This window comes from Agromyces cavernae, assembly GCF_021044935.1.
Lineage (GTDB): Bacteria > Actinomycetota > Actinomycetes > Actinomycetales > Microbacteriaceae > Agromyces > Agromyces cavernae.
Genome location: NZ_JAJNMP010000002.1, coordinates 227,872 through 341,848 on the forward strand (window position 1 = coordinate 227,872; position 113,977 = coordinate 341,848).

General features: G+C 69.0%; 106 protein-coding genes, 1 tRNA gene and 1 other RNA gene (2 of these 108 running past the window's edge). 51 read left to right on the plus strand and 57 right to left on the minus strand.

Annotated features, from left to right (window positions below; genetic code table 11):
* From LQ757_RS07145 to LQ757_RS07165, 5 genes are all read right to left on the minus strand, one after another.
* A protein-coding gene (locus LQ757_RS07145) for a carboxylesterase/lipase family protein (protein WP_231046537.1) crosses the window boundary here: on the minus strand, positions 1-915 show its 5' portion. Its footprint begins 588 nt before the window's first position; the window shows 915 of its 1,503 coding nt (coding positions 1-915); its start codon is at positions 913-915; its stop codon lies off the left edge, out of view.
* A 10-nt stretch (positions 916-925) separates the two neighbouring features.
* The gene (locus tag LQ757_RS07150; protein ID WP_231046538.1) at positions 926-1,831 is read right to left on the minus strand and encodes an MFS transporter; all 906 of its coding nucleotides are present in this window, start codon (positions 1,829-1,831) and stop codon (positions 926-928) included.
* Positions 1,792-2,238 carry an MFS transporter gene (locus tag LQ757_RS07155; RefSeq protein WP_231046539.1) on the minus strand — a complete coding sequence of 149 codons (447 nt, stop codon included), beginning with the start codon at positions 2,236-2,238 and terminating at the stop codon, positions 1,792-1,794. The genes LQ757_RS07150 and LQ757_RS07155 overlap by 40 nt, the downstream gene beginning before the upstream one ends.
* A 180-nt stretch (positions 2,239-2,418) precedes the next feature.
* Positions 2,419-3,624, minus strand: coding sequence for an ROK family transcriptional regulator (locus tag LQ757_RS07160; RefSeq protein WP_231046540.1), 1,206 nt, complete (start codon positions 3,622-3,624; stop codon positions 2,419-2,421).
* Positions 3,625-3,628: 4 nt separating this feature from the next.
* Positions 3,629-4,207, minus strand: a complete 579-nt coding sequence (locus LQ757_RS07165) for a TetR/AcrR family transcriptional regulator (protein ID WP_231046541.1) — start codon at positions 4,205-4,207, stop codon at positions 3,629-3,631.
* A 100-nt stretch (positions 4,208-4,307) separates the two neighbouring features.
* On the opposite strand from LQ757_RS07165, the gene LQ757_RS07170 reads away from it, so the two are divergent.
* The 4 genes from LQ757_RS07170 (at position 4,308) to LQ757_RS07185 (ending at position 10,638) form a co-directional block, all read left to right on the plus strand.
* Entirely contained in the window at positions 4,308-5,615 is a 1,308-nt protein-coding gene (locus LQ757_RS07170; protein ID WP_231046542.1) for an MFS transporter, read from the plus strand.
* On the plus strand, positions 5,615-6,400 hold the full coding sequence (locus tag LQ757_RS07175) for a phosphatase PAP2 family protein (RefSeq protein WP_231046543.1): 786 nt from the start codon (positions 5,615-5,617) through the stop codon (positions 6,398-6,400). Before LQ757_RS07170 ends, LQ757_RS07175 begins: the two co-directional genes overlap by 1 nt.
* Positions 6,397-8,718, plus strand: coding sequence for a glycoside hydrolase family 3 C-terminal domain-containing protein (locus tag LQ757_RS07180; RefSeq protein ID WP_231046544.1), 2,322 nt, complete (start codon positions 6,397-6,399; stop codon positions 8,716-8,718). The genes LQ757_RS07175 and LQ757_RS07180 overlap by 4 nt, the downstream gene beginning before the upstream one ends.
* Before the next feature lie 93 nt (positions 8,719-8,811).
* Positions 8,812-10,638 carry a glycoside hydrolase family 3 protein gene (locus tag LQ757_RS07185; RefSeq protein ID WP_231046545.1) on the plus strand — a complete coding sequence of 609 codons (1,827 nt, stop codon included), beginning with the start codon at positions 8,812-8,814 and terminating at the stop codon, positions 10,636-10,638.
* Positions 10,639-10,695: 57 nt separating this feature from the next.
* Here LQ757_RS07185 and LQ757_RS07190 read toward each other — a convergent pair whose 3' ends face one another.
* Positions 10,696-11,397 (minus strand): TetR/AcrR family transcriptional regulator, encoded by a 702-nt coding sequence (locus LQ757_RS07190; protein ID WP_231046546.1) that lies wholly within the window; start codon positions 11,395-11,397, stop codon positions 10,696-10,698.
* Positions 11,398-11,591: 194 nt separating this feature from the next.
* On the opposite strand from LQ757_RS07190, the gene LQ757_RS07195 reads away from it, so the two are divergent.
* The 7 genes from LQ757_RS07195 to LQ757_RS07225 are packed head-to-tail and all read left to right on the plus strand — an operon-like array spanning position 11,592 to position 20,190.
* The gene (locus LQ757_RS07195; protein ID WP_231046547.1) at positions 11,592-13,247 is read left to right on the plus strand and encodes an amidohydrolase; all 1,656 of its coding nucleotides are present in this window, start codon (positions 11,592-11,594) and stop codon (positions 13,245-13,247) included.
* Between the two features lie 18 nt (positions 13,248-13,265).
* Positions 13,266-14,924 (plus strand): ABC transporter substrate-binding protein, encoded by a 1,659-nt coding sequence (locus LQ757_RS07200; protein WP_231046548.1) that lies wholly within the window; start codon positions 13,266-13,268, stop codon positions 14,922-14,924.
* Between the two features lie 57 nt (positions 14,925-14,981).
* Positions 14,982-15,938 (plus strand): ABC transporter permease, encoded by a 957-nt coding sequence (locus LQ757_RS07205; RefSeq protein WP_231046549.1) that lies wholly within the window; start codon positions 14,982-14,984, stop codon positions 15,936-15,938.
* Positions 15,935-16,798: an ABC transporter permease gene (locus LQ757_RS07210; RefSeq protein ID WP_231046550.1), complete on the plus strand. Its 864-nt coding sequence runs from the start codon at positions 15,935-15,937 to the stop codon at positions 16,796-16,798. The genes LQ757_RS07205 and LQ757_RS07210 overlap by 4 nt, the downstream gene beginning before the upstream one ends.
* Positions 16,795-18,525, plus strand: coding sequence for a dipeptide ABC transporter ATP-binding protein (locus LQ757_RS07215; RefSeq protein ID WP_231046551.1), 1,731 nt, complete (start codon positions 16,795-16,797; stop codon positions 18,523-18,525). Before LQ757_RS07210 ends, LQ757_RS07215 begins: the two co-directional genes overlap by 4 nt.
* Before the next feature lie 40 nt (positions 18,526-18,565).
* Positions 18,566-18,763 carry a hypothetical protein gene (locus LQ757_RS07220; RefSeq protein WP_231046552.1) on the plus strand — a complete coding sequence of 66 codons (198 nt, stop codon included), beginning with the start codon at positions 18,566-18,568 and terminating at the stop codon, positions 18,761-18,763.
* The gene (locus LQ757_RS07225) at positions 18,760-20,190 is read left to right on the plus strand and encodes an NAD(P)/FAD-dependent oxidoreductase (RefSeq protein ID WP_231046553.1); all 1,431 of its coding nucleotides are present in this window, start codon (positions 18,760-18,762) and stop codon (positions 20,188-20,190) included. Before LQ757_RS07220 ends, LQ757_RS07225 begins: the two co-directional genes overlap by 4 nt.
* Before the next feature lie 71 nt (positions 20,191-20,261).
* Here the strand turns inward: LQ757_RS07225 and LQ757_RS07230 are convergent, their stop codons facing one another.
* Complete coding sequence (locus LQ757_RS07230) at positions 20,262-21,062, minus strand: putative endonuclease domain-containing protein (RefSeq protein ID WP_231046554.1); 801 nt, start codon at positions 21,060-21,062, stop codon at positions 20,262-20,264.
* Between the two features lie 190 nt (positions 21,063-21,252).
* Here LQ757_RS07230 and LQ757_RS07235 point away from each other — a divergent pair, with 190 nt between their 5' ends.
* Positions 21,253-22,980 (plus strand): bifunctional 3'-5' exonuclease/DNA polymerase, encoded by a 1,728-nt coding sequence (locus LQ757_RS07235; RefSeq protein ID WP_231047316.1) that lies wholly within the window; start codon positions 21,253-21,255, stop codon positions 22,978-22,980.
* On the opposite strand, the gene LQ757_RS07240 is transcribed toward LQ757_RS07235, so the two are convergent.
* Complete coding sequence (locus LQ757_RS07240; protein ID WP_231046555.1) at positions 22,959-23,579, minus strand: PadR family transcriptional regulator; 621 nt, start codon at positions 23,577-23,579, stop codon at positions 22,959-22,961. The genes LQ757_RS07235 and LQ757_RS07240 overlap by 22 nt on opposite strands.
* Positions 23,580-23,794: 215 nt before the next feature.
* On the opposite strand from LQ757_RS07240, the gene LQ757_RS07245 reads away from it, so the two are divergent.
* Positions 23,795-24,316: a DUF3145 domain-containing protein gene (locus LQ757_RS07245; protein WP_231046556.1), complete on the plus strand. Its 522-nt coding sequence runs from the start codon at positions 23,795-23,797 to the stop codon at positions 24,314-24,316.
* Positions 24,317-24,477: 161 nt separating this feature from the next.
* Here the strand turns inward: LQ757_RS07245 and LQ757_RS07250 are convergent, their stop codons facing one another.
* From LQ757_RS07250 to aceE, 6 genes are all read right to left on the minus strand, one after another.
* Positions 24,478-25,710, minus strand: a complete 1,233-nt coding sequence (locus tag LQ757_RS07250) for a beta-ketoacyl-[acyl-carrier-protein] synthase family protein (protein WP_231046557.1) — start codon at positions 25,708-25,710, stop codon at positions 24,478-24,480.
* A gap of 83 nt (positions 25,711-25,793) precedes the next feature.
* On the minus strand, positions 25,794-26,042 hold the full coding sequence (locus tag LQ757_RS07255; protein WP_026378239.1) for an acyl carrier protein: 249 nt from the start codon (positions 26,040-26,042) through the stop codon (positions 25,794-25,796).
* Positions 26,043-26,107: 65 nt separating this feature from the next.
* A complete protein-coding gene (locus tag LQ757_RS07260) occupies positions 26,108-27,112 on the minus strand; it encodes a beta-ketoacyl-ACP synthase III (RefSeq protein WP_231046558.1) in 1,005 nt (334 codons plus the stop codon).
* Between the two features lie 42 nt (positions 27,113-27,154).
* Positions 27,155-28,075, minus strand: coding sequence for an ACP S-malonyltransferase (locus LQ757_RS07265; protein ID WP_231047317.1), 921 nt, complete (start codon positions 28,073-28,075; stop codon positions 27,155-27,157).
* A gap of 87 nt (positions 28,076-28,162) precedes the next feature.
* A complete protein-coding gene (locus LQ757_RS07270; RefSeq protein ID WP_231046559.1) occupies positions 28,163-29,374 on the minus strand; it encodes a PucR family transcriptional regulator in 1,212 nt (403 codons plus the stop codon).
* Positions 29,375-29,385: 11 nt separating this feature from the next.
* Positions 29,386-32,112 (minus strand): pyruvate dehydrogenase (acetyl-transferring), homodimeric type, encoded by a 2,727-nt coding sequence (gene aceE / locus LQ757_RS07275; protein ID WP_231046560.1) that lies wholly within the window; start codon positions 32,110-32,112, stop codon positions 29,386-29,388.
* A 162-nt stretch (positions 32,113-32,274) separates the two neighbouring features.
* Between aceE and LQ757_RS07280 the strand changes: the two genes are divergently transcribed.
* The 6 genes from LQ757_RS07280 to rnpB all read left to right on the plus strand — a co-directional run bounded on the left by LQ757_RS07280 (position 32,275) and on the right by rnpB (position 35,477).
* Positions 32,275-32,733 (plus strand): peroxiredoxin, encoded by a 459-nt coding sequence (locus tag LQ757_RS07280; RefSeq protein ID WP_231046561.1) that lies wholly within the window; start codon positions 32,275-32,277, stop codon positions 32,731-32,733.
* Between the two features lie 66 nt (positions 32,734-32,799).
* A tRNA-Val gene (locus LQ757_RS07285) sits at positions 32,800-32,872 on the plus strand.
* A 102-nt stretch (positions 32,873-32,974) separates the two neighbouring features.
* The gene (locus tag LQ757_RS07290; RefSeq protein ID WP_231046562.1) at positions 32,975-33,415 is read left to right on the plus strand and encodes a DUF1801 domain-containing protein; all 441 of its coding nucleotides are present in this window, start codon (positions 32,975-32,977) and stop codon (positions 33,413-33,415) included.
* A 9-nt stretch (positions 33,416-33,424) separates the two neighbouring features.
* On the plus strand, positions 33,425-34,243 hold the full coding sequence (locus tag LQ757_RS07295; protein WP_231046563.1) for a Nif3-like dinuclear metal center hexameric protein: 819 nt from the start codon (positions 33,425-33,427) through the stop codon (positions 34,241-34,243).
* Positions 34,244-34,280: 37 nt separating this feature from the next.
* The gene (locus tag LQ757_RS07300) at positions 34,281-35,018 is read left to right on the plus strand and encodes a zinc ribbon domain-containing protein (protein ID WP_231046564.1); all 738 of its coding nucleotides are present in this window, start codon (positions 34,281-34,283) and stop codon (positions 35,016-35,018) included.
* Positions 35,019-35,099: 81 nt separating this feature from the next.
* Positions 35,100-35,477: RNase P RNA component class A (gene rnpB, locus LQ757_RS07305), an RNA gene on the plus strand.
* Positions 35,478-35,545: 68 nt separating this feature from the next.
* Here the strand turns inward: rnpB and ppgK are convergent.
* Positions 35,546-36,298, minus strand: coding sequence for a polyphosphate--glucose phosphotransferase (gene ppgK / locus LQ757_RS07310; protein ID WP_231046565.1), 753 nt, complete (start codon positions 36,296-36,298; stop codon positions 35,546-35,548).
* A gap of 59 nt (positions 36,299-36,357) precedes the next feature.
* Positions 36,358-37,221, minus strand: a complete 864-nt coding sequence (gene map / locus LQ757_RS07315; protein WP_231046566.1) for a type I methionyl aminopeptidase — start codon at positions 37,219-37,221, stop codon at positions 36,358-36,360.
* An 11-nt stretch (positions 37,222-37,232) separates the two neighbouring features.
* On the opposite strand from map, the gene LQ757_RS07320 reads away from it, so the two are divergent.
* The gene (locus tag LQ757_RS07320) at positions 37,233-37,418 is read left to right on the plus strand and encodes an SPOR domain-containing protein (RefSeq protein WP_231046567.1); all 186 of its coding nucleotides are present in this window, start codon (positions 37,233-37,235) and stop codon (positions 37,416-37,418) included.
* A gap of 64 nt (positions 37,419-37,482) precedes the next feature.
* Here LQ757_RS07320 and panB read toward each other — a convergent pair whose 3' ends face one another.
* Positions 37,483-38,367, minus strand: a complete 885-nt coding sequence (gene panB, locus LQ757_RS07325) for a 3-methyl-2-oxobutanoate hydroxymethyltransferase (protein WP_231046568.1) — start codon at positions 38,365-38,367, stop codon at positions 37,483-37,485.
* A gap of 88 nt (positions 38,368-38,455) precedes the next feature.
* Here panB and LQ757_RS07330 point away from each other — a divergent pair, with 88 nt between their 5' ends.
* Positions 38,456-39,793 (plus strand): glutamine synthetase family protein, encoded by a 1,338-nt coding sequence (locus tag LQ757_RS07330; protein ID WP_231046569.1) that lies wholly within the window; start codon positions 38,456-38,458, stop codon positions 39,791-39,793.
* Positions 39,794-39,803: 10 nt separating this feature from the next.
* Entirely contained in the window at positions 39,804-42,827 is a 3,024-nt protein-coding gene (locus tag LQ757_RS07335; RefSeq protein WP_231046570.1) for a bifunctional [glutamine synthetase] adenylyltransferase/[glutamine synthetase]-adenylyl-L-tyrosine phosphorylase, read from the plus strand.
* Between the two features lie 185 nt (positions 42,828-43,012).
* Here LQ757_RS07335 and glnA read toward each other — a convergent pair whose 3' ends face one another.
* A complete protein-coding gene (gene glnA, locus LQ757_RS07340; protein ID WP_231046571.1) occupies positions 43,013-44,437 on the minus strand; it encodes a type I glutamate--ammonia ligase in 1,425 nt (474 codons plus the stop codon).
* A 142-nt stretch (positions 44,438-44,579) separates the two neighbouring features.
* Here glnA and LQ757_RS07345 point away from each other — a divergent pair, with 142 nt between their 5' ends.
* On the plus strand, positions 44,580-45,014 hold the full coding sequence (locus LQ757_RS07345) for an RDD family protein (protein WP_231046572.1): 435 nt from the start codon (positions 44,580-44,582) through the stop codon (positions 45,012-45,014).
* Between the two features lie 62 nt (positions 45,015-45,076).
* On the opposite strand, the gene LQ757_RS07350 is transcribed toward LQ757_RS07345, so the two are convergent.
* The 3 genes from LQ757_RS07350 to lipB form a co-directional block, all read right to left on the minus strand.
* The gene (locus tag LQ757_RS07350) at positions 45,077-45,790 is read right to left on the minus strand and encodes a DUF4191 domain-containing protein (RefSeq protein ID WP_231046573.1); all 714 of its coding nucleotides are present in this window, start codon (positions 45,788-45,790) and stop codon (positions 45,077-45,079) included.
* 76 nt (positions 45,791-45,866) lie between these two features.
* Complete coding sequence (gene lipA, locus LQ757_RS07355) at positions 45,867-46,856, minus strand: lipoyl synthase (RefSeq protein WP_231046574.1); 990 nt, start codon at positions 46,854-46,856, stop codon at positions 45,867-45,869.
* Entirely contained in the window at positions 46,853-47,494 is a 642-nt protein-coding gene (gene lipB, locus LQ757_RS07360; RefSeq protein WP_231046575.1) for a lipoyl(octanoyl) transferase LipB, read from the minus strand. Before lipB ends, lipA begins: the two co-directional genes overlap by 4 nt.
* Positions 47,495-47,602: 108 nt before the next feature.
* On the opposite strand from lipB, the gene LQ757_RS07365 reads away from it, so the two are divergent.
* Positions 47,603-49,156, plus strand: a complete 1,554-nt coding sequence (locus LQ757_RS07365) for a serine/threonine-protein kinase (RefSeq protein WP_231046576.1) — start codon at positions 47,603-47,605, stop codon at positions 49,154-49,156.
* Here LQ757_RS07365 and LQ757_RS07370 read toward each other — a convergent pair.
* The 3 genes from LQ757_RS07370 to LQ757_RS07380 all read right to left on the minus strand — a co-directional run bounded on the left by LQ757_RS07370 (position 49,153) and on the right by LQ757_RS07380 (position 53,738).
* A complete protein-coding gene (locus tag LQ757_RS07370) occupies positions 49,153-50,727 on the minus strand; it encodes a 2-oxo acid dehydrogenase subunit E2 (RefSeq protein ID WP_231046577.1) in 1,575 nt (524 codons plus the stop codon). The two genes, LQ757_RS07365 and LQ757_RS07370, sit on opposite strands and share 4 nt — an antisense overlap.
* Positions 50,728-50,794: 67 nt before the next feature.
* Entirely contained in the window at positions 50,795-52,168 is a 1,374-nt protein-coding gene (lpdA, locus tag LQ757_RS07375) for a dihydrolipoyl dehydrogenase (protein ID WP_231046578.1), read from the minus strand.
* A gap of 97 nt (positions 52,169-52,265) precedes the next feature.
* Positions 52,266-53,738 (minus strand): leucyl aminopeptidase, encoded by a 1,473-nt coding sequence (locus LQ757_RS07380; RefSeq protein ID WP_231046579.1) that lies wholly within the window; start codon positions 53,736-53,738, stop codon positions 52,266-52,268.
* 88 nt (positions 53,739-53,826) lie between these two features.
* Here LQ757_RS07380 and LQ757_RS07385 point away from each other — a divergent pair, with 88 nt between their 5' ends.
* From LQ757_RS07385 to LQ757_RS07400, 4 genes are all read left to right on the plus strand, one after another.
* Positions 53,827-54,750, plus strand: a complete 924-nt coding sequence (locus LQ757_RS07385) for a proteasome assembly chaperone family protein (RefSeq protein ID WP_231046580.1) — start codon at positions 53,827-53,829, stop codon at positions 54,748-54,750.
* Positions 54,751-55,024: 274 nt separating this feature from the next.
* A complete protein-coding gene (locus tag LQ757_RS07390) occupies positions 55,025-56,389 on the plus strand; it encodes an RNA polymerase sigma factor (protein WP_231046581.1) in 1,365 nt (454 codons plus the stop codon).
* 7 nt (positions 56,390-56,396) lie between these two features.
* The gene (locus tag LQ757_RS07395; RefSeq protein ID WP_231046582.1) at positions 56,397-57,668 is read left to right on the plus strand and encodes a Mur ligase family protein; all 1,272 of its coding nucleotides are present in this window, start codon (positions 56,397-56,399) and stop codon (positions 57,666-57,668) included.
* Positions 57,665-58,414, plus strand: a complete 750-nt coding sequence (locus LQ757_RS07400; RefSeq protein WP_231046583.1) for a type 1 glutamine amidotransferase — start codon at positions 57,665-57,667, stop codon at positions 58,412-58,414. Before LQ757_RS07395 ends, LQ757_RS07400 begins: the two co-directional genes overlap by 4 nt.
* 29 nt (positions 58,415-58,443) lie before the next feature.
* Here LQ757_RS07400 and LQ757_RS07405 read toward each other — a convergent pair whose 3' ends face one another.
* Both LQ757_RS07405 and LQ757_RS07410 read right to left on the minus strand, forming a co-directional pair.
* Positions 58,444-59,199, minus strand: a complete 756-nt coding sequence (locus LQ757_RS07405) for an alpha/beta fold hydrolase (RefSeq protein ID WP_231046584.1) — start codon at positions 59,197-59,199, stop codon at positions 58,444-58,446.
* A gap of 150 nt (positions 59,200-59,349) precedes the next feature.
* Entirely contained in the window at positions 59,350-59,586 is a 237-nt protein-coding gene (locus LQ757_RS07410; protein ID WP_231046585.1) for a DUF7455 domain-containing protein, read from the minus strand.
* Between the two features lie 145 nt (positions 59,587-59,731).
* On the opposite strand from LQ757_RS07410, the gene LQ757_RS07415 reads away from it, so the two are divergent.
* Positions 59,732-61,810: a DNA gyrase/topoisomerase IV subunit B gene (locus tag LQ757_RS07415; protein WP_231046586.1), complete on the plus strand. Its 2,079-nt coding sequence runs from the start codon at positions 59,732-59,734 to the stop codon at positions 61,808-61,810.
* A gap of 3 nt (positions 61,811-61,813) precedes the next feature.
* On the opposite strand, the gene LQ757_RS07420 is transcribed toward LQ757_RS07415, so the two are convergent.
* Positions 61,814-63,145 (minus strand): FAD-binding oxidoreductase, encoded by a 1,332-nt coding sequence (locus LQ757_RS07420; RefSeq protein WP_231046587.1) that lies wholly within the window; start codon positions 63,143-63,145, stop codon positions 61,814-61,816.
* A 136-nt stretch (positions 63,146-63,281) separates the two neighbouring features.
* The gene (locus LQ757_RS07425) at positions 63,282-65,759 is read right to left on the minus strand and encodes a DNA gyrase/topoisomerase IV subunit A (RefSeq protein ID WP_231046588.1); all 2,478 of its coding nucleotides are present in this window, start codon (positions 65,757-65,759) and stop codon (positions 63,282-63,284) included.
* 76 nt (positions 65,760-65,835) lie between these two features.
* On the opposite strand from LQ757_RS07425, the gene LQ757_RS07430 reads away from it, so the two are divergent.
* Positions 65,836-66,984 (plus strand): alkaline phosphatase family protein, encoded by a 1,149-nt coding sequence (locus LQ757_RS07430; protein WP_231046589.1) that lies wholly within the window; start codon positions 65,836-65,838, stop codon positions 66,982-66,984.
* 66 nt (positions 66,985-67,050) lie between these two features.
* Here the strand turns inward: LQ757_RS07430 and LQ757_RS07435 are convergent, their stop codons facing one another.
* Positions 67,051-67,638 carry a DUF3043 domain-containing protein gene (locus LQ757_RS07435; RefSeq protein WP_231046590.1) on the minus strand — a complete coding sequence of 196 codons (588 nt, stop codon included), beginning with the start codon at positions 67,636-67,638 and terminating at the stop codon, positions 67,051-67,053.
* Positions 67,639-67,675: 37 nt separating this feature from the next.
* Here LQ757_RS07435 and LQ757_RS07440 point away from each other — a divergent pair, with 37 nt between their 5' ends.
* The 5 genes from LQ757_RS07440 to LQ757_RS07460 all read left to right on the plus strand — a co-directional run bounded on the left by LQ757_RS07440 (position 67,676) and on the right by LQ757_RS07460 (position 72,812).
* Positions 67,676-69,124 (plus strand): dipeptidase, encoded by a 1,449-nt coding sequence (locus tag LQ757_RS07440; protein WP_231046591.1) that lies wholly within the window; start codon positions 67,676-67,678, stop codon positions 69,122-69,124.
* An 81-nt stretch (positions 69,125-69,205) separates the two neighbouring features.
* On the plus strand, positions 69,206-69,556 hold the full coding sequence (erpA, locus tag LQ757_RS07445) for an iron-sulfur cluster insertion protein ErpA (protein ID WP_231046592.1): 351 nt from the start codon (positions 69,206-69,208) through the stop codon (positions 69,554-69,556).
* A gap of 198 nt (positions 69,557-69,754) precedes the next feature.
* Positions 69,755-70,648 (plus strand): aa3-type cytochrome oxidase subunit II, encoded by an 894-nt coding sequence (gene ctaC / locus LQ757_RS07450; protein WP_231046593.1) that lies wholly within the window; start codon positions 69,755-69,757, stop codon positions 70,646-70,648.
* A 5-nt stretch (positions 70,649-70,653) separates the two neighbouring features.
* Complete coding sequence (gene ctaD, locus LQ757_RS07455; RefSeq protein WP_231046594.1) at positions 70,654-72,390, plus strand: aa3-type cytochrome oxidase subunit I; 1,737 nt, start codon at positions 70,654-70,656, stop codon at positions 72,388-72,390.
* Positions 72,390-72,812, plus strand: a complete 423-nt coding sequence (locus LQ757_RS07460; RefSeq protein ID WP_231046595.1) for a cytochrome c oxidase subunit 4 — start codon at positions 72,390-72,392, stop codon at positions 72,810-72,812. The genes ctaD and LQ757_RS07460 overlap by 1 nt, the downstream gene beginning before the upstream one ends.
* Before the next feature lie 83 nt (positions 72,813-72,895).
* On the opposite strand, the gene LQ757_RS07465 is transcribed toward LQ757_RS07460, so the two are convergent.
* The 6 genes from LQ757_RS07465 to ctaE form a co-directional block, all read right to left on the minus strand.
* The gene (locus LQ757_RS07465; protein ID WP_231046596.1) at positions 72,896-73,552 is read right to left on the minus strand and encodes a class I SAM-dependent methyltransferase; all 657 of its coding nucleotides are present in this window, start codon (positions 73,550-73,552) and stop codon (positions 72,896-72,898) included.
* A 75-nt stretch (positions 73,553-73,627) separates the two neighbouring features.
* Entirely contained in the window at positions 73,628-74,488 is an 861-nt protein-coding gene (locus LQ757_RS07470; RefSeq protein ID WP_231046597.1) for a putative RNA methyltransferase, read from the minus strand.
* Between the two features lie 32 nt (positions 74,489-74,520).
* Entirely contained in the window at positions 74,521-76,131 is a 1,611-nt protein-coding gene (qcrB, locus tag LQ757_RS07475; protein ID WP_231046598.1) for a cytochrome bc1 complex cytochrome b subunit, read from the minus strand.
* Complete coding sequence (gene qcrA, locus LQ757_RS07480) at positions 76,128-77,204, minus strand: cytochrome bc1 complex Rieske iron-sulfur subunit (RefSeq protein ID WP_231046599.1); 1,077 nt, start codon at positions 77,202-77,204, stop codon at positions 76,128-76,130. The genes qcrB and qcrA overlap by 4 nt, the downstream gene beginning before the upstream one ends.
* Before the next feature lie 37 nt (positions 77,205-77,241).
* Positions 77,242-78,036 (minus strand): cytochrome bc1 complex diheme cytochrome c subunit, encoded by a 795-nt coding sequence (gene qcrC, locus LQ757_RS07485; protein WP_231046600.1) that lies wholly within the window; start codon positions 78,034-78,036, stop codon positions 77,242-77,244.
* A gap of 52 nt (positions 78,037-78,088) precedes the next feature.
* Positions 78,089-78,727 (minus strand): aa3-type cytochrome oxidase subunit III, encoded by a 639-nt coding sequence (ctaE, locus tag LQ757_RS07490; RefSeq protein ID WP_231046601.1) that lies wholly within the window; start codon positions 78,725-78,727, stop codon positions 78,089-78,091.
* 131 nt (positions 78,728-78,858) lie between these two features.
* Between ctaE and trpD the strand changes: the two genes are divergently transcribed.
* Positions 78,859-79,911 (plus strand): anthranilate phosphoribosyltransferase, encoded by a 1,053-nt coding sequence (trpD, locus tag LQ757_RS07495; protein ID WP_231046602.1) that lies wholly within the window; start codon positions 78,859-78,861, stop codon positions 79,909-79,911.
* Between the two features lie 90 nt (positions 79,912-80,001).
* On the opposite strand, the gene glpK is transcribed toward trpD, so the two are convergent.
* A complete protein-coding gene (glpK, locus tag LQ757_RS07500) occupies positions 80,002-81,522 on the minus strand; it encodes a glycerol kinase GlpK (protein WP_231046603.1) in 1,521 nt (506 codons plus the stop codon).
* Between the two features lie 106 nt (positions 81,523-81,628).
* On the minus strand, positions 81,629-82,357 hold the full coding sequence (locus LQ757_RS07505; RefSeq protein ID WP_231047318.1) for an MIP/aquaporin family protein: 729 nt from the start codon (positions 82,355-82,357) through the stop codon (positions 81,629-81,631).
* A gap of 267 nt (positions 82,358-82,624) precedes the next feature.
* On the opposite strand from LQ757_RS07505, the gene dhaK reads away from it, so the two are divergent.
* From dhaK to dhaM, 3 genes are read left to right on the plus strand one after another with little or no spacing between them, the layout of a single operon-like run.
* Positions 82,625-83,626 carry a dihydroxyacetone kinase subunit DhaK gene (gene dhaK, locus LQ757_RS07510; RefSeq protein WP_231046604.1) on the plus strand — a complete coding sequence of 334 codons (1,002 nt, stop codon included), beginning with the start codon at positions 82,625-82,627 and terminating at the stop codon, positions 83,624-83,626.
* A gap of 22 nt (positions 83,627-83,648) precedes the next feature.
* Complete coding sequence (dhaL, locus tag LQ757_RS07515; protein ID WP_231046605.1) at positions 83,649-84,296, plus strand: dihydroxyacetone kinase subunit DhaL; 648 nt, start codon at positions 83,649-83,651, stop codon at positions 84,294-84,296.
* A 1-nt stretch (position 84,297) separates the two neighbouring features.
* Positions 84,298-85,029, plus strand: a complete 732-nt coding sequence (gene dhaM / locus LQ757_RS07520; protein ID WP_231046606.1) for a dihydroxyacetone kinase phosphoryl donor subunit DhaM — start codon at positions 84,298-84,300, stop codon at positions 85,027-85,029.
* 2 nt (positions 85,030-85,031) lie between these two features.
* Here dhaM and LQ757_RS07525 read toward each other — a convergent pair whose 3' ends face one another.
* The gene (locus LQ757_RS07525) at positions 85,032-85,793 is read right to left on the minus strand and encodes an SDR family NAD(P)-dependent oxidoreductase (protein ID WP_231046607.1); all 762 of its coding nucleotides are present in this window, start codon (positions 85,791-85,793) and stop codon (positions 85,032-85,034) included.
* Between the two features lie 72 nt (positions 85,794-85,865).
* Between LQ757_RS07525 and LQ757_RS07530 the strand changes: the two genes are divergently transcribed.
* Together LQ757_RS07530 and LQ757_RS07535 are read left to right on the plus strand one after the other, a co-directional pair.
* Positions 85,866-86,039, plus strand: coding sequence for a hypothetical protein (locus LQ757_RS07530; RefSeq protein ID WP_231046608.1), 174 nt, complete (start codon positions 85,866-85,868; stop codon positions 86,037-86,039).
* A 78-nt stretch (positions 86,040-86,117) separates the two neighbouring features.
* Positions 86,118-86,450 carry a hypothetical protein gene (locus LQ757_RS07535; RefSeq protein ID WP_231046609.1) on the plus strand — a complete coding sequence of 111 codons (333 nt, stop codon included), beginning with the start codon at positions 86,118-86,120 and terminating at the stop codon, positions 86,448-86,450.
* 103 nt (positions 86,451-86,553) lie between these two features.
* Here the strand turns inward: LQ757_RS07535 and LQ757_RS07540 are convergent, their stop codons facing one another.
* The 3 genes from LQ757_RS07540 to LQ757_RS07550 form a co-directional block, all read right to left on the minus strand.
* The gene (locus LQ757_RS07540; protein WP_231046610.1) at positions 86,554-87,627 is read right to left on the minus strand and encodes an epoxide hydrolase family protein; all 1,074 of its coding nucleotides are present in this window, start codon (positions 87,625-87,627) and stop codon (positions 86,554-86,556) included.
* Positions 87,628-87,711: 84 nt separating this feature from the next.
* Entirely contained in the window at positions 87,712-89,103 is a 1,392-nt protein-coding gene (locus tag LQ757_RS07545) for a serine hydrolase domain-containing protein (RefSeq protein WP_231046611.1), read from the minus strand.
* A 9-nt stretch (positions 89,104-89,112) separates the two neighbouring features.
* The gene (locus LQ757_RS07550; protein ID WP_231046612.1) at positions 89,113-89,361 is read right to left on the minus strand and encodes a hypothetical protein; all 249 of its coding nucleotides are present in this window, start codon (positions 89,359-89,361) and stop codon (positions 89,113-89,115) included.
* Positions 89,362-89,529: 168 nt separating this feature from the next.
* On the opposite strand from LQ757_RS07550, the gene LQ757_RS07555 reads away from it, so the two are divergent.
* Positions 89,530-90,447, plus strand: coding sequence for a GbsR/MarR family transcriptional regulator (locus LQ757_RS07555; protein WP_231046613.1), 918 nt, complete (start codon positions 89,530-89,532; stop codon positions 90,445-90,447).
* 272 nt (positions 90,448-90,719) lie between these two features.
* Here LQ757_RS07555 and LQ757_RS07560 read toward each other — a convergent pair whose 3' ends face one another.
* Both LQ757_RS07560 and LQ757_RS07565 read right to left on the minus strand, forming a co-directional pair.
* Positions 90,720-91,505 carry a maleylpyruvate isomerase N-terminal domain-containing protein gene (locus tag LQ757_RS07560; protein ID WP_231046614.1) on the minus strand — a complete coding sequence of 262 codons (786 nt, stop codon included), beginning with the start codon at positions 91,503-91,505 and terminating at the stop codon, positions 90,720-90,722.
* 213 nt (positions 91,506-91,718) lie between these two features.
* Complete coding sequence (locus LQ757_RS07565) at positions 91,719-92,321, minus strand: helix-turn-helix domain-containing protein (RefSeq protein WP_231046615.1); 603 nt, start codon at positions 92,319-92,321, stop codon at positions 91,719-91,721.
* A 113-nt stretch (positions 92,322-92,434) separates the two neighbouring features.
* Between LQ757_RS07565 and speB the strand changes: the two genes are divergently transcribed.
* A complete protein-coding gene (gene speB, locus LQ757_RS07570) occupies positions 92,435-93,403 on the plus strand; it encodes an agmatinase (protein ID WP_231046616.1) in 969 nt (322 codons plus the stop codon).
* A gap of 89 nt (positions 93,404-93,492) precedes the next feature.
* On the opposite strand, the gene LQ757_RS07575 is transcribed toward speB, so the two are convergent.
* Complete coding sequence (locus LQ757_RS07575) at positions 93,493-93,831, minus strand: YdeI/OmpD-associated family protein (protein ID WP_231046617.1); 339 nt, start codon at positions 93,829-93,831, stop codon at positions 93,493-93,495.
* Positions 93,832-94,010: 179 nt separating this feature from the next.
* Positions 94,011-96,404 carry an ATP-binding cassette domain-containing protein gene (locus LQ757_RS07580; protein ID WP_231046618.1) on the minus strand — a complete coding sequence of 798 codons (2,394 nt, stop codon included), beginning with the start codon at positions 96,402-96,404 and terminating at the stop codon, positions 94,011-94,013.
* Between the two features lie 192 nt (positions 96,405-96,596).
* Between LQ757_RS07580 and LQ757_RS07585 the strand changes: the two genes are divergently transcribed.
* From LQ757_RS07585 to LQ757_RS07595, 3 genes are all read left to right on the plus strand, one after another.
* Positions 96,597-97,001, plus strand: a complete 405-nt coding sequence (locus tag LQ757_RS07585) for an ArsR/SmtB family transcription factor (RefSeq protein ID WP_231046619.1) — start codon at positions 96,597-96,599, stop codon at positions 96,999-97,001.
* 1 nt (position 97,002) lies between these two features.
* On the plus strand, positions 97,003-97,668 hold the full coding sequence (locus tag LQ757_RS07590) for an SRPBCC family protein (RefSeq protein ID WP_231046620.1): 666 nt from the start codon (positions 97,003-97,005) through the stop codon (positions 97,666-97,668).
* Between the two features lie 85 nt (positions 97,669-97,753).
* Complete coding sequence (locus LQ757_RS07595) at positions 97,754-98,362, plus strand: HdeD family acid-resistance protein (RefSeq protein WP_231046621.1); 609 nt, start codon at positions 97,754-97,756, stop codon at positions 98,360-98,362.
* Positions 98,363-98,442: 80 nt separating this feature from the next.
* Here LQ757_RS07595 and LQ757_RS07600 read toward each other — a convergent pair whose 3' ends face one another.
* The gene (locus tag LQ757_RS07600; protein ID WP_231046622.1) at positions 98,443-99,216 is read right to left on the minus strand and encodes an SDR family oxidoreductase; all 774 of its coding nucleotides are present in this window, start codon (positions 99,214-99,216) and stop codon (positions 98,443-98,445) included.
* 140 nt (positions 99,217-99,356) lie between these two features.
* Between LQ757_RS07600 and LQ757_RS07605 the strand changes: the two genes are divergently transcribed.
* The 4 genes from LQ757_RS07605 (at position 99,357) to LQ757_RS07620 (ending at position 101,998) form a co-directional block, all read left to right on the plus strand.
* Complete coding sequence (locus LQ757_RS07605; RefSeq protein ID WP_231047319.1) at positions 99,357-99,824, plus strand: NfeD family protein; 468 nt, start codon at positions 99,357-99,359, stop codon at positions 99,822-99,824.
* Positions 99,824-100,780, plus strand: a complete 957-nt coding sequence (locus tag LQ757_RS07610) for an SPFH domain-containing protein (protein ID WP_231046623.1) — start codon at positions 99,824-99,826, stop codon at positions 100,778-100,780. Before LQ757_RS07605 ends, LQ757_RS07610 begins: the two co-directional genes overlap by 1 nt.
* Positions 100,781-100,789: 9 nt before the next feature.
* The gene (locus tag LQ757_RS07615; protein ID WP_231046624.1) at positions 100,790-101,545 is read left to right on the plus strand and encodes a glycerophosphodiester phosphodiesterase family protein; all 756 of its coding nucleotides are present in this window, start codon (positions 100,790-100,792) and stop codon (positions 101,543-101,545) included.
* An 87-nt stretch (positions 101,546-101,632) separates the two neighbouring features.
* Positions 101,633-101,998, plus strand: a complete 366-nt coding sequence (locus LQ757_RS07620; protein ID WP_231046625.1) for an RNA polymerase-binding protein RbpA — start codon at positions 101,633-101,635, stop codon at positions 101,996-101,998.
* A 2-nt stretch (positions 101,999-102,000) separates the two neighbouring features.
* Here LQ757_RS07620 and lnt read toward each other — a convergent pair whose 3' ends face one another.
* From lnt to LQ757_RS07665, 9 genes are all read right to left on the minus strand, one after another.
* Positions 102,001-103,596, minus strand: coding sequence for an apolipoprotein N-acyltransferase (gene lnt / locus LQ757_RS07625; RefSeq protein ID WP_231046626.1), 1,596 nt, complete (start codon positions 103,594-103,596; stop codon positions 102,001-102,003).
* Positions 103,597-103,657: 61 nt separating this feature from the next.
* The gene (locus LQ757_RS07630) at positions 103,658-106,087 is read right to left on the minus strand and encodes a DEAD/DEAH box helicase (protein WP_231046627.1); all 2,430 of its coding nucleotides are present in this window, start codon (positions 106,085-106,087) and stop codon (positions 103,658-103,660) included.
* 12 nt (positions 106,088-106,099) lie between these two features.
* On the minus strand, positions 106,100-106,894 hold the full coding sequence (gene tatC / locus LQ757_RS07635) for a twin-arginine translocase subunit TatC (RefSeq protein ID WP_372459639.1): 795 nt from the start codon (positions 106,892-106,894) through the stop codon (positions 106,100-106,102).
* Positions 106,895-106,899: 5 nt separating this feature from the next.
* Entirely contained in the window at positions 106,900-107,118 is a 219-nt protein-coding gene (gene tatA / locus LQ757_RS07640) for a twin-arginine translocase TatA/TatE family subunit (protein ID WP_231046628.1), read from the minus strand.
* A 38-nt stretch (positions 107,119-107,156) separates the two neighbouring features.
* Positions 107,157-108,206, minus strand: coding sequence for a helix-turn-helix transcriptional regulator (locus tag LQ757_RS07645; protein WP_231046629.1), 1,050 nt, complete (start codon positions 108,204-108,206; stop codon positions 107,157-107,159).
* A complete protein-coding gene (locus tag LQ757_RS07650; RefSeq protein WP_231046630.1) occupies positions 108,203-109,225 on the minus strand; it encodes a helix-turn-helix transcriptional regulator in 1,023 nt (340 codons plus the stop codon). The genes LQ757_RS07645 and LQ757_RS07650 overlap by 4 nt, the downstream gene beginning before the upstream one ends.
* A gap of 49 nt (positions 109,226-109,274) precedes the next feature.
* Entirely contained in the window at positions 109,275-110,219 is a 945-nt protein-coding gene (locus tag LQ757_RS19385) for an FKBP-type peptidyl-prolyl cis-trans isomerase (protein ID WP_231046631.1), read from the minus strand.
* 42 nt (positions 110,220-110,261) lie between these two features.
* Positions 110,262-111,284: a tRNA (adenine-N1)-methyltransferase gene (locus tag LQ757_RS07660; RefSeq protein ID WP_231046632.1), complete on the minus strand. Its 1,023-nt coding sequence runs from the start codon at positions 111,282-111,284 to the stop codon at positions 110,262-110,264.
* Complete coding sequence (locus LQ757_RS07665) at positions 111,281-111,955, minus strand: HAD family hydrolase (RefSeq protein WP_231046633.1); 675 nt, start codon at positions 111,953-111,955, stop codon at positions 111,281-111,283. Before LQ757_RS07665 ends, LQ757_RS07660 begins: the two co-directional genes overlap by 4 nt.
* 75 nt (positions 111,956-112,030) lie before the next feature.
* Between LQ757_RS07665 and LQ757_RS07670 the strand changes: the two genes are divergently transcribed.
* Positions 112,031-112,936, plus strand: a complete 906-nt coding sequence (locus tag LQ757_RS07670; protein ID WP_231046634.1) for a PAC2 family protein — start codon at positions 112,031-112,033, stop codon at positions 112,934-112,936.
* Between the two features lie 21 nt (positions 112,937-112,957).
* Here LQ757_RS07670 and LQ757_RS07675 read toward each other — a convergent pair whose 3' ends face one another.
* Both LQ757_RS07675 and LQ757_RS07680 read right to left on the minus strand, forming a co-directional pair.
* Positions 112,958-113,779: an undecaprenyl-diphosphate phosphatase gene (locus tag LQ757_RS07675; protein ID WP_231046635.1), complete on the minus strand. Its 822-nt coding sequence runs from the start codon at positions 113,777-113,779 to the stop codon at positions 112,958-112,960.
* Between the two features lie 66 nt (positions 113,780-113,845).
* On the minus strand, positions 113,846-113,977 hold the final stretch of the coding sequence (locus LQ757_RS07680) for a M20/M25/M40 family metallo-hydrolase (RefSeq protein ID WP_231046636.1). Its footprint extends 1,194 nt past the window's final position; 132 of the gene's 1,326 nt are visible here — the last part of the coding sequence; its start codon lies beyond the right edge, outside the window — the gene reads right to left on this strand; it ends in the stop codon at positions 113,846-113,848.

Consider the following 113,977-nt stretch of genomic DNA (forward strand, 5'->3'; position numbering starts at 1 on the left):
CGAACGCGGGATGAGGTCACCGTCGACGGTCGGGCAGAGGGCCAGCCCGTTCTCGAGCATGTCCTCGAATCCCTCGGCGCCGAGGTCGGTCGCCGTCTTCTGCAGCTCGAGGATGCGCTCCTCGGGCAGCGTCGAGAGGCCGGCGCGCGTCGGCTCGACGCCGGCCGCGACGGCGAGCTCGCGACCGAACTTCTCGCTGCGCTCGGGCGTGACGTCGGCGAGGGCTCCCGAGATCGCGTAGACGCCGTGGAAGAGGTGCTGCGCCGCGTCCATGCCGAGCAGGGTGAGCACGGCGCCGCCGCCCGCCGATTGGCCGGCGATCGTGACGCGGTCGGGGTCGCCGCCGAACGCGGCGATGTTGTCGCGCACCCACTCGAGGGCGAGGAGCCAGTCGCGCACTCCGCGATTCTGCGGGGCGTCCGAGATCCAGCCGAAGCCGTCGAACCCGAGCCGGTACGAGACCGACACGGTGACGACGCCGTCGCGGTTGAACGCAGCGCCGTCGTACCAGGGGCTCGCGGGGGAGCCTGCGAAGTAGCCGCCGCCGTGGATCCAGACCAGTACCGGCAGCGCCTCGTCGGTGCCCGGCTCGACTCGCTCGGGGCGCGGCGTGAAGACATTGACGTTCAGCGTCGAGTCGCCCGGCACGCTCGGCTCGGGGATGAGCGTCACGCCGGGGTCGCCGCGCTGCGCGGTCGCGCCGTACTCGAGCGCGTCGCGCACGCCTTCCCACGGCGCCTTCGGCACCGGTGCGGCGAAGCGCAGCACGCCGACGGGCGGCTCGGCGAACGGGATGCCGAGGAACGCGGCGGATGTCCCGGGGGCATCCGGTCGACCCCGCCACGCGCCGCGCACACGGCCCGCCCGGGTGTCGACCTCGACGAACGTGCCGGTGCCTGTGCTGGTCTGCGTCATGTTGGATCTCCTAACGAACGCTCTTGATGGGTGCCACGGCGACCGCTGCGATGACGACGAAGACCATGGCGAAGATGAACAGCATCGGGTAGCCGCCGAGCACGGTGATGATGAGGCCGGCGATCGCGGCGCTCATCGCCTGGGGGATGTTGGTGGCGATGTTCAGGATGCCGAGGTCCTTGCCGGCGGCCTTGCCGCCGCCGGGCAGCACCTCGGTCATGAGGGCCGTGTCGACCGACATGTAGAACCCGAATCCGAAGCCGATGATGATGTTCATGAGCAGCATGCCGGTCATGTTCGGCATGATCAGCGGGAGCGAGAGGCTCGCGACCATGATGACCGACGAGGCGTAGATGAACACCTTGCGGCGGCCGATCTTGTCGCTCCACCAGCCCGAGACGGCGACGGCGAGCAGCGTCGGCACGAGTCCGGCGAGCGTCAGCTGCACCTGTGCGCCGGCGGCCTCGGTGAGCCCCATGCCGATGTAGTCGGTCAGGATGTAGAGCCCGTAAGCCGCGATGACGAAGTAGCCGAGCATGAAGAGGAACCGGGCCCCGAACGCCCAGGCGAAGTCGGGGTGCTGCTTCGGGTTGATCCAGAAGCCGCCGAAGAACTGCTTCCAGCTCCACGGCTCGACCGCGGCCTCCTTCGACGACCAGTCGCGGTCGATGACGACGTAGGCGATCGTCACGACGATCACGATGACGCCGAACACCGAGTAGCCGACGCCGAAGTTGGTGGCGAACTGGCCGGCGATGACGATGCCGAGGGTGGCGCCGATCTGCATGCCGAGGCCGAACATGGCGCTCGCGATGCCGCGCCTGTCACGCGGGAATCGGTCGGGGGTGATCGCCGACATCGGCCCCTGCAGGGCGTTCAGCGACACCTGGATGAGCACCCAGAAGATCGTGAGCACAGGATCGAGTCGAGGAAGCCCATGCCGAGCAGCAGCACGCCGCCGATGAGCGCGCCGCCGACCATCCACGGTGCACGACGGCCGAAGCGCGACCGCGTGCGGTCGCTGATCGCACCGGCGATCGGTTGGGCGAAGAGGGTGAACACGAAGGAGGTCGTGACGATGATCGCGAGGTTGGTGACCTTGTTCGCCGCGTCGATGAGGGCGACCTGGATCGGCAGCAGGATGCCGATGAGGCCCGCGTAGGTGGCGAAGAGGGCGAGGGAGACGCCGAGGAGGCCGGGGAGCGTGCGCTTCGTCGGGGGCGGGCTCTGCGGCAGGTCGCCGGGAACAGGTTCGGTGGCGGAGATGACGCCGGTCGGGGCGAGCTCGTTGGCAGGATCGGGGGTGGGCGGGTGCAGGGACACGGGGACTCCTCATCGTTGAGACGGCCTTGGTGGTCGGGTGGTCGGTGTGCGGCGACATGAAACCGAACGCAACTCGGCAATGAGTATGACGCGTCCCGAGTCTGAATTCAACCGTTGAACTAATGTGGAAGCGCTACGGCTGACGCGCTCGCATCGCCTGCGCGGGCGGGCGACCCGCGGTCAGACGGCGAGGTTCAGCGGATCGGCCAGTACCCGATCGCGAGCCGCCCAGGCTGCCCCGAGCAGTGCGGCGTCGGCGCCGAGCCGGCCCGCCATGATCGCGGGCACTTCGGATGTCGCGGCGAACCCCGCAGCGATCGCCGGCCGGTTCTCGCGGAACGCCGCGTCGATGGAGGCCGTGTGGGCCGACCAGAATCCGCCGATCACGATCACCTCGGGGTCGGTCGCGAGCGAGAGGATCTGCATGGTGCGCGCGATCCACGGCAGGGCATCGGCCCAGGCCGCGGCAGCGCGCGGCTCGCCCGCCGTGATGCGGGCGGAGAGCTCGTCGAGTGCCGCCGCGAGGCCGTGATCGGTGACGAGGCCGGCGATGCCGGCGCGGGCGAGCAGCACGTCGGGGCCGGCGACGGTGACGAGGCATCCGTGCTGGCCGCAGGCGCAGCGGTCGCCGCCAGGGACCACCGCGAGGTGCCCGAGTGCCCCGCCGACGCCGTGGGCGCCTTCGACGAGCCGGCCGCCCGAGACGATCGCCCCGCCGATGCCCGAGTTGCTCTTGAGGTAGACGACCTCGTCGACTCCGGGGAGGAGCGAGCGCTCGGCGAGCGCGGCGAGCCAACCGTCGGAGGCGAGGGAGGCGACCGTCGGCAGGGCGGGCACACGTTCGCGGAGCGCCGCGAGCACGTCGACGGCGTCCCAGCCGAGATCGGTGTCGGCGATGACGACCGGCGGTTCGCCGCCGACAGGGGCGAAGACCACCACGGGCAGCTCGACGACCCGCCTGCCGAGATCGGACGCCGCCTCGAGCGCCTCGGCCGTCACGTCGCCGAGCACGTCGAGCACGGCGGCGGGGTCGCCCATCGGGCGCCCGTGCCGCGTCGAGACGCGGAACAGCTCCTCGCCCGCGAGCGAGGTGAGCAGGGCGGTCGCGGTGTCGGCGTCGAGCTGCGCGACGAGGATCGCCACCTCGGCGGCGACGAGCTCGAGTCGTGTGATGGGCCGCCCCTTCGCGCTGGGCAGTGGGTCGGTCTCAGCGAGCACGCCGGCGTCGGTGAGCGCGTTCACGAGCAGCGTGACGGCCCCCTTCGTGAGGCCGGTCGCCGTCGCGATCTCGCTTCGTGCGCTCGGACCCGACCGCACGATGTGCTCGAGCACGAGGGTGAGGTTGTGTCGGCGTACGTCGCCTGAGACGAGGCTGGCCCGGGACATCCGCTCAGGCCTTGCGGGTGACGAGTTGCCAGAGGTAGGCGACGTGGTCGGCCATGTCGATCGAGCGGTCCAGCATCCACTGGGTCTGCAGTCCGTCGGCTGCAGCGAGGAAGAGGTTGCCGATGCGCTCGATGTCGAGATCGGGGTCGATGTTGCCCGCGGCCTGCTCGTCTCGCAGCATGCCGCCGAACAGCGCCCGGAACTGCACGTAGCGCTCGACGAAGAATTCGTGGGCAGGATGTTCGGGGTCGCCGGCCTCGGTCGAGAGCTGGGCGTAGAGCTGCACGAGTCCGGGCACCTCGCTGTTGTGCCGGATCACGCCGAAGAACGCCTCGATCGGCTGGTCGACGTCGAGGTCGAACGCGGCGGAGTCGACTTCGTCGCGCTTGCGCAGGATCTCCTGGAAGAGCTCCTCCTTCGACGAGAAGTAGTGCAGGAGGCCGGCCTGGCTGAGGCCGACCGCGTCGGCGAGCTCGCGTACGGACGTGCGGCGGTAGCCGTTGCGTGCGATCACATCGAGTGCGGTCGTGAGGATCTCCTCGCGCTTCGCGACGCCCTTCGCATATGAACCCCTGCGTGCCATACCTGAATGCTACGGAAGAGTTGTTGCGAACGAAAACCGAGCGATGTATGGTTTTGCCACTCGCCTCGATGCCGAGGCCCCGGAAAGGAATTCCCCCAAGATGACAATGGCGTCGACTCCCCAACCTGCAACCGAACCCCTGCCCGACGAGGCGGCGGCCTTCTTCGAGGACGCCGCAGGCAATGAGGACCCGCCCGCGCCGATCAAGGGCGTCGGTCGCCTCCTCGGCTGGATCATCCCCGCGAACCTCGGCATCTTCCTGATCTGGGGCGCCGTGCCCGGCATCCTGCTGCCCGCGCAGGTCACGCAACTGTTCGGCGAGGCCGACAAGGTCGCGAACCTCGCGATCGTGATGACGATCGGCGCATTCTGCTCGATGCTCGCCCAACCGATCGCCGGGCAGCTCTCCGACCGCACCCGTTCGCGCTTCGGCCGCCGGGCGCCGTGGATCGTCCTCGGCTCGCTCGCGGGCGGGCTCGCTCTCGTCGGCCTCGCCTTCGCCGACTCGCTCGTGGGCGTGGTCATCGCATGGAGCCTCGTGCAGATCACCTACAACTTCGCGCAGGGCCCGCTCAGCGCGGTCATGCCCGACCGGGTGCCGCTCAAGCGCCGCGGCACCTTCGCCGCGCTCTCGGGCATCGGCCTCATGGTCGGCGCACTCGGCGGCCAGATCGTCGGCTCGGTCTTCCTCGGTTCCATCGCGGCCGGCTACGTGACCTTCGCGGTGTTCTCGCTCGTGATCCTCACCCTCTTCGTCGTCTTCAACCCCGACCACTCCTCGACGGAGCTCGAGCCCGAGCCGTTCAAGCTCGGCGACTTCCTGCGCACCTTCTGGGTGAACCCGATCAAGCACCCCGACTTCTTCTGGGCGTTCACCGGCCGTCTGCTGCTCTACACGGGCTACTTCGCGGTGACCGGATACCAGTTCTTCCTGCTCACCGACTACTTCGGCATCGAGAACCCCGGCGAGGTCATCCCGATGCTCGGACTCATCAGCCTCGCCGGCATCCTGGTCGCGACCGTCGCGTCCGGACAGCTCTCCGACAAGGTCGGTCGCCGCAAGCCCTTCGTGTTCGCCTCCTCGGTCGTCACGGGCCTCGCGCTCGTGCTGCCGTGGGCGTGGCCCGACCTCACCGCGTGGATGATCATGACCTTCATCGCGGGCCTCGGCTTCGGCATGTTCCAGGCCGTCGACACGGCGCTCATGAGCGAGGTGCTGCCCTCGGCGAAGTCCTTCGCGAAGGATCTCGGCGTCGTGAACATCGCGGCGACCCTGCCGCAGACGCTCGCACCGGGCATCGCCGGCGCGATCGTGCTCTCGCTCGGCTACGCCGCACTGTTCCCCGTCGGCATCGCCCTCTCGCTCCTGGGGGCCTTCGCCGTCTGGCCGATCAAGGCGGTGAAGTGATGACGGATGCCACGAGCGCCACGGTCCCGTCGTCGTCCGGGCCGCTCGGGGCCGATGCCGGCGATGCATCCGCTCGCCCGATGCGTCCGCGCGCGCTGCTCGTCGCCGGCCTCGCGGGGCTGGCCGTCTTCATCGGCTTCGGGTTCGCGGTCGCGCAGAACGTCGACGCGCCGTTCACTCAGCCCATCGACGACGCCTGGCGTGCGCTCGTCGGCCTCGCACCCGGCACGGGCGGCGAGACCTGGGCGCTGCCGATGCTCTTCCAGCACCTCGGCCAGATCCCCGGCGCCGTGCTCACCATGCTCCTCATCCCGGCATGGCTGTTCGTGATCCGCCGCTGGCGCTCGGCGCTGTTCTTCCTCACGGCCGAACTCGTCGGCAACTTCGGTGTCTCGCAGCTCACGAAGAACCTCGTCGACCGGCCGCGTCCGGCCGACGACACGGCGGCGGGGCTCTTCGGTCCACTGTTCCAGGTCGACCACGGTTCGTTCCCCTCCGGGCACGCCGTGAGCACCGGCATCCTCGTCATCGCCGTCGCCGCCCTGCTGCCGCCGGCGAAGCGACTCAGCTGGTGGATCATCGGCGCGCTGCTCGTGGTCGGCATGATCTGGCAGCGCACCCTCATCAACGCGCACTGGCTCTCGGATGCGCTGTTCGGCATCATCGGCGGGGCATCCGCGACCCTCATCATCTGGTGGGCGTTCGCGACCCTGCTGCAGAAGGACTACGGAAAACCACTCTTCCGGCGCGCGATCGCGGCGCCGGCGAACGAAGGAGCAGCATGACCGACACCCTGCAGACCGACCGCTCGACCGGCTTCGCCGAGCGCGAGGCGGCCGAGATCGTGGCCGAACTCACGCTCGAGGAGAAGGCGTCGCTCACGAGCGGCGCGAGCTTCTGGACGACGAAGGCCGTCGAGCGCGCCGGCATCCCCTCGATCGTGCTCACCGACGGTCCGCACGGCGTGCGCCTGCAGCGCGGCAGCGCCGACCACCTCGGCATCGGCGACAGCGTTCCGGCGACGTGCTTCCCGCCCGCGGTCGCGCTCGGTTCGGCGTTCGACCCCGAACTCGCCGAACGGGTGGGCCGCGCGCTCGGTGAGGAGGCGCGTGCAGAAGGCGTCGGCGTGCTGCTCGGCCCCGGCATCAACATCAAGCGCTCTCCGCTGTGCGGTCGCAACTTCGAGTACCTGTCCGAGGACCCGCTCGTCTCGGGCGTGCTCGGCGCCGCACTCGTGAAGGGCCTGCAGTCGCAGGGTGTCGGCGCCTCGCTCAAGCACTTCGCGGCGAACAACCAGGAGCACGACCGCATGCGCGCGTCGAGCGACGTCGACCCGCGGCCGCTGCGCGAGATCTACCTCCGTGGTTTCCAGCGCGTCGTCGAGGAGGCGCAGCCGTGGACGGTCATGTGCTCGTACAACCGGCTCAACGGGGTGTACACGAGCGAGGACCCGTGGCTGCTCACGAGCGTGCTGCGCGACGAGTGGGGCTTCGAGGGCCTCGTCGTCAGCGACTGGGGTGCGGTGAACGACCGCGTCGCGGGCCTGCCCGCAGGCCTCGACCTCGAGATGCCCGCCTCCGACGGACGCACCGACGCGCAGCTCGTCGCCGCCGTGCGCGACGGCCGGCTCGACCAGGCCGTTCTCGATGTCGCCGTCCGCCGCGCCGTCGAGCTCGCGCAGAAGGCCACCGCCGACGCTCGCTCGTCGGTTGAGCCCGTCGAAACCTACGACGTCGACGCCCACCACGCACTCGCCCGCGAGGCCGCCGGACGCGGCGTCGTGCTCCTGAAGAACGACGATACGTTGCTGCCGCTCGCGACGGGTTCCGACGCCGCACAGCGCATCGCCGTCATCGGCGAGTTCGCCCGCACGCCGCGCTACCAGGGCGCCGGCTCCTCGCTCATCAACCCCACGCGACTCGACACCGCGCTCGCAGAGATCGAACTGCTCGCGGGGGCCGACCGCGTCGGCTTCGCGCCCGGTTTCGCGCTCGACGCGTCGGATGCCCCGGCGGATGCCGCGCTCGTCGCCGAGGCCGCCGCCGCAGCGGCAGCCGCCGACGTCGTCCTGCTCTTCCTCGGACTGCCGGGCGCAGCCGAGTCGGAGGGCTTCGACCGGGAGCACCTGCGGTTGCCCGCCGGCCAGCTCGAGCTGCTGACCGCGGTGCGCGCCGCGAACCCGAACATCGTCGTCGTGCTCGCCAACGGCGGCGTCGTCGAACTGCCGTTCGCCGACGACGTGCCCGCGATCGTCGAGGGCTGGCTGGGCGGTCAGGCCGGCGGCGGCGGCGTCGCCGACGTGCTGTTCGGCGTCGTCAACCCCTCGGGTCGGCTCGCCGAGACGATCCCGGTGCGGCTCGAGGACACCCCGGCCTACCTCGACTTCCCGGGGGAGTTCGGGCACGTGCGCTACGGCGAGGGCCTGTTCGTCGGCTACCGCTGGTACGACGCGCGCGACGCGGCAGTGCGGTACCCGTTCGGGCACGGCCTCTCGTACACGAGATTCGCGTACTCCGGTCTCTCGGCGACCGCCGACGAGGCAGGGCTCGCGGTGCGCGTCACGGTGACGAACACCGGCGACCGTGCCGGGCGCGAGGTCGTGCAGGTGTACACGGCGCTCGCCGGGTCATCCGTCGCCCGCGCTCCACGCGAGCTCAAGGGCTTCGCGAACGTCGCGCTCGAGGCGGGGGAGTCGCGCGAGGTCGAGGTCGCGGTGCGCCGCGAGGACCTCGCCTACTGGGACATCCGCGTCGACCACTGGATCGTCGAGGGAGGCGCGTACACCGTCGAAGTGGGGGCGTCGAGCCGGGACATCCGTCTCGTCGGCGCTGTCGACGTGGCCGGCGACGACGTGCGGCTGCCACTGACGATGGAGTCGTCGATCGGCGACGTCATGGCGAACCCGATCGCCGGGCCGATCGTCATGCAGGCGATGGGATCGTTCACGGCCGGGCTCGGCGAGAGCGACGTCTTCACCGACGACGGCATGGAGAAGATGATGGCGTCGTTCCCGATCGGTCGTCTCGTCGGCTTCCCCGGCATCCCGGTCACCTACGAGCAGATCGAGCAGCTCATCGCGCTCGCGAACGCCCGACAGGACTGATCACCCGATCGGATGCCTCGCCCCAGTGCTGCCCGCAACACCGTCGACATCGGGGCGGGCATCCGACATCGAAACACACGACGTGAGGAAACCATGACCGAGCTCGACGAGACCACGACTACGACCACGACCACGACCACCGACACCGCCGTCGACACCCGCTATCGTGACGCGAGCCTTCCGGTTCACGAGCGCGTCGAGATCCTGCTCGAGCAGATGACCCTCGAGGAGAAGGCGGGCCTCTTCTTCCAGACCATGATCGTCATGAACGACGACGGCACCCTCGCCGAGGGCGTGAACGCGTTCGGCCTGCCGGGCACGCGTGACCTCGTCGCCGGACGACTCATGAATCACTTCAACATCCTCGCTGCCGCCTCGAAGCCCGAGCTCATCGCCGAATGGCAGAACCGCCTGCAGGAACTGGCCGCGAGCACCCGCCTCGGCATCCCCGTGACGATCTCGACCGACCCGCGCCACTCGTACAGCGACAACCCGCTCGCCGGCCTGACCACCGGGGCGTTCTCGGTGTGGCCCGAGACGCTGGGCCTCGCGGCCACCCGCGACGAGGCGCTCGTCGAGCGCTTCGGCGACATCGCACGCCAGGAGTACACCGCGGTCGGCATCCGCGTCGCCCTGCACCCCCAGGTCGACCTCACCACGGAGCCGCGCTGGTCCAGGCAGCTGGCCACGTTCGGCGAGGACGCCGAGCTCACGGCACGACTCGGCGCTGCATACATCCGCGGCTTCCAGGGCACCCAGCTCGGACCGGAGTCGGTCGCGACGATGACCAAGCACTTCCCGGGCGGCGGGCCGCAGAAGGACGGCGAGGACCCCCACTTCGACTACGGTCGCGAGCAGGTGTACCCGGGCGGCGAGTTCGAGCTGCACCTGAAGCCCTTCGAGGCGGCGTTCGACGCCGGAACCAGCCAGATCATGCCGTACTACGGAATGCCGGTGGGCACAGAGCACGAGGAGGTCGGCTTCGGGTTCAACCGGTCGATCATCACGGGGCTTCTGCGTGAGCGCTACGGCTTCGACGGCATCGTCTGCACCGACTGGGGGCTCATCACCGATGGTGAGATCTTCGGCCAGCCGTTCCCCGCGCGAGCGTGGGGCGTCGAACACCTGTCGCCGCGCGAGCGCATGAAGAAGGTGCTCGACGCCGGTGCCGACCAGTTCGGCGGCGAGGCGTGCCCCGAGCTGCTCGTCGACCTGGTTCGCAGCGGAGAGGTTGCGCAGGCACGCCTCGACGTGTCGGTGCGCCGTCTCCTGCGCGAGAAGTTCGTGCTCGGACTGTTCGACGACCCCTACGTGGACCCGGTCCGTGCGTCCGCCGTGGTCGGCAACGCCGAGTTCCGTGCGGCGGGCGAGGCGGCGCAGCGGGCGTCCGTCACGGTGCTCACCAACAAGCTGCCGGCCACCGGAGGCACGCCGATCCTCCCGCTCGCCGACGGGGCGAAGCTCTACATCGAGGGGATCGCGCCCGAGATCGCGAGCGCATACGGAACCGTCGTCGACGTGCCGGCGGATGCGGATGTCGCGATCGTCCGCATCCACGCGCCGTACGAAGAGCGGGCGACGGTCTTCGAGAACTTCTTCCATGCCGGCTCACTCGCGTTCAGCGATGACCAGGTCGAGCACATCGGAGGCATTGCCGCGCAGGTGCCGACCGTGGTCGACGTCTTCCTCGACCGCCCGGCGATCCTCGCGCCGATCGTCGAGACGACCGCCGCGATCGTCGCGAACTACGGGGCCGCACCCGAGGCGATCCTCGACGTGCTGTTCGGTCGCGCCACGCCCAGGGGAAGGCTGCCGTTCGACCTGCCGAGCAGCATGGCCGCCGTCGAAGCGAGTCGGCCGGATGTGCCGTTCGACACGGCTGATCCGCTGTTCCGATTCGGTCACGGGCTGGTGCTCTGAGGTTTCCCGCGACGCTTCCGCGTGCCGCCGGGCGCGAGCACCTGCGCTGCGCGGAGCTCAGGCGTCGGCGCGTGCCGTGCGCTCGGCGGACTGGATGACCGCCTCGACGCCGAGGAGGAACAGTTCGCGGTCTTCGAGGGCGGACAGCTGCGCCCCGAAACTCGAGATGAGCGGATACGTCCGCGGGTCGGCGAGGATCGGCCCCTCCAACCAGGGGCTCGTGGCGTCGGCGTTCCAGCCGCGCTCGCTGCGGCCGCGGGCGATGCCGGCGGCGCTCGACAGGACGTGCGAGGCGAGGAGGGCGTAGTGGCGCACGAGGTCGTCGCCGCTGAGGCCGGCGCGCGAGAACGCGTCGAGCATGAACTCGATCGCGTCGAGTTCGCCCGGACCGTGGGTGGTGAGCACGATCGCCTCGACGCCGATCGCCGGGTACGCGGCGAACAGGTCGAGCGTCGACTCCGCGAGCTGCCGCAATCGGTCGCGCCAGTGCTCGGGTGACGCCGTGACCGCGGCAACGCTGCGGCCGATCACCTCATCGAGGAGCGCCTGCATGAGGTGCTCCTTGTTGCGGAAGTGGCGGTAGATCGCCGTGGGGTCGGCGCCCAGCCGGGCGCCGAGCTCGCGGACTGAGATCGAGGTGGTGCCCGGCTGGGCCGCCAGTTCGAGGCCGGTGGCGATGATGGTCTGCCGGTCGAGGCGCACTCTGCCGCCCGGGGGCCGCTGTTCCTTGCTGCGGTCCGAACTCGTTGCTGTCGTCATCGCCCTCTCCGGTGTCGGCTCTGCGCAGTTCATGCTGCCAGCCCGCGACCCAGTTCGGTGACGTGCGCGCGGGCGTGGCGCCCGACCAGCATACCCAATTTGGCAACACCGCTGTCAACGATGTTGACAGCAGTGTTGCGGCGTGGGTATCGTCTCCTCGTCCGACCCTGTTCAACGAGGAAGCGAGGGGCGCATTGCCTGCTGACGTACTCTTCACCGGCGGTGCCGTCTTCACCGGAACCGGCGAACCCCTCTCCGGCCACGCCGTCGCGGTGGCCGACGGTCGCATCGTCGCCATCGTGCCCGAATCGGATGCCGCGGGTCTCGTCGGCGAAGGCACCGACGTGGTGCGGCTCGGCGGAGCGCTCCTCAGCCCCGGCTTCCAGGACGCGCATGTGCATCCGATCGGGGCCGGAGTCGAGCTGCTCCAGTGCAACCTCACCGAGGCTGCCGATGCCGAGGGCGCGGTCGCCGCGGTCGCGGCGTACGCCGAAGCGAACCGCGATGAGCCGTGGATCCTCGGCGGCGGTTGGTCGATGGACCACTTCCCGGGCGGCGCGCCGGTCCGCGGCCTGCTCGACGCCGTCGTGCCCGATCGCCCCGTGCTGCTGCTCAGCCGCGACCACCACAGCACCTGGGCGAACTCCGCCGCGATCCGTCTCGCCGGCATCGACGCATCGACACCCGACCCGGCCGACGGCCGCATCGAGCGCGAACCCGACGGCACTCCGGCGGGCACCTTCCACGAGGGCGCCGGAGGGCTGTTCGACGAGGTGCGCCCGGCGACAAGCGAAGACCTCGGGTACGCCGGCCTGCTGCGGGCACAGGATGAGCTCATCGCCCTCGGCATCACCGGATGGCAGGACGCGCTCGTCGGCACCGGGTTCAGCGGCGTCCCCGAGGGCCTTCCGCTCTACCTCCGTGCACTTGGCGAGGGCACGCTGCGCGTGCACGTCGTCGGCGCCCAGTGGTGGGAGCGCACGCGGGGCATCGAGCAGGTCGCGGAGATGGCGGCGAGACGCGACGAGGTCGCGTCGATCGACTCCGGTCGCCTCTCACTCGCGTCGACGAAGATCATGGTCGACGGCGTCGCCGAGAACCAGACCGCCGCGATGCTCACCCCGTACCGCGACGTGCACGGCCACGACACCCACAACCACGGACTCTCGTTCGTCGACCCCGAGCGACTGCGCGAGTACGTCGTCGCACTCGACGCCGCGGGGCTCCAGGTGCACTTCCACGCCCTCGGCGACCGCGCCGTCCGCGAGGCGCTCGACGCGCTCGAGGCCGCACGCGACGCGAACGGCGCGACCGACGGCCGCCACCACCTCGCCCACCTGCAGATCGTCGAGGAGGCCGAGACCGCTCGCTTCGCCGGCCTCGGCGCCGTGGCGAACCTCCAGGCGCTCTGGGCCTGCCACGAGGACCAGATCGACGAGCTCACGCTCCCGTTCCTGCAGGACGGCGCCGAAGCCAGGCAGTACCCGTTCGGCGACCTCGTGCGCGACGGCGCGCGGCTGGCTGCCGGCAGCGACTGGCCCGTCTCCAGCGCCGATCCCATGGACGCCATCCACATCGCCGTGAACAGGGTCGCGCCCGGCCGCGACGACGAGCCGCTCGGCGGCGAGCGTCAGCGACTCGACCTCGCCACAGCGATGGCGGCGTACACCTCCGGCACCGCCTATGTGAACCACCGCGATCACGACACCGGCTCCATCCGCGAGGGCTACCTCGCGAACCTCGTCGTGCTCGACCCCGACCCGTTCGGCCTCCCGGTCGAGGAGATCCACCGCTCGACGGTCGTCTCCACGTGGATCGAGGGCGAGCCCGTCTACTCCCGAACCACCTGACCCCATCCGAGGAGCATCATGTCCGCAGCCCACACCTCCGCGACCCGCGGCCCTGCGCGCCGCTCGATCGCGATCACCGCCGGCGCCCTCGGGGCCGCGCTCGCGCTCTCGGCGTGCACCGCACCCGAGCGCGGCCCCGACTCGAGCGCCGACTGGGAGCTCACGGCCCAGACCGCTGAACCCTCCGGCGACATCGACTCGTACACCTGGGCGAACTACGCCGAGCCGTACTCGCTCGACTACGCCTACGCGTTCGACTACGCCGACAACCAGGTGCTCGCGAACGTCTGCGAGTCGCTGCTCCGGCTGAACCCCGACTTCACGCTGAGCCCCGGGCTCGCCGAGGCGTTCGATCACCCCACGCCCGAGACGTGGGTCTACACGATCCGCGAGGGCGTGACCTTCCACGACGGCACGCCGCTCACCGCGAACGACGTCGTCGTGTCGATGAGCCGGCACCTCGACCCGGCGGTCGGGTCCTCGTGGTACTCGGTCTACCAGCACGTCGCATCCATCGAGCAGACCGGCGACCGCGAGGTCACGGTCACGATGACGCAGCCCGACTCCCAGTTCAACCTCGCCATGGGCGGCTCCGCCGGCGTCATCGAATCGGCGGCGACGCTCGCCGAGACGGGCGCCGACTACGGAAACTCGACCGGCGGCGTGAACTGCACGGGCCCGTTCAGCTTCGGCGAGTGGAAGTCGGGCGAGTCGATCACGCTCGAACGCTACGACGGCTACTGGGATGACTCGCTCCGCGCGAAGTCGGGCGAGGTCGAGTTCCTGTTCATGACCGATGCGAACGCGCGCGTCAACGCGCTGAAGTCGGGCGAGGTCGACGGCGGATGGATGCTGCCGATGGATGCCGTGCCGCAGCTGCAGGCGTCGGGCTCCGGCGAGGTCGCCTTCGGCCTGAACTCGGCGGTGGCCAGCTTCATCGTGTCCGACCTCGAAGGTCCGCTCGCCGATGTGCGGGTCCGTCAGGCGCTGCTCATGGCGCTCGACCGCGAAGGCGTCGTCGATGCGGCGCTCGCCGGCTTCGGCGACGTCACGAACGCCCTCACCACGGAGTCGGTCTGGGTGGGCGCGAGCGAGTCGGGTCTCGACACCGCGTTCGGCGGCCTCGAGGAGTACCCCTACGACCTCGACGCCGCGAAGCAGCTCGCCGAGGAGGCTGGAGCGACCGGGCAGGAGATCGTCATCGCGACCGCGCCGATCGCCCAGGAGTTCGCGGTCACCTCGCAGGCCCTCGCGGCGGCGGCGCAGTCGATCGGCCTGAAGGCCACGATCGAGACCATCACGCCGAACGCGTACACGGCGCTCTTCTCCGACCCGAGCGCACGGGAGGGCATCGACCTCTTCTTCACCTCGTGGTATCTCTCCAGCCCCGACCCCCTCGAGATGTACTCCGTGCTCCGGCCGGGCGAGTTCAGCAACTACGGCAACTGGGACAACCCCGAATTCACCGCGATCGTGAACGAGGCGATCGCGATCGAGGACCCGGCCGAGCGCAGCGAGAAGTCCGCCGAGGCCCAGCGCATCGCGAACGCCGAGCTGCCCTGGTTGCCGCTGTACGCGTCGCCGGTGACGGTGTTCCAAGGTGAGCGCATCACTGGCGTCGCACCGTCGATCGCGTACCTCTACTACCCGTGGGCGGCCACCATTGGCGCACGTTAGTTCCACGGGCCGGGTCGGGCGACACCTCGACCGAGCCGGCGGACCGGCGGTCGCGCGATGACCGCCGTCCGCCGGATCGCCGGCAAGCTCGGCGCCCTGCTCCTCACGCTCTTCCTCGCCTCCCTGCTCGTCTTCTTCTCGCGCTTCATAGTGCCGGGTGACCCGGTGAGCTTCCTGCTCCGCGGCCGCACGCCGAGCCCCGACGCCGTTGCGGCGGTCACGGCCCAGTACGGGCTCGACCTGCCGCCGTGGCAGCAGTACCTCAACTGGCTGTTCGGAGCGCTGCAGGGCGACTTCGGTCGCTCGCTCCAGTACCGCCAGGATGTCTCGACCGTGCTCGGCGAGCGGCTCCCGGTCACGCTCGGACTCGTCGTCATGGCCGGCCTGCTCATCGCGGTCATCGGCCTGAGCGCCGGCGCCGTCGCGGCGCTCAACCGGGGACGGATCGCGGATCGCGCGACGCTCGTCGGCCTCACCGTGCTCGGCGCCGTCCCGTCGTTCGTCGGCTCCATCGTGCTCATCGCCGTCTTCTCGGTGCAGCTCAGATGGTTCCCGTCGTTCGGGTCGGGTGAGGGCTTCCTCGACACGATCTACCACCTCGTGCTGCCCTCGATCGCCCTCGCGATCGTCTTCGTGGTGCTCGTCGGCAAGGTGACCCGCTCCTCGATGGTCGAGCAGCTCGGCCGCGAGCATGTCGAGGTCGCCATGAGCCGCGGGCTGAAGCGCGCGACGGTGATCCGTCGCCACGTCTTCCGCAACGCGATCCGGCCCATCCTCACGGTCGCCGGCGTCCTCGTCGCAGGCCTGCTCGTCTCGAGCGCGATCGTCGAGGCCGCGTTCGGCCTTTCGGGCATGGGATCCCTGCTCGTGCAGTCGGTCGACCGGCTCGACTTCCCAGTGGTGCAGGCGATCGTGATGTTCGTCGTGACCGCGTTCGTGGTGGTCAACGCGATCATCGACATCCTCGAACCCTGGATCGATCCTCGATCCGCCGCAGGAGCTGGTGCCCGATGACCACGCCCACGCTCGCCGTCAAGGTGCTGCGCGCACCTCGCGCCCGGCGCCGCAGCTCGACGACCTACCTGATCAGCCTCGGCGTCCTCGCCGTGATGACGCTCGCCGCCGTCTTCGCACCGCTCATCGCGCCGTACGACCCCGACCAGGTCGACTTCTCCGCGTTCTATGCGGGGCCGTCGCCAGAGCACTGGCTCGGCACCGACGGCCTCGGCAGGGACATCCTGAGCCGCATGATCTTCGGCGCGCGCACCGCGCTGCTCGGCCCGCTGCTCGTGGTCGTCTCGTCGACGATCCTCGGCGTCCTGCTCGGACTCCTCGCGGGCTGGCGGGGCGGCTGGATCGACGCCGTGCTCGGCCGGATCTTCGACGTCATCTTCGCGTTCCCCGCGCTGCTCATCGCGATCCTCGCGGTCGCGCTGTTCGGAAAGGGCCTCGTCGCCCCGGTGATCGCGATGAGCATCGCGTACGCGCCGTTCGTCGCGCGCCTCACTCGCACGCTCGTCGCCGCGGAGCGCAATCGGCCGTACGTGGCCGCGTATCGCGTGCAGGGCTTCGGCGGAGCGTGGATCGCCCTGCGACGCGTGCTGCCGAACGTCACGCCGATCGTCGGCGCCCAGTCCACGCTGAACTTCGGGTACGTGCTCGCCGAGCTCGCGGGCCTGTCGTTCCTCGGCCTCGGGGTGCAGGCGCCGACCGCCGACTGGGGCGCCATGATCAACGAGGCCCAGGCCGGACTCATCGGCGGGTACTTCCTGCCGGCGCTCGTGCCGGCCGTGGCCGTCGTCATCGTCGTGGTCGCGGTCAACGTGGTCGGCGAAGAACTCTCAGACCGGATCGGCGGAGGGACCCCCGCATGACACTCCTCGACATCTCCGGGCTCACGCTCGACCTGCCGAACGGCAACCGCCTGCTCGACGGCATCAGCCTCGACGTCTCCGCAGGTGAGACCGTGGGCCTCGTCGGCGAGTCTGGCTCGGGCAAGTCGGTCACCGCCCGCTCGGTGCTCGGCCTGCTGCCCGATCGTGCGACCACCGGCGGTTCGGTGCGTCTCGACGGCCGGGAGGTGCTCGGCGCCCCGATGGGGGAGCTGCTCGACCTCCGCCGCCACCGGGCATCGATGATCTTCCAGGACCCGCGCGCTGGCATCAACCCGATGCGCACGATCGGCGACCACATGACCGAGACCCTGCGCCTCTGCGAGGGCAAGTCGACCGCCGAGGCCCGGGCGCGCGCGATCGAGCTGCTGCACGCAGTGCGGTTGCCGCGCCCAGAGGACCACCTGCGCCAGTACCCGCACGAATTCTCGGGCGGCATGCTGCAGCGCGTCATGATCGCCGGCGCTCTCACGAGTTCGCCCAGGCTGCTCATCTGCGACGAGCCGACGACCGCGCTCGACGTGACCACCCAGGCCGAGATCATCACGGTGCTCGCCGAGCAACGCGCGAGCCGTGACATGGGCATGCTCTTCATCACCCACGACCTGAACCTCGCGGCGTCGCTCTGCGATCGCGTGGTCGTGATGAGCGGCGGGCGCGTCGAGGAGCACGGTGACGCCCGGCGCGTGTTCCGCGAGCCGCGCGCCGAGTACACGAAGCGGCTCGTGGCCGCCACGCCCACCATCGCGGTCGGCGAGGCATCCGTCGGTCGAGCAGTAAGCGCCGGCGAGCGTATCGAGACCTCCGCACCAGACACCCGACTGCCCAGTGCGCAGTCTCGATACGGCGCTGGCGCGCCGACTCGACCGGCGGCCGGGCCGATGCTCGCGACGCTCGGGCTCTCGAAGACCTACCACCGACGCGGCAAGGAGCCGGTGCGCGCGGTCGCCGATGCCTCGATCGAGATCGCGCGCGGCGGGGCGCTCGGCGTCGTCGGCGAATCGGGATCCGGAAAGTCGACGCTGGCGCGCATGATCGTCGGACTCGAGCAGGCCGACGCGGGGGACATCCGCATCGCCGGCCGGGAGCGCACGGCGGCACCGCGCACGCGCGACGAGCGGCTCGCGCACGCGCGCAGCGTGCAGATGGTCTTCCAGGACCCGTACCTCTCGCTCGACCCGCGCATCACCGCCGGCCGCGCGATCGAGGACGCGCTGCGACTGCACACCAGGCTCGCCTCGGCCGAGGCCCGCACCCGCGTGCTGGAGCTCCTCGACCTGGTCGGCCTTGCCGAGCAGCACGCGAACGCGCGGCCTCGCACGCTCTCGGGCGGCCAGCGACAGCGGGTCGCCATCGCCCGCGCCCTCGCGATCGCGCCCGACGTGCTCGTGATGGATGAGGCGACGAGTGCGCTCGACGTTTCGGTGCAGGCCCAGGTTCTCGACGTCGTCGCCGAGATCCGGCGTGAGCGGGGCCTGACCGTGCTGTTCATCAGTCACGATCTCGCAGTGGTGCGCCGAGTGTGCGAGGAGACCGTGGTGATGAAGGACGGCGAGATCGTCGAGCGCGGGCGCACCGTGCGGCTGCTCGATGCGCCCGAGCATCCCTACACGCGGTTGCTCATCGACTCGGTGCCCCGGCCCGACTGGGATCTCGACGCGGTCATGGCCGAGGCATCCATCGACGCACTGTCCGCGACGCAGGGCTGACGCCCCGCGTCTGCTCCCGGGGCGCACCCCGAATCGAACCATGGAATTGGAGAACACCCTGATGGACGTCATCATCGCGGAGGCCGGCATCGGCGGCCTGACGGCCGCTGTCGCGCTGCACGCTGCGAGCACCGGCGACGCGTCCCCGTACGAATCCGCGCCCGAACTCCGGTGCGCGAGCCCGTCGGTCGCGGTCAGCACGGTATCGGGCCGGAACGGCCACGAGGGGGAGCAGTGAGCGCCCACACCACCGTCTTCGAGCGCGCGACTCCATCGCCCGCGGCCGTCGAGCACGCTCTCGCGGGCACGGTGGCCCGCTCGTTCTGGATCGACGACATCCAAGACCGCCGGAGCGCCCACCCCGCGCTCGCCGGGGACGCCGAGGCCGACCTCGTCGTGGTCGGCGGCGGGTACACGGGCCTGTGGACCGCGCTGCGCGCGGTCGAGCGGGAACCCGGCCTGCGGGTGGTGCTGCTCGAAGCCGAGGCCGTCGGCTGGGCGGCGTCGGGCCGCAACGGCGGGTTCTGCGAGGCGAGCCTCACCCACGGCGAGGAGAACGGGACGTCGCGCTGGCCTGACGAGATGGAGACCCTCACGAGGCTCGGCGTCGAGAACCTCGACGCCATCGAGGAGACCGTCGCCCGGTATGGGATGGACTGCGACTTCGAGCGCACCGGTCTGCTCGCGGTCGCGGTCGAGCCTCATCAGGTGGGCTGGCTGTCGGGGGCCGATGCCGCGGACGGCAGCGACGTGTTCCTCGACCGCGACGCCGTGCGCGCCGAGCTCGCTTCGCCGACGTACCTCGCGGGGCGCTGGGATCGCCGGACGAACGCGATCGTGCACCCCGCGAAGCTCGCCGCCGAGCTCGCGCGCGTCGCCGCCGAGCACGGCGTCGAATTGCGCGAGCACACCGCCGTTCGTCGCATCGACGACGCCGGTGACCGGGTCGAGGTCGTCACCGACCACGGCACCGTTCGCGCCCCGCGCGTCGCCCTCGCGACGAACGTGTTCCCGTCATTGCTCAAGCGCAACCGGCTGATGACCGTGCCCGTGTACGACTACGTGCTCATGACCGAGCCGCTGTCGGCCGCGCAGCTCGACGAGATCGGCTGGCGCAATCGGCAGGGGGTCAGCGACCTCGCGAACCAATTCCATTACTACCGGCTGAGCGCCGACGACCGGATCCTTTTCGGCGGCTACGACGCGATCTATCACGCCGGGGGCAAGGTCATGCCCGAGTACGAGGACCGCCGCTCGACGTTCGAGACGCTCGCGAACCACTTCCTCGCGACGTTCCCACAGCTCGAGGGCCTCCGGTTCACGCATCGCTGGTCGGGCGCGATCGACGCGAGCACGCGCTTCTGCGCCTTCTACGGGCTCGCCCGGCGCGGCAAGGTCGCCTACGCCGCCGGCTTCACCGGCCTCGGCGTCGGTGCGGCACGGTTCGCCGCCGACGTCATGCTCGATCGGCTCGCAGGCCTCGACACCGAGCGCACCTCCCTCGCAATGGTCGAGGACCGTCCGTGGCCGTTCCCGCCCGAGCCCGCGGCATCCATCGGCATCAACCTCACGCGGTGGTCGCTCGACCGAGCCGACCACCGCGAGGGGCGCCGCAACCTGCTGTTGAAGACGCTCGATGCGCTCGGCCTCGGGTTCGATTCGTAGGACGCGGATGTCGCGTACGGATGCCTCGGCACACCGCCTCGGGGGTTCCATGCCCCGGATGAGACCCCGGGTCAGGCGCTCGAGATGTGCTCGGGCGACATCGTGGTCGCGCCGGCCGGGGCTGCCTGCGCAAGCATGATCGCGTCGACGGCGGCATCGCCCCTGATGCGCCGCATGGCGGCGACGACCTCGTGGACCACGAGCGGCGTGAGCTGATCGCAGACGATGCTGTTCGCCCCGAGCGACTCGAGCCCGCCTGCACGGATGCGGATGACCTCCCAGCCGACCTCCCGCAAGGCGTCGTCTTTGTCGAGGTCGGACGCCTCCTTGAGTCCGAGGTGCGCGCGCCGGGACCGGCCGGGGTCGTCGTACTCCACCGCGATGCGCAGCTGCGGCACGATGACGTCGGGCCAGACCTCGTCACGCCCGTAGAACGTGCGCGCGATGTGGATGGAGTTGACCCGGTGGTTCAGGCGGATGCGCTCGCCGAGCAGCGCCTTCAGTCGCTGCTCGGTCTGCGATGTGCGCGTGCGCAGGGCGGGATTCATGAACGGCACGCCCGCCTCGCGCGCGGCTGCCGGTCCGGCGGCGTTCGCACGGCACTTCGCACACGCCGTGCCGGTGAGCACCTCGCGAACCGTGGCGCGGTAGCGATCGTGGCCGCGCCCGCAGCGCCACTCGTACTCGGCGCCGATGCGCGTCTCGCGTGCGAGCGCGGCGCGGTGCGGTGGCGCGACCTTGCGCAGGAGCTCGCTTCGAGATCGGTGGGTCTCATGGATCAGCATGCACAGTGGGCACGCGCGCCCGAGCGCGACGACGCCCGCCGCGCCCTGCTCGGCGCCATGGCCGCAGCCGAAGCTCACCGCGACCAACGCCGACCTCCCGAAGACTCCATGACCTCATCCTGACGGCAGCCACCGACATCGTGCGGCGCCGCGACGATCGCGGCCCGACGCTGTCGGAGGCGACCGCCAGAATGGGGTGGTGCAGTTGATCATCGCGGGAACCGAGCGGGCCCGCTTCGCGATCGTCGACCCCGCACGCCCGTCGCAACCCCTCGCCGTGGTCGGCTCCGATGAGCTCCCCGCGGCGGTGCGCGAACTCGATGCGGCGTCGCATCCGCGCTGGGTGTGGGCCGAGACGCACCTTCTCTACCCGGCACTGCTCGAGGCAGGAGTCCGCGTCGACCGGTGTCACGACCTGCGTCTCTGCGCCGCGATCCTCGACCGCTCCACGCTGACCGAGCAGGTCAGGTCATCCGGGCGGCACGGGCGGCCGCCGTGGCTCCCGCCGGGGCCGGCCGAGGCGGGCACGGCGGGCGCGGCGGCGCCGGTGGCGGCGGGCCGATCGCACGACACCCTGTTCGAACTCGACGAGTTCGCCGACATCGACCCCGCGGGCGCCGTCGACGAAGGCAGCGACGTCCGAGCCTCCGACACCGGGGCGACCGACGGGTCCGCCGTGACGATCGAGTCCCTGGCACGAGAACTCGACCGTCAGCAGGCGATGGTCGCCGAGAGCGCAGACCCGCGCGCGCTGCGCCTGCTGCTCGCCGCGGAGTCAGCCGGGGCGCTCATCGGCGCCGAGATGCATGCCGCGGGTATCCCATGGGATCGCGCCGTGCATGAACGGGTGCTCGAGCAGACGCTCGGCGCGAGGCCCAAGCCCGGATTCAAGCCCGCGCACGTCGAGCGACTCGCCGCGGCCGTGCGCGCGGCGCTCGCCGGGCCATCCGTCAATCTCGACTCCCAGGTCGACCTGTTGCGCGCCCTGCGCCGCGCCGGCATCCAGGTCGACTCCACCTCGCGTTGGGAGCTCGGCGAGCACGACCACCCGGCCATCGAGCCGCTGATCGCGTACAAGAAGCTCATGCGACTCCTGAGCGCGAACGGCTGGGCGTGGCTCGACGAGTGGGTGCACGACGGTCGGTTCCGGCCCGACTACGTCCCCGGCGGCACCGCGACGGGGCGCTGGGCGACATCGGGCGGGGGCGCGCTCCAGCTTCCGAAGATCGTGCGCAGCGCGGTGGTGGCCGACCCCGGCTGGACCCTCGTGGTCGCCGACGCCGCCCAGCTCGAACCGCGCGTGCTCGCCGCGATGGCGCGTGATGAGGCCATGGCGGCGGCCGGCCGCGGCCGCGACATCTACCGCGGCATCGTCGAGTCGGGCGTGGTCGAGAACCGCGACCAGGCGAAGGTCGCGATCCTCGGCGCCATGTACGGCGCGACGACGGGCGACAGCGGGCGCCTCGTGCCGCGGTTGGCGAGGGCGTATCCGCGCGCCATGGCACTCGTCGATCGGGCCGCGGCGACGGGTGAACGCGGGGGAGTGGTGACCACCAACCTGGGGCGATCCTCTCCGTCGCCGGGCGATGGTTGGCGGGTAGCGCAGGCGCAGGCGAGCCAGCCCGAGGCGACGCCGGCCGACGAGCGGCGCGCGCGGTCGGTCGCCCGCGAATGGGGTCGCTTCACGCGCAACTTCGTGGTGCAGGGCAGCGCTGCCGAGTGGGCGCTCTGCTGGATGGCGGCGCTGCGCCCGCGCCTCGCGCAGTTCGCGCCGGTCGCGACGCCTGCCGAACGCTCGGGCCCGGTCTTCGAGCGGATGCCGCACCTCGTCTACTTCCTCCACGACGAGATCATCGTGCACACGCCCCGTGAACACGCCGACGAGGTCGCCGCAGCGGTTCACGAGACCGCGCATGCGGCCGCGCGTCTCCTGTTCGGCGACTTCCCTGTCGACTTTCCGCTCGAGTCGGCGATCGTCGACAGTTACGCCATGGCCGACGCCTGAGCGACCGCGGTGCGGCCCGGGCGGCGACCGCGGCGCGGCCGGTCGTCGCTCGGCGCGAACGAGAGCGGGCGATCGGATGCCGCGGCTCGAGCCACGACGTCGAGCCAGCTGATCGCGGCGACCGCGCGAGCGGCGTCCGCCGCGATCGCGAGGCGCCGAAGCTCGGCCTCCGCACCGCTCGATGCCGTCCCGGTCGGGTGCTCGGTCACCGCTGACTCCGCCTCGAGCCGCCGTGCGTCCCAGCGCTCGCGCTCAGCGGCGATCACGGCCGACGGATCGAGCCCCGGCAGTGATGCGACCACGAGCACGCGATCGACGGTCTCGTCCCACGGGTCTGCGCCCGCGGCATCCGCTCCGCCCAGCCAGGCGTCGACGGCATGGCGACCCGCCTTCGTCAACCGGTGCTGCGGCAGGCCGTCGGCGGTCGCGCCGGCCGACTCGATCAGGCCGCTCTTCGTCGCGCGCTCGATCGTCGCGTACGTCTGGCCGACGTTCACTCGGCGGCGACCGCCCGTGCGCGACTCGAGCGCACCGTGGAGCTGGAAGCCGTAGGCGGGGCCGGTGGTGAGCAGGGTGAGCAGTGCATCGCGCACGGCCATTCGTCGCTCCATTCGAAGAGGGGGAATGATTCACTGAGCATACAGTTCGAACGAATCCCGGGGCTGCGGCGCGCCCGGTCGGCGGATTGCTTGTCAGGCCGCCTGATCCGGGGCATAATCGGCGATGACGGCTCCGTCCGTCCACAATCGAACACCGGGTCATCCATCGTTCAGAGGTCGTAGGGGAAGACGCACCTCACAGAACGGAGATCGAGATGGCAGAGACGGTCGTGCGGCCCGCACGCGCCGCGCAGGGTGTGCTCTTCGTACATTCCTCGCCGCGCGCGCTCTGTCCGCACGTCGAATGGGCGGCAGGCACGGCGCTCGGCACCGCGGTGAACTTCGATTGGCAGGAGCAGCCCGTGCTGCGCGGCAGCATGCGTGCCGAGTTCACCTGGCAGGGCGAGCCCGGCAGCGGAGCGAAGCTCGCCTCCGCCCTGCGCGGGTGGGAACAGCTTCGGTTCGAGGTGAGCGAAGACTCCTCGCCGGGCTCCGACGGCGCCCGCTGGATGCACACACCAGATCTCGGCGTGTTCTTCGCGCAGACCGACACGGTCGGCAACACCGTGATCCCCGAGGATCGCATTCGCTACGCGATGGAGATCGGCGGCCACGACGCCCGCGAGCTCCATCGTGAGCTGCGACTCGCGCTCGGGCAGGCATGGGACGACGAGCTCGAGCCGTTCCGTCATGCCAGTGATTTCGCCCCCGTCGTCTGGTTGCACCAGGTGGGGTGAGCGATGCACGGATCGCGAGCGGCGTGACGCGATCGTCGGTCGAAGCATCCCGGCGACGCACGAGCGAAGCTCGCGAGACGTGACGAGAAGACCCCGGCGCATTCCTGCGACCGGGGTCTTCTCGCGGGTGCGTACGCCGCGTGCTGCAGTCGTCCGCTCGGCTACGCCGTGCGGAACGCCGCGACGGCGTTGTGTCCGCCGAAGCCGAACGAGTTGCTGATAGCGACGCCCTCCCCGTCGAACGGGCGCGGCGAGGTGACGACGTCGAGGGGGATCTCGGGATCCTGCTCGGCGAGGTTGATCGTCGGTGGCAGCGTGCGCTCGTGCAGGGCGAGCACGGTGAACAGCGCCTCGATGGCGCCCGCCCCGCCGAGGAGGTGACCGGTCGAGGCCTTCGTCGCCGACACGGCGATGCCCTCGAGCCCGTCACCGAAGACGCGCCGCAGCGCGTTGTACTCGGCGATGTCGCCGACCGGGGTGCTCGTCGCGTGCGCATTGATGTGGTGCACCTCGGAGAGGCTCGCACCCGCGCCTTCGACGGCCGCCTTCATGGCGCGCGCGGCTGCCGAGCCCTCGGGGTCGGGAGCCGTGATGTGGTAGGCATCGCTCGTCACCGCACCGCCGAGCAGCTCGGCGTAGATGCGGGCGCCGCGCGCCTTGGCATGCTCTTCGGTCTCGACGACGAGCGCCGCGGCGCCCTCGCCGAGCACGAAGCCGTCACGCGAGACGTCGTAGGGACGAGACGCGACCGCGGGGTCGTCGTTGCGGCGCGAGAGTGCCTGCATCGACGCGAATGCCGCGATCGGCAGCGGGTGGATGGCCGCCTCGGAACCGCCGGCGATGACGACATCGGCGAGACCCTGCTGCAGGTGGTCGTAGGCGTTCACGAGCGCTTCGGTGCTCGACGCGCAGGCCGACACGACGGTACGGATGCCGGCACGTGCGTGCAGGTCCATGCCGATGGCGGCGCCCGGACCATTGGGCATGAGCATCGGCACGGTCATCGGCAGCACCCGACGGGGGCCGCGCTCGCGCAGGGTGTCCCACGCATCGAGCAGGGTCCACACGCCGCCGATGCCGGTCGACCAGTCGACGCCCAGCCGCTCGGGCGCGACCTCGGGAGCACCGGCGTCGGCCCACGCTTCGCGGCCCGCGATGAGGGCGAACTGACTCGACGGATCGAGTCGCTTCACCTCGTGGCGCTCGAGCACGTCGGCCGTGGCGACCTTCGCGGATGCGGCGAACGTGACGGGGAGGGCGAGTTCCTCGACCCACTCCTGCTCGAGGGCGCGCGCGCCCGACTCCCCGGCGAGCAGGGCGTTCCAGCTGTCGCGGGCGGTGCCGCCGAGCGGTGAGGTCGCACCGATGCCGGTGATGACGATCTTCTTGGTCATACGAGATTCACTCCGTTGGGAGAACAGTCGAAACTGAATCGAGCGGACCCCGGCCTGACGCCGAGGCCCGCTCCACGCAGCGGCTAGGCCTGGGCCTTGACGATGAAGCTCACGGCGTCGCCGACGGTCTTGAGGTTCTTGACCTCTTCATCGGGGATCTTCACGTCGAACTTCTCTTCGGCGTTGACGACGATCGTCATCATCGAGATCGAATCGATGTCGAGGTCGTCGGTGAACGACTTGTCCAGCTCAACCGTGTCGGTCGCAATGCCGGTCTCGTCGTTGATGAGCTCGGCCAGGCCGGCAAGCACTTCTTCGGTGGACAATGCCATTGTTCTTCTCCTTGAGGGTGTCTCGTTTGACCGAGGAACAGTCTAGATGTAGGTGGACAGGCGGTTCAGGGCAGAACCACCACTTGGGCGCCGAACACGAGTCCGGCGCCGAAGCCGATCTGCAGGGCGAGGCCCCCCGAGAGTTCGGGATGCTCCTCCAGCAGGCGATGGGTCGCGAGCGGGATCGACGCGGCCGAGGTGTTGCCGGTCGTGGCGATGTCGCGAGCGATCACCACCGACTCGGGAAGCTTGAGCTGCTTGGCGAACTCGTCGATGATGCGCATGTTCGCCTGGTGGGGGATGAACGCGGCGAGATCGTCGCTCGTCACGCCTGCGGCCTCCAGCGCCTGCTTCGCGACCTTCGCCATGTCCCAGACCGCCCAACGGAAGACCGTCTGGCCCTCTTGACGCAGCGTCGGCCACTCGGCGGTGCCATCGCGGAACTCCGTGAGTGTGTGGTTCATGCTCACCGCGTCGGCCTTCGAGCCGTCGGATCCCCAGACGGTCGGCGCGATGCCGGGTGTGTCACTCGGACCGATCACGACGGCGCCCGCGCCGTCACCGAGGAGGAACGAGATGCTGCGGTCGGTCGGGTCGACGACGTCCGAGAGCTTCTCGGCGCCGATGACGAGCGCGTAGGTCGCGGCACCCGCGCGGATGAGCGCATCCGCCTGTGCGACCGCGTAGGCGTAACCGGCGCACGCAGCGTTGGTGTCGTAGGCGGCAGCAGGGTTGGCACCGACGCGGTCGGCGACGACCGCGGCCATCGAGGGGGTCTGTCGCACGTTCGAGATCGTCGCGATGATGACGAGGTCGATCGCCTCGGGGGCGACCCCGGAGCGCTCGATCGCCTCGCGCGCCGCATCGGTCGCGAGGTCGACCGCCGGCACGTCGGCTCCGGCACGTGCGCGGGTGATGATGCCGGTGCGCTGCTGGATCCACTCGTCCGAGGAATTGATGGGCCCGATGAGGTCGCTGTTCGGGACGGCGTGCTCGCCGCGGGCTGCGCCCAGCGAGTAGATACGGGTGAACGCGGGTCCGCGCGACTGCTGCAGGGTGGGTTTCGTCATGCTCGGCTTTCTCGTGTTCGGTGCTCGGGACGCTCGGCCCGCTCAGGCGCTCTGCTCGATGAGCTCGATCGCCGCGGGGAGGTCGTCAGGGGTCTTCACGGCAACCGTGGGCACGCCCTTGAGCCCTCGCTTCGCGAGTCCGACGAGTGCTCCCGCCGGCGCCAACTCGATGATGCCGGTGACCCCGGCCTCCTGGAACGACGCCATGCAGAGATCCCACCGCACTGGTGACGAGACCTGGCCGACGAGCAGTTCGAGGAAGGCGCTTCCGGAATCGACGGTGCTGCCGTCGCGGTTGGTCCAGAGGGGCAGCGCGGGATCGGCCGGGGCGAGGCTTGCGGCGACCGCCGCAAGGTGCTCGACCGCGGGCTGCATGTAGCGCGTGTGGAACGCTCCGGCGACCTGCAGCGGGACGACCCGTGCGCCGGCGGGCGGCTCGGCCTTCAGCTGCTCGAGGGCGTCGAGCGCGCCCGCGACGACGACCTGGCCGCCGCCGTTGAAGTTCGCGGGTTCGAGGTCGAGCTCGGCGAGCCGTGCGAGCAACTGCTGCTCATCGCCGCCGAGGACGGCGCTCATTCCGGTCGGGGCGAGCGACGCGGCATCCGCCATCGCCCGGCCGCGCTCGGAGACGAAGCGCATCGCCTCGCGCTCCGCCAGCACCCCGGCGCCGGCCGCGGCGGTGATCTCGCCGACCGAATGCCCGGCGATGCCGCCGAGCTTCGCCGCGCGGTCGCCGTCGAGCAGCGCGCCCAGCGTGAGCAGGCCCGCAGCAACGATGAGCGGCTGTGCGACCGAGGTGTCCCGAATCGTGTCGGCATCGCTCTCGGTGCCGTGGCGGACGAGGTCGAGACCGGCCGCGTCCGACAGCGCGGCGAGGTGGTCGGCGAATGCGGGTTCGGTGAGCCAGGGGGAGAGGAAGCCGGGGGTTTGCGAGCCCTGTCCTGGGGCGACGACGACAATCACCATCTCAGTCTGCCAATCACGAGGACACGCCGGGTGTGCACACGCTACAAGCTCTTCGCAAAAGCCTTGTGCCGACGGTACAGCGCGTCAGCCGCCCGAACGCCGCGGGGCGTGCTCGTGGTCGCTCATCGAACCGATGATGAGCGCGGACTGCAGGATGAGCGCTTCGCGCGCGCCGGTGGCGTCCCAGCCGATGACGTCGGAGACCCGCTTCAGTCGGTACCGCACCGTATTCGGGTGCACGAACAACTCGCGGGCCGTCGCCTCGAGCGAACGCCCGTTGTCGAGATAGCTCCAGAGTGTCGTGAGCAGCTCGGTCGAGTGCGCCTGCAACGGCCGGTAGATGCGATGCACGAGCGTGGCGCGTGCGAGCGGGTCGCCCGCGAGGGCACGCTCGGGGAGCAGGTCGTCGGCGTGCACCGGGCGCGGCGCGTGCCGCCAGGAGCGGGCGACCGCGAAGCCCGCGAGCGCCGCCTTCGCGCTCTTCGACGCATCGACGAGGTTCGGCACGGCGTGGCCGAGCACGAGATGACCCGACCCGAAGTGCGGTTCGAGCTGCGAGGCGATCTCGAGGAAGGTGAGCGCCGGTGCCGTGCCGATGGCGTCGTCGCCCTCACGCTCTTCGGGGTCGGCGCGACCGATGACGAGCACGAGGCGGTTGCCCTGCACGCCGATGAGCACATCGGCGTGCATGTGCCGTGCGGCGCGTCGCAGGTGGTCGACATCGAGCTGCTTCGGCGCCGTGCCCACGAGTACCGCGACCTCGCCGTGGCCGTGCCAACCGAGGGCTGCGATCCGACTCGGCAGCTCGTCGTCCGCCTCGCCGGAGAGGATCGAGTCGACGACGAGCGCCTCGAGGCGCGCATCCCAGAGTCCGCGCGCCTCGGCCGCGCGAGCGTAGACGTCGGCCGCGGCGAACGCGATCTCGCGCGAGTACAGCAGGATGGCCTCGCGGAGTGGCTCACCGCCGTCCTTCACGCGGTCTTCGACGACCTCGACCGTCACCCGGATCAGCTGCAGCGTCTGCTGCAGGCTCACCGAGCGCAGCAGCTCGCGCGGCGCCGCGCCGAACACGTCGGCCGCGATCCACGGTGTCGATCGAGGGTCGTCGAACCACGCGATGAACGACGAGATGCCGGCCTGGGCGACGAGGCCGACCGCCGAGCGACGGCTGGGCGGCATGTCGCCGTACCACGGCAGCGTGTCTTCGAGACGCTTGAGCGTCGCCGTCGACAGTTCACCCGCGATGGTGCGCAACCATGCGAGCGTCTGCGCCTTCGTTCTGGGCCTCGTCGCCACCTCGCTGCCTGCTAGCTCTCGCCGCCGGCCGATCCGGTGGTGCCCGCATTCACGTCGTGCAGGCGGTACTTCTCGATCGCCTGCGCCGGCAGCGACGGGTCGATCTCACCGCGCTCGACGAGCAGCTCGAGCGTGCGCACCACGACCGAGGGGCCGTCGATCTTGAAGTATCGACGTGCTGCGGGACGCGTGTCGGAGAATCCGAAGTCGTCGGCGCCGAGGGTCGCGAACGGTCCGGGCACGTACGCACGGACCTGGTCGGGCACCGCGTGCATGTAGTCGGACACGGCGACGAACGGGCCGCGGGCGCCGGCGAGCTTCTGCGTCAGGTAGGGCACCTGCCGCTCGGCGCCGGGGTGCAGGAAGTTGTGCTCGTCGGCGGCGAGGCCGTCGCGACGGAGCTCGGACCAGCTCGTGACGCTCCAGACATCGGCCGAGACGCCCCAGTCGTTCGCGAGCAGCTGCTGCGCCTCGATGATCCACGGCACGGCCACGCCGGACGCGAGCAGCTGGGCCTTCGGCCCGGCGTGCGTCGACTCGCTGAGGCGGTGCAGGCCCCGGACGATGCCGTCGACGTCGACGCCCTCGGGCTCCGCCGGGTGGATGATCGGCTCGTTGTACACCGTGAGGTAGTACATGACGTTCGGGTCGGCGTGGTTGCCGCCGTACATGCGCTCGAGGCCCGACCGCACGATGTGCCCGATCTCGTACCCGTAGGCGGGGTCGTACGACACGACGGCGGGGTTGGTCGCCGCGAGCAGCTGCGAGTGCCCGTCGGCGTGCTGCAGGCCCTCGCCCGTGAGGGTCGTGCGTCCTGCGGTCGCACCGATGATGAATCCGCGTGCCATCTGGTCGCCGGCGGCCCACATCGCGTCGCCCGTGCGCTGGAACCCGAACATCGAGTAGAAGACGTACACGGGGATGAGCGGCTCGCCCTGCGTCGAGTACGAGGTGCCGACGTTGGTGAACGCGGCCATCGCGCCGGCCTCGTTGATGCCCACGTGCAGGATCTGCCCCTGCGGGCTCTCCTTGTAGGCGAGGAGGAGCTCGCGGTCGACCGATGTGTAGTGCTGGCCGTTCGGATTGTAGATCTTCGCGGTGGGGAAGAACGCGTCGATGCCGAACGTGCGCGCCTCGTCGGGGATGATCGGCACGATGCGGTGTCCGAAGTCCTTCGAGCGGATGAGGTCTTTCAGCAACCGCACGAACGCCATGGTCGTGGCGATCTCCTGTGTGCCCGAGCCCTTCTTGGCGATTGCGTACGCCGAATCGTCGGGCAGCGACAGCGCCGTGTGCGTCGATCGGCGCTCGGGCAGGTAGCCGCCGAGTTCGCGACGGCGTTCGTGGAGGTACCGGATCGCCTCGTCCTGATCGCCCGGGTGGTAGTACGGCGGTAGGTAGGGGTTCTCCTCGAGCTGTGCGTCGGTGATGGGGATGCGCATCGTGTCGCGGAACGTCTTGAGGTTGTCGAGGGTCATCTTCTTCATCTGGTGGGTCGCGTTGCGACCCTCGAAGGCGGGACCGAGGCCGTAGCCCTTGATCGTCTTCGCCAGGATGACCGTGGGCTGACCGGTGTGCTCGACCGCGGCCTTGAATGCCGCATACACCTTGCGGTAGTCGTGGCCGCCGCGCTTGAGGCCCCAGACCTCGTCGTCGGAGAGGTCCTTCACGAGCTCGAGCGCGCGCGGGTCGCGGCCGAAGAAGTTCTCGCGCACGTACGCGCCCGACTCGGCCTTGTAGGTCTGGTAGTCGCCGTCGGGGGTGACGTTCATGAGGTTGCGCAGTGCGCCCTCGTGGTCACGGGCGAGCAGGTCGTCCCACTCGCGGCCCCAGACCACCTTGATGACGTTCCATCCGGCGCCACGGAAGAAGCTCTCGAGCTCCTGGATGATCTTGCCGTTGCCGCGCACCGGTCCGTCGAGTCGCTGCAGGTTGCAGTTGATGACGAACGTGAGGTTGTCGAGGCCCTCGTTGGCGGCCACCTGCAGCTGGCCGCGGCTCTCGACCTCGTCCATCTCGCCGTCGCCGAGGAAGGCCCAGACATGCTGGTCGCTCGCGTCCTTGATGCCGCGGTTGGTGAGGTACTTGTTGGCCTGCGCCTGGTAGATCGCGTTGATGGGACCGAGGCCCATCGACACGGTCGGGAACTGCCAGAACTCGGGCATGAGCCGCGGGTGCGGGTAGGACGAGATCCCGTTGGGCGCGTGCGACTTCTCTTGCCGGAATCCGTCGAGCTGGTCGGTCGAGAGCCGGCCCTCGAGGAACGCGCGAGCGTAGGTGCCGGGGGAGGCGTGGCCCTGGATGAAGATCTGGTCGCCGCCGCCGGGGTGATCCTGACCGCGGAAGAAGTGGTTGAATCCGACCTCGTAGAGCGCGGCGGATGACGCGTACGTCGAGATGTGGCCGCCGACCGCGATACCCGGGCGCTGCGCCCGGTGCACGAGCACCGCGGCGTTCCACCGGATCCATGCGCGGTACCGGCGCTCGATCTCTTCGTCGCCGGGGAACTCGGGCTCGTTCTCGGGGGCGATGGTGTTGAGGTAGTCGGTCGTCGGAACCATCGGCACACCGAGGTGCAGTTCCTTCGAGCGCTTGAGCAGGCTCAACATGATCTCGCGGGCGCGCTGGTGTCCCTTCTCGGCGACGAGCGCATCAAGCGACTCGGACCACTCCGAGGTCTCTTCGGGATCAGCGTCAAGCGCCTCGACCGAGTACGGATCCTGGTCGTTGACAGTCACACTCGACCTCTCTGTTCTGCAGGTTGTGCCTGCGTCGTTTGGGCGTGCGCGTACCGACGCGGACCGGCTCGGCAGTCGCATGGCACCTCTCGACATCTTAGTGAGTCTGATTCGGTGCCGTCGGCTAGGGTGAGGTTCGCCAGCACGGAAGCGAGCTTGATCATGATCCTCGAGCCCGGCGTCGTCGCCCCCGACTTCGACCTCGTCAACCAGTTCGGGCAGCCTGTGCGCCTCGCCGACTACCGCGGTGTCAAGCCCGTGACGCTCGTGTTCTTCCCGCTGGCGTTCTCGCGCGTCTGCCAGGGCGAGCTCTGCGAGCTTCGCGACAACATCGCGATATTCGGCGATGCGAGCGTCGAACTCCTCGGCATCTCGGTCGACTCGAAGCACACCCTCCGGGCGTGGGCGGAGTCGGAGTCGTATTCGTTCCAGCTCCTCGCCGACTTCTGGCCGCACGGCGAGGTCGCGACCGCGTATGGCGCGTTCGACGACATCGCGGGCACCGCGCATCGCGCGACGTTCGTGATCGGTGCCGACGGTGTCATCGTGTCGAGCTTCGCGACGCCGCGGGGCGAGGCGCGCCCTCTGGCGCGCTACCGCGACGCGCTCGCGATGCTCTGAGTTCGGTTGTGCGCCCGGCGGCGGCGCCCGCGCTCGGATAGCATTGGCGTGCACCGCGTGCATCGCGGGCCTTTAGCTCAGTTGGTAGAGCGCCACGTTTACACCGTGGATGTCGTCGGTTCGAGCCCGGCAGGGCCCACATCCTCATCGCCGTTCCGGCGGCGTCGCACGATCGCGGCCGGCGTGCGACGTCGGCCGCGAGTGCCTTGACCGCAGGTGCCATGGCGACGACACTTCCGATATGACGCTGCATCCCGACATCCGGCGGTACAACGATGCGCTCGACACCGACGACCGCGCCGTCGGCGAACTGCTCGCCACTGAGATCGATCGGCAGCTGCCCGAGGCCGAGCGCAAAATCTGGCACGCGCACCCCGTGTGGTTCCTCGACGGGAATCCGATCGTGGGCTACAGCAGGCTGAAGGGCGGCGTCCGGCTGCTCTTCTGGAGCGGCCGGTCGTTCGACGAGCCCGGCCTCGTTCCCGAGGGCACGTTCCGTGCGGCCGAGGCACGATACCGCTCGGTCGACGACATCGACACCGACGCGCTCGCGCGCTGGCTCGCGAAGTCGCGCGAGATCCAGTGGGACTACGAGCACATTCGCACGAACCGCGGGCTCGTCCCACGGGTCGGGATCACCGATGCAACAGGTGCCGACCGCCCGACATCGCCCCGGCACTAGGCTGGTCGGGTGCCGGCCACCCTCGCAGAGATCCTCACGACGATCGATCGGCTATGGCCGTTCGCGGGCGCAGAGGCGTGGGATGCCTCGGGGCTGGTCAGCGGCGATCCGGCCGCCCCCGTGCAGCGGGTACGGTTCGCCGTCGATGCGGTCGCCGCAACGGTCGATGAGGCCGTCGATGCCGGCGCCGACCTGCTCATCACCCATCACCCCCTACTGCTGCGGGGCGTGACGAGTGTCGCCGAGGATCGTTACAAGGGCGCATTGATCGCGCGACTGATCCGCGCCGACTGCGCCCTCATCAGCGCCCACACGAACGCCGACGTCGTCGAGCACGGAACGTCGGCCGTGCTCGCGAGCGCTCTCGGCCTCACCGGCACCGCCCCGATCGTCCCGGCCGAGAACCCCGACCTCGGCCTCGGACGCGTCGGCCGTCTCGCCGAACCGACCACGCTCGGCCGCCTCGCGCGACGCCTCGCAGAGATCCTCCCGGCGACCGCGACCGGCGTGCGCGTCTCGGGCGGATACGACGACCCCATCGAGACGATCGCCGTGTGCGGCGGAGCGGGCGACTCGCTGCTCGCCGATCCCGCAGTTCGCGGCGCCGACGTCTACATCACCGCCGACCTGCGCCACCACCCGGCTTCCGAGGCGCGCGAGCAGGCGATGCTCGGTGCGGGCCCTGCCCTCATCGACGTCTCGCACTGGGCCAGCGAATGGCTCTGGCTCGCTGCCGGCGCCGGCCAGCTGCGCGCTGCCCACCCCGACCTCGAGATCGCGGTGAGCGATCTTCGCACCGACCCGTGGGACTTCCAGGTCGTGCAATGATGTCGAGTCAGCACCCGATCCCTGCGAGGAGCACCACGTGAAGGCCAGCCCAGCCGATCAAGAGCAACTGCTGCGACTCCAGTCGCTCGACACCAGGCTCGCGCAGCTCGATCACCGGCTCGGCTCCCTGCCGCAGGCAGCCCCGCTCGCCGACCTCGCCGCCAGGGACACGGCGGTGCGCGGCACGCGGGCCGAGGCGGTCGGCGGCCTCGAAGACGCCAAGGCGGAGCTCGCCCGTCTCGAATCCGACGTCGCCGTCGTTGAGGCGCGCATCGCCCGCGACACCGACCGCGTGCAGCACACTTCGTCAGTGAAGGACGTCGCGGCGCTCGAATCCGAGCTCACGGCACTCGCCAAGCGCCGCAGCGACCTCGAAGACCAAGAACTGGTGGTCATGGAGAAGGTCGAGGCCGCCGAGGCGGTCGTCGCCGACATCGATGCCCAGCGTGCGGCGATCGCGGCAGAGGTGGCCGAGCTCGAGTCCGCACGCGGCGAGGCGGCCGCGGGCTTCGGCAACGAGCGCGACCAGACCGAACGCGATCGCGCCGTCGTCGCGGGCGGTGTCCCCGCAGACCTGCTCGCGTTCTACGAACAGCGCCGCACTCGCGGCGGCGGCGTCGGTGCGGCCCTGCTGCGACAGCGCACGTGCGGCGGGTGCACGATCACGCTCACCGGCTCCGATCTCGAGTCCGTGCGCCGATCCGCGCCCGACGACGTCGTGCAATGCCCCGAATGCGATCGCATCCTTGTTCGAACGGATGAGTCGGGCCTCTGATCCCGCGTCGAGCCGCGCGCGGGGCATCCGATCGCACGTTGCCGTGACGCACGGGTGCCGACGGTAGGCTGGAACCGCGAGCGGGTCGGCAAGACGGTCGCGTCGTACGGTTTCGGCCGTGCGCCGAGGAACGTCCGGGCTCCGCAGGGCAGGACGGTGGGTAACACCCACCCGGGGCAACCCGCGAGACAGTGCCACAGAAAGCAGACCGCCACCGGCGCAAGCCGGAGGTAAGGGTGAAACGGTGGGGTAAGAGCCCACCAGCGGCCGTGGTGACGCGGTCGGCTCGGTAAACCTCGTCCGGAGCAAGGCCAGACAGGGAACGATGGGGCTGCCCGTCCCGTTCCCGGGTAGGCCGCTGGAGGGTCGCGGCAACGCGGCCCCGAGAGAGATGGCCGTCCAGCCGGTGTCGCGCAAGCGCCCGGTGAACAGAACCCGGCGTATCAGCCGGCCCGCTCGCACCGGCCGCTCGGCCGCAGGGCGGTGAGCCCGCGACACGCTCGAGGGGCGCTCAGTCGGCAGAGCGCTCAGTCGACGGCGAGCGAGGCGGCGCCGAGGATGCCGGCGTTGTTGCGGTGCACAGCAGGCACGATCGGGGTCTTCAGGTCGAGCAGCGGCAGGAAGTGCTCGTGGTGCTTCGAGACACCGCCGCCGACCACGAAGAGGTCGGGGGAGAACAGGAACTCCACCATCGCATAGAACCGCTGCAGGCGTTTCGCCCACTCGCCCCAGCTGAGGTCTTCGCGCTCCATGGCCGAGTACGCCGCACGCGTCTCGGCGCCGACGCCGTCGACCTCCATGTGGCCGAGCTCGGTGTTCGGCACCAGCACCCCGTCGTAGAGGAACGCCGACCCGATGCCGGTGCCCAGCGTGGTGAGGATCACGAGGCCCTCGGCTCCCACGGCCGCACCGTACCGCGCCTCGGCGTAACCGGCGGCATCGGCGTCGTTGATGAAGTGGATCTCGCGGCCGAGTTCCTGCTCGAACAGCTCCTCGGCGGGCAGGCCGATCCACTCTTCCGAGATGTTCGCCGCCGACAGCGTGCGACCGTGCTTCACGATGGCCGGGAAGCAGACCCCGAGGGGCAGCTTGGTGCCGCCGTGCTCGTCGAGTTGGGCCAGGAGGTCGCGTGCGGCGTCGAGGATGTCGGCGGGCCGGCCGCCCTCGGGCGTGCGCACCTTCTTCCGGTCCGAGACGAGCTCACCGGTGGCGAGATCGACGATCGCCCCCTTGATGCCGGTGCCGCCGATGTCGATGCCGATCGCGTGGTCAGTCGCCATGCCGCCAGACTATCGCTCGGCCGACGGGCTCCCGGCGCGAGCGCGCCGGGGCGGCCGGGTCACGGCAGGGTCAGGATCTCGGCGCCTTTGTCGGTCACCACGAGCGTGTGCTCGAACTGCGCCGTGAGCGATCGGTCGCGGGTGACGACGGTCCAGTCGTCGGCCCAGACATCCCACTCGATCGCACCGAGCGTGAGCATCGGTTCGATCGTGAACACCATGCCGGGCTCCATGACCGTGTCGAACTCGGGGGAGTCGTAGTGGGGGATGACCAGCCCCGAGTGGAACGCGCGGCCTACGCCGTGCCCCGTGTAGTCGCGCACGACGCCGTAGCCGAACCGCTTCGCATACGCCTCGATGGCGCGCCCGATGACGTTGATCTGCCGGCCCGGTGCAACGGCACGGATGCCCCGCGCAAGCGCCTCACGGGTGCGGTCGACGAGCAGGGTCGCCTCGTCACCCGCCTCGCCGACGAGGAACGTGTGGTTGAGGTCGCCGTGGAACCCGTCGAGATAGGCGGTGACGTCGATGTTCACGAGGTCGCCGTCGGCCAGCACGGTGTCGTCGGGGATGCCGTGACAGATCACCTCGTTGACCGACGTGCAGCTCGACTTCGGATACCCGCGGTAGCCGAGCGTCGAGGGGTAGGCGCCGTTCGCGACGACGTACTCGTGTGCGATGCGATCGAGCTCGTCGGTCGTGACGCCGGGGCGGATGGCTGCAGCCGCCGCTTCGATCGCGCGAGCGGCGATGCGCCCGGCCGCACGGATGCGTTCGACCTCGTCGGGTGCGTACCAGTCGCCGCCCGTGTACGGCGACGGCGCCCGCTTGCCGACGTATTCGGGCCGGTCGATGGTGGCGGGTACGGATCGGGTCGGCGAGAGTCGTCCGGGAACCAGGCGGCCGGCGGAATCCTTGGGCATAGGATCAGCCTATGGCCGAGGACATCGAGCACATGTACTGGTACAACATGAACACCGGTGAGGTCGAGCAGGGCTTCGTCTCGCCGTCGGTCGACCGGGTCGGTCCGTTCGAGACCCGAGCCGAAGCCGAGCGGGCCCTCGAGATACTCCGGGCCAACAGCGCGAAGTGGGCCGAGGAGGACGCGGCCGAGAACTGACCCTCACCGGTGACGTGCCCGTCGGTCGAGTCGCGGCCGACGATGTCGGGGCGCGTATCGAGACCTACTCGTAGCTGTGCTCGGAGTTCGGGTAACTGCCGGCCTCGACATCGGCGCGCCACTCCTTCGCGGCGTCGCTGAGGATTCCCGCCAGGTTCGCGTACTGCTTCACGAACTTGGGGACTCGGCCGATGGTGAGTCCCGCCCAGTCGGTCCACACGAGCAGCTGCCCATCGGTGTGCGGGCCCGCGCCGACGCTGATGGTCGGGATGTCGAGCAGCTCGGTGACCTGGCGCGCCGCATCGGCCGGCACCATCTCGAGCACGACCGCGAACGCACCGGCGTCCTGCACCGCCTTGGCGTCTGCGAGCAACTGCTGCACACCCTCGCCGCGGCCCTGGATGACGTGGCCGCCGAGCCCGTGCTCGCTCTGCGGTGTGTAGCCGATGTGCGCCATCACGGGGATGCCGGCCTGGACGATGCGGCGGATCTGCTTGTAGGAGCGCTCGCCGCCCTCGAGCTTGACCGCGTGCGCACCGGTCTCCTTCATGAACCGCACCGCGGTGTGCAGCGCGTCCTCGGGCCCGTTCTCGTAGGAGCCGAACGGCATGTCGGCGATGACGAACGCACGTGTGACCGCACCCGCCACCGCGCGGGCGAGGGGGATGAGCTCGTCGACGGTCACGGGAAGGGTCGTCTCATGCCCGAACACGTTGTTGCCCGCGGAGTCGCCGACGAGCAGGAAGTCGATGCCGGCCTCGTCGAAGATGCGCGCCGTGAGCTGGTCGTAGCTCGTCAGCCCCGTGATCTTGATGCCGTCGCGCTTGGCGTTCTGGAAGTGCCTGGTTCGCACGCGCTTGGGGCCACCCGGCGCCGAAGCGCCGCCATACGGGTTCTGCTCGGCTCCGGAGGAGCTGTCGGATGCTGCGGTCTGGGGCTCGCCTGACATGGGGCCAATCCTTGCACACGGGGCATCCGTGCTCGGCACTGCGGGCTGGCCCGAGCCAGTACGCTGAGAACTGCGAGAGAGGGTGTGGATGGATAAGCAGCGTGACTTCGTTCTTCGCACGATCGAGGAGCGGAGCGTCAAGTTCGTCAGGCTCTGGTTCACCGATGTCGTCGGCACCCTGAAATCGGTGGCGATCGCGCCCGCCGAGGTCGAGGGCGCGTTCACCGAGGGCATCGGCTTCGACGGGTCGGCGATCGAGGGCCTCAGCCGAACCTTCGAATCCGACCTGCTCGCCTTCCCCGACCCGTCGACGTTCCAGACGCTGCCCTGGCGTGGCGACATCGACCCCACCGGGCGCATGTTCTGCGACATCACCACGCCCGACGGCGTGCCGGCGGTGGCCGATCCCCGCAACGTGCTCAAGCGCACGCTCGAGCGGGCGGCCGACCGCGGATTCACGTTCTACACGCACCCCGAGATCGAGTTCTACCTGCTGCGCTCGTCGAAGTACGGCGAAGACGGGCCGCAACCGGTCGACTCGGCCGGCTACTTCGACAACGTTCCGGGCGGCACCGCGCACGACTTCCGGCGCCGCTCGGTGCGCATGCTCGAAGACCTCGGCATCTCGGTGGAGTTCAGCCACCACGAGGCAGGTCCGGGCCAGAACGAGATCGACCTGCGGTATGCCGACGCCCTCACCACCGCCGACAACATCATGACGTTCCGCACCGTCGTGAAGGAGGTCGCGATCGAGCAGGGCGTCTACGCGACGTTCATGCCCAAGCCGTTCTCGCAGTACCCCGGCAGTGGCATGCACACGCACCTCTCCCTCTTCGAGGGCGACGCGAACGCGTTCTACGAGCCGGGCGCCCAGTACCAGTTGTCGAAGATCGGCCGGCAGTTCATCGCGGGCCTGCTGAAGCATGCCAACGAGATCTCGGCGGTCACGAACCAGTTCGTGAACTCCTACAAGCGACTGTGGGGTGGCGACGAGGCGCCGAGCTTCATCTGCTGGGGCCACAACAACCGCTCCGCGCTCGTGCGCGTGCCGCTCTACAAGCCCAACAAGGGCCAGAGTGCTCGCGTCGAGTACCGCGCGATCGACTCGGCGGCGAATCCGTATCTCGCGTTCTCGCTGCTTCTCGCCGCGGGCATGAAGGGCATCGAAGAGGGCTACGAGTTGCCGCCCGAGGCCGAAGACGACGTATGGGCGCTCACGGACAGCGAGCGTCGCGCGCTCGGCTACAGCCCGCTGCCGGCGAGCCTCGACCACGCCATCGAGTACATGGAGACCTCCGAACTGGTCGCCGAGACGCTCGGCGAGCAGGTGTTCAACTACGTGCTCGCGAACAAGCGGGCCGAGTGGCGCGACTACCGCTCGCAGGTGACGCCCTTCGAGTTGCAGCGCAACCTCGAGATCCTCTGACCGCGCGGCGATGACCCGCAAGGTCCCGACCCTCGCCCGCCTCGCCCGGGCTGGGTTCGATGAGCTCGATCGGGCCGCGGCCGGCATCGAGGCGCTGACCGCCGCGACCGGGACTGCTCCCGAGCGGCTCCTCGATGCGTTCGGCGTCGCGGCCGACCCCGATGAGGCGCTCGTCGCGGTGCAGCGCCTGAACGACCGGGCTCCGGCCGAGGTCGCAGCAGTGCTCGCGCACGACGCGTCGGCCGAGCGCATGACCCGCCTGCTCGGTGCTTCGCGTGGGCTGGGCGACTTCCTTCTGCGTCATCCGACGCAGATCGCGCTCTTCCAGGAGGTTCCGGCACCGCCGCTCGACGTCGACGATGCCCGCGCCGCGCTGCTCGCATCGCTCGACGACGGCGGCACGGGCGGCCGACTCGATACAGCCGACGCGGCGACGCGCATCCGCGTGCGCTACCGGCGACTGCTCGCCGGCATCGCACTGTACGACCTCACCCGTGCCGACGCGGTCGACGTCGTCGACACGATCGGCTCGGGACTCGCCGACCTCGCGGGCGCCGCCCTCGATGCGGCACTCGCGGCGGCTCGCCGACTCATCGGCAGGCCAGACGGCGCCCCGGCGACCCACGGCACCTTTCCGGTCGATGAGGTCGCGGCGACCCGGCTCGCGATCATCGGCATGGGCAAGGCCGGCGCTCGCGAACTCAACTACGTCAGCGATGTCGATGTCATCTTCGTGGCGGAGTCGGACGACGAGGACGTCGTCGGCACACCTCGGGCGCTCGACATCGCCACTCGTCTCGCGATCACGACGATGCGGCTCATCGCCGAGGCCGGCATCGAGCCGCCGCTCTGGGAGGTCGACCCGAACCTGCGCCCTGAGGGAAAGGACGGCGCGCTCGTGCGCACGCTCGAGTCGCACCTGCAGTACTACGACCGGTGGGCGAAGAGCTGGGAGTTCCAGGCGCTGCTCAAGGCGCGACCGCTCGCCGGCGACCTCGAGCTCGGCGCACGTTACGCGGCGGGCGTGGCACCGAAGGTGTGGTCGAGCTCGAGTCGTGAGGGCTTCGTCGAGTCGGTGCAGCGCATGCGCGAGCGGGTCACCGCCCACATCCCCGCCGACGAGGTCGACGTGCAGATCAAGCTCGGTCCCGGAGGGCTTCGCGACATCGAATTCACGGTGCAGCTGCTGCAGCTGGTGCACGGCGCGACCGACGACGCGATCCATCAGCCCGGTACGCTCGCTGCGCTCTCGGCACTCGCCGAGCGCAGCTACGTCGGCCGCGAGGAGGCCGCCGAGTTCTCGCGCGACTACCGCGTCCTGCGGGTGCTCGAGCACCGCATGCAGCTCGACCGGATGCGACGTACGCACCTCATGCCGCGCGGCGAGCGCAGCCTCCGCGTGCTCGCCAGGGCCTCGGGACTCGGGCGCAACGCCGCGGAACTCCAGGCGACCTGGCAGTCGACCCGCCAGAGAGTTCGGGGGCTGCACGAGCGGCTCTTCTACCGTCCCCTGCTGTCGGCGGTCGCCGCCCTGCCCGCGTCGGGTCTCGAGCTCACGAGCGAGCAGGCCGAGGCGCGCCTCGCGGCGATCGGATTCCGCGACCCGCGCGGTGCCCTCGCGCACATCGCCGCGCTCACGGCCGGAGTGACCCGGCGCGCGGCGATCCAGCGTCACCTCATGCCCGTGCTCATCTCGTGGATCGCCGAAGGCACGGATCCCGACTTCGGTCTGCTCTCGTTCCGTCGGCTGAGCGACACGCTCGGCACGACGCACTGGTACCTGCGGCTCCTGCGCGACTCCTCCGACGCGGCCCTGCGGCTCACGCGGGTGCTCTCGGGTTCGCGCTTCGCTGCAGCCCTGCTCGAGCGCGCACCCGAGGCGGTGGCCTGGCTCGAAGACGTCGACGAATTGCGGCCGCGGTCGCTGGCGTCGCTCGAAGACGAGTCGCGTGCGGTGCTCAGCAGGCATGGGGAACCCGACGATGCCGCGAAGATCTTCCGAGCGATGCGGCGACGTGAGATGCTGCGCCTGTCACTCGCCGGGATCCTCGACGTGTGCACGGTCGAAGAACTCGGCCACGGGCTCAGCGACGTGACCGAGAACCACATCGCCGCCCTCGTCGAGGCGATCCGCGGCGGCGAACCCGACGGCATCGAGTTCGCCGTCATCGGCATGGGTCGCTTCGGGGGCCGAGAGCTCGGCATCGGATCCGATGCCGACATCATCTACGTCTACCGGCCGATCAGCGCGGACGCCGACGCCGACGCCGCGCATCGCCGGGCGTTGAGGATCGTCTCCGAACTCGTGCGGCTGAGCGAAGACGCTCGGCTCCCGTTCGAGCTCGACGCAGACCTGCGCCCAGAAGGCCGCAACGGGGTCGTCGCACGGTCGCTCGACGCGTACCGCGCCTACTACGCCCGCTGGTCGCTCACCTGGGAGGCGCAGGCACTGCTTCGCGCGCGCGGCGTCGCGGGCGATGCCGCACTCATCGCCGACTTCACCGAGCTGGCCGACTCGGTGCGCTACCCCGACCGCATCTCCGACCGAGACGTGCGCGAGGTCAAGCGCATCAAGGCCCGTGTCGAGAACGAGCGACTGCCGCAGGCAGCCGACCCGACCCGCCACCTGAAGCTCGGCCGAGGCTCGCTCTCCGACGTCGAATGGTTCGTGCAGCTCGAGCAGCTGAAGCACGGTGCATCCGTCGCCGACCTGCGCACCACCTCGACGCTCGACGCGCTGCAGGCGGCTGCCGCGCACGGGCTCGTCGACCCTTCCGATGCAGAGGTGCTCCGCGCAGCGTGGGTGTTCGCCTCGCGTGCCCGATCGGCGCTCACGCTCTGGCTCGACCGGACCACCGATGTGCTTCCGGTCGAACGTTCACAGCTCGAGGGCGTCGCCCGCATCATGGGCTACCCGCCGGGCTCGGCGGTGCAGCTCGAACACGAATACCTGCAGGTCACGCGTCGGGCGCGAGCCGTGTTCGAGCGCGGCTTCTACGGCCTCGGACCGCAGCGCACGCCGACGACCGGGTGAGCGTGGAGCGACCGCGCACGCTAGGGCAGGGCGGACGGTCCATGCGAGAGTGGCCCGACGAAGACGAGTCCGCCCGGGCTGCCATTGCGGGGGGTGTTGGCAGCGCGGGCGGACTCTATTGCGGACTCTCTGCGGACGAGCGGGGGGACTGCCGCTGGAAAGCCCAGCTCGGGGGAGACTCTTCTCTACACTCCGTAGTAGAGCTCGAACTCGAACGGGTGCGGGCGCTGAGCGAGCGGCTTCAGTTCCTTCTCGCGCTTGTAGTCGATCCAGGTCTCGATGAGCTCCTTGGTGAACACGCCGCCCTCGAGGAGGAAGTCGTGGTCGGCCTCGAGCGCTGCGAGCGCCTCGCCCAGCGAACCGGGAACCTGCGGGATCGACTTTGCCTCCTCGGGCGGAAGCTCGTAGAGGTCCTTGTCGACCGGCTCGTGCGGCTCGATGCGGTTGCGGATGCCGTCGATGCCCGCCATGAGCTGGGCCGCGAACGCCAGGTAGGGGTTGCCCGACGCGTCGGGGGCGCGGAACTCGATGCGCTTGGCCTTGGGGTTCGTGCCCGTGATCGGGATACGGATCGAGGCCGAGCGGTTGCCCGCCGAGTAGACCAGGTTCACGGGAGCCTCGAAACCGGGCACGAGACGGTGGTACGAGTTGACCGTGGGGTTCGTGAAGGCGAGCACCGCGGGGGCGTGCTTGAGCAGGCCGCCGATGTACCAGCGGGCGACGTCGGACAGGCCGCCGTAGCCGGCCTCGTCGTAGAACAGGGGCTTGCCATCGTTCCACAGCGACTGGTGCGTGTGCATGCCCGAACCGTTGTCGCCGAACAGGGGCTTCGGCATGAACGTCGCCGTCTTGCCCCACTGGTCGGCGGTGTTCTTGACGATGTACTTGAACTTCAGGATGTCGTCGGCCGCGTGCACCATCGTGTCGAAGCGGTAGTTGATCTCGGCCTGGCCGCCCGTGCCCACCTCGTGGTGCGCGCGCTCGAGGATGAGGCCGGCGTCGATGAGCTTCAGCGAGATGTCGTCGCGCAGGTCGGCCTGCTTGTCGACCGGCGAGACGGGGAAGTAGCCGCCCTTGTAGGGGGTCTTGTTGCCGAGGTTGCCGCCCTCTTCGGCGCGGCCCGAGTTCCAGGCGCCCTCTTCGGAGTCGACCGTGTAGAAGCTCGAGTGCTGGTTCACCTCGTAGCGCACGTCGTCGAAGATGTAGAACTCCGCCTCGGGCGCGAAGTACGCGGTGTCCGCGATGCCGGTCGACGCGAGGTACTTCTCGGCCTTCTTCGCGACTTGACGCGGGTCCTTCGAGTAGATCTCGCCGTTGCGCGGGTTGTAGATGTCGAAGACCATGATCAGCGTGCGCTCGGCACGGAACGGGTCGACGTACGCCGTCGACACGTCGGGGATGAGCTGCATGTCGGACTCGTGGATGTTCGCGAAGCCTCGAATCGACGAACCGTCGAAGAGTTGGCCGACGGTGAAGAACTCCTCGTCGACCGTCGACGCCGGGATGTTGAAGTGCTGCTGCACGCCCGGGAGGTCGGTGAAGCGGATGTCGAGGAACTTGACATCCGTCTCCTTGATGAACTTGAGCACTTCGGACGAATCACTGAACATGTGACGTAATCTCCATCGGGGCAGGCGGGTGGGCCGGACGAACGTTCACAGCCACGAGCGACACTATCTTCACGCCGTTTCCCGACCATGACCGGAATGTTTCGGCAATGTTACGCCCGGCGCGAGTCGATAGAATCGTCGGATGCCCCAATCCACGCCCCGAACGTCCGGAGATCTCGAGCCGAGTCGATGGCCGGGCGAGCGGCTCGGGCTGCCGGATCACGGCACCGGCTCGGTCGCGCGGGCCGGGAGGCGCATCGCCGCGCTGCTCATCGACTGGGCGAGCGCGATGCTCATCGCGCTCCTGTTCACGCCGTACGAGTCGGCCGCCTACACGTGGGTGACGCCGCTCGTCTTCGCCGTGCTGCAGGTCGCGTTCATTCCGACCATCGGCGGCAGCATCGGGCACCGGCTGCTCGGCATGCACGTGGTACCGCTCACCGGCGGCTGGGTCGGACCGTGGCGCCCCGTCGTGCGCACGGTGCTGCTCCTGCTCGTCGTGCCCGCACTCGTGTGGGACTCCGACCAGCGCGGGTTCCACGACAAGCTCGCCGGCACGGTGCTGATCCGCGCGTAGACGGCGACGCGGCATCCGTCGATCGATTTCGAGAACGGATGCCGCGTGCGCGACGATTCGGGTCAGCGGGCCTTGCCGCGCTGCGGGCGGACCTTCATCGGGTCGATGCCCTTCGGGATCGGAAGCTGCGTCTGCAGCGAGTTGAGGCGGTTCGACACGGCCAGCACCTCGGGCTTCGTGAGCGCCTTCTTCGTGGAACGCAGTGCACGGGGGAGGCGGTGGAGCTCGATCGACCCCTCGTCGGTGCCGACCGAGATGAGCGAGATCGGCACGTTCGGCAGCACGCGCTGGACCTTGCGCATCTCGTCGTCGAGCATGCGTTGCGTGCGTGAGATGGGGCCCTCGCTGATGAGGGCGACACCGCCGCGGCCGACTGCACGGTACACCGCGTCTTGGGTCTTGCCGTTCACGGCGATGGGCATCTCGTTGCCGACCCAACCGCCCCGCAGGCCGCTGCGCAGCACTGCACCGACGGCGCCGGGCTGGCCCTCGATCTGCGAGTACGCGGCGCGCTCGGCGCGACGGCCGAGCACCACGAGCCCGAGCAGCAAGCCCGCGAGCACGCCGGCGACCACCCAGAGGGCGATCGTGAAGCCGTTGCCCTCGCCGAACCAGATGCCGAGACCCACACCGACGAGCACCGGCGCGAGGAAGGCGGCGAGCATGAGCCATTGCGCCTTCGGATCGTATCGGCGGGTCATCTGGAAGACCTGCCACATCTGCTTGAGGCGGCCGGGCTCCTTCTGAGCCTTCGATGCGTCCTTGGTGCGTGCCATGGTGTCTAGGATACCGGCGCGCGAGGCCGGCTCGGAACGTGCGAGGACACGCGATCCGAGCCGGCCGGCGCGGTCTTCAGCCGACAGCCTGCGCGAACCCCAGCGAGGCGTCGGCCAGGTGCGCGAGCTCGTCGGGGAGCGGGCGCCCCTTGGCCTGCATCGACTGCGCCCAGAGACGCCCCGCGCGGTACGAGGAGCGCACGAGCGGCCCAGCGAGCACGCCGAGGAACCCGATCTCCTCGGCCTCGGCCTTGAGCTCGACGAACTCCTCGGGGCGAACCCAACGGTCGACGGGGAGGTGTCTCGGGCTCGGCCGAAGGTACTGGGTGATGGTGATGATGTCGGTGCCGGCGCCATGCAGGTCGCGCAGCGCCTGCGAGATCTCGGCGCGTTCCTCGCCCATGCCGAGGATGAGGTTGGACTTCGTGATCAACCCGGCATCACGGCCCTGGGTGAGCACGTCGAGCGAGCGCTCGTAGCGGAAGGCGGGGCGGATGCGCTTGAAGATGCGCGGCACCGTCTCGACATTGTGCGCGAACACCTCGGGTCGCGCGGAGAAGACCTCGGCGAGGTGGCGGGGATTGCCCGAGAAGTCGGGAACCAGGATCTCCACCCCGGTACCCGGCGACTGACGGTGGATCTCGCGGATCGTCTCGGCGTACAGCCACGCGCCCTCGTCGGGCAGGTCGTCGCGGGCGACGCCCGTGACGGTCGAGTACCGCAACTGCATTCGCACGACCGACTCCGCGACCCGCCGGGGCTCGTCGACGTCGTAGTCGGCCGGCTTGCCGGTGTCGATCTGGCAGAAGTCGCATCGACGCGTGCACTGCGAGCCGCCGATGAGGAATGTCGCCTCGCGGTCCTCCCAGCACTCGTAGATGTTGGGACATCCGGCCTCTTGGCAGACCGTGTGCAGTTCCTCGCTCTTCACGAGCGACTGCAGGGCACGATACTCGGGGCCCATCTTCGCCCGGGTCTTGATCCACTCGGGCTTGCGCTCGATGGGCGTCTGGGCGTTGCGGACTTCGAGGCGCAGCATGCGGCGCCCATCGGGTGCCGTGCTCATGCGGCGACCGCGTCCTCGGCCGCGGCGAGGAACCGGCGGCTGATCGGGTCGACGAGGTCTTCCGGGGTCAGGCCGCGGCCGATCTCGCGACTGATCGTCGTGATGCCGGCGTCACGGATGCCGCAGGCGACGATCCGGTCATAGGGTTCGAGCGAATTGCTGCAGTTGAGTGCGAAGCCGTGCATCGTGACGCCGTCGGCGACGCGGATCCCGATCGCGGCGATCTTGTTCTCGAAGCCCGGGCTCCCGACCCAGACCCCGGAGCGACCGTCGACCCTTCGGCCGTCGACGCCGACTTCGGAGAGCACGTCGATGAGGATGCCCTCGAGTCGCCGCACGTAGCCGACGACGTCGACAGGCTCAGGCAGACGGAGGATCGGATACCCGACGAGTTGGCCGGGACCGTGCCAGGTGATCTTGCCGCCGCGGTCGACGTCGATGACAGGGGTTCCGTCGGTCGGCCGCTCGTCGGGCGCAGTGCGCTTGCCGGCGGTGTAGACGGAGTGGTGCTCCAGGAGGAGTACGGTGTCGGGGCGTTCGCCCGCGACGACCGCGCGATGGACGGCGCGCTGAAGGTCGAGACCCTCGATGTACGGCACGGAGTTGGCGCTTAGCCCCGCGACGACGATGTCGAGCATTCCGCCAGTCTAGGCGACTCGTCCTCCCCATTCGCGCACGTCGTCGGTGCTTCCACACCACGATCGCGGGCGCGGTCCCGGCGACGTGTCGGGCCACAGGATCCAGACATGCGCCGAACGACCCGACCTGCTGCCGCCGACCGGTCCGCGCCCGAGGGGCCGTCGATCACGACCACGACCGAGCGGAGCCTTGCAGGCTACCGACTCCTGCGGCGCATCGCCACCGGCGATCGAGCCGACGTCTTCCTCGCCACCGTCGATCGCGCGGAGAGCGACGCCGCGGACGCCGCCTCGCTCGTCGCGGTTCGGGTCTACACATCGAGCGTGTCGGGGGAGTCGATCGCCACGGAGATCGAAGCGATGGCGGCCGACACCTCTGAGTCGCTGCCCGCGCTCTACGACGTGGCGGCGCTCGACGACGGCCGTTGCTGCCTGGCAGTCGAACGAATGCCGGGGCCCACTTTGGCCGGCCTGCTCCTGGGGCGCACGCTCGATCCCGGTGAGGCGGTGACGATCCTCGCTCCCATCGTCGTCGCGGTGGCCGAACTCGCTGCGACCGGCTACGTGCACACGAGATTGTCGGCCAATGACGTGATCATCGACGCCGCAGGGCGACCGCGCATCATCGGACTGGGTGCGCTGCAGCGGATGCCGGGCCCCGGGAACGAAGCCCTGCGCACCGACCTGATGCGCACAGGCCACGAGGTGCTCGCCGACCTCATCGGCGATGTCGTGCAGGCGACGAGGCCGGCCGGCGTCTTCGATGAGCCGCTCGAGATCATCAGGGCCGCGCTCGCGACACGCCCGTTCGTGGCCTGCGAACGAGCCGTCGAGCGGGCGCTCTTCGACGCTGCGACGCCGACGCCCATCACGGGGGTGGCCGTGCGTCCTCGACGGACAGCGCTCCCGGGACGGATGATGGCACCGCAGACGCCTCAACCGGACGCGCCAGCTCCCGAGGAGACTCCGCGCCGCAGTCGGCGAGGAGCGCTCTCCGTCCTCGCTGAGATCGCCCAACTGCCGGTGCCGGTGCCGTCCGCCGACCGCGTTGCCGAGATGGCCGACCGCGATCATGCGGCGACCCTGGTCGGGCGGCTGAGGCGTCGACTCGCCGCCCGCCGTCGACCGGTCCTCGTCGGCGGGCTGATCGGCGGTGCCGCGCTCGTGATGCTGCTCACACTCGTTCCACCGGCGCCAGCCGATGAGGGGACCGCCGCGGAACCGGCTTCGACGCCGCAATCGGATCCCGAGGCTCCGGCCGCCGCCGAGCCCTCGCAGTCCTCGGCTTCGGCTACGAACGACGGGTCGAAGGTGCCCGTGAGCGACGCCGAGGCGGAGCCGGATCTGGACGCGGTGAGCGCCGCCGCGCACCTGCTCGAGCTGCGCGCGAGTTGCCTCGCATCGCTCGACCAGGCGTGTCTCGCTCAGGTGGCGCAACCCGATTCGGCGATCGAGCGTGCCGATCTCGACCTGTTGGCACAGGCGCGATCGGGGTCGGCCATGCCGCCGGACTCGTTCGCGCTCGATGCGATCGCCGTCACCGCCGAGATGGGATCGGCGGTGCTGCTCTCGGTTCCGTACCTCGACGCCCAACGCGAACCGGCCTCGCTCCTCGTGATGAGGGGCGAGGCCGGCTGGCGATTGCGTGAGCTCTTCGGCTAGATGCCGAGGTCGCCCTCGAACGCGCCCTCTTCGAGGCGCTCCTTGACCGCGGTGAGGAAGCGGGCTGCGTCAGCGCCGTCGATGATGCGGTGGTCGTACGACAGTGCGAGGTAGACCATCGAACGCACGGCGATCGCGTCGGCGCCGTCCTGGCTGACGACAACTGCGCGCTTGACGACGGTGCCGGTGCCGAGGATCGCCGACTGCGGGAGGAACACGACCGGCGTGTCGAACAGCGCGCCGCGCGAGCCCGTGTTCGTGAGCGTGAACGTGCCACCGGAGAGCTCGTCGGGCTTCAGCTGGTTGTTGCGGGTGCGATCGGCCAGGTCGGCGATCTGGGCAGCGAGACCCGCGAGGTCGAGCTCTGCCGAGTTGCGGATGACCGGCGTGAGCAGTCCGCGCTCGGTGTCGACCGCGATGCTCATGTTCTCGCTGGCCGGGTAGACGATGTTGTCGCCGTCGACCGTCGAGTTGATGATGGGGTACGCCTGCAGCGCTTCGGCAGCGGCCATCGCGAAGAAGGGCAGGAACGAGAGCTTGTTGCCCGTCTTGGCGAGGAAGTCGCCCTTGACCTTGTCGCGAAGTCGAGCCACACGGGTGACATCGACCTCGACGACGGTCGTCAGCTGTGCGGTCGAGGTCATCGAGACGACGGCGCGCTCGGCGACGACCTTGCGCAGGCGCGTCATCGGCACCGTCGTACCGCGCAGCGGCGACGGCTCGAGCGGCTGACGCGCAGCCGGGGCGGCCGCAGCGGGAGCGCTCTGTGCCGAGATGACGTCCTGCTTGCGGATGCGACCGCCGACGCCCGTGCCGATGACGCTCGCGAGGTCGACGCCCTGCTCGTTCGCGAGCTTGCGAACGATCGGGGTGACGTATCCCGAGGGCCCGGCGTGCGCGCCGGAAGCGGCGGGCGCCGCAGCCGGTGCGGCGGGGGCCGCAGCCGGTGCGGCGGGGGCCGCAGCCGGTGCGGCGGGGGCTGCGGCGGGCTGTGCAGCCGTCGCGGGTGCCGCGGCCGGAGCAGGTGCGGCTGCGGGCTCGGGTGCCGCGGCAGGAGTGGGCTCGGGTGCCGCGGCGGGAGCAGGTGCGGCTGCGGGCTCGGGTGCCGCTGCGGGAGCCGCTGCGGGCTCGGGTGCCGCTGCGGGCTCGGGTGCCGGGGCGGGCGTGGGTGCCGCCGCAGGCGCTGGTGCGGCCTCGGGAGCGGGTGCCTCGGCCGGCTCAGGCGCAGGGGCAGGGGCAGCGGGTGCTGCGGCTTCAGGTGCAGGTGCGGCGGCCTCAGCTGCGGGCACTGCCTCAGGCTGTGGTGCCGCCTCGGGAGCGGCGGCGGCTCCGGAGCCGTCGCCGATCGTCACCAGGGCGGTGCCGACCTCGACGGTCTCGTCCTCTTGGACGAGGATCGCCTCGATGACCCCCGCAACCGGCGACGGGATCTCGGTGTCGACCTTGTCGGTCGAGACCTCGAGCAGCGGCTCGTCGACCTCGACACGGTCGCCGACATTCTTCAGCCAGCGGGTGACCGTGCCTTCAGTGACACTCTCACCGAGTGCCGGGAGGCTGACGGATTCGCTCATGCGCTTGTCTCCTTCACAGCGTGGAACGCGTTCTAGCTTATTGCAGTCGTGGTTGGGGGCGGTGGGATCAGATCGCGTGCAGCGGCTTGCCGGCCAGCTTCAGCACGGCCTCGCCGAACGCCTCGCCCTGGGTCGGGTGGGCGTGGATGAAGGGCGCGATGTCTTCGGGGTAGGCCTCCCAGTTGACCGCGAGCTGCGCCTCGGCGATGAGTTCACCCGCTCGCCCGGCGATGATGTGCACGCCGACGATCGGCCCGTCGTTGACCCGGACGACCTTGATCGAGCCGCTCGTGCCCAGGATGCTGCTCTTGCCGTTGCCGGCGAGGTTGTAGTCGTAGGCGCTGACCTGGTCGGCACCGAACTTCTCGGCGGCCCGTGCCTCGGTGTACCCGACCGACGCGATCTCGGGCTCGCAGTACGTGATCTTGGGGATGTTGACGTCTTCGACGATGATCGGGTTGAGGCCGGCGATCTCTTCAGCGACGAAGATGCCCTGCTGGTAGCTGCGGTGCGCGAGCTGCAGCCCGGGGACGATGTCGCCGACGGCGTAGACGCCGGGCACGTTCGTCTCGAGGCGCTCGTTGGTGGGCACGAAGCCTCGGTCGAGGGTGACGCCGACCTCTTCATAGCCGAGGTTCTGCGTGACGGGGCCACGGCCGACGGCGACGAGCAGGAGCTCGGCCTCGTAGGTCTGGCCGTTCTCGAGGGTCACGACGACGCCCTGGTCGTTCTGAGTGACGCTCTGGAACCGCACGCCGAGCGAGAAGTCGATGCCGCGCTTGCGGAACGCGCGCTCGAGCTGCTTGGAGATCGACTCCTCTTCGTTGGGGACGAGGTGGGGGAGCGCCTCGATGATGGTCACCTCTGCGCCGAACGAGCGCCACACGCTCGCGAACTCGACGCCGATGACGCCGCCGCCGAGCACGGCGACCTTCCTGGGCACGAAGTCGAGCTCGAGTGCCTGCTCGCTCGTGATCACGCGACCGCCGATCTCGAGGCCGGGAAGCGACTTGGAGTACGAGCCCGTGGCGAGCACGACGTTCTTGCCGACGTAGCGGTCGTCGCCGACCTGCACGGTGTTCGCCGCGACGAGTCGGCCCTCACCCTCGACCACGGGGATGCCCCGCGCCTTCAGCAGGCCCTGCAGGCCCTTCCACTTGCTCGAGACGATGCCCTCGCGGTAGGCGGAGACGGCGTTCATGTCGATGCCCTCGAACGCGGTCTTGATGCCGTACTTCGCGGCGTCCTTCGAGACCTCGGCGACCTCGGCGGCGTGCAGCAGCGCCTTGGTCGGGATGCAGCCGCGATGCAGACATGTGCCGCCCAGCTTGTCCTTCTCGATCACCACGGCCGTGAGGCCGAGTTCGATGGCGCGGATCGCCGCGGCATAGCCCGCGCTTCCGCCGCCCAGGACGACAATGTCAAAGTTCTGCTCGGACAACCGCATTCTCCCTTGCGCACCTGATCTGCGACACGGACTGCCTCCGGCGCGTCGCCGTGGCAGGCTCTTCGGCGACGTTCTCGCCCATATGACCTTACTACCCCGCGGCGAGCCGCTCGCCCAGGCGGACGAGGGTGCGGACCGCGACGCCGGTGGCTCCCGATCCGGTGAATCCCCATCCCGCACCGGAGTTGTGGGCAGGACCGGCGATGTCGATGTGCGCCCATGGGATGCGTTCTTCAGAGCCTTCTCGGCTGCCCACGAACTGCTGGAGAAAGACCCCCGCGAGCAGCATGCCGGGAACGGTCATGCCGAGCTTCGTGTTGGTGAGGTCGGCGACATCGGACTTGAGCAGGGGCAGCAGGTTGCCGGGCAACGGCATCGGCCAGGTCGACTCGTCGACGGCATCGGCCGCGGCGCGCACTTCGGCGACCAGTTCGTCGTCGCCCATGACCCCGGCGATGCGATGACCGAGCGCGACGACCTGGGCGCCCGTGAGGGTCGCGACGTCGACGATCGCGTCGGGCTGTTCCTCGCTCGCGGCGACGAGGGCGTCGGCGAGCACGAGTCGCCCCTCGGCGTCGGTGTTGACGACCTCGACCGTCTTGCCGCCGCGGATGCGCAGCACGTCGTTCGGCCGGGTCGCCGTGCCCGACGGCATGTTCTCGGCGAGGCAGAGCCACCCCGAGACCCGAACGGGCACCTCGAGCTCGGCCAGCGCGACGATCGCCGCGAGGACCGCCGCCGCGCCCGCCATGTCGGTCTTCATTCCCACCATCGAGGCCATCGGCTTCAGCGAGAGCCCGCCGGAATCGAACGTGATCCCCTTGCCGACGAGCGCGAGGTGCACGGATGCCCCTTCCGGAGCCCATTCGAGTCGCACGAGCCGCGGTCCTCGGCTCGAGCCCTGGCCGACGCCGAGGATGCCGCCGAAGCCGTCGGCCTCGAGCGCGGCTTCGTCCCAGACCTTGGCGGTGGCACCGGCCCCGGTCGCGACCTCGACTGCGATGTCGGCGAAGCTCGCGGGGAAGAGTTCCGCGGGCGATGCGTTGACGAGGTCCTTCGTCCGTGCGACGGCGGCCACGACGGCACGAACACGGTCCAGTCCGAGCCGGTCGGCGGTGAAGTCGGTGTGGAGGTCGATGCGGGTGACCGGCGGCTTCGGGTCGGTGCGGTACTCGTCGTACGCGTACGCCCCGAGTGCGGCGCCCTCGAGCAGCGCGGCAGCCGCCTCGACATCGTCGGTCGGCACGGCGATCGCGACGGAGGCGGTGTCGGCGAACCGCCGCACCGCGGACCCGGCGGCCACACGGAGGCTCGCGACATCCGCTCGCTCACCGACGCCGGCGACCGCGACGACGCGCGGTCCGCTGCCGGAGCCGGGGAGGCGGGTGAGTTCGTCGGCGGCGCCCGTGGCGCCCATGGTGGAGAGCAGCGGCGCGACCCACTCGAATCCGTCGGCGGCGAGCAGTTCGGGCCCGTCTGCGCCCTTTCGCGCGGCGAGCAGGACGACGTCGGCATCGGCTTCGGCGGCGGGTGAGGCGGTGACGGAGAGCGAGGGAACGGTCATGAGTGCGATGGTACGTGTTCGCTCTCGGCATGATCGTGCCGCACCGCGTGCCGGCGGTCGTGCGATCAGGCGTCAGTAGGCTGGAAACATGCGCGATTCCCGTTCCCTCTATGAGCTGAATCCGGATGTCTCGGTGCCGCCCGGGCTGCCGCTCGTCGCCGGACTCACGGGATTCGCCGACGCCGGCGGTGCTGTTGCGCAGACGACCGAGTACCTCCGCGCGACGCTCGACACGACCGTGGTCGCCACGTTCGACGTCGACGAGCTCCTCGACTATCGGGCTCGGCGCCCGATCATCCTGTTCGAGGGCGACCACCTCACCGAGTACACGCCGCCGCGACTCGCGCTCGACCTCGCCCGCGACGAGCTCGGTCAGCCGTTCCTCCTGCTCACCGGGTTCGAGCCCGACTTCCGTTGGGAGCAGTTCACGTCGGCCGTGCTGGCCCTCGTCGACGAGTTCCAGGTCTCGTCGACGACCTGGATCAACGCGATTCCGATGCCGGTGCCGCATACCCGGCCGATCAGCGTGACGGTGAGCGGCAACCGTCAAGAGCTCATCGAGCAGATGTCGGTGTGGCGGCCGACCACGCAGGTCCCGTCGAACGTCCTGCACCTGCTGGAGTTCCGGCTGCATGAGCTCGGCCAGTCGACCACCGGGTTCGTCCTGCTGATCCCGCACTACCTCAACGATGCCGAGTATCCGTCGGCCGCCGTCGCCGCCCTCGAAGCGATCAGCGCGTCGACCGGCCGCATCTTCCCCACGGACGCGCTGCGCGCACAGGGCCGCGACTTCGTGGCTCGCATCGACGAGCAGGTCGCCGAGAACGGTGAGCTCGCGAAGCTCGTGCACACGCTCGAGGAACGCCACGACGCCTACATGGAGGGCACGACCCTGCGTTCGCCGCTCACCGACGAAGACGGCGAACTGCCGTCGGCCGATGAGATCGCCGCCGAGCTCGAGAAGTTCCTCGCCTTCCGGCGCACACGCGACGACGAGGGGCCGAAGGGCTGATCCGGCGCGGGGGCTGATCCTCTCCGGGAATGGCGATCGCCGTTCCGGCGTTGTCAATACCTGAGGCGACGCGGCGTTCGACGTGCGCTCTCGCGGGGCCCGGGGCTGTATAATAGGGGTCAGGACCCGTTCAGGTTCGCGGGTGCGACCATCATCGCACCGATCTCGCGGACTTGACATGGGTCCTCATAGTGTCCGAAAACGACCGGACCGACCGCATGAGCCGCCGCCCTGAGGGAGCGAACGCCGCGCGACGGTAGGAGAGGTTCAACGAATGGCAACGACGAAGGCGCAGGCGCAGACGGCGAGTGAGGCTGAGAAGCCTGCCGCGAAGCGCCCGACCGCCGCGAAGTCGACCGCCCCGAAGTCGACGGCAGCCAAGGCGCCCACGAAGGCGAAGGCGACGGCGAAGACCACGCCGGCGAAGGAGACCCCCGCAGCGAAGACGCCGCGAACGAGCACGGCGAAGAGCGCGACGAAGCCGCGCACGAAGGCGGGCAAGTCCGGGTCCGGCGACGAGGGCGACGAGGTCGACCCGGCAGAGCTCGAGGAGGTCGTGGTCGACGAGGCCGTGGTCGAGCACGCAGAGGCGGCCGACGACGCGGCATCCGACGATGACCACACCAAGCCCATCCCGGTCGAGCCGCACCCGACCGGCGCGCTCGTGCTGCGAGCGGTCGACGACGAAGACGAGGTGCCGGTCTACTCGGCGGCGATCACCGGCGCCACCGCCGACCCGGTCAAGGACTACCTGAAGCAGATCGGCAAGGTCGCGTTGCTGAACGCGGCCGAAGAGGTCGAGCTCGCCATGCGCATCGAGGCCGGGCTCTTCGCCGAGGAGAAGCTGTCGGCGATGTCCGACACCGAGAAGCGCTCACAGCTCGGTCGTGAGCTGCAGTGGGTCGCGAAAGACGGCCAGCGTGCCAAGAGCCACCTGCTCGGCGCGAACCTGCGTCTCGTGGTCTCGCTTGCGAAGCGTTACACGGGTCGCGGCATGCAGTTCCTCGACCTCATCCAAGAGGGCAACCTCGGACTCATCCGCGCGGTCGAGAAGTTCGACTACACCAAGGGCTTCAAGTTCTCGACGTACGCGACGTGGTGGATCCGCCAGGCGATCACCCGCGCCATGGCCGACCAGGCCCGCACCATCCGCATCCCGGTGCACATGGTCGAGGTCATCAACAAGCTCGCCCGGGTGCAGCGCCAGATGCTGCAAGACCTGGGTCGCGAGCCCACGCCCGAAGAACTCAGCCGCGAGCTCGACATGACCCCCGAGAAGGTCATCGAGGTGCAGAAGTACGGGCGCGAGCCCATCTCGTTGCACACGCCGCTCGGCGAAGACGGCGACAGCGAGTTCGGCGACCTGATCGAAGACACCGAGGCGGTCGTCCCGGCCGACGCGGTGGGCTTCACGATGCTGCAGAAGCAGCTCGAGTCGCTCCTCGACTCGCTGAGCGAGCGCGAGGCGGGCGTCATCCGCATGCGGTTCGGGCTCGGTGACGGCATGCCGAAGACGCTCGACCAGATCGGCGACACGTTCGGCGTGACGCGCGAGCGCATCCGCCAGATCGAGTCGAAGACGATGGCGAAGCTCCGCCACCCGTCGCGCTCGCAGTCGCTCCGCGACTACCTCGAGTAGGCCGCCGGTGCGCGCTGGTTTCCTGCGTTATGGGCCGGCGATCCTCGTCGGCAGACTCGTGAGATTCGCCGCCCGGCTGCGCAAGCCGGGCGGCGGATCCGCGATGCCCGGGCTCATCGTCAACAACGTGGCACCCGGGTACCTCAAGCGCACCCTGTCGGGTTTCCCGCAGGGTCTCGTGGTGGTGTCGGGATCGAGCGGCAAGTCGACGACCACGAAGATGCTGGTCGCCGTTCTGCGTGCCCACGGCATCGACGTGTTCACCAACCCGTCGACGGCGAACATCAGCCAGGGCCTCACCTCGGCGCTCCTCGAACGCGCCGACTGGCTGGGGCGCGTGCCCGGCGACGTCGCCGTCCTCGAGATGGACGAAGGACACGGTGCCCTCGTCATGCAGGGCGTCGATGCTCGAGTCGTCGCACTCACGAATGTGATGGTCGACCAGATCGACCGGTTCCACGACTCCGACATGGTCGCGGGAATGCTCGCGCGCATCGCCGTGCAAGCCCACGAGTCCGTCGTCGTGAACGCCGACGACGCGTACCTCGAACGCCTCGCCGTGCAACTGCGATCGGATGTCGCGGTGCACCGTTTCGGCGTCTCGCAGGACGTGCTCGACGCCTCGCCGCGAGGCCTCGGCTACACCGAGACGTCGCCCGAGCGCCTCGCCGTCGGCACCGGCGTTCGCGTGACCTCGGTCGACGGCGCCGAGGCGGTGCTCGACGACGGCGGGACATCCGTCTCGATCGGTCTGCCGGCGCGCGGAACCCACTACGCCGTCGATGCCGCTGCCGCGTACTCGACCGCCCGAGCCGTGCTGGGGGAGCGCTTCTCATCGACGACCGCCGCGCGCGCACTCAGCGAGATTCCGGCGGTGTTCGGGCGCGGCGAGCGGGTGGCCGTGCGGGGTCAGGACGTCGAGTTCGTGCTCGTGCAGAATCCCGCGAGCTATCAGCTCAACGTCGATTCGATCGCGCCCGGCACCGAGCAGATCCTCTTCGCGATCGGCTCCGACGTGCGCGATCCGTCGTACTTCTGGCCCACCGATGCCTCGTCGCTCGGGCGTGTCTCGATCGTCAGCGGTTCGAAGGCCGCCGAGGCGGCGCTCATGCTCGCGTACGACGGCGTCGAGATCGATCGCGTCGAACCCGACCTCGGCCGTGCACTCGACGATTTCCTCGCAGCGCCCGCGCCCGCGTCTGGCGTGAAGACCATCGTGTTCTCCGCCGACTCGATGCGACGCACTCGAGCGCACCTCGGACTCACAGGAGCGGAATGACCCTCACCATCGTCTCGCTGCTGCCCAGCCTGCAGAACACCAACGGCGACGCCGAGAACGCCGCGGTGCTCGCGGCCCGTGCCCGATGGGCCGGCCTCGACGCCGTGGTCCTCCCCGTCGAGCGTCGCGGCGACCTCCCCGCCCGGGTCGATGCCATCGTGCTCGGGTCCGGTGACGACTCGTCGCTCGAAGCGGCGCGCGCCGCGCTCGGCGAGTTCCACGATGACCTTCGCACGTGGGGCACCGAGGGCGTACCGATCCTGGCGGTCGGCACCGGCTGGGAGCTCCTCAGCTGGGGCGTCGAACTGCGCGGAGAGCGTGTCGTCGAGGGGCTCGGCATCCTCCCCGGCCGGGCGGTGCCCCGCCCTTCGCGGATGACGGGCGATCTCGTGGTCGCCTCGTCGAAGTTCGGCACCCTCGTCGGGTTCGAGAACCACGCACGCGACTACGTCGGCGCCGAGGGCTCGCCGCTCGGTCGCGTTCGGGCCGGCAGCGGCAACGGCCGTGACTCCGGGCAGGAGGGCGTCGTCATGGGGTCGGTCATCGGCACGCACCTCCACGGGCCGGTGCTCGCGAAGAATCCCGCGTTCGCCGATGCGCTGCTCGGCATCACGGCTGAGCGCGCCGGTCTCTCGTACGTGCCCGGAGAGCGCGCAGCGGTCGTCGACGGGTATTCCCATGCTGCGCGCGAGGCACAGCTCGCCGCGGCTCGCGTCGCGGCATCCGCCCCCGATCCGCTCGGCTGATCGCAGCGGAGCGCAGGCGTCGATCGATCTCAGCTCGCCGGCTCACCCAGGAACTCGATCAGCAACGGGCCGAGCCGCTCGGGATCCTCGATGCTCGGCAGATGTCCGGCCCAGTCGAGTTCCCGGTGCACGGCACCTTCGATGCGCTCGCTCAGGAACACGGCAGTCCTTCGCATGCCTTCGAGGTCGTGCGCACCCGAGACGACCAAAGTCGGAGCGATCACCTCGCCCAGATGGAAGTCGCCGCGGTCCGCGGCGACGTCCGATGCGGCGAGCTGGATGTCGAACGCGCGACGCTGCATCCGCGCCACGGATTCCCGGACCGAATCATCGGCCGCAGGCCCGACCCACGTGCGCACGTTCAGGTCCACCGCGCCCTCGACGTCGCCCGCCTCGAGCAGTGCATCCTCTTCGGCGCCGAACGCCTTCAGGTCGTCGGTGGGCTCGAGCAGCCGGGTCGCCGGGCACAGCAGGAGGAGGCGGGTCACGCGCGCCGGCCAGCGCGACGCGAACTCCTGCGCGACGCGCCCGCCGAACGACGATCCGACGAACGCGGCGCGTTCGATGCCGAGCCGATCGAGGAGATCCCGGATGTCGCGGGCCTCGTCGTACGCCGATGTCGGTGCCGACGTCTCGCCGAATCCGCGGAAGTCGGGCCGGACGACCCGGAACCCCGCGTCGACGAGAAGATCCCATTGGGGGTCCCACATCCTGCGGTCGCAGACGGAGGAGTGGAGCAGTATCACGCACGGCCCGTCGCCGGCGATGTCATGTGCGAGCGTCATCGTCAGCAGCGTAGGGGCGGCGGGCTGTGCGCCGCAAAACGGGCGCAGGCGTAGTCGTCGGGCTCGGCTCGACGAGCACCCCTCGGGATTCCCGGGAACGACGAACGCCCCGGGAATCCCGGGGCGTTCGGTCGATGGGTGATGAGGTCGTCAGTCGCGACCGTCGGAGAGCAGTCGGCTCGACTCGTCGTGCCAGCTGTGCGCGATCTGCGAGAGCTTCTCCTGGTGCTTGCGACCGTGGTGGGCGCAGAACAGCAGTTCGCCGCTCGCGACGACCACACGGATGTAGGCCTGCGCTCCGCAGGCGTCGCACCGGTCGAGGGCAGTGAGCTCGTAAGGGGTCTCGAGTTCATCGACCGCACCGGGCGTCTCGGTGTACTGGGTCATGGGCTCCTCCTTCGTGCTCAACTCGACGTTCCGTTCATCAATGTAAACACGGACCTGAACCGAGACCTTCCTGCGGGCCGGGCATTTCGCTCAGCGCGTAGCGCCTGCGCGGCAGTGTCGGCCGCGCGAACTAGGCTTGACCGACGTGAGCTCCGACTATTCCGCCCGCCATCTCTCCGTGCTCGAGGGCCTCGAGGCCGTGCGCAAGCGACCCGGCATGTACATCGGCTCGACCGACTCTCGCGGGCTCATGCACTGCCTCTGGGAGATCATCGACAATTCGGTCGACGAGGCACTCGCCGGCCACGGCAGCGAGATCGGCGTGATGCTCCACCCCGACGGCAGCGTCGAAGTGCGCGACCGGGCACGTGGCATCCCCGTCGACGTCGAGCCGAAGACCGGGCTCTCCGGCGTCGAGGTCGTGTTCACGAAACTGCACGCGGGCGGCAAGTTCGGCTCGGGCTCGTATGCGGCCTCCGGCGGGCTGCACGGTGTCGGGGCGTCCGTCGTCAACGCGCTCTCCGAGCGTCTCGACGTCGAAGTCGACCGCGACGGCAAGACGTGGGCGATGTCGTTCCACCGTGGCGAACCGGGGGTGTTCGCCGACGCCGGTGCGCCGTCGCCCGACGCGCCGTTCACGCCGTTCGAGGAGCGCAGCGAACTGCGCGCCATCGGGAAGGTGGCGAAGGGGGTCACCGGCACCCGCATCCGGTACTGGGCCGATCGCCAGATCTTCACCAAGGGCGCCGAGTTCCAGACCGACGAGCTGCTGGGCCGCGCGCGACAGACCGCGTTCCTCGTGCCCGGGCTCGCGATCGACGTCACCGACGAGCGCGGCCCGGTGCCGCATACGACGTCGTTCCAGTTCGACGGCGGCATCTCCGAGTTCGCAGAGCATCTCGCCACCGACGCGCCGATCACCGATATCTGGCGGCTCACCGGAACGGGCACGTTCACCGAGACGGTGCCGGTGCTCACTGAGGGCGGCGCCATGGTGCCGACCGAGCTGTCGCGCGATTGCCAGGTCGACATCGCGTTGCGGTGGGGTACCGGCTACGACACGATCGTGCGCTCGTTCGTGAACATCATCGCCACCCCCAAGGGCGGCACGCACCAGGCGGGGTTCGACCAAGGGCTGCTGAAGTTCCTGCGCCAGCAGGTCGAGCAGAACTCACGCCGGTTGAAGGCCGGCAACGACAAGCTCGAGAAGGACGACGTGCTCGCAGGGCTCACGGCGGTGATCACGGTGCGGCTTCCCGAGCCGCAATTCGAAGGCCAGACCAAAGAGGTGCTGGGCACCCCGGCCGTGCGCAACATCGTGTCGAACGTGCTCACCAAAGAACTCGGCGCGCGGTTCAGTTCGACGAAGCGCGACGACAAGGCGCAGTCGTCGCTGCTGCTCGACAAGGTCGTCGCCGAGATGAAGTCCCGCATCTCCGCGCGTGCGCACAAAGAGACGCAACGACGAAAGAACGCGCTCGAGAGCTCATCGCTGCCCGCCAAGCTCGTCGACTGCCGGTCGAGCGACGTCGCCCATAGCGAGCTCTTCATCGTCGAGGGCGATTCCGCGCTCGGCACTGCGAAGCTCGCTCGTGACAGCGAGCACCAGGCACTGCTTCCGATTCGCGGCAAGATCCTCAACGTGCAGAAGGCGAGTGTTGCCGACATGCTCGGCAACGCCGAGTGCGCCTCCATCATCCAGGTCATCGGAGCGGGCTCGGGCCGCAGCTTCGACATCGCGCAGGCTCGCTACGGCAAGGTCATCCTCATGGCCGACGCCGATGTCGACGGTGCCCACATCCGCACCCTGCTGCTCACGCTCTTCTTCCGCTACATGCGTCCGATGATCGAGGAGGGCAGGGTGTTCGCTGCGGTGCCGCCCCTGCACCGCGTGGTCGTGATGAACCCCGGATCCAAGCCGAACGAGACGATCTACACGTACTCCGAGGCCGAGCTCCACGGCGTGCTCACCGCGCTCGATCGACAGAAGAAGCGCTATCAGGACCCGATCCAGCGGTACAAGGGCCTCGGTGAGATGGACGCCGACCAGCTCGCGACGACGACGATGGATCGCCGCCAGCGCACGCTTCGTCGCGTCGGCATCGGCGATGCCGAAGGTGCCGGACGGGTGTTCGAGTTGCTGATGGGCAACGAGGTGGCACCGCGCAAGGAGTTCATCATCGAAAGCTCCGACACCCTCGAACGCGACCGTATCGACGCCTGACCGTCAGCCGGCCGACGGTCGGATGTTCTGGTTGAGGTGGAACACGTTGCCCGGATCGTAGACCGCCTTGACGGCGGCCAGCCGCGCGAGCTTGGCGTCGGAATAGGCGCGGCGAACCCCGGCGACGCCTTCATCGGCGAGGGTGTTCACGTAGACGCCGCTCGCGTATCGTTCCAGGCCGGCCGCGTAGCGTCGTGCGGCCGACACGCGCCGATCGTCCTCCGCGGCATCCTGCCAGCGCGACGCGGCGACGAACTCGAACGCGGTGTCGCGGCCCGAGAACGCCGTCTCCTCATCGGCGACGTCCGCGATCGCGCCGCCGTACGCCTGCAGGCTCACGTTCGGCAGGTCTTCGGCGTCGCGCGCGAGCAGCGCGTCGATGGCGCCATCGGCCAGCTCGCTGAAGTAGTGCCCCTTCCAGTATCTCCGCCACGCGTGTGCCTCGATGTCGTCCTCGCGGCGCTGCAGGCCCAGGTACGACCAACTCTCGATGACGCGCGCCTGGGGTTCGGCGATCTCGGCCAGGCCATCGCCAAGTGCCGCGATCCGAGCGTTGCCGTCGCTCGGATCGCCGACCCAGACGAGGCCGAGTGCCACGGTCGCATCCGCGATGGTCGCCGTGTAGGTCGCCTCGCGCGGTGCGGTGCCGTTCAGATCCCGCCACCGGCGCATCGCATCGTGAGCGGCGGCGACCGGATAGTGGAACTCGGCGGAGATCGCGAGGCCTGGCTCGGGGTGGAGGGCGAACTCGAACTCGGTCACGACGCCGAAGTTCCCGCCGCCGCCGCGGAGCGCCCAGAACAGGTCGGTGTGCGAGTCGGCGCTCGCGCGCAGGGTGTCGCCGGCCGCCGTCACGACTTCGAACGAGATGACGTTGTCGCATGCGAGACCGCGCCTGCGGGCGAGCCAGCCCATGCCGCCGCCGAGGGTCAGACCTCCGACGCCAGTGTGCGACACGTTGCCTGCGGTCGTCGCGAGGCCATGGGCCTGGGCCGCGTCGTCGAGCGCGCCGAGCAGAGCCCCGCCCTGCACTCGTGCGCGACGTGTGTGCGGGTCGACTGACACCTCGCCCATCGGACGGAGATCGATCATGAGCCCGCCGTCGGGCACGGCGTGCCCGACGATGCCGTGGCCCCCGCATCGGATGCCGACCTCGAGGCCGTGATCGGTCGCGAAGCCCACGGCCGCGACGACATCGGCGGTTCCGGAGCATCGCACGATGTACCGAGGTCGTCGGTCGATCATCGCGTTCCAGACCGACCGTGCCGAATCGTAATCGTCATCGCCCGGTTCCAGCACTCGCCCGAGGACCGCCTCCTGCAGACCCGTCGTCATCGACCGCTCTCCCTCCGTCGCGCCGGCTCGGAGGGGTGCGTGTGGACCCATCGTCCGGCCACCGCCGAATATGCCGGTCGATCGCGTCGGCGTCAAGGAGAGAACGCTCGGCAGCGAGCGGGCCGCGCCCGTTCGGTCAGCAGATCTGCGCGCCGACCGCAGTGATCACCGCGTCGAGCGCCTGACCCGACGCGTCGCGCTTCGCACCGACGTCGGGCAGCTGCCGAGCCGAGCCGTCGCTGCCGACCGCGAGTGCGGGGGAGCGTCCGACCCACGCCAGGTGCAGCGCGTCTTCGCCCTTCAGGAATCGCTGGGCGCGCACACCGCCAGTAGCGCGGCCCTTCGCCGGGAACTCCGCGAACTCGCTGACCTTCGCGCTGCCGGGGTCGGTGCCGAGCAGGGTGTCGCTGCTCGCAGCGATCGTGACGACGACGGCGTCGCCCGCATCGTCGCGCGCCACGCTCGTGAAGTGGATGACGTGCGCACCGCTGCCGAGATTGAGACCGGCCATGCCACCGGCCGGACAGCCCTGCGGACGCACCGCTGCGGCGGGGAATCGCAGCAACTGCGCATCGGATGCCACGAACACGAGCTCGTCGCTCTCGTCGCCCTGAACGGCGCCGACGACCTCATCGCCGGCCTTCAAGCCGATGACCTCGAATTCGGGCTTGTTCGGGTACGCACCGGTGGAGACGCGCTTGACGACGCCGTGCTTGGTGCCGAGCACGATGGACCGGTGACTCGTGAGCGAGACGAGCGCGAGCACCTTCTCGTCGCGGTTGGGAAGCGCGAGGTAGTCGCCGACGCGCACGCCGGCGCCGAGCTGCACCGAGGTGGGCGGAAGCATCGGCAGGTCGACGGGAGTGAACCTGATGAGTCGCCCGAGGCTCGTCACCGCTCCGATCTCTGCCCGGCTCGTCGTGTCGAGCGCCGACCGGATGGCGTCGTGCTTGCTGCGGCGTGCGGGCGGCGTGATGCTCGGTGCGCCTTCGGGCCCGTCGGGAAGGTCGACCCGCGCGATGCGGCCGGTCACCGAGAGGAACACGCGGCACGGGACATCCGCCACTTCGAGCGCTGCGGCTGCCGCCCGTTTGGCCGCGGCACCGGCGACCGAAGGACGAGCATCGGTCAAGAGGGTGCGGCGCGGCGTGCCGTATCGCTCGGCGACCTCGGCGAGCTCGTCGGAGACGAGCGCTTCGATGCGATGACGACTGGCCAGCAGCGCCTCGAGCTCATCGATCTCGGCGCGCAGCCTGTCGCGTTCGGCCTCGAGCTCGAGGCGCGAGAACTTCGTGAGCCGGCGCAGCTGCAGCTCGAGGATGTACTCCGCCTGCACCTGACTGAGGTCGAACACCTCCATGAGCCGCGAGCGTGCCGCCGCGGTGTCGTCGCTCGACCGGATGAGCTGGATGACCTCATCGATGTCGAGGATGGCGATGAGCAGGCCCTCGACGAGGTGCAGGCGCTCTTTGCGCCGGGCCAGCCGGTATTGCGACCGGCGTGTGACGACGGCGATGCGGTGGGCGACATAGACCTGCAGCAGTTCACGCAGCCCCAGGGTCTGCGGACCGCCGTCGACGAGTGCGACGTTGTTGATGTTGAAGGAGTCCTCGAGCGGGGTCAGCCGGTAGAGCTGCTCGAGCACGGCGTCGGGGCTGAAGCCGGTCTTGATGCCGATGACGAGACGGAGCCCGTTGGTTCGGTCGGTCAGGTCGGTGACGTCGGAGATGCCGCTGATCTTCTTGGCGTTCACCCCGTCTTTGATCTTCTCGATGACCTTCTCGGGGCCGACGAGGTAGGGCAGCTCGGTGACGACGAGCCCCGTCTTGCGGGCCGTGATGCTCTCGACGCGCACCTTGGCGCGCGTCTTGAACGACCCGCGGCCGGTGGCGTAGGCGTCCTTGATGCCGGCGAGCCCGACGATCGTGCCACCGGTGGGCAGGTCTGGCCCGGGCACGAACTCCATGAGCTCGTCGAGCGTCGCGTTCGGGTGGGCGATGAGGTGCCGTGCGGCGCCGACGACCTCGATGAGGTTGTGCGGCGCCATGTTCGTCGCCATGCCGACCGCGATGCCGCTCGCGCCGTTCACGAGCAGGTTCGGGTAGGCGGCGGGAAGCACCTCGGGCTGGGTCAGCTGGTTGTCGTAATTCGGCACGAAGTCGACGACGTCTTCGTCGAGGCCTTCGGTCATCGCCAATGCCGACGAGGCCAGTCGCGCCTCGGTGTACCGCGGGGCGGCCGGCCCGTCGTCGAGCGAGCCGAAATTGCCGTGCCCGTCGATGAGCGGCACCCGCAGGGTGAACGCCTGTGCCATGCGCACGAGCGCGTCGTAGATCGCCGTGTCGCCGTGCGGGTGCAGCTTGCCCATGACCTCGCCGACGACGCGCGCCGACTTCACGTGCCCGCGGTCGGGCCGCAGGCCCATCTCGGTCATCTGGTACAGGATGCGCCGCTGCACGGGCTTGAGGCCGTCGCGAGCATCGGGCAGCGCCCGCGAGTAGATGACCGAGTAGGCGTACTCGAGGAACGAGCCCTGCATCTCGGTGGCGACGTCGACGTCTTCGATGCGTTCGACGATCGGTTCGTCGGCGGGCGGGTTCTTGGCTCGGGTCATCCGTGTTCTCTGCTGCGGGGCGTGCGGCGCACGCGGTGGAACGGGGGCGCGCCCGGCCTATGCCAGACTGGGCGCGATGTCTGCCATGCTACCGGTGCCCGCCGACAGCGCCGGGCGGCTTGCCGCGGTGCTCGACAGTTCGCTGGCAAGCATCGCCGACGAGTCGAACCCGCTCTCGCTGCCGCAGGCGCGCAGCTCCGTGGTCGTGCTCGCCGACGGCCTCGGTGCGGCCAACATCCAGCAGCGCGCGGGGCACGCTCGCTACCTCGCGACGCGGCTCGCCAAGCGCGACGTCATCCGCACCGTATTCCCGTCGACGACGGCGGCCGCACTCGCGAGCCTCACCACGGGTCGCATGCCGGGGGAGCACGGGCTCGTGGGCTATCGCGTGCTCGACGCCGCCGGCGACCGCCTCGTGAACCAGCTGAACGGCTGGGACGACCGCATGAGACCCGAATCGTGGCAGCGGCTGCCGACGCTCTTCGAACGGGCGGGCGAGCGCGGCATCGCCACGTTCGCCGTCGGAGCTCCGCGCTATGCCGACTCGGGATTCACGCGCGCGGTGCTGCGCGGCGCCGAGTACCGCTCAGGCGCCACCATCGCCGACCGCTTCGCGGAGGCGCTCAGGGTGCTGCAGTCGGAAGGTCCCGCGCTCGTCTACCTCTACGTGCCCGAACTCGACCAGGCGGCTCACGCGCACGGCTGGCAGTCCGATCGATGGCTCGGCTTCCTCGAACAGCTCGACGCCGAGATCGCAGCATTCGATGAGCGGATGCCTCGTGGCACGGGCCTGCTCGTGACCGCCGACCACGGGGTCATCGACGTGCCGGCGCACCGACACCGATTCATCGACGCTCAACCCGGGCTCGTCGACGGCGTGCGCCACGTCGGCGGCGAGCCGCGATGCCTGTCCCTCTATCTCGAGCCCGGTCTCGACTCGGCCGAACGGGCCGACCTCGTCGACCGGTGGCGTACCGCCGAGGGTGAGCGCGCGTGGGTGCTCACCCGCGACGAGGCGATCGCGGCCGGACTCTACGGCCCGGTCGACGTCGAGGTGCGTTCCCGCATCGGCGACGTGATCGTGGCGGCACGGGCGGGCGTCGCCTACTACGACCGTCGCGAGCCGAATCGGCAGGCCGAGTCGATGATCGGACAGCACGGATCACTGAGCGACGACGAGACCCGCGTGCCGCTCATCCGTGCGGGGGCGTACGCGCGAACGTGAATCGCCGGGCGCGACATCCGGTGGACGGTTCGATCCGACAGCGCCGTCGATCAGGAGCGCCGTCGATCAGGAGGGGTACTGCCCGCGCTTCACCTGGGGCTTCGGCAGGCGCAGCGGGCGCAGCTGCAGTGCACGCATCGCGGCGTACCAGCGCACCCGCTCGACCTTGTCGGCTCCGAACTTCGCCGCGAGCTTCTTCTTGAGGAGGAAGCCGAGGATGACGACGTCGACGACGGCGATCGCGAAGAACGCCCAGAGCGCGAGGATGCCCGCGTACTGCACCTCGGGCGACGGGATGAAGGTGAGGACGATGACCGCGAACATGACGGGGATCAGGACCTCGCCGACGCTGAAGCGGGCGTCGACGTAGTCGCGCACGTACTTCTTCTGCGGACCGCGGTCGCGCATGGGAAGGTAGCGCTCGTCGCCCATGGCCATGCCGACGCGGGCCTTCTCGCGGGACTCGGCGGCCTTGGCACGAGCCTGCTTCGCCGCCTCCTTGCGGTCGTTCGGCACGAGCGGACGCTTGCGAGCGGCCTCCTGCGCTGCGCGGCTGGGGGTGGGAGCACCCTTGGTGCCGTTCTTCAGGCGGGCCTGGGTCTCTTCGAGCGACTCGGCGCTCGGTTGTTCTGTGCTGTCGGGTTGCTTCGCCACGGGATTCCTCGAATCGGTTCCCTTTAAGATTACCGGCATGACCGACCCCCTCCTCACCGAACCCCGATCCGACGAAGCGAACCAGCGGATCGAGGCGTTCCGCACCGCCGTCGAGGCCGGATTCCCCGTGACCATCGCCGACCTCGCCCACCTCGTGAAGATCCCGTCCGTGTCATGGCCGGCGTTCGACCCGGCGAACGTGGCGCGCTCTGCCGACGCCGTCGCAGAACTGGTGCGCGGGCTCGGCGTCTTCGATCTCGTCGACGTGCGCCGTGCGCCCGTCTCGGGCAGCGAAGGACGAGCGGATGACCCGGAGCTGGGGCTTCCCGCGGTCGTCGCGCACCGCCCAGCACGCAACGGACGCCCCACCGTGCTGCTGTACGCGCACCACGACGTGCAGCCGCCCGGACGCGAGGAGGACTGGGATTCGGCGCCGTTCGAGCCGACCCAGCGTGGCGACCGGCTCTACGGGCGCGGCGCGGCCGACGACAAGGCCGGCATCATGGCGCACGTCGGCGCCATCCGAGCCCTGACCGAAGTGCTCGGCGCCGACTTCGACCTCGGCATCTCGCTGTTCATCGAAGGCGAGGAGGAGTACCTGTCGCAGTCGTTCGCGAACTTCCTGCACGAGAACCGGGAGCTCCTGGCGGCTGACGCGATCATCGTCGCCGACTCGTCGAACTGGGATCTCGAGACACCGGCGATCACCGTGGCACTCCGTGGCGCCGTGGCCTTCAACCTGCGCATCGACACGCTCTCGCATGCCTCGCACTCGGGGATGTTCGGGGGAGCGGTGCCCGATGCGATGCTCGCGACCATCCGGCTGCTCGATTCGCTGTGGAACGACGACGGCTCGGTCGCCGTCGAGGGACTCACCGCAGCGAGCCTCGAGACGCCCGCGTACGAGGAGGCGCAGTTGCGCGCCGAGGCCGGGCTGCTCGACGGGGTCTCGCCCATCGGGCACGGTTCGATCCTCTCGCGAATCTGGGCGCAACCCGCCATCACGATCACCGGCATCGACGCGCCCGACATCGCGAACGCCTCGAACACGCTGATCCCGGGCACGCGAGTGCGGGTCAGTGCGCGGATCGCACCCGGGCAGGACGCAGGGGAGGCCTTCGCCGCGATCCGGGCGCATCTCGAGGCGAACGCGCCGTTCGGCGCACGCCTCACGTTCGAGGACGTCGACACGGGTCAGCCGTTCCTCGTCGACACGAGCGGCTGGGCGGTCGCCGAGACCCGAGCTGCCATGACCGATGCCTGGGGCAAGGCCCCCATCGACATGGGCATCGGCGGGTCGATCCCGTTCATCGCCGAACTCGTCGACGAGTTCCCCGACGCACAGATCCTCGTCACCGGGGTCGAGGACCCCGAATCGCGCGCGCACAGCCCCAACGAGTCGCTGCACCTCGGTGTCTTCAAGCGCGCGCTGCTCGCCGAGGCGCTGTTCCTCGCGCGGCTCGACGCGCGGGTATCGGATTCCTGAGCGCGAGCCGGGCGCGCGCACGGATTCGGCGGTTACCATGGATACAGCGATTCCCGCGTTCCTGACGCACCGAGGAGAGACATGAGCGACACGATCACCGAGACCACGCACGGCGTGAAGCTGAGCGACCCCGCCGCCGACAAGGTGCGCAGCCTCCTCGAGCAAGAGGGCCGCGACGACCTGCGTCTGCGGGTCGCCGTCCAGCCCGGTGGTTGCTCGGGGCTGATCTACCAGCTCTACTTCGACGAGCGCCTGCTCGACGGCGATGCCGTCGTCGACTACTCGGGTGTCGAGGTCGTCGTCGACAAGATGAGCGTTCCCTACCTCGACGGGGCGTCCATCGACTTCGAGGACACCATCCAGAAGCAGGGCTTCACGATCGACAACCCCAACGCGCAGGGCAGCTGCGCATGTGGCGACTCGTTCCACTGAGCCATACACCACTACTCCGAAGGGAGGCCGCGAATCGCGGCCTCCCTTCGTCGTTTCCGCCGTCAAGGCGCACTTCCGCCGACCGCCACGCCCGACATGGTCGCCCGGTGCACACCACGGGGGCCGAGGCGGAGTAGGCTAATGATCGATCGCCGCGCTTCACTGTGAAGCGCCTTCGAGTCTCCCGAAAGGTCACTGGTGCGCCACAATCGCCGTCTCCGATGGGCTGCTATTCCGATTGCAGCGTCTCTCAGTCTCGTGCTCGCTGGGTGCACGCAGGCTCAGCTGAACGGATTCCTCCCCGGTTTCGTCGAGGGCGAGGCGCCCGTCACGAACCACACCGAGCGGGTCTCCGGGCTGTGGGTCACCTCGTGGATCGTGCTCCTCATCGTCGGCATCATCACCTGGGGCCTCACGATCTGGGCGGTCATCGCATACCGACGCCGCAAGGGCCAGACGGGCCTCCCGGTGCAGATGCGCTACAACATGCCGATCGAGATCTTCTACACGGTGATCCCGCTGATCCTCGTGCTCGGCTTCTTCGCCTTCACCGCTCGCGACCAGGCGGCCATCGAGCAGCGATTCGCCCAAGACGAGGTCGACGTCCAGGTCGAGGTCATCGCCAAGCAGTGGGCGTGGGACTTCAACTACGTCAAGGAAGACGTCTATTCGCCCGGTATTCAGGGACAGCTCGCCGATGAGGGCCCCAAGGGATCGCTCGTCCAGTCCGAGCTTCCGACGCTCGTGCTCCCCGTCGGGGCGAACGTCGAGATCGAGTTGCAGTCGCGCGACGTGATCCACTCGTTCTGGGTCGTCGACTTCCTCTACAAGAAGGACATGTTCCCCGGCAAGACCAACTACATGTCGTTCGTGCCCGAGCGCGAGGGAACGTACGCCGGCAAGTGCGCCGAGCTCTGCGGCGAGTACCACTCGCTGATGCTCTTCAACGTCGAAGTGGTATCGCAAGCCGAGTACGAGGACTACATCGACTCACTCCGCGACCTCGGGCAAGAGGGCCAACTGTCGAGTGAGTACGACCGCAACCAGAACCTGCCCGGCACGGGCGAGCCCGAACTTCAAGAGGAGCAGTAAGCCGAATGAGCACCACGACCGCACCGGCTCGGCCGCAGTCGAGCAGCCTCCCGTTCGGCACCTCCAAAGTCGAGCGCAAGGGCAACATCCTCGTCCGGTGGGTAACCTCCACCGACCACAAGGTCATCGGGTACATGTACCTGATCACGTCGTTCATCTACTTCTGCGTCGGCGGCGTGATGGCGCTGATCATTCGAGCCCAGCTCTTCGAGCCCGGCCTCGAGATCGTGCAGACGCGTGAGCAGTACAACCAGCTGTTCACGATGCACGGCACGATCATGCTGCTGATGTTCGCCACACCGCTGTTCTTCGGCTTCGCGAACACGCTGATGCCGCTGCAGATCGGCGCGCCCGATGTGGCCTTCCCGAGGCTCAACGCCCTCTCGTACTGGTTCTTCAACTTCGGTTCGCTCATGGCGGTGGCCGGATTCTTCACACCGCAGGGTGCCGCCTCGTTCGGCTGGTTCGCGTATCAGCCGCTCGCGTCGACGACCTTCTCGCCAGGAGTCGGCGGCAACCTCTGGATGCTCGGCCTCGGCCTCTCGGGCTTCGGAACCATCCTCGGCGGCGTGAACTTCATCACGACGATCATCACGATGCGTGCGCCCGGCATGACGATGTTCCGCATGCCGATCTTCACCTGGAACACGCTCGTCACGTCGATCCTGGTCCTCATGGCCTTCCCGGTGCTCGCGGCCGCCCTGCTCGCCGCAGCCGCCGACCGCGTGTTCGGCGCCCACATCTACGATCCGGCCAACGGCGGTGTCATTCTCTGGCAGCACCTGTTCTGGTTCTTCGGGCATCCCGAGGTGTACATCATCGCCCTGCCGTTCTTCGGCATCGTGTCCGAGATCTTCCCCGTCTTCAGCCGTAAACCGATTTTCGGCTACAAGACCCTGATCTACGCCACGATCGCGATCGCCGCGCTGTCGGTCACCGTGTGGGCGCACCACATGTACGTGACCGGCTCGGTACTGCTGCCGTTCTTCGCACTCATGACGATGCTCATCGCGGTACCCACCGGCGTGAAGATCTTCAACTGGATCGGCACGATGTGGCGTGGCTCGATCACGTTCGAGACACCGCTGCTCTGGTCGCTCGGCTTCCTCGTCACGTTCGTCTTCGGCGGGCTCACCGGCGTCATCCTCGCGTCGCCGCCGCTCGACTTCCACGTCTCCGACACCTACTTCGTCGTGGCCCACTTCCACTACGTCGTGTTCGGAACGGTGGTGTTCGCGATGTTCGCCGGCTTCTACTTCTGGTGGCCGAAGTGGACCGGCAAGCTGCTGAACGAACGCCTCGGCAAGTGGCACTTCTGGCTGCTGTTCATCGGCTTCCACACGACGTTCCTCGTGCAGCACTGGCTCGGTGTCGTCGCGATGCCGCGTCGGTACTACTCTTACCTGCCCGAAGACAACATCACGTGGATGAACCAGCTCTCGACGTTCGGCGCGGGCATTCTCGCCATCTCGTTGATCCCGTTCTTCCTGAACGTGTACATCACGGCACGGCGCGCGCCGAAGGTCACCGTGAACGACCCCTGGGGTTATGGTGGATCGCTCGAGTGGGCCACCAGTTGCCCGCCGCCGCGCCACAACTTCACCTCGATCCCGCGCATCCGTTCGGAGCGTCCGGCGTTCGACCTCAACCACCCTGAAGCGGGGATCCCCGTCGGCATCGGTCCGGCGAAGGACGCTCCCCAATCGCCGACGTACGACGCGGCCACGGAGGAGATCAAGTAATGCGCGCCAACGTCAATCTCTTCTGGATCCTCACGGGATTCTTCGCGATCACCGCGGTCGCCTACGGATTCTGGACCGCGGCCGACGAGGGAGATCCTGGGATCGAGTGGGCCGGTACCATTGCGGTTTCCCTGGCCGGGGTGCTCTCCGCGTTCATCGCGTTCTACCTCGGCCGGGTGCACAAGGCGCAAGGAGCAGAGCTCCCCGAGGACCGACTCGATGCGAACATCGACGATGGTGACGCCGAACTGGGCTTCTTCAGCCCGTGGAGCTGGTGGCCGGTCACCCTCGCGGTCGCCGCTGCGTTGGCCTTCCTCGGACTGGCGATCGGCTTCTGGATCACGTTCCTCGCCGTTCCGCTCGCCCTCGTCGCGCTCGTCGGCTGGGTGTACGAGTACTACCGCGGAAACTTCGCGCGATAGCAGTCACGCTCGAGAGGAAAGCCCCGGCGCATCGTGCCGGGGCTTTCTCGTCGAGTCGGTGAGCCCGGGGGCATGCCGCAGAGTCACTCGCGCAACGCTCCGACGATGCACCATGTTCTGTCGGTGTGACGGTATCGCGGCTCGAATCCGTGACGACGGAGCGTGTCGAGCATTGCTGCGGGCTCATGGACGAATCCTCGGTAGGACTTGCGCGAGAGCCGGTGCATGAAGTTGTCGACGGCGACTCTGGCGCGACGTACGCGCGTGCGTGGTGGGTGGCTGAAGACGATCGCGCGGCGTGCTCGATCCGCCGCAGCGCCGAGCAGGTGCTCGACGTCCGGGTAGCAGCACACCACCCGGTGCAGGACGACGATGTCGGCGACGTCGACTCGTTCAGGGGTGGCTGCGAGATCGACGCCGAGCCTCCGCGTGATCCTCCCCGCGACGCCGGCCTCGTCGATGAGGCGGGCGGCTTCGGTCTCGTACGCTCCTGAGAGTTCGAGGTTGACGGTGCGAGCCGCGCCTCGAGCGAGCAACTCGAGCTGAATCTCGCCGACACCGCCGCCGACCTCGAGCACGGTGGCATCGTCGAGGCCGGTCGACGAGAGGAAGGCGACGATCCGCTGCTCTGCGGGTGTGAGTCCCTTTCGTCGATACCGACGCGCGGTCTTGCGGGCGAATCGGTCGTCGAAGACCTCGTCGTACCCCTCGGTGTCCGGCGCCGCACAGCAATCGTCCATGGCATCAGTATGCAACCGGGTGGGAATCGGGGGAGTGCGGAACCCTGGGATCATCGCGTCACCCCGAGGTGACGATCACGCAGGAACCGCGGTTGAGTGCTCGAAGGACAAGACCTCGACTGACACGGTGACGTCGACCGGTTCCACTGCGCGCGCGTCGGTCGACGAAAGACTGTCGCCGTGGTGCGCCGATGGCCCCATGTTCGCAAGCAGGTTGCGTGTCGCGGCATCCGCGCTGAATGTGTATTCGACCGACGTGGTCGAGCGCAGCACGAGCCCAGATTCGGAGAGCTGCTCGGCGACCCGATCGGACTTGCCCGCAGGCACGTCGAGAAGCGCGCCGGTGAGTCGGAGTTCCTGAAGATGGGCTGTTGTCGGAACGACGACGATCAGCAGACCACTCGAGTCGAGGACGCGCGCGAACTCGACTCCGTTACGGGGTGCGAAGACGTTCAGAGCGACATCGACGACGCCGTCACGGAGGGGGAGGGGGCGCCAGAGATCGAGCACCACGCCCGTCGCTGACGGGAGGGCACGCAAGCTCATCCGAACAGCATCGGGCGACCGATCGGCCAGCAGGAAATCGGCCTCGGGAACTGCCTGTGACAGCACGGTCGAGTAATGACCGGTGCCGCAACCGAGATCAGCGATTCGAAGCGCACTGCGGCCCCCGAGCGTGTGCTGCTCCACCACTGCGTCGGTGATCGCCGCGGCGATCCGCGCGTAGGCGCCGCCGTCGAGCAGCGCGGAGCGCGCTTGGAGCATCTCGCGATCGTCGCCGACGGTGCGGGGCGCTTTCGGCGGAAGCAGCGTCAGGTATCCCTGCTTCGCACGGTCGTAGCGATGGCCGGCTGCGCATCCGAACACCCGCCCGTCGACCTCTGCGAGATCGAGGAAGCAGTTCGGGCACCGAAGCCAGGTCGAATCGATCGACATGGCCCGGTGCCCGAACTCGCGTGCAGCTCTGATCAGTGGTGGCCGTCGTGGCCGGACTCGAGCTCACCCTTGCTGACCGGAGCGATGCGGTCCTCGAAGAACCAACGTGAGAACGATGCCCGTACGCGCTGGCCGAGCGTGATCTTGCCGCGGGCGTTCGGACGGATCATGAGCGGCTGGTAGCTCTCGTAGCTCACCAGACGCCAGCGCTCGTACTCGTCGAGGGGCTGGTGCACCTCGATGAACTCGCCACCGGGCAGCTTGACGATTCGACCCGACTCGTAGCCGTGCAGCACGATCTCGCGGTCCTTCTTCTGCAACGCGAGACACACGCGCTTGGTGATGAAGTACGCGATGAACGGACCGACGATCACGGTCGCCTGGAGCGCGTGGATCACGCCCTCCATCGTGAGCGAGAAGTGCGTGGCCAGGAGGTCGGAGGCCGCCGCGGCCCAGAGGCCGGCGTAGAACGTGACACCTGCAGCACCGATCGCGGTGCGGGTGGGAGCATTGCGCGGGCGGTCGGCGATGTGGTGCTCGCGCTTGTCGCCCTTGATCCACGCCTCGATGAACGGGTATGCGACGACGAGTCCGATGAAGATACCGATGGCGACCAGCGGAACCAGGATGTTGAACGACCAGGTGCGGTCGAGCCACACGAACTCCCAGCCCGGCGGGATGAGGCGCAGCGCGCCGTCGGCGAAACCGATGTACCAGTCGGGCTGGGTGCCGGCTGAAACGGGGGATGGGTCGTACGGGCCGTAGTTCCAGATCGGGTTGATCGTGAACAGCGCCGCGATGAGCGAGATGACACCCCAGATGAGGAACATGAAGCCGCCGGCCTTCGCCGCGTAGATCGGCAGGATGGGGGGGCCGACCGAGTTCGTGGGCTCACGACCGGGCCCGGCGAACTGCGTGTGCTTGTGGATGAACACGTAGCCCACGTGCACGGCGATGAGCGCGACCACGAGTGCGGGCAACAGGAGGATGTGCAGCGTGTAGAGACGCCCGACGATCGCGGTCCCCGGGAACTCTCCACCGAAGAGGAGGAACGACGTCCACGTACCGATGAGCGGGATGCCCTTGATCATGCCGTCGATGATGCGAAGGCCGTTGCCCGACAGCAGGTCGTCGGGGAGCGAGTAACCGGTGAAGCCCTCGGCCATCGCGAGGATGAAGAGGATGAAGCCGAACACCCAGTTGATCTCTCGCGGCTTGCGGAAGGCGCCGGTGAAGAAGACGCGCAGCATGTGCAGTCCGATGGCTGCAACGAACAGCAGCGCCGCCCAGTGGTGCATCTGCCGGACGAAGAGTCCGCCGCGGATGTCGAACGAGATGTCGAGGGTCGACGCCATGGCGACCGACATCTCGACGCCCTTGAGGGGCACGTAGGAACCGTCGTAGTGCACTTCGGCCATCGACGCCTGGAAGAAGAACGTCAGGAACGTGCCGGAGATGAGGACGACGATGAAGCTGAAGAGGGCGACCTCGCCGAGGAGGAACGACCAGTGGTCGGGGAAGGCCTTACGACCGAGGCCCTTGATCGCGACCGCGATTCCGGTGCGATCGTTGATGTACTCCGATGCGCCGGCCGTGAACGAGCGTTTGGCAGGCGTTGTCGATCGGGTGGTTGCGGTGCTCAATGACGCTCCCAGAAGCTCGGGCCGACGGGTTCGGTGAAGTCGCTCTGCGCGATGAGGTAGCCCTCGTCGTCGACGGCGATCGGCAGCTGCGGCAGCGGGCGCTTGGCAGGGCCGAAGATGACCTCGCAGTGGTTGGCCACGTCGAACTGCGACTGGTGGCACGGGCAGAGCAGGTGGTGCGTGTGCTGCTCGTAGAGCGCGACGGGGCAGCCGACGTGCGTGCAGATCTTCGAGTAGGCGACGATGCCGTCGTAGGACCACGACGCACGATCAGGCGTCTCGTTCAGCTCGCTCGGGTCGAGGCGCATGAGCAGCACCGCCGCCTTGGCCTTCTCTTCGAGCTTGCCGTGCTCGAGGTCGATGAGGCCTTCGGGGATGACGTGGAAGGCGCTTCCGATGGTCACGTCCGCAGCGCGGATGGGTACACCCGACGGGTCGAGCGCGAGGCGCGTGCCCTTGGCCCACATCGTGTGGCTGAGCAGCTCGACGGGGATCTGGTCTTGCGGAGCGAAACCGCGGAAGAGCACGACCGCGGGGAGCGGGAACGCGAGCAGTGCGCCGATGAGGCTGTTGCGGATGACCGTGCGCCGGGAGAAGCCCGACTCCTCGTCGGCCTGGCGGAACACCTCGACGGCACCCTGCTGGGTCGCTTCGCTTCCGCTGATCGGATGACGGATGTCGATGGACTCCGCCGACGTCATCAGGGTCTTGCCCCAGTGCACGGCGCCGAAGCCGATGCCGAGGAGCGCAAGCGTCGCGCCGAGACCGATGAACATGTTGTTCAGGCGCACCGCACCGACATCGTTCGACTCGATCGGGAAGAGCATGTACGCGGCGATGGCCCAGACACTGCCGAGGATCGAGAGGTAGAAGAGCGTGTAGACGGTGCGCTGTGCGCGCTTCTCGCGGCGAGGATCCTCGTCGGTGACGCGGGGGCGGTGCGGCTCGAATCCGGGGTTCTCGAACGCGTCGTGGGGGATGACCGCCGTGCCGGTCGAGCCGGCGAACTCCTGAACGGCGTGCGACGAGTCGGCAGCGGCGAGCTCAGTGCCGCTGTGGTCGTCCTGGGCCATGGTTCTCCTTCTTAGGTGCTTCGGTGCCGGGCGGGCGCTAGTTGGACTTCGCCGTGATCCACACGGTGATCGCGACGATCGCGCCGAGACCGAAGATCCAGATGAACAGGCCCTCCGCGACCGGCCCGAGCGAGCCGAGTTCGAAACCGCCAGGGGAGCGGTTGTCCTGCAAGTACTTGAGGTAGGTGATGACGTCGCGCTTGTCTTCGGGCGTGATGTTGAGGTCGTTGAACACAGGCATGTTCTGCGGACCGGTGACCATGGCCTCGTAGATGTGCACGCCGGAGACGTCGGTCAGCGGAGGTGCGAACTTGCCTTCGGTGAGCGCGCCGCCGGCCCCGGCGACGTTGTGGCACATCGCGCAGTTGATGCGGAACAGTTCGGCACCGTTCGCCGCGTCGCCGCCGCCGTTGACGAGGTGGTCGGCAGGGATGTCGGGGCCGGGGCCGAGCGATGCGACGTAGTATGCGAGCTGCTTGACCTGGTCGTCGGTGAACTGCACCGGCTTCTGCTGGGCCTGCGGGCCCTGCATCTGCATGGGCATGCGGCCTGTTCCGACCTGGAAGTCGACCGATGCCGCCCCCACGCCGATGAGGCTCGGCCCGTTGGCGGTGCCCTGCGCCTCGAGACCGTGGCACGTCGCGCAGTTCGCCTGGAAGAGCTTCTTGCCCTCTTCGATCGTCTGCTGCGAGTTGGGGTCGATCTCGGCCTGCGCGACGGTGCCGGTGCTGAGTGCCGCGTATGCGCCCCCGGTGAAGACGAGGCCGAGCGCGAGCAGCGCGACGGTGGCGAGCGGATGCCGGCGTCCGGCGCGTCGCTTCGTGCGGGTCATATGGTTCTTCCTATTCACGGGCATGCGATGTTGACGTTGGAGATCGGCGTGCTTACTTGAGGACGTAGATGACGAGGAAGAGGCCGATCCAGACGACGTCGACGAAGTGCCAGTAGTACGAAACGGCGATGGCGCTGGTGGCCTCGCGGTGGCCGAAGTTCTTGACGGCGAACACTCGGCCGATCACGAAGAGGAACGCGATGAGCCCACCGGTCACGTGCAGGGCGTGGAAGCCCGTGGTGAGGTAGAACGCCGAACCGTAGGAGTTCGAGTCGAGGGCGATGCCCTCGGAGACCAGCGTCGCGTACTCCCAGACCTGGCCCGCGACGAAGACGGCGCCCATGCCGTATGTGAGGAAGAACCATTCGGTGACGCCCCACTGCGAGGGCTTCCAGCCGGTCGCGTACGGTTGGAGCCGCTCGGCGGCGAAGACGCCGAACTGGCAGGTGACCGACGAGAGCACGAGGATGATCGTGTTGATCAGCGCGAAGGGGACATTCAGCCGACCGGCCTCGAATGTCCACAGTTCAGGCGACGTCGAGCGAAGCGTGAAGTAGATCGCGAAGAGGCCGGCGAAGAACATGACCTCGCTGCCGAGCCAGACGATCGTGCCCACGGCAACGGTGTTGGGTCGATTGATCACCGGCGCGGTCGCCTGATAAGTCATTGAGGTGCTCGTCACGCTCCCCATTATGGCTGAAAACAGGCCCGAGTTTTCGTCATCACCGGCGATCGTGTCGCCGTCGAGAGGTAAGGGAACCCTAAACGGGCCTGCGCGATGCCCGGGAATCCGCCGTGAATTCCGAACATTAGGATCGAAACATGCTTGCGCACCAGAATTGGCCCGAGATCCTCAACACCCTGCTCGAGGGCGAAGACCTGAGCGTGTCGGATGCCGCGTGGTGCATGGAGCAGGTCATGACCGGTGCCGTGACCGAGGCCCAGCTCGCCGCGTTCCTCGTGATGCTGCGGGTCAAGGGGGAGACGGTCGACGAGATCGTGGGCTTCCGGGACGCCGTGCTCGAGCACGCGGTGGCACTGCCGGTCGATCCCATGGCGCTCGACATCGTGGGCACCGGCGGCGACCGCTTCGGGACGGTGAACGTGTCGACGATGGCCTCGATCATCGCCGCGGCCTCGGGCGTTCCCGTCATCAAGCACGGCAACAAGGCCGCGAGCTCGGCATCGGGATCATCCGATGTGCTCGCCGCGCTCGGACTCGACCTGGCCCTGCCGGCCGAACGGGTCGGCGCAGTCCTCGACGAAGCCGGCATCACCTTCGCGTACGCAGCGGCCTTCCACCCCGGCTTCCGGCACGCGGGTGCCGTGCGCGCGCAGCTCGGCGTGCCCACGGTCTTCAACTACCTCGGCCCGCTCTGCAACCCTGCGCGCCCCGAGGCATCCGCCGTCGGTGTCGCCCACCTCGATCGCGTGCCGCTGATCGTCGGCGTGTTCCAGACGCGTGGCGCCACCGCGCTCGTCTTCCGCGGCGACGACGGGCTCGACGAGCTCACCACCACGGGTCACAGCCACGTCTGGGAGGTCTCGGGCGGCACGGTGAAGGAGCACGACCTCGACCCCCGGGAACTCGGCATCCCGCGCTCGACGATCGACCAGCTGACGGGCGGCGACGCCGCACACAACGCGGCGATCGTGCATGAGGTGCTCGCGGGCACCCCCGGACCGGTGCGGGACATCGTGGTGCTGAACGCGGCAGCCGGTCTCGTGGCGTTCGAGCTCGCGAAGGACCCCGCACAGTTCCACCGGCCGATCCTCGAACGGTTCCGCGAGAAGATGGCCGTCGCTGAAGCGACGATCGACAGCGGCGCCGCCGCGCAGAAGCTCGACCAGTGGATCGCCGCGACCAGGAAGTGACGCGACGCTCGCGACGTCCCGCGGACGTCGCCACGTCGGGAACGCGAAACGGCCCCGCGGCGATCCGCGGGGCCGTTCGCATCGCTCACGTCATTCGTGCGACACGTCGTCGTCGACCCAGTCGAAGGTCTTCGTGACGGCCTTCTTCCACAGCCTGATCTGGCGCGCGCGCTCGTCGGCGTCCATCTGGGGCACCCAGCGCTGGTCTTCCTGCCAGTTCTTGCGCAGGTCGTCGAGGTCGCTCCAGAAACCGACAGCCAGGCCGGCCGCGTACGCAGCGCCGAGCGCCGTCGTCTCGGCGACGACCGGTCGCACGACCGGAACCCCGAGGATGTCGGCCTGGAACTGCATCAGCGTGTTGTTCGCGATCATGCCGCCATCGACCTTCAACTCGGTCAGGTTGACGCCCGAGTCCGCATTGACCGCGTCGAGCACCTCCCGCGTCTGGAACGCCGTCGCCTCGAGCGCCGCACGGGCGATGTGGCCCTTGTTGACGTAACGCGTGAGGCCGACGAGCGCACCGCGGGCGTCACCGCGCCAGTACGGCGCGAACAGGCCCGAGAACGCGGGCACGAAGTACGCGCCGCCGTTGTCGTCGACCGTCTTCGCCAGCTCTTCGATCTCGGGGGCGCTCGAGATGATGCCGAGGTTGTCGCGCAGCCACTGCACGAGCGCGCCGGTAATGGCGATCGACCCCTCGAGCGCGTAGTGCGGCTTCTCGTCGCCGATCTGGTAGCCGAGCGTCGTCAGCAGCCCGTTCTTTGAGTGCACGATCTCTTCACCGGTGTTGAAGATGAGGAAGTTGCCCGTGCCGTAGGTGTTCTTGGACTCGCCCGGATCGTAGGCGGCCTGCCCGAAGGTCGCCGCCTGCTGGTCGCCGAGGTCGCCGGCGATCGGCACCTCGCGCACGAGGCTCGAGGTGTGGGCGATGCCGAACACGCCCGACGAGGGCTTGATCTCGGGCATCATCGACTTCGGCACGTCGAACGCGGCCAGGATGTCGTCGTCCCATGAGAGCGTCTCGAGGTCCATGAACATCGTGCGCCTGGCGTTGGTGACATCGGTGGCGTGGACGCCGCCGTCGACTCCGCCCGTGAGGTTCCAGAGCACCCAGGTGTCGGTGTTGCCGAAGATCAGGTCGCCGGCCTCCGCCTTCTCGCGTGCACCCTCGACGTTCTCGAGGATCCAGACGATCTTCGTGCCCGAGAAGTAGGTCGCGAGCGGCAGGCCCACCTTCTGCTTGAAGCGCTCGACGCCGCCGTCTTCGGCGAGCCGGTCGACGATGGGCTGGGTTCGGGTGTCCTGCCAGACGATCGCGTTGTAGATCGGCTGACCGGTGTTCTTGTCCCACACGACGGCCGTTTCACGCTGATTGGTGATGCCGATCGCGGCGATGTCGTGCCGGGTCAGATGCGCTTTGCCGAGGGCCTGCCCGATCACCTCGCCGACGTTGTGCCAGATCTCGAGCGGATCGTGCTCGACCCAGCCGGGCTTCGGGAAGATCTGTTCGTGCTCGAGCTGGCCGGCCGAGATGATCGACCCGCCCTTGTCGAAGATGATCGCGCGGGAACTGGTCGTTCCCTGGTCGATGGCGAGTACGTAGTCGGCCATGACTTCCTCTCAATCTTGCGGATGTCCCGCCGGCGTCCGTGCCGACGAGCGCGCGAATTCGTACGGAAATGAACCGGGGCCGGTCGAGGGGCCGGCCCCTCGAATGTCAGAACTCGATCGGGAGCAGCGGGATCGCCGCCCATCCGGCGAGCAGTCCGCCGATGATCGGGCCGACCACGGGGACCCATGAGTACGCCCAGTCACTGCTGCCCTTGCCCTTGATCGGCAGGAATGCGTGCGCGATGCGCGGACCGAGATCACGGGCCGGGTTGATCGCATATCCGGTCGGACCACCGAGCGAGACGCCGATTCCGACGACGAGCAGGGCCACGGGCAGGGCACCGAGTGCCGCGAGCCCGCCCTCGCCTTGGCGACCACCGCCGAAGCCGATCACGACGAACACCAGCACGAACGTGCCGATGATCTCGGTGATCAGGTTCCAGGCGTAGTTGCGGATGCCGGGGCCCGTCGAGAACGTGCCGAGCTTGGGTGCCGGCTCGGGCTCGGCGTCGAAGTGCTGCTTGTACGCCAGCCAGCAGAGGACCGCGCCGATGATGGCGCCGACGAGCTGGGCGCCGATGTACGCGATCACCGACAGGAAGTCGACCGGCACGGTGAGCCCGAGGCCCGCGTTGCCGAATTCGGTGGCGCCGTTCGCGACCAGCCCGAGCGTGACGGCGGGGTTGATGTGCGCGCCCGACGCGTAGGCGACGATGACGCCGGCGAAGACTGCGAAGCCCCAGCCGAACGTCACCATGAGGAACCCGCCGTTGAAGCCCTTCGTCTTCGCGAGGGCGACGTTCGCCACGACGCCGCAGCCGAGGAGCACCAGCATCGCCGTACCGATGAGTTCGCTGACGAACAACAATCCGAGATTGTCCACGTTGACCTTCCATCCTTATCGGTGAGCCCGGTGGGCCTCGCCCAGGGGCGGAACACTGCTCACGATACTCACGGTGAACCCCCAGCGGAACGGGCGCGCGGGATTTCGCGAACACGCCCTTACGCTCGACTGTCGCCCAGGCGTAGGTTGGCTGGGAGCGCTGCGTCGGGGTCGATGCACGGAGGCACGGCATCCGGCAGCCGAGCGAAAGGGATGTCCGTGAAGAAGATCATCAACGATCCCAAGCGGGTCGTCGACGAGTCGGTCGCCGGGTTCGGCACGGCCCACGCCGATATCGTGCGGGTCGAGTTCGACCCCATCCACGTCGTGCGAGCCGACGCGCCGATCGCCGGAAAGGTCGGACTCGTGAGCGGCGGCGGAAGCGGACACGAGCCGCTGCACGCCGGATTCGTGGGGTTCGGCATGCTCGATGCCGCCGTGCCCGGTGCGGTGTTCACCTCGCCGACTCCCGACCCCATCCTGGCGGCGACGAAAGCCGTCGACGGCGGCGCAGGCGTGCTGCACATCGTCAAGAACTACACCGGCGACGTGCTGAACTTCGAGACGGCCGCCGACTTGGCCGCAGCCGACGGCATCGAGGTGCGCGCGGTCGTGACCAATGACGATGTCGCCGTCAAGGACTCTCTGTATACGGCGGGGCGTCGAGGCGTCGCCGGCACGGTGCTCGTCGAGAAGATCGCCGGCGCCGCCGCCGAGCGAGGAGACTCGCTCGAGGAGGTGGCGGCCGTCGCGGAGCGTGTGAACGCGAATGCCCGCTCGATGGGCCTCGCGCTGACGCCGTGCATCGTGCCGCACGCCGGCGAGCCGAGCTTCACTCTCGCTGAAGACGAGATCGAGATTGGCATCGGCATCCACGGAGAGCCCGGCCGCGAGCGCGTCGCGCTCGAGCCGGCCGACCGGTTGGTCGAACGACTTCTCGATCCCATCCTCGAAGACCTGCCGTACACCTCGGGTGAGCGCACGCTGCTGTTCGTGAACGGCATGGGCGGAACACCCCTCGTCGAGCTCTACCTCGCCTACGGTCACGCCGCGAGCATGCTCGCCGACCGCGGCATCGAGGTCGCCCGCTCGCTCGTGGGCAACTACATCACGTCACTCGAGATGCAGGGCATGTCGATCACCCTCCTGAAGGTCGATGACGAGATGATCGAACTCTGGGATGCCCCGGTGCAGACGGCTGCGCTTCGATGGGGTCGGTAGGCCGGAACGGGGAGGGGACTCGGTGGGACTTGACATCACCTGGGCGGTGGACTGGGTACGGCGCAGCGCCGACGTCATCGCGGAACACCGCGTCGAGCTGATCACGCTCGACCGCGAGATCGGCGATGGCGATCACGGCGAGAACATGGATCGCGGGTTCCAGGCGGTGCTGCCGAAGCTCGACGACCTGCCCGCCGGCTCCACGCCCGGCGATGTGCTGAAGCTCGTCGCGACGACGCTCATCTCGACGGTCGGCGGCGCGGCCGGGCCGCTCTACGGCACGGCGTACCTCAAGGGCGCCGTGGCAGCCGGAGGGTCGGTATCGCTCGACGGCCCCGCGATCGCGAAGATCCTCGAGGCTGCGCGCGACGGCGTCGTGACCCGCGGCAAAGCCGAGCCGGGTGACAAGACGATGATCGATGCCTGGACGCCCGCGGTCGATGCGGCGGCGCAGGCGGCGACTTCGGGTGCCGACGCTGCCGGGGTGCTCGACGCCGCAGCTGCGGCGGCGGAGGCCGGTGCGGTGGCGACCGAGCCGCTCGTCGCGAGGAAGGGTCGTGCGAGCTACCTCGGAGAGCGTTCGGCCGGCCACCGCGATCCGGGTGCGGAATCGAGCGCGCTGCTGTTGAGGGCTGCGGCCGACGTGGCGAACGCCGCCGCGGGAGTGTGAGGTGGGCGCCCCCGGCAAAGTCGGCCTGGTCTTCGTCTCGCACTCCGCCGATATCGCTCGCGGGCTGGTCGCCCTCGCCGGCCAGATGGCGCCGACGGCCGCACTCGTTGCGGCAGGTGGCACCGACGACGGGCGCATCGGCACGAGCTTCGATCTCGTGAGCGCGGGCATCGCTGAGGCGGATTCCGGCACCGGTGTCGTGGTGCTCTGCGACCTCGGATCGGCGATCCTCACCGCCGAGACGGCGCTTGACTTCCTCGACGACGACACGCGTGCGCGCGTGCGGATCGTCGATGCACCGCTCGTCGAGGGCGGTGTCGCCGCTGCGGTGGCGGCCGAGAGCGGGGATCCGATCGACGAGGTCGTCGCAGCCGCGGAATCCGCGCGCGGCGAGCCGACGTCACCGGGCGCCGTTCCCGCGCCCGAAGCAGGGCGAGCGGAGCGCGCGCCTGACGGAGTTCGCGTGGCAGCGGCATCCGGTCATTCGCGCACCGTCACCCTCGTGAACTCCGACGGCCTGCATGCCCGGCCGGCAGCGGAACTCGTGAAACTCGCGGCGACGTTCTCGCAGCGCGTGACCGTGAACGGCGCCGATGCCAAGAGCCTGCTGGGCATCATGTCGCTCGGCCTGACGAAAGGAGCAGAAGTCGAGATCGCGTCGAACGATCCCGATGGTGCCACGGCGGTCGATGCGATCGCCGAACTCGCGGCCTCCGGATTCGGCGAGAGCTGAGCTCAGTTGCCGCCGGCGACGCGGATGTCGGCTCCCGATGTATAGCTCGCATCAGCAGAGAAGAGGTACGCTACCGCACCCGCGATCTCGTGCGGCTCGCCCGGGCGGCGCATGGGGATTCCGGGTGCGCGCTCATCGGATGCGTCGGGCCGACCGGCGGTCGCGTGGATCTCGGTGCGAGTGGTGCCGGGTGACACGGTGTTGACGCGCACTCCGACCGGGCCGAACTCCTTCGAGGCGCCCGTCGTGAGTGCGTTCAGCGCGGCCTTGCTCATGGCATAGGGGATGTACGTGTTCGGGGCTCCGCTCCGGGCGGCGCCCGAGGAGATGTTCACGATCGAGCCACCCGCCCCGCCGCGGTCGGTCGCCATATGTTCGATCGCCGCGCGCGTGAGCACGATCGGAGCGAGCACGTTGACCCGGAACAACTCTTCGGATTCCTCGAGCTGCGCGTCGAGGAAACCCCCGATGATTCCGGTGATGCCCGCATTGTTCACGAGCCCGGTGACCCGCCCGAACTTCGCGATCGCCGCCGGGACGACGGTCGCCGTCGCCTCGAGGTCGGCGAGGTCGACCTTCAGCACGAGCACACGCGCACCGGATGCCGCGCACCGTCGTGCGACGGCATCCGCATCGTCGGCACGGTCGCGGTAGGTGAGCACGAGGTCGTGGCCGTCGGCTGCGAGACGTTCGGCGATCGCCGCGCCGATGCCGCGGCTGGCGCCCGTGATGATCGTGACCGGCCGTGTGGGGACATCCGTCATGGTTCCACAATATGCCGCAGTGCTGGGGCCTGAAGAGTCGCATCCCGACCGGATCGCAAGTATGGTGCGGTCATGTCGAAGCTCACGGAGAAGGTGAAGTCCGTATTCCGCAGGCGCCGGCCGATGACGCCAGAAGATGCCGCTGAGGTCGCCGACTGGGTGAACGAGGGTGGCGCACCCGACCCCGAGGGGCCACCCCGGGTGATCGACCCGAAGGATGACCCGAAGCGCGGCACGGAGCCCTGATCGATGCGATCGCCTCGACGGTGAGATCAGGGACTGCCCTCTGGCCTCGGCCGCAGATTCAGGCGTACCATCGGCTCCATGGCACGCGATGCGGCGAGCCGCCCCACAGGAAACGCGTTCACGCACTTCTTCGAAAAGGTCGACGAGGCGCTGGAGCCGATCTTCGGCGCCCCTCCGATCACGGTCGAAGATGAACCGTTGCGTGGTCCGACCGGCGAGGAGGCGTGCCCGGTCTGCGGTCACGCCATGTTCGAACATTCGTTCGATCGATCGACGTCGAACACGGTACTGATCTGTCCGACCGACGAGCGACTGCCTGAGCACGAGGTCGCCGGTCCATACGGAGAACTCGGGATGCCGGCGTCCGGCCGACGACTCGAGAAGTACGAAGAACGCCACGGGGCGGAATGAGCGAAGGATCCTCGGGCCGACCGCGAGGCGCGTCGGCGGGGGAGCGGTGTGCCGGCGCAGGTCACGGGCGCGTGCAACGTGCCGAGGACACGACGATTCGCGATCAGCCGACGGCACGCATGAACGCACTGAGCTCGTCGGCTATGAGCTGCGGTTCCTCGAACGCGAGGAAGTGACCGCCGCGGCCGGGTGCCGAGTACTGACGGATGTCGCTGGCGGCGCGCTCGGCGATGGAGCGCGGGAAGAGCTCGAACGGCGGCTCGTGGCTCTGGGTGACGGCAACCGGAACCGTGATCCGCGGGCGCGGAGTGTTGTGCGGGTAGTCGAGGTACTGGCGGAACGACGAGCCGATGCACCCGGTGGTCCAGTAGAGCATGAGGATCGTGCAGAGACTGTCGCGGTCGAAGCGCGATTCGAGATCACCATCGCAGTCGCTCCAGGCACGGAGCTTGTCGATGATCCATGCGGCGAGTCCGGCGGGGGAGTCCTCCAGTGCGGCTGCGATCGTGTCGGGCCGAGTGCTCATGATCCAGCTGTAGCCCGAGTCCGACTCGTCGCGGTCGTCGTCGGCGTCGAGGAAGGCCTGCTCCTCGGCGGTGATCGGAGACGCGTCGAAATCGGCGGGGAAGGGACCGTGGATCACGTGGAGTCCGGCGACCTCCTGCGGGTACATGGTGGCGAGCCATCCGGATGCCGCGCCGCCGATGTCGCCGCCGAACGCGAAGTAGCGTTCGTAGCCGAGGGTTTCGGTCATGAGCGTGTGGAAGGACTCGGCGATGGCCGCACGGGTGAGCGGGCCATCGGGGAGCGCAGAGTAGAGGAATCCGGGGAGGGATGGCACGACCACGTCGACTTCGAGCAGGTCGGTGAGCGGGAGCATCTCGACGAAGCTGCTCGGCCAGCCGTGGGCGAGCAACACCGGAGGTCGGCTCGAGTCGCGGCGCACGTGCAGGAAGTGCTGCCCACGGTCGATGAAGTGCGGGTAGGCGTTGAGGCGTGCTTCGGCGGCACGCCAATCGAACTCGTTCGCCCAGTAGTCCACGAGCGACCGCAGGTACGCCGGGTCGGCGCCGGCCTCCCAGCCGGATGCGGTCGGTGCGGTGAATCGCGTTCGTGCGAGCCGTGCCCGCAGGTCATCGAGCACATCGGGCGCTACGGAGATCGTGAAGGGTTCCATCGCTCGACGTTATCGGCACGGCGAAGCTGGGGGCACCGGGATGCTGTTGCCTGAATCGCTGAGGTAGGGGAGTGGTGCGCCCACCTAGTCTCGGATTCGGTCGCCCTCCGACGTGCGGCGGTGCACGCGGCTGTTCGTGTGGAGGTATTGCGCGGCGCCATCCCGGAAGTCGTAGATCGCGACGGTCTGAACATCCTCGAGGGGGCCGACCGGCGGCATCAGGAAGTGCGTCTCGCTGATGGGCAGGAGTTCGTACGTGATGTGGTCGGGAAGCCCCATGAACTCCGCCTGCATCGGATCGAGGGCGACCGTAAGGTGCAGCCTCGCACCCTCGGCGGTCACCTCGAACGCCGTTCCCGGACGCTCGTACACACCGACGTATCGTGACGGGTCGAGGGCGAGCCCGCGGTCTTGCTCCGGGAGCGGCGGAATGGTCACCGTGCCGAGTTCGGCGAGGATCGCGTTGAACACGTCCTTGTAGATTGCCTCACGCTGGCCGCCGTTCGTCAGGAGAACGAGCGCGAGGTCATCGTCAGGGAGGATTCGCATGCGGGCGTTCTGCCCGATGGTGCTGCCATCGTGCGCGTAGACGGTCGTGCCGAACCAATCGCACACCACCAGGCCCAGCGCCCAATGCGGTCCGAACATGTATGGGTCGGGGACCGGCACGCGGGAGGTCATCATCTCCCGTACCGCCGCATCGGAGACGATGCGAACACCGTTGAGCGCCACGCCGCCGCTCAGGAGAACGTTGGCGAGCGCGAGGACCTCGCCGACGGTGGCGGTCACGTTGCCGCCGGGACCGTACGAGCGCGGCAGGTACTCGATCGGAGTCGGGATCGGCCCTTCCTCCTCAGAGCGGATCAGGTGGCCGCTGGCTGTTCGGGTCGCGTCGACATCACCGTGCCAGCTGTTCGTGGCGGTGAGCCCCATCGGGCCGAAGAGGCGCTCCCGCATGATGGCGTCCCAAGGCTTGCCGTCGAGGACCTCCATGATCCGGGCGAGGATCGCGTAACCGAGGGCAGCACTGTACCCGTGAGTGTGACCGACCGGGCTGACCTGCGGCGCGTCGGCGATCTGGGCGACCATTCGCTCATAGACGTCGGCGCCTTCGCCAGGGTCCCCGTACGCTTCCTCGATGCCGTTCGTATGGTTGAGCAGGTGCCGTGGGGTGACCCGCGCGCTCGCGTCGGGATCGGCGACCCTGAACCTGGGTAGATAGGTGCGCACGGGCTCGTCGAGATGCACCATGCCTTCGTCGACGAGCTGCATGAACGCGAGAGCGGTCCACGTCTTCGTGAGCGACCCGCACTGGAAGACCGTGTCGGCAGCCACAGGCTCCGCGGTGCGGACGTCCTTGATCCCGTACACCAGCTCGGTGACCTCGCCGCGGTGGAGGATGCCGACGGCCGCGCCCGGCGTCGAGTACTCAGTGAATATCGCTGCGAGCCGCTCTTCCATGCGGTCCAGGTCCATCGCACGGCCTCACTTGGCCAAACCGACCGCGTTGGCGGCGTCGGCTTCGAAATACTCGGTGGTCGCCGCGGGACCGGCGTACTCCTCGAAGAACGCTCGTGCGGCGTCGAGCGAGTCGTGCACGAGCACATTCACTGCTTTCGTGCCGTCGCTGCTGGCGACCGCCAACACCCACTTCGCGCCCTTCGGAAGCCTCCCGTACGCCTTCTTCAGAGCGCCCCAGAACAGGTCTTCGTCGGTGATGGTCGAGATCGCCATGATGTGCATCGTTCGTCCTCCAATTGTTGCTGATACTTGAAACGCTACGTTGCGTTTGCACGGCGAGCAACGAAATGCGCCTACGATACATGTATCGTTGCGTGTGAGTGCAGCTGAATGCAACGTGGCGTTGCATTCCTGTCGGTGAACGAAATGTGGGGAGGCGCGATGGTCGGGGGCAGGCTCACCTTGGGGGAGCGGCGATCGATCGAGGCCGGCATGGCCGAGGGGCTCGGGTACGCCGAGATCGGCAGGCGGCTCGGCCGTCCGACCTCGACCATCAGCCGCGAAGTCGCTCGCAACGGCCACCGCCGGTACTCGGCCGACCAGGCGCACGATTCCGCCGCGCATCGTGTGCGCAATCGCACCACATCTCCGCACGCGGACGAGTCGGCCGACGAGACACGTGACTTCATCGAGGAGTTCGCCGGAATGTTGGCAGCGACGGGTATGCCGCGAATGGCCTCGCGCGTATTCACCAGCCTGCTGATATCGGACGCGGGAAGCCTCACCGCAGCCGACCTCGTGCGCGGACTGCGAGTGAGCCCGGCAGCGGTGTCGAGAGCCATCGGTTACCTCGAGGGCATGGACCTGTTGAGCAGGCAGGCTGATCACGGTCGCCGAGAACGCTACTTCATCGGCGACGACGTGTGGCTCACCGCGTTGCACACCGACTCGACGGCGCATGCCCGCGTTGCGGACGCGGCGACGCGCGGCATCGCGATGTTCGGACCGGAGTCTCGGCCCGGTATCCGACTCGCGGCCATGGGCCGGTTCTTCGGCGGACTCACCGAACAGATCCGCGGCACCGACCTCGCCGATCCGGCCGTCGGCGACACGAAGTCGGTTCTCGCCGCGCTCGTTCACGCCCGACGCTCGCCGACCGCCGACCAACTCGCGGCCGCGCTCGGCTGGTCTACGAACCGCACCCTCGCGGCACTTGAGACGATCGAGGGACGACCGGTGCTCGCCGACCCCTTCGTCGTTCGAGGCGTGGGGGAGCGGTACACCGTGCAACCCCGCCCCGACCGGCTTTCCGCGGACCAGAGGGCTGCCTTGAGCGGAATGGATCGGCTACCCGACTAGGCAACGCCCGTCAGCTGGCCGGATCGTACTGGAACGCGCGCACCTCCTTCGCGACTTCGTCATCGCGTCGACTCCTCTTCGCGCTTCAGGGATCGGATCATCCTCGCGGACGTGGGTGCGGCACGCAAGGGAGCGTGCGGGGCCGCCGGCGGCGTGCGCCGACACGAGCACGTCGCCGCTTGATGGTGAAGTCCATTGATCGATTTCCACAAAGCTCGCTCGGGCTTGAAGCGGAGCCTCCGGGTGCACGAGAGATCGCATGTCGTCGGTTGTCACACGGACGGGTCCCAGGCTGCGAGCTGATCGAAGATACGACGGTCGCCTTCGAACTTCAGCGAATCCAGCGGTATGCGGCCGTAGAAGAACAGGACCAGGTCACTGGCCGTGCCCCGGGCGGAGGCGTCGGTCGTGTCGGAGTCCTCGCCGGCAGCGGGCGTGAGGCGGGCGACCTGTGCGCCGTCGTGGGACAGCCGCAGGCGCCAGGAGTGGCCCTCGCTGGCGTGGTAGTCGACGATGGCGGGGTCGTGTGGCCAGGCGACCGTCGTCGCGCAGAGGGTGAACTGGCAGTCGTCGAAACCGTCGAGGGCGATCTTCTCCGGTATCGGCTGCGGGGCACCCCCGGTGAGCTGGACGTCGTAGGTGTGCACCGCGATCTCGTGGAGCTGGCGCCGCGCCCAGGCCCCGGAGGTCTGCGGTGACGGCGAATCCTCCCACCATGTCCAGCAGCCGCGATCCGGGCCCGCCTCGCGGAGCACACTTGTCAAGTGTTCGACGGACTCGACCCACCAGGCCAAGAGAGCCTCGCGCTCCCGAGGCGCACCCGTGCCGCCTCCCCATGCGGAGTCCTCCGGCGGAGCGTCGGCGGGCCCGGCGGTGACGATGGCGGCTGCCTTGCGGCGACCCATGCCCACGTGTTGCACGTGATCGAACAGCGTCCGCTCGGGATGGGTCGGCATCTGCATGTCGAGGCTGGGTGCCGCGGCGACCGCAGCGCGGAAGGCGGCCGACCGTTCGTCGATCAGCCGCAGCTGATCAGGGAACGTGAGAATCATGTGCATCCCGGCTTTCTATCACAGTGCTCCGATGACCGGACAGCGACTTTCGCAGCCGACGCGGCGGCCGCCCCGGCACTGATATGTGCCCTCTGGATCGGGCGTCAGCCGCGGGCTCGAGCGCGCCAGATCCTGCATTTCTTGCAGATCGGTGAATCACGTTCGGACATAATGTGCATTATCGGCTACCTGTGACATGTGACAGTTCCGGGTCTGGCTTCAGCTGTCGGATGCGACGCGCGGCCAGGTCCCAACTCCTGGTTCGAAGACACTGAGGGAGAACTTGGCTGCTTCAGAAGTGCGGTTGATGTATGCGTGCGGAACTGCTCCATCGAACGTGAGCGCATCGCCGACCGTGAGTGTGAGTGTTTCATCGCCGAGTTCAACGAGCACCGTGCCGTGCTGGACTTGCAGCACTTCCGCTGTACCTGTGACGTGGGCGGCGGTTTCGTATCGATCGCCTGGCCCGAGGGTCCAGTCCCAGAGCTCGAGCACGTCAGGCGGCGCGGTGCCTCCGACGAGAATGCCCTCGCCGCCGGCAGTGCCGCGCCAGAGCACTGCGCCTGCGCCGTTGCGGGTGAGCTTGTACGTGTGGGGCTGCGGGGGCTCGACCAAGGCGGGAAGGCCGATGCCGAGGGCGTCACTGATCCGCAGAAGCGTTCCGACGCTAGGGTTGACTGCGCCTTGCTCCGCGCTCACGACCATTCGCCGGCTCACGCCGGCGGCCTCCGCGAGCTGGTCCTGCGTCCAGTTGCGTCTACTTCGTTCCAAACGGACGCGCGTTCCGATCGCGGCGGCCAAGGCCGAGGTGGCAGCATCCATATGTGCAGGATACTGCACAATGATGTGATGCAGCGCGCGCACATTCGTGGCACGATGCGTCAGAAACACTCGGCATGACCGAGGGCCGCTAACACGAAGGCGAGGTATCGGCCATGACGAACGAACGGACGATCATCGGGCAGCGCGAGGAGGCCGACCTTCCCCGATACGCGGGGATCGCGACATTCGCGCTCCTCCCGAGGATCGAGGAAGTCGAGCATGCCGACCTCGCGATAGTCGGCATCCCGTTCGACTCGGGCACGAGCTTCCGACCGGGCGCGCGTTTCGGCCCGACGCACATCCGTGAGCACTCGCGCCAGCTTCATCCGTACCACCAAATTCACGAGACCTTCCCCTTCCGGGACCAGCAGGTCGTCGACGCCGGCGATTTCGGTGTGGGCCCGTACGGTATCGAGCAGGCCATCGAGACGATTCAGGCGAAGGCTGAGCGGCTCGTCGTCCAGGGTACGAAGATCCTCGCCCTCGGCGGTGATCACACGATCGCACTCCCCTTGCTGCGCGCCGCGGCGCGCGAGCATGGGCCGCTTGCCGTGCTGCACTTCGACGCCCACCTCGACACCTGGGATGTGCTCCATGGCGCGAGCATCTGGCACGGCTCCCCGTTCCGCCGGGCGGCCGAGGAAGGGCTGCTCGACCTCGAGCACTGCCAGCACGTCGGCATCCGAGGCGGGATCTATGACCCGAGCGAGCTCGACGACGACCGCGAGGTCGGCTTCGAAATCATCCGAAGCGAAGCATTCCAGGATCGATCGATGCAGAGCATCGCGGATCAGATCCGCGAGCGACTCGGCTCCGGCCCTGTGTACGTTTCGATCGACATTGACGTGCTCGACCCCTCGCAGGCGCCCGGCACAGGCACGCCCGAGGTGGCAGGTATCAGCACGCGCGAGTTCTTCGCCGTGCTTCGGCAGCTGCGTGGACTCAACATCGTCGGGGGCGATGTGGTCGAAGTCGCGCCGGCCTACGACCATGCAGGTGTGACCGGGCTTGCCGCAGCGCACACCGCGTTGGAGCTCCTCACGCTCATGGGCTTGGCGGATCAGAGCGCAGAAGTCAACTGACCTTGACAGCGCTTCGCCACTCCCCCTCAGCTGAGCCCTGAACCCAGGGCCATCGAATACGACCCTCTACCGACAGTTCGATGAGTCGGTCAAGGACGCGTTTTGTGTCCTTGCTTCAGCAGGCGAACCACTTCGGCGATTCGACTCGGGCGCTGTTCCGGATGACGCTTCGTCGAGTCGATCCACCGTAGCCAGGCTTTTCGGTAGAACTGTGCGAGGGAGTCGAAGAACGCGGCCGCATCGGGAGCGGCATCGAATGCCTCGGCGATATCGGGTGCGAGGTCGGCTCGCTGGGGTCCCTCGGGCTCGAGTACGACCTCCACCTCGGCTCCGTCACGCAACGCGACACCGGTCCACGCCGGTCCCAGCGCGATGACCGGCCCGTCCTCCAGCTTCTCGACGACGCCGCGCATCGGCCTGCCGGCCACGGATCCCCTCACCGGATGGCGAGGCTTGGCACCCCACGATTCATCCGGGTCGAACGGAATCGGCACCCGCGTGCGGCCCCGCCGATCCACGGCGACCGTGGTCTGGAATCTCCGCTGCGCGCTCACCTGACAACCCTGTCACTGTCCGCAACCGCCGGTCGACGGCGACTCCAGCAGCCTCAGGCGCCGACGTACTCGGCGAGGTGTTCGCCGGTGAGCGTGGATCGTACTGCGACGAGTTCAGCGGGCGTGCCCTCGAAGACGACCTGCCCGCCGTCGTGTCCCGCACCGGGGCCGAGGTCGATGATCCAGTCGGCGTGCGCCATGACCGCCTGGTGGTGCTCGATGACGATGACCGACTTGCCCGAGTCGACGAGACGGTCGAGCAGGCCGAGCAGCTGCTCGACGTCGGCGAGGTGAAGTCCGGTCGTGGGTTCGTCGAGCACGTAGACACCGCCTTCCTCCCCCAGGTGCGTCGCCAGCTTGAGTCGCTGGCGTTCACCGCCGGAGAGCGTCGTCAGCGGCTGGCCGAGGCTGACGTACCCCAACCCGACATCGGCCAGCCGGGAGAGGATCTTGTGCGCAGCCGGGATCTTCGACTCCCCCGAGGCGAAGAACTCCTCGGCTTCGGTGACCGGCATGGCCAGGACCTCGGCGATGTTGCGGCCGCCGAGACGGTACTCGAGCACCGACGCCTGGAACCGCTTGCCCTCGCACTCCTCGCACGGTGTGGCGACCGTGTCCATGAACCCCAGCTCGGTGTAGATCATGCCTGCGCCGTTGCACGTCGGGCACGCACCCTCGGAGTTGGCACTGAACAGTGCCGGCTTCACGCCGTTGGCTTTCGCGAACGCCTTGCGGATCGGCTCGAGCAGCCCGGTGTACGTCGCCGGGTTGCTGCGTCGCGAGCCCCGGATCGCGCCCTGGTCGATCGACACGACGCCCGCGCCGGCGGGAATCGAGCCGTGCACGAGCGAGCTCTTGCCCGAGCCGGCCACACCGGTGATGACGACGAGCGCGCCGAGCGGGATGTCGACGTCGATATCGCGCAGGTTGTTCGCGGTCGCTCCGCGGATCTCCAGCGCGCCGGCGGGAGTGCGCACCTCCTGCTTGAGCGATGCCCGATCGTCGAGGTGCCGGCCGGTGAGCGTGCCGCTGGCGCGGAGCCCCTCGACGGTGCCCTCGAAGCAGACGGTGCCGCCGGCCGTGCCGGCACCCGGGCCGAGGTCGACGACGTGGTCGGCGATCGCGATGCTCTCGGGCTTGTGTTCGACGACGAGCACGGTGTTGCCCTTGTCGCGCAGTCGGATCAGCAGGTCGTTCATGCGCCGGATGTCGTGGGGGTGCAGCCCGATGGTCGGCTCGTCGAAGACGTAGGTGACATCGGTGAGCGATGAGCCGAGATGGCGGATCATCTTGGTGCGCTGGGCCTCGCCGCCCGACAGCGTGCCCGAGGGCCGGTCGAGCGAGAGGTAGCCCAGTCCGATCTCGACGAACGAGTCGAGCGTCTGCTGCAGGGTGATGAGCAGCGGGGCCACCGATGGCTCATCGAGCCCCCGCACCCATTCGGCCAGGTCGCTGATCTGCATCGCGCACGCGTCGGCGATGTTTACTCCGCCGATCCGCGACGATCGCGCGGGCTCGGCGAGCCGGGTGCCGTCGCAGTCGGGGCAGGCGGTGAACACGACCGCCCGGTCGACGAACGCACGGATGTGCGGCTGCATCGCCTCCCGGTCCTTCGAGAGGAAGGACTTCTGGATCTTCGGGATCAGGCCCTCGTAGGACATGTTGATGCCCTGGAGCTTGACCTTCGTCTGCTCCTTGTAGAGGAAGTCGTGCAACTCGGTCTCGGAGTAGTCGCGGATCGGCTTGTCCGGCTCGAGGAATCCCGACTCGCTGAAGATCCGCACCATCCAACCGTCGGCGGAATACCCCGGCACGGTGATCGCACCCTCAGCGAGCGACTTCGTCTCGTCGTAGAGCTGGGTCAAGTCGAAGTCCGACACCGTGCCCATGCCCTCGCATCGCGGGCACATGCCGCCGAGCACCGTGAACGTGCGCTCGACCTTCTCGCTCTCGCTCGCACCACGCTCGACGGTGATGGCGCCGCTCCCCCGCACCGATGGCACGTTGAAGGAGAACGCGTTCGGCGAGCCGATGTGCGGTTGCCCGAGACGGCTGAAGACGATGCGCAGCATCGCGTGGGTGTCGGTCGCGGTGCCGAGGGTGGAGCGCGAATTGGCGCCCATGCGTTCCTGGTCGACGATGATCGCGGTGGTCAGCCCCTCGAGCAGGTCGACCTCGGGTCGCGCGAGCGACGGCATGAACCCCTGAACGAAGGTGCTGTACGTCTCGTTGATCATGCGCTGCGATTCCGCGGCGATCGTGCCGAACACGAGCGAGCTCTTTCCCGAGCCCGAGACGCCCGTGAAGACGGTGAGCCGGCGCTTCGGGATCTCGAGGTCGATTCCCTTGAGGTTGTTCTCGCGCGCGCCTTGGACGCGGATCAGCTCGTGACTGTCGGCGACATGCGACGCCGCGGGCTTCGCCTCTGATGTCGTGACCGTGCTCATCGTCTCTCCATCTGTCGGCGCTGCAGCCATCGCAGACTCCCCCGACGTCGTTCCCATCGATCTGACCGTCATCGATCTAACCAGTTTCCAGTGTCCTGTCGCAGAACCCGCCCGCCCTCCCCCGGCGTCGCTGGGCGACATCCGCAGTAATTCACTCTTGACTTATATAAGCCTCAATGCAATTATGAAGCCATGCACGCGCTCGACATCCTCGGCGATCCCGTGCGGCGACGCATCCTCGAACTGCTCGCCGACGGCGAATCGTCGGCGGGCGAACTCGGCCGCGTGATCCAGGCCGAGTTCGGCATCTCGCAGCCCGCCGTGTCCCAGCACCTGCGCGTGCTGCGCGAGGCGGGCTTCGCCACGGTGCATCCTGAGGGAACGCGGCGCGTCTACGCGCTCGATCCGGGGCCGCTGGCGGCGGCCGACGAGTGGTTCGATGCGTTCCGCCGATTCTGGATGCCGCGGCTCGACGCCCTCGGAACCGAGCTCGCCCGGGGTCGCCGGCGGCGCCGGCTCGAAGCCGAAGCCGAAGCCGACGCCGAAGACCACGATCCCGACAAAGAAGAGCACGATCCCGATAATGAGGAGAACTGACATGGTTGACATCGCCACGCAACTCGACGCCGTCGAGCGCGCGGTCCGCACCGATGACGTCGACGGAACGCCCGCACATGTGCAGACGCTCGCGCAGACCTACCCGTCGCCGATCGACGACGTGTGGGACGCACTGACGTCCTCCGAGCGCATCGCCCGCTGGTTCCTGCCGATCAGCGGCGACCTGCGGCTCGGCGGCCGGTACCAGCTCGAGGGCAACGCCGGCGGCACGGTGCAGTCGTGCGAACCGCCGCACGAAGGCCGCGCGCACTTCGGCATCACCTGGGAGTTCGGCGGCGGCGGCGAGACCTGGGTGACGGTGCACCTCGAGTCCGCCGGCGCCGACCGCACGCGCATCGAGCTCGAGCACGTCGCGCCCGCCTCGGTCGTGCCCGACGAGATCTGGCAGCAGTTCGGGCCTGCCGGCACGGGCATCGGCTGGGACCAGGGGCTGCTCGGCCTGTCGCTGCATCTCACCGATCCCGACGCACGCCCCGAAGATCCGATGGCATGGAGTCTCAGCGACGAGGGGCGCGCGTTCATGCGCGGCTCGGCCGACGCGTGGGCCGAGGCGCAGGCGGCCGACGGGGTCGATCTCGAGACCGCTCGCGCCGCGGCGGCCGCGACGTTCGCCATGTATACCGGCGAAGCGCCCGCACCGATGTAGCGACGCGCGGGTTGCATGCGTTCCTCAGCTGACGTTCGGTCGTAGCCTGACCCCGCACGGTCTCGCCGTCAGAAAGGACACCGTCATGTCTTCGCCGCAGCCCACCGGGCTCTTCGCCTCGTTCTCCATCGACGCCGCAGAACTCTCGAAGTCGTCGATCAACACGATCCGCACGACGCTCGGCGTCAGCGGTGCCGTCGCCCTCATCATCGGCATCCTGATCACCTTCTGGCCCGAGCGTTCGGCCGCAGTGCTCACCGCGATCCTCGCGATCTACCTGATCATCGCCGGCATCGCCTACCTCGGCATGGGCATCTTCTCGAAGGGCATCTCGGGAGGTGCGAGGGCGCTCGACATCATCCTCGGCATCCTCTTCATCATCGGCGCGATCATCGCCTTCATGAACCTCGCGCAGACGACCGCGGTGCTCGCCGTGTTCATCGCCGTGCTGATCGGCGTGCTGTGGATCGTCGAGGGCGTCGTCGCGTTCGCGCACCTCGGCGACGCGCCGTCGAAGGGCTGGGCGATCTTCTTCGCGCTGCTCAGCATCGTCGCCGGCATCGTGCTGTTGTTCTCGCCGCTGTGGGGCGCAGTCGTGCTGTTCACGATCGCGGGCATCGCGCTCATCGTGCTCGGCATCGTGCAGATCGTGCGCGCGTTCACGTTCGGCCGCGGGGTCACGCCCGCAGCCTGATCACCGAGACGACGAGACGAGGCCGGTCGGAGCGCTGCTCCGGCCGGCCTCGTTTCGTGCGTCCGCGATGTACCGCGAGCTCAGGAGGCGGATTCGGGCGCGAAACCCGACACGTCCCCGACGTAGCGCGTGTGGTCGGCCGGAACGGGATCGACCGCCGCGGAGGCGACCTCGGCGGCGAACTCGGCGACGTTGTAGAGGCGGCCGGCGTCCTGCTTGCGGGCGTCGATCGCACCGGGGTTGGCGCGCTCGAGGAGCGTGGCGGTGATGGTTCCCTCGATCATGTCGCCAGAGACGACCACGAGTTCGATTCCGGATGCCTCGAGCTCGGGCACCTTCGCGCGCAGGGCGTCTTCGCCGGCGCGCTTCGAGAGGGCCACCGGCTCGTATTCGGGCATCGTGGGCGTGGTGCGGATGAAGTGCGCCTGGTGACTCGTGACGAACACGATGCGCGCCCCCTCGGCGAGGTGCGGCAGCGCGCCCTCGACGACATTGACCTGTGCGTCGCGGTTGAGACGCATCGCGTAGTCCTCGCCCATGGCGGTCTCCATGCCGCCCGAGGCATTCAAGACGAGCACGTCGACCATTCCGAGTTCGGTCTCGGCTCGCTCGAACATCGCGGCGACGGATGCCGCGTCGGTCAGGTCTGCGCCGACGGCGATCGCCGTGCCCCCCGCGGCGACGATCTCAGCGACGACCTTGTCGGCGCGAGGCGCCTTGCTGCGATAGTTCACCACGACGGAGGCTCCGGCCGCGGCCAGGTAGCGAGCCGTGTCGGCTCCGATGCCGCGCGACGAGCCGGTCACGACGGCGACGCGGCCGGCGAGCGAACCGGGGGCGAGTGGGTTGGTCACGTGGGACTCCTCGAAGCTGTTGACGGACCGATCGGCCGACGGGCGGAACGGCGCGAACCGAGACTATCAACTCCCCCATGCCGCACCCGGCACTGATAGTTTCGGAGCAGCGACCGCGTACGAAGGAGACTCATTTGGATGTGCTGACCCAGTACGCGTGGATCGTGTGGCTCGTGCTGATCCTCGCGTTCGCGACGATCGAGGTGTTCACGCTCGAGATGACCTTCCTCATGCTCGCGCTCGGCAGTGTCGCCGGGCTGCTCTCGGGCCTGTTCGGCATCCCGTGGTGGGCCCAGTTCATCATCGCCGCGGTCGTCTCGGTCGCGCTCATCCTGGCGCTTCGCCCACCGTTGCTGCGCATGCTGCGCCGCGGCGGCGACCCCGCGCGCAGCAACATCGATGCGCTCATCGGCGCCGACGGCACGGTCGTGCGCACCGTGAACGCGGCCGGCGGCCAGGTCCGCCTGCAGAACGGCGACGTCTGGACGGCCCGGCTCTCCCCCATCACCGATCAGGCCGATGTCGCCGTGGGCGAGCGCGTGCTCGTCACCGGCATCGACGGTGCGACGGCGGTCGTCGTGCCGGTAGAGAGGAACACTCCCCAGTAATGGACATCACCGGCATCATCACGACGATCGTCGTCATCGCGATCGTCATCTTCGTCATCGTCGTCATCGCGCGTTCCGTGCGCATCATCCCGCAGGCGTACGCCGGCGTCGTCGAGCGGCTCGGGCGGTATCACAAGACGCTCACGCCCGGCCTGAACATCCTCGTGCCCTTCATCGACCGGCTGCGCCCGCTCGTCGACATGCGCGAGCAGGTCGTCTCGTTCCCGCCGCAGCCGGTGATCACCGAAGACAACCTCGTGGTCTCCATCGACACGGTCGTGTACTTCCAGGTCACCGACGCCCGGGCTGCCACCTACGAGATCGCGAACTACCTCGGTGCGGTCGAGCAGCTCACCACGACGACGCTGCGCAACGTCGTCGGCGGGCTCAACCTCGAAGAGGCGCTCACCTCGCGCGACAACATCAACGGCCAGTTGCGCATCGTGCTCGACGAGGCGACCGGCAAGTGGGGCATCCGCGTCTCACGTGTCGAGCTCAAGGCGATCGACCCGCCCCACTCCATCCAGGACTCGATGGAGAAGCAGATGCGCGCCGAGCGTGACCGCCGCGCGCTCATCCTCACGGCCGAGGGCACGAAGCAGTCGCAGATCCTCACGGCCGAGGGCGCGCGTCAGGCCGCGATCCTCCAGGCCGAGGGTGACGCGAAGGCTGCGGTCCTGCGCGCGCAGGGTGAGGCCGAGGCGATCCTCACGGTCTTCGACGCCATCCACAAGGGAGACGCAGACCCCAAGCTCCTCGGTTATCAATACCTCCAGATGCTGCCGCAGCTCGCGCAGGGGGATGCCAACAAGCTGTGGGTCATTCCGAGCGAGCTGACCGAGGCGCTGAAGGGCATCGGCAGGGCGTTCGCCCCGCAGCAGCCCGGTGCGGCGCCATCGGCTCCGCCCGCGGCCGCCCCCCGCGTCGCCCCCGAGAACCCGACGCCGCAGGGCTGACCTCGCGACGTGGCATCCGCGTACTTCGAACCGCGCGCGCCGCGCGTACTCGCGCATCGCGGACTCGCCCTCGACGCTCCCGAGAACACGCTCCTGGCGTTCGCGCGGGCGGTCGCGGTCGGAGCGCGATACCTCGAGACCGACGTGCACGCGAGCCACGACGGCGTCGCGGTCGTCTCGCACGATCCATCGCTCGACCGGGTCGCCGGTCGTGACGTCGCGGTCGGCCAGCTCACGATGGCCGAACTACGGCGGATCGACCTCGGACATGCGCAGGGATTCGCCTCGCTCGAGGAGGCGCTCGACGCATTCCCCGAGTCGCGCTTCAACATCGACCTCAAGGAGGACGCGGCCGTCGGGCCGACGGTCGATGCGATCACCCGCACGCGCGCGGCGAGCCGGGTGCTCCTGACGAGCTTCTCCGACCGCCGGCGACGCCGTGCTGCGGCGCAGCTGCCCGACGTCGTCACCTCGGTCGGCGGCGCGGGAGTGCTGCGGTTCCGGCTCGCCGCGTGGCTCGGGTCGAGGTCGGCGGCGATCCGGGCGCTTCGCGGAGCACGCGCGCTGCAGGTGCCCGAGCGTGCCGGCCTCGTGCGGCTGGTCTCCCCGCGATTCATCGAGACCGCGCATCGAGTCGGCGTCGAGGTGCACGTGTGGACCGTGAACGAGCCGGCCGACATGACCAGGCTGCTCGACCTCGGCGTCGACGGCCTCGTGACCGACCGGGTCGACCTCGCGCTGCCGCTCATCTCCGCTCGAAGCTGAGAATTCCCCGGTAAACATCAGGCTGCGGAAAGGGAACGCCCAGCTTGATCGTTGACACTGAGAGACGATCAAGAAGAGGAGTACGCCATGGCGGACCGGAGCCTTCGGGGCATGCGAATCGGCGCGCAGAGCCTGCAGAGCGAAGACGGCGTGGTGTTCGCCGACCGTGCGGACTACACGTACCGATGTGAGACGTGCGGCCGCGAGACGGTGATGACCTTCTCGACCGAGGCCGAACTCCCCGAGACCTGGGAGTGCCGTCACTGCGGCGCTTCCGCCGTGCTGCTCGTCGACTCCAAGCCCGTCGACATCGATCGGTCCGGCGAGAAGATCGCACGCACCCACTGGGACATGCTGCTCGAGCGTCGCACCCGTGCCGAGCTCGAAGAACTGCTCGAAGAGCGCCTCACCTACCTGCGCGCCCGTCGCGGCCAGCAGAAGATCGGCGCCTAGCCTCAGCGCTGCGACGGCGCCGAACCCTCATCGCGCCCCGAGCCCTCGGCGACATCGTCGCCGACGTCACGTCGTGCCTTCTGGCGCGCGATGACTCCCGCCGCGACGAGCGCCACGAGCGACCCGACGACGACGACGAGCGGCACGGTCCCTCCGAGCACGACCGACGGCGTCAGCCCGGTGCGCAGCTCGAGGTCGGTCACCATCGCGCCGGGCTCATCGACCGGCAGCGAGTCGATCGTGCGACCCGCCGCGTCGATCACCTGACTCGCGCCGACCGTCGAGATGTTCACCACTGAGCGACCAGTCTCGATCGCCCGCAGCCGCGCGATCGCGAGCTGCTGCTGGTTCTCGTCTGTGCCGCGGAAGTCGGCGTTGTTCGTCTGGAACATGTAGAGCTCGGCACCGTCGCGCGCGCCCTCCCAGACGAGCTCGTCGTAGATCACGTCGAAGCAGATCGCGAGCCCCGTGATCGCAGGTCCGAGATCGAAGACCGGCGGGTTCGTGCCGGGCGAATACCCGCGCTGAATCAGGCCCGTGAGCTCGGGCACGATCGATTCGTAGAACCACCGGTCGGGGATGTACTCGCCGAACGGCACCGGGTTGCGCTTGTCGTACGTGTCGACGGCGCCCTCGCCGTCGAGCCACAGCATCGACGTGTTGAAGAACTCGTCTTCGCCGTCGGTCGTGACCGTGTTCAGCACGACGGGCGCGTCGAGCTGTCGGCTGAGCGAGTCGAAGGTCCGTGCGACTTCAGGGCTTCGCGTGGGGTCGAGGTCGGAGCCGCCCTCGGGCCAGAGCAGCACGTCGATGCCGGGCTCGTCGAGGATCGGCTGGGTCGCGGCCAGCTGCGCTGCGAGCACATCGCCCGGTTCCCGCACGTCGAAATAGCCCGATGGCCCGTTGCCCTGCACGCTCGCCACGCGAAGCTCACCCGTCGACGTCGTCGACCAGGCCGGGACGACCGCGGCGACGAGGGCGAGCGACACAACCGGGATCACGGTGCGCACGTCGCGCCAACCGCTCACTCGAACCCACTCGATGACGCCCGCGACGATCGCGACCATGATGAACCCGAGCCCGGTCGACCCGACCCACGACACGACCTCGGCGAACGGACTCTCGGACTGGCTGAGCGCGGCCCTGCCCCACGGGAATCCGCCGTACGGGATCGACCCAGTGGCGGCCTCGCGCACGATCCAGAGGCCGGCGACGAGCAGCGGCAGCCCGAGGAGGCGGATCCACCGCGACGACGTGGCCCGAGGTACCCACCGGTAGGCGAGGGCGATCAGCACGGCGCCACCGGCGACGAACGCCGACTCGAGAATCGAGAGTGCAAGCCACGGGATGGGCCCGAGGTACAGCGCGGTCCATGAAACCTGCTGCAGGTAGAACGCGAGGCCGAAGGCGAACCCCACGAGCGCCGCCGCCCATGCGCTGCGGCCGATCAGGCTGAGCAGTGCGAGTGCGATGCCGGCGAATGCGAGCGGCCAGATGCTCGCGCCGGGAAAGCCGAGGTCGTAGAGGAGCCCGCCGACGATCGCGACCACGACCGCGGCCCACAGCGGCATCAGCGGACGCGGATCGTTCTCGGGCACCAGATCAGCCTAAGCGACCGCGCCGCCAGTCGCCGCGCGCGGGGGCTCAGCCGATGCCGCGTCAGGCGACCGTGCCGTAGGCGACGACGCCGCGGCGCACGTCGTCGATCGCCGCCCGTGCGGTGGCACCCAGCTCGGCGTCGGCCACGATCGAGATCTGGTCGAGCAGGTCGACCACCTGCTTGGTGAGACGCACGAAGTCACCTGCCGCGAGGTCGGTGTCGTCAAGCACCGAGCCGAGGCCGGCGCCTCGCGCCCACGCGTGCATCGCCGACGAGAGCGCCGGCGACGGCTGATCGCTGCCCGGCAGCCGGTGGTCGCGTTCGAGGTCGTCGAGCACGCTCCACGTGTCGAGCGTGCGATCGAACGCCTCGCGGAACCCGCCACGCGGCAGCCGGTAGTCGATTCCCCGATCGTCCCGGCGCGGTTCGTAGACGAGCGCGGCAGCCATCGCCGCGATGCCGGCGGTGTCGAGCCCGTTCCAGAGCCCGCGCCTCAGGCACTCGGCCACGAGCAGGTCGCGCTCACCGTAGATGCGCTTCAGGATGCGCCCGGCCGACGTCGACACGAGTGAGCCCTTCGCGTCGCGCTCGAGGTAGCCGAGGGTCTCGAGCACCTCGCCGACCCGGTCGAACCGCTTCGCGACCTGCCCGGTGCGGGTGTGGATCTGGCGTGAGAGCTGGTCGTGCTCCTGCTTCAGGCGCCACCAGCGCTCGGCCCACCGTGCGTGCTGCTCGCGTTCGGCACAGCCGTGGCACGGATGCGCTCGCATCGCCTTGCGAGCTCCCGCGAGCTCGCGCTGCATGCGCTCTCGTTGCGCGTGCGTCGCGTTGCCCTTGGACGACTGGCGCTCGATGGCCGAGATGCTGCGTCGCAGGGCCGCGTACTCCGCGAAGTCGCCCAGGTGGCACGTCATCGCCTGCTCGTACCCGGCCATCGACTCCTCCTGCTTGCGCAGGGTCCGCGCGAGGTCGACCACCGCACGGTCCGCCTGGAACTGCGCGAACGACAGTTCGAGGATCTGACGGGTGCGGTCGCGCCCGAACTGATCGATGAGGTTGACGGCCATGTTGTACGTCGGACGGAAACTCGAATTCAGCGGGTAGCTGCGTCGCGAGGCGAGCGCGGCGACCGATTCGGGGTCGAGACCGTCGACCCACTGGATCACCGAGTGCCCCTCGACGTCGATTCCCCGGCGGCCTGCGCGACCGGTGAGCTGGGTGTACTCCCCCGGCGTGATCGGCACGCGAGCCTCGCCGTTGAACTTCTCGAGCTTCTCGAGCACGACCGAGCGGGCAGGCATGTTCACCCCGAGCGCGAGCGTCTCGGTCGCGAACACGACCTTGAGCAGCTTCAGCTGGAAGAGCTCTTCGACGATCTCCTTGAAGGCCGGCAGCATGCCTGCGTGGTGCGCGGCGACCCCGCGCTCGAGCCCTTCGCGCCACTCCCAGTAGCCGAGCACCGCGAGATCCTCGTCACGGAGCATCCGTGCGCGCTCGTCGACGATGGCGCGGATCTCGGTGCGTTCGTTCGATTCGGTGAGCCGGATACCGGAACGCAGCACTTGGCGCACGGCTTGGTCGCACCCCGCACGGGAGAAGATGAACACGATCGCCGGCAGCAGGTTCTTGCCCTGCAGGAGTGCGACCACCTCGGGGCGATCGAGCCGCCCCTGCGCCTGCCCGCCCTGGTGGAATCGGCCTCGGTCGCCACCGCGCCGACCTCTGCTCGATCGGCTCGAGATCGAGCGCCCGCCGACGCGGGCGAGCTGCTTGAGCTCGGGGTTCACCCGGTTGGTCGCCGCTTGGCCCGATGAGTCGAACAGGTCGAGCAGCTTCGCCTTGACCAGCACATGCTGCTCGAGCGGCACGGGCCGCTCTTCGGAGACGATCACGTCGGTGTCGCCGCGCACCGCCTGCAGCCAGTCCCCGAACTCCTCGGCATTCGAGACGGTCGCGCTGAGCGAGACGAGCCGCACCTGCTCGGGGAGGTGGATGATCACCTCCTCCCACACCGCACCGCGGAACCGGTCGGCGAGGTAGTGCACCTCGTCCATGACCACGTACGCGAGCCGGTCGAGCAACGGTGAGTCGGCGTAGAGCATGTTGCGCAGCACCTCGGTCGTCATCACGACGATGCGGGCACCCGAGTTGATGTTCGTGTCGCCCGTGAGCAGGCCGACCGACTCAGCACCCCAGACGTCGGCGAACTCCTGGTACTTCTGATTGGAGAGCGCCTTGATCGGGGTCGTGTAGAACACCTTGGCGCCCGGCTCCTGCATGGCGAGGAACACGGCGAACTCGGCGACGACCGTCTTGCCCGCACCCGTCGGCGCCGCGACGAGCACGCTGCGGCCCTCATCGAGGGACGCGCACGATGCCGACTGGAACGCGTCGAGGTCGAACTTCAGCCCGGCGGCGAATTCGGCGAGCCGAGGCTGCCTGCGCTGCTGTCGGGAACGGGCATAGCGCTCGGCCGGGGAGAGGCTCATCACCCCTTCAGCCTAGACAGGGGCGCCGAACTCCTCGCGATTGCGCCGTTCGACGCGTTTGTCGTGCAGGCTTGCGATGAACCAGGCGGCGAAGTACAGCGCGATCATGGGGATCGCGAGCATGAACATCGAGATGACGTCGGCCGAGGGGGTCGCGATCGCCGTGAACAGGACGATCACGAGGATCGCGATCCGCCACGACTTGATGATCGCCGCCGCACTGATGACGCCGGCGAAGTTCAGCAGCACGATGAACACCGGCACGACGAACGCGATGCCGATGGCGACCACGAGCTTCAGCACGAAGTCGATGTACTCCTTCGCCGTGAGCAGCGTCTCACCGCCTTCGGGCACGAAGCTCGTCATGAGCTTCACGATGTTCGGCAGCACGAACCAGCCGGCCGCACACCCCGCGAAGAAGAGCGGGATGGCCGACGCGAAGAACGCGAAGGTGAACTTGCGCTCGCGAGAGCTCAGTCCCGGCACGAGGAACGCGAAGATCTGGTACAGCCACACGGGCGCCGAGATCACGATTCCGATCGTGAACGAGATCTGGAGCATCAGGTCGAACGAACTCGTGATCGTCTGGAAGATGATCGCCGTGTCGTCGCCCCGCGCCTCGGCGACGCGCTGCACCGGGTCTTGGAGCGCGTCCCACACGAAGAGGTCGGTGAGCACCCAGCCCGCGACCATGCCCAGAACGATCGCGATCGCAGAGATGAAGAGCCGCTTGCGCAACTCGATCAGATGTGCGCCGAGCGACATCCGCTTCTCGCGGTTCTTTCCGCGATCCTTCACCGCGGTCATCGGAGTCAGGCGGTCTTGCTGGAGCCGGGCTCTTCGGGCTTCGCCGCGGCGTCTGTCGACGCGGCGTCGCCGTCGGCCTTGTCGTCGGGCCGAACCTCGCTCTTCAGGATCTTCATCGACTGCCCGAGGCTACGGGCGAGCGCCGGGAGCTTGGGTGCGCCGAAGAGCAGCAGGATGACCACGAGAATGATCAGCGCGTGCCAACCGGTGAAGCCTTGCCACATAGGAATTCGTCCGTTTCTCGGTGGATGGTGACGACAGTCTACCTGTCGCCGGGGTCGGTGGGTTCATGATCGCGAACGGATGACCCGGCGTCAGCGTACCCTGCAAGTCCCGCTTCGGCCCAGCCGGCGACCGCGGCGCGCGCCTCGGGGGGCGCGACGACCGTGACGAGGCCCGGAAGTCCGGCGACGAGACGCTTCAGGCCGTGAACGTGGGCGAGGCGCAGGGTGACCCGCAGGTGCCCGTCGACCTCGGTCACCGTCGAGTCCGCGAGGTAGTCGGCCAGCAGCGGCAGCGCGGCGGGCGCGACGTCGACCACGACGTCGAGGTCGGAGTCGGAGCCCTGGAAGAGCGTCTCGGGCACGACGCGGTCGGGGTGCTCGTCGATCGGCACCTCCGAGACGACGAGTGCGCTCATGCGGTCGACGCGGAAGTTGCGGACGTCTTCGCGGGTGTGGCAGTACGCCTGCAGGTACCAGTCGGCGTCTTGGGAGAGCACCCGCAGCGGGTCGACGCGACGGCGGCCGGCGATGCCGAGGGCGTTGCGGTAGTCGAACTCCAGCTGGCGGCCGCCGGCGACGGCCTCGCGGATGCGTGCGAGCGACGCGTCGGCCTCGGTCTCGGCGACGCCGATGCGTGTCGGGGTCGCCGACGCCCCTGCCGTGAGCTTGGCCATGAGCGACGCCAGCGAGGCGCTGTTCGCGTTCTCGGGCAGGGCCGTGAGGTACTTGAGTCCCGCGATGAGCGCCGCTGCCTCGCGTGCCGAGAGCCGCGGTGCGTCGTCGATCGCGACGTGGTGCACGATCACGATGACGTCGTCGTCTTCGAACGAGTCCCAATCGATGTCGAACAGGTCGTTCGGCTGGTACGTGCCCGTGGCGCCGGGCAGGCCGGATGTCGCGATCAGCTTCACGGCGTCGCGGATCGCCTCGTCGGAGACGCCGAAGTGGGCGGCCGCCTCGTCGACGTCGACGACCTGGCGCTCGAGCAGGTACGGAACGAGCGCGAGGAGGAAGACGAGCTTGTCGGGCGCCTTCTGTGCGCGCGGCGCCTTCGGCGGCCGCTGACCTCCGCGCCGGTTGGCGTTCATCGGCTGACCTCGGGCTCGCGATGGGCGTCGGCGACAGCACGCAGGCGCTCGCGCACGGCTACGCGCAGCGTCTCGGGCGAGAGCACGCGCACCTCGGGGCCGTAGGCAGCCAGTTCGTCGGCGAACACCGCGGCGTCGGTGTAGTGCAATCGGATCACCCCGGCGTCTTCGTCGCGTTCCACCGCCCGCTTGCCGAGGCGCACCTCGGCATCGCTGCCGGCGGTCACGGCGAGATCGGCGGCATTGCGCATGCGCAACTCGGCGAGATCGGCGATCACGCGATCCTGAATGCCCGCGGGCGGCGCATCGAACGTCGAGCCCGCGATCGGGGTGACTGCGCCGACGATGCGGGACAGCAGGAACGTGCGCGGTTCATCGACGGCGAGGTCGTGGGCATGCAGGTGCCAGCGGCCCTCGTGCATCACGACCGCGAGCGGATTCACCCGACGTTCGCGCGGTGCCCGTTCGCCGGGCTTGAAGTAGTCGAATCGCACGGATTGGCGTCGGTCGAGGGCCTGGCGGAGCGGCTCGAATGCGGCATCGCGCACCCGAAGGCGCGGCGCATAGCCGATGACCGGCTCGCGCGGCTCGATGCCGAGCGCCCGCAGCTTGGTGAGGGCTCGCTGCGAGTCTTCGGAGAGCGACGCCTCACGCCACACCTCGGCGGCGAGGCCGAGCAGCGTGAGTTCGTCGGGCGTGAACCGAACCTCGTCGGGCAGGTCGTACTGCCCCTTGGGGATTCGATAGCGCAACGACTGGTTGTCGCCGGGCCTATCGGGCGACTCGACGGTCTCGAGCGGAATGCCGAGTTCGCGGATCTGGTCTTTGTCGCGCTCGAACTGGCGATCGAGATTGACGTTCGCGCCCGACCGATCGAAACGCTCGGCGTAGCCGCGCACGGTCGAGAGGATCTCGGACTTCAACAGCCCCGCCTCGGTCGCGAGCAACGCGAGCACGAGGCTGAACAGCCGGTCTTCGGCCGGGATCGACGGCTCGCTCCTGCGTTCTGGTCCGGGCACAGGAGCGATCATACTGGGCCGCGGAGCACCCTCGGCCGGCATCGCGGGATCAGATCACACCGAGGATGTCGATGACGAAGAAGAGGGTCGAGTTCGCCGGGATGCTTCCGCTCGCCTGGTCGCCGTAGCCGTCGACCGGGGGAATCACGACACCGACCTGGGAGCCGACCGACTGCCCGATGACCGCCTGCGCGAAACCGGGGACGACCTGCGATCCCTCGCCGTCTGCGACGGTGACGATGGTGGGGCTTCCGTTCGCCCACGTCGAGTCGAAGACCTCGTTGTCGGCCCAGGTGACCCCGGTGTACTGGACGACCACCTGGTCGCCCGACTCCACGACGGGGCCGGAGCCCGCCTTCAGGACCTCGACCTCGGTGTTCTCGAACGGGTCGGCCTTGGGAACCGTGATGCCGGGTCGACCGTCGGGCGCGAGCACGACCGCGGGGAACCCGTCGCGCGTCAACCGCACGGCACCCTCGGCGCGGGTCGGGAACGCGCGCTCCACATCGATCACGAACACGAGACTGTCGCCCGGCTGGACGCCGAGCGACGGGTTGCCGTCGGGTCCGAAGCCGTCTGCCTCGGGAACGACCACGGCGACGCGCGAACCCTCGCGCGCGCACGTGAGTCCCTTCATCAGGCCGGGAAGGGTCGAGGTCGATACCGTGACGGGCACGGGCTCCTCCTCGCCGAAGCCGGTGACCTGCAGCTCCTCGCCGGACGCGCCGTTGTAGACGGCCAACCCGATGAGCGACATCTGCCCCTCTTCGAGCACGTCGCCCTCGCCCGCGATGACTTCGGTGCACTGCGTCTCTGCAGGCGACAGCGGCGTCGGGAACTCGACGCGTGGCGCCTCGCCGAAATCACCCGAGACGACCACGGCGTCAGACGAATCGCCCGGGGAGGACTCGGGGGCGGGTGCCGGGGCCGTGCAGCCGGTGAGGGCGATGACGACGGCGCCGGCGGTGGCGATGAGCGCGAGAGACGAGCGCACTGATCCTCGATTCTTCGATGGTCGCGGAGGGGCGTAGGTAGCCTACCCGGCCTCGCCGGTCGGGTCGGGCTCGAGATCGTCGGCTGTGGAACGGGAACGCTCGGCAGCGGCATCGGCTGCTCGGACCCGCTTGCGCAGGCTCTTCGCGCTGACCTGGCGTTCACCGAGGGCGCCGGGCGTCCAGGCCTCGACGTCGTCGTCGCTGTAGGCCGTCTTACCGGGGCGGCGCTTGAGTTCGGGCAACACCGTGCCGGGTGCGAGGCGGCGCGCGGTGATGAGGAACCCGGTGTGCGCGATCATGCGATGGTCGGGCCGCACGGCGAGGCCCTGGACGTGCCATCCTCGCACCATCGTCTCGGACGACTGCGGCTCGGTGTACTCCCCTGTCGCGCGGATCGCCTCGGCGACGCGCGACAACTGCGTGGCGGTGGCGATGTAGCAGAGCAGCACGCCGCCCGGCTTGAGGGCGTTCGAGACTGCGTCGATGCATTCCCACGGCGCGAGCATGTCGAGCACGACGCGGTCGACGGATGCCTCTCCCGCGGTTTCGGGCAGCACCTCGGCGAGATCGCCGAGGGTGATCGACCAGTTCTCGGGGTCGGCGCCGTGGAACGTCGCCACGTTGCCGCGGGCGACGTCGGCGAACTCCTCGCGACGCTCGAACGAGTGCAGTCGGCCCTGGGGACCGATCGCGCGGAGGAGCCAGAGCGAGAGCGCGCCCGAACCGACGCCCGCCTCGACGACGGTCGCGCCGGGGAAGATGTCTGCCTGGGCGAGGATCTGCGCGGCATCCTTCGGATAGACGATGGCCGCGCCCCGCGGCATCGACATCACGAAGTCGCTGAGCAGCGGCCGCAGCGCGAGGTACTCGACACCGACTTGATTCGCCACGACGGAGCCGTCGGGCTGCCCGATGAGGTCGTCGTGCGCGATGGGTCCCTTGTGCGAGTGGAAAAGGGCACCCGGCTGCAGCGTGACCGTGTGCAGGCGGCCCTTCGGTCCGGTGAGCTGCACGCGGTCGCCGACGCGGAACGGGCCGCTCTGCTCGCCCCTGCTCGCGCTCATGACGCCGCCCCGTTCGGGCCGACGAGCGCTGCGAGGTCGGCAACGGTCGCGCCGACGAGCGTCGGCCAGATCGCCGACGACGGACTGTCGTCGAGCGCGAGGATGTTCGGAACCCCGACGGCGATCGCCCCGGCGGAGTGCGCCGACGTGAGCCCCGCCGGCGAGTCCTCGATCGCGATGCAGTCGCCGATCTCGACGCCGAGCTGCTCGGCGGCGAGCAGGTACGGCTGGGGGTGGGGCTTCGCATGCTCGACGGCGTCGCCGGTGACGACGACGTCGAACGCCGTGAAGGGGATCGCCTCGATGACGTCGTCGGCCATCGACCGGACCGACATGGTCACGAGGGCAGTGGGTACGGATGCCTCGCGGAGCGCCTCGAGCAGCTCGCGCGCCCCGGGTCGCCACGGCACCCCGTGCTCGGTGAGCTGCTCGCGCACGCGCGCCGTCAGGCGGGCGACGATGGCGTCGGCATCGAGGTCGACGCCCTTCGCCTGGAACACGGCGGCGGCCTCCCAGAGACCGCTGCCGACGAGTGCGAGTGCGTCGTCGTGGGTCCAGGTGCCGTCGAACGCCTCGACGAGCTCCTCTTCGGCAGCCATCCAGTAGCGTTCGGTATCGACGAGAGTGCCGTCCATGTCCCAGAGAACAGCGGCAGGCAGGCGTGTGGTCACAACGCTCAAGTCTACGGGCACGGCCTATTGTGGAGAGGACCCCGGGAACCCGGGGCGGGAAGCGGGGCTCCAAGCGTGAATCAGCCGGCCGGTTTCGAGGGTCGAAGACTGCTCATCGTCGCCTTCGAGGGTTGGAACGACGCCGGAGAGGCGGCGACCGGAGCGGCGAAGCTCCTCGCCGAGCGGCTCGCGCTCACCGAGATCGCCGCCGTCGACCCCGAGCTCTACTTCGACTACCAGTTCACACGGCCCACGGTCGTCGTGGGCGACGACGGCGTGCGACGCCTCGAGTGGCCCGGCGCCGCGATCCTCGGCCCGAGTGGGCGAAACGACCTCGACGACCCCGTGACCGGCCCCGGGGCATCCGGACTGCACGTCCTCCTCGGCGCAGAGCCGGCCCGCAGCTGGAAGGGATTCGCCGCCGAGCTCGTCGACGCCGCCCTCACGGCCGACATCGACGGCGTGGTGCTGCTGGGCGCGATGCTCGCCGACGCGCCGCACACGCGGCCGCTCACGGTGTTCGCGTCGAGCGAGAACCCCGAGGTGCGCAGCGCGCTCGGTGTCGAGCGGTCGACCTATGAAGGCCCCGTCGGCATCCTCAGCGTCATCGCCGACCAGGCCGAGCGCGCCGGAATCCCCACCGTGTCGCTCTGGGCCTCGGTGCCGCACTACGTGCACAACGCGCCCTCGCCCAAGGCGGTACTCGCCCTGCTCGGAAAGGTCGAGGAGCTCACCGGCCTGTCGATCCCCCGAGGGACCCTCGAGAGCGAGGCCAAGGCGTGGGAGGCGGGCGTCGACGCGCTCGCGGCCGACGATGAAGACATGGCGGGCTACATCACCCAGCTCGAGCAGGCACGCGACGCGGTCGACGCACCCGAGGCGAGCGGCGAGGCGATCGCCCAGGAGTTCGAGCGCTACCTGCGCCGCCGCGGAGACGGCCCCGAAGGGCGCGCCGACGGCCGTGGCGACGGCCCCCGCTGACGGCGGGTGGGGTCAGCGCGATCAGATCGCCTGGATCGCGCCCGTGCCGAGGAGCACGAAGATGACCCCGCCGAGGGCGATGCGGTAGATCACGAAGGGCAGGAAGCTGTGCTTCGAGATGTAGTTCATGAAGAACGCGATCACGAGGATCGCGACCACGAATGCGACGATCGTCGCCGCCGCGGTCTCGATGGGCCCGTAGACCGCCGGCTCGCCGAAGCTCTTGAACAGCTGGAACAGCCCGCTGCCGAACACGGCAGGGATCGCGAGCAGGAATGCGTAGCGCGCGGCGGCCGCGCGCTCGTAGCCGAGCAGGAGCCCCATGGTGATCGTGCCGCCCGAGCGCGACACGCCAGGGATGAGTGAGAGCGACTGGGCGAGACCGAAGTAGATGCCGTGCGGCACCGTGATCTCGTCGAGCTTGCGCCGCTTCGCACCGGCCCAGTCGGCGAGCCCCAGGATGATGCCGAACACGATGAGCATCGTCGCAGTGATCCAGAGCGAACGCAGCACGGTCTCGATCTCGTCTTGGAAGAGCAGGCCGAGCACGACGATCGGGATCGAGCCGACGATGATGAGCCAGCCCATGCGTGCGTCGGGGTCATGGCGCGGCACACGGCCCGTGAACGAGCCGAACCAGTGCGAGACGATGCGCACGATGTCGCGCCAGAAGAACACGACGACTGCTGTCTCGGTGCCGAGCTGCGTGATCGCCGTGAACGCGGCACCGGGATCTTGCGCACCCGGCAGGAACTCTCCGAGGATGCGCAGGTGCGCGCTCGACGAGATCGGGAGGAACTCGGTGAGGCCCTGCACAAAGCCGAGGATGAGCGCTTCGATCACGTTGGGGCATCCGCCTTCCGCCCCCGCGGAAACCGGAGGATTGCACTGGTCAGTGGACTGAACTGGTCAGTATTCGAGCAGCAGGTCGCGAAGGACGTGCCTACCGAAGACTAGTGCGTCGAGGGGCACGCGCTCGTCGACCCCATGGAACATCGCCGGGAAGTCCAAGCCTTCTGGCAGCTTGAGCGGAGCGAAGCC

Excerpts from the sequence above, each read along its gene's own strand:
- LQ757_RS07215 (WP_231046551.1), top strand. The coding sequence starts at position 16,795 with ATGACACTCCTCGACATCTCCGGGCTCACGCTCGACCTGCCGAACGGC.
- LQ757_RS07380 (WP_231046579.1), bottom strand. The coding sequence starts at position 53,738 with ATGACCGTTCCCTCGCTCTCCGTCACCGCCTCACCCGCCGCCGAAGCC.
- panB (WP_231046568.1), bottom strand. The coding sequence starts at position 38,367 with ATGTCAGGCGAGCCCCAGACCGCAGCATCCGACAGCTCCTCCGGAGCC.
- LQ757_RS07385 (WP_231046580.1), top strand. The coding sequence starts at position 53,827 with ATGCGCGATTCCCGTTCCCTCTATGAGCTGAATCCGGATGTCTCGGTG.
- LQ757_RS07320 (WP_231046567.1), top strand. The coding sequence starts at position 37,233 with ATGGCCGAGGACATCGAGCACATGTACTGGTACAACATGAACACCGGT.
- LQ757_RS07405 (WP_231046584.1), bottom strand. The coding sequence starts at position 59,199 with ATGACGCTCGCACATGACATCGCCGGCGACGGGCCGTGCGTGATACTG.
- LQ757_RS07425 (WP_231046588.1), bottom strand. The coding sequence starts at position 65,759 with ATGACCCGAGCCAAGAACCCGCCCGCCGACGAACCGATCGTCGAACGC.
- LQ757_RS07390 (WP_231046581.1), top strand. The coding sequence starts at position 55,025 with ATGGCAACGACGAAGGCGCAGGCGCAGACGGCGAGTGAGGCTGAGAAG.
- LQ757_RS07200 (WP_231046548.1), top strand. The coding sequence starts at position 13,266 with ATGTCCGCAGCCCACACCTCCGCGACCCGCGGCCCTGCGCGCCGCTCG.
- LQ757_RS07410 (WP_231046585.1), bottom strand. The coding sequence starts at position 59,586 with ATGACCCAGTACACCGAGACGCCCGGTGCGGTCGATGAACTCGAGACC.
- LQ757_RS07185 (WP_231046545.1), top strand. The coding sequence starts at position 8,812 with ATGACCGAGCTCGACGAGACCACGACTACGACCACGACCACGACCACC.
- glpK (WP_231046603.1), bottom strand. The coding sequence starts at position 81,522 with ATGGCCGACTACGTACTCGCCATCGACCAGGGAACGACCAGTTCCCGC.
- LQ757_RS07255 (WP_026378239.1), bottom strand. The coding sequence starts at position 26,042 with ATGGCATTGTCCACCGAAGAAGTGCTTGCCGGCCTGGCCGAGCTCATC.
- LQ757_RS07595 (WP_231046621.1), top strand. The coding sequence starts at position 97,754 with ATGTCTTCGCCGCAGCCCACCGGGCTCTTCGCCTCGTTCTCCATCGAC.
- LQ757_RS07370 (WP_231046577.1), bottom strand. The coding sequence starts at position 50,727 with ATGAGCGAATCCGTCAGCCTCCCGGCACTCGGTGAGAGTGTCACTGAA.
- lipB (WP_231046575.1), bottom strand. The coding sequence starts at position 47,494 with ATGCTCGACATCGTCGTCGCGGGGCTAAGCGCCAACTCCGTGCCGTAC.
- LQ757_RS07630 (WP_231046627.1), bottom strand. The coding sequence starts at position 106,087 with ATGAGCCTCTCCCCGGCCGAGCGCTATGCCCGTTCCCGACAGCAGCGC.
- ppgK (WP_231046565.1), bottom strand. The coding sequence starts at position 36,298 with ATGGCGACTGACCACGCGATCGGCATCGACATCGGCGGCACCGGCATC.
- LQ757_RS07165 (WP_231046541.1), bottom strand. The coding sequence starts at position 4,207 with ATGGCACGCAGGGGTTCATATGCGAAGGGCGTCGCGAAGCGCGAGGAG.
- LQ757_RS07580 (WP_231046618.1), bottom strand. The coding sequence starts at position 96,404 with ATGAGCACGGTCACGACATCAGAGGCGAAGCCCGCGGCGTCGCATGTC.
- qcrA (WP_231046599.1), bottom strand. The coding sequence starts at position 77,204 with ATGGCCCAGGACGACCACAGCGGCACTGAGCTCGCCGCTGCCGACTCG.
- LQ757_RS07175 (WP_231046543.1), top strand. The coding sequence starts at position 5,615 with ATGACGGATGCCACGAGCGCCACGGTCCCGTCGTCGTCCGGGCCGCTC.
- LQ757_RS07210 (WP_231046550.1), top strand. The coding sequence starts at position 15,935 with ATGACCACGCCCACGCTCGCCGTCAAGGTGCTGCGCGCACCTCGCGCC.
- LQ757_RS07660 (WP_231046632.1), bottom strand. The coding sequence starts at position 111,284 with ATGAGCGCGAGCAGGGGCGAGCAGAGCGGCCCGTTCCGCGTCGGCGAC.
- LQ757_RS07365 (WP_231046576.1), top strand. The coding sequence starts at position 47,603 with ATGCGCCGAACGACCCGACCTGCTGCCGCCGACCGGTCCGCGCCCGAG.
- trpD (WP_231046602.1), top strand. The coding sequence starts at position 78,859 with ATGCTTGCGCACCAGAATTGGCCCGAGATCCTCAACACCCTGCTCGAG.
- LQ757_RS07245 (WP_231046556.1), top strand. The coding sequence starts at position 23,795 with ATGGCAGAGACGGTCGTGCGGCCCGCACGCGCCGCGCAGGGTGTGCTC.
- LQ757_RS07470 (WP_231046597.1), bottom strand. The coding sequence starts at position 74,488 with ATGTCGATCGATTCGACCTGGCTTCGGTGCCCGAACTGCTTCCTCGAT.
- LQ757_RS07645 (WP_231046629.1), bottom strand. The coding sequence starts at position 108,206 with ATGAACGCCAACCGGCGCGGAGGTCAGCGGCCGCCGAAGGCGCCGCGC.
- map (WP_231046566.1), bottom strand. The coding sequence starts at position 37,221 with ATGCCCAAGGATTCCGCCGGCCGCCTGGTTCCCGGACGACTCTCGCCG.
- LQ757_RS07240 (WP_231046555.1), bottom strand. The coding sequence starts at position 23,579 with ATGGCCGTGCGCGATGCACTGCTCACCCTGCTCACCACCGGCCCCGCC.
- LQ757_RS07525 (WP_231046607.1), bottom strand. The coding sequence starts at position 85,793 with ATGACGGATGTCCCCACACGGCCGGTCACGATCATCACGGGCGCCAGC.
- glnA (WP_231046571.1), bottom strand. The coding sequence starts at position 44,437 with ATGTTCAGTGATTCGTCCGAAGTGCTCAAGTTCATCAAGGAGACGGAT.
- LQ757_RS07545 (WP_231046611.1), bottom strand. The coding sequence starts at position 89,103 with ATGGACCTGGACCGCATGGAAGAGCGGCTCGCAGCGATATTCACTGAG.
- LQ757_RS07565 (WP_231046615.1), bottom strand. The coding sequence starts at position 92,321 with ATGGATGCTGCCACCTCGGCCTTGGCCGCCGCGATCGGAACGCGCGTC.
- LQ757_RS07460 (WP_231046595.1), top strand. The coding sequence starts at position 72,390 with ATGCGCGCCAACGTCAATCTCTTCTGGATCCTCACGGGATTCTTCGCG.
- LQ757_RS07530 (WP_231046608.1), top strand. The coding sequence starts at position 85,866 with ATGTCGAAGCTCACGGAGAAGGTGAAGTCCGTATTCCGCAGGCGCCGG.
- LQ757_RS07260 (WP_231046558.1), bottom strand. The coding sequence starts at position 27,112 with ATGACGAAACCCACCCTGCAGCAGTCGCGCGGACCCGCGTTCACCCGT.
- LQ757_RS07535 (WP_231046609.1), top strand. The coding sequence starts at position 86,118 with ATGGCACGCGATGCGGCGAGCCGCCCCACAGGAAACGCGTTCACGCAC.
- LQ757_RS07160 (WP_231046540.1), bottom strand. The coding sequence starts at position 3,624 with ATGTCCCGGGCCAGCCTCGTCTCAGGCGACGTACGCCGACACAACCTC.
- LQ757_RS07290 (WP_231046562.1), top strand. The coding sequence starts at position 32,975 with ATGACGCTGCATCCCGACATCCGGCGGTACAACGATGCGCTCGACACC.
- tatC (WP_372459639.1), bottom strand. The coding sequence starts at position 106,894 with ATGACCGCGGTGAAGGATCGCGGAAAGAACCGCGAGAAGCGGATGTCG.
- LQ757_RS07345 (WP_231046572.1), top strand. The coding sequence starts at position 44,580 with ATGCCCCAATCCACGCCCCGAACGTCCGGAGATCTCGAGCCGAGTCGA.
- LQ757_RS07505 (WP_231047318.1), bottom strand. The coding sequence starts at position 82,357 with ATGCTGGTGCTCCTCGGCTGCGGCGTCGTGGCGAACGTCGCCCTCGCG.
- LQ757_RS07330 (WP_231046569.1), top strand. The coding sequence starts at position 38,456 with ATGGATAAGCAGCGTGACTTCGTTCTTCGCACGATCGAGGAGCGGAGC.
- LQ757_RS07590 (WP_231046620.1), top strand. The coding sequence starts at position 97,003 with ATGGTTGACATCGCCACGCAACTCGACGCCGTCGAGCGCGCGGTCCGC.
- LQ757_RS07280 (WP_231046561.1), top strand. The coding sequence starts at position 32,275 with ATGATCCTCGAGCCCGGCGTCGTCGCCCCCGACTTCGACCTCGTCAAC.
- LQ757_RS07465 (WP_231046596.1), bottom strand. The coding sequence starts at position 73,552 with ATGGACGATTGCTGTGCGGCGCCGGACACCGAGGGGTACGACGAGGTC.
- LQ757_RS07170 (WP_231046542.1), top strand. The coding sequence starts at position 4,308 with ATGACAATGGCGTCGACTCCCCAACCTGCAACCGAACCCCTGCCCGAC.
- LQ757_RS07205 (WP_231046549.1), top strand. The coding sequence starts at position 14,982 with ATGACCGCCGTCCGCCGGATCGCCGGCAAGCTCGGCGCCCTGCTCCTC.
- ctaD (WP_231046594.1), top strand. The coding sequence starts at position 70,654 with ATGAGCACCACGACCGCACCGGCTCGGCCGCAGTCGAGCAGCCTCCCG.
- LQ757_RS07335 (WP_231046570.1), top strand. The coding sequence starts at position 39,804 with ATGACCCGCAAGGTCCCGACCCTCGCCCGCCTCGCCCGGGCTGGGTTC.
- lipA (WP_231046574.1), bottom strand. The coding sequence starts at position 46,856 with ATGAGCACGGCACCCGATGGGCGCCGCATGCTGCGCCTCGAAGTCCGC.
- LQ757_RS07560 (WP_231046614.1), bottom strand. The coding sequence starts at position 91,505 with ATGCACATGATTCTCACGTTCCCTGATCAGCTGCGGCTGATCGACGAA.
- speB (WP_231046616.1), top strand. The coding sequence starts at position 92,435 with ATGACGAACGAACGGACGATCATCGGGCAGCGCGAGGAGGCCGACCTT.
- LQ757_RS07350 (WP_231046573.1), bottom strand. The coding sequence starts at position 45,790 with ATGGCACGCACCAAGGACGCATCGAAGGCTCAGAAGGAGCCCGGCCGC.
- erpA (WP_231046592.1), top strand. The coding sequence starts at position 69,206 with ATGAGCGACACGATCACCGAGACCACGCACGGCGTGAAGCTGAGCGAC.
- qcrC (WP_231046600.1), bottom strand. The coding sequence starts at position 78,036 with ATGACCCGCACGAAGCGACGCGCCGGACGCCGGCATCCGCTCGCCACC.
- LQ757_RS07420 (WP_231046587.1), bottom strand. The coding sequence starts at position 63,145 with ATGACGACGGGTCTGCAGGAGGCGGTCCTCGGGCGAGTGCTGGAACCG.
- LQ757_RS07400 (WP_231046583.1), top strand. The coding sequence starts at position 57,665 with ATGACCCTCACCATCGTCTCGCTGCTGCCCAGCCTGCAGAACACCAAC.
- LQ757_RS07555 (WP_231046613.1), top strand. The coding sequence starts at position 89,530 with ATGGTCGGGGGCAGGCTCACCTTGGGGGAGCGGCGATCGATCGAGGCC.
- ctaE (WP_231046601.1), bottom strand. The coding sequence starts at position 78,727 with ATGGGGAGCGTGACGAGCACCTCAATGACTTATCAGGCGACCGCGCCG.
- LQ757_RS07220 (WP_231046552.1), top strand. The coding sequence starts at position 18,566 with ATGGAATTGGAGAACACCCTGATGGACGTCATCATCGCGGAGGCCGGC.
- LQ757_RS07540 (WP_231046610.1), bottom strand. The coding sequence starts at position 87,627 with ATGGAACCCTTCACGATCTCCGTAGCGCCCGATGTGCTCGATGACCTG.
- tatA (WP_231046628.1), bottom strand. The coding sequence starts at position 107,118 with ATGTGGCAAGGCTTCACCGGTTGGCACGCGCTGATCATTCTCGTGGTC.
- LQ757_RS07250 (WP_231046557.1), bottom strand. The coding sequence starts at position 25,710 with ATGACCAAGAAGATCGTCATCACCGGCATCGGTGCGACCTCACCGCTC.
- LQ757_RS07190 (WP_231046546.1), bottom strand. The coding sequence starts at position 11,397 with ATGACGACAGCAACGAGTTCGGACCGCAGCAAGGAACAGCGGCCCCCG.
- LQ757_RS07620 (WP_231046625.1), top strand. The coding sequence starts at position 101,633 with ATGGCGGACCGGAGCCTTCGGGGCATGCGAATCGGCGCGCAGAGCCTG.
- LQ757_RS07430 (WP_231046589.1), top strand. The coding sequence starts at position 65,836 with ATGTCTGCCATGCTACCGGTGCCCGCCGACAGCGCCGGGCGGCTTGCC.
- LQ757_RS07585 (WP_231046619.1), top strand. The coding sequence starts at position 96,597 with ATGCACGCGCTCGACATCCTCGGCGATCCCGTGCGGCGACGCATCCTC.
- LQ757_RS07180 (WP_231046544.1), top strand. The coding sequence starts at position 6,397 with ATGACCGACACCCTGCAGACCGACCGCTCGACCGGCTTCGCCGAGCGC.
- LQ757_RS07440 (WP_231046591.1), top strand. The coding sequence starts at position 67,676 with ATGACCGACCCCCTCCTCACCGAACCCCGATCCGACGAAGCGAACCAG.
- LQ757_RS07610 (WP_231046623.1), top strand. The coding sequence starts at position 99,824 with ATGGACATCACCGGCATCATCACGACGATCGTCGTCATCGCGATCGTC.
- LQ757_RS07550 (WP_231046612.1), bottom strand. The coding sequence starts at position 89,361 with ATGGCGATCTCGACCATCACCGACGAAGACCTGTTCTGGGGCGCTCTG.